The sequence below is a fragment of the Clostridium homopropionicum DSM 5847 genome, from assembly GCF_001263795.1.
Classification (GTDB): domain Bacteria; phylum Bacillota; class Clostridia; order Clostridiales; family Clostridiaceae; genus Clostridium_H; species Clostridium_H homopropionicum.
On the sequence record NZ_LHUR01000013.1, the window covers coordinates 1 to 115,343 of the forward strand.

The window sequence follows — 115,343 nt, forward strand, 5'->3', positions numbered from 1 at the left end:
AAATGCTTATAGATATGGTAAATAAATATAAGGCAGATGCAGTGGTAATTTGCATGATGAAATTCTGTGATCCTGAAGAATTTGACTATCCAATATACTATAGAGAGTTTGAAGAAGCTGGAATTAAGAATTTGTATATAGAAATTGACTTAGAAACAACATCCTTTGAACAAACTAAAACAAGAGTTCAAAGCTTTAGTGAAATGCTTTAAATCTAACTTCTTATATAAACCAATATTTAATTAAAGATCTTTTTTGGCTTAGCAATAAGCCTTAAAAGTTCTTTAATTTTTTTGTCTTTTAGGGTACATTGAATTCTAAAAATATTATTGCTATAATATAACCAATTTGTTTTTCTTCTTAAGATTTGGAGGTGCCTCGTGAAAACTACAAAAAATTATGCTTCTATATTAAAAGAATTGTTATGTTTTTCAGATACAAAATTTGTTGTTCTATCAAAAGCTGTAGGGTATGATATTTCTTATATAAGCAAATGGTGTAAGAATATTAAAATACCTACTAGTAAAAATATAGGAATTATTAATGAAAGAGCATCAGAAATTTTTTCAGAGGAAATTATTAAACAAAATAAGGTAAAAAAATTTTATAGAACATTTGAAATTCCAGAACCTATAGGCTTAGAGGATTCTAGTAATAATGATAAATTAAAAAGTAGCATATATGATTTACTAGATACTGCATATAAAAAATCAGAAAAGGATTTATCTGAAAAAGCTGAACAAAGACAGGAAGGAAACAAGGTTATTGTAGGAAAAAATAATGCAGCTACTTTTATTAGAGAGCTTATTTCAACAACCTTAGAAAATTCTACAACAGATATTGAGTTAATCTGTACAATGGATATCTGTAAAACAGCTGCTAACATGAATATAGATTTAATGGAAGAGTATAAGCTTCAAGATGTTAAAGTGAATGCAAAAATGGGCTTTAACATGAATGAATTTGAAGAAAACCCCAATTTTTATTTAGGGAAAATATATTCCATTCTAAATAAAAGATGGAATGTAGAATTTGACTTTTATGACAACAAAGATATGGATAAGTTAAATATAATAGCAATTAAAGATAAATTTGCAATTACATGTTCTTTAGATTGTGATGGCTTAATAGAGGTAGCAACTATTATAACTGATGAGAAAATTGTAAATACAATATATGATAAAGCTATTTCAAAGTTTAGAATTGGAGATATTTTAATTAGGTCAACAGATGTTTCATCTCTAGAAAAAGGGGGATATAGAACAGAATTTTATTCAAATAATGAGTTTCAATTTCTTTCTACTAGAGGATTTGAATTTTTACTACCCTCTGAAGTGATTTCAGATATTGTTGAAACAGCTTATGCACAAGGTTTTGGTGAGGATACAGCCTTCTTAATCAGAAAGCTGCAAATTACCTGGGAAGAAATGTTTGAAAAAAGCAAAATTAATTTTATTATCTTAAAGTCTGCACTTATGAAGTATATTGAAGAAGGAGAGATATTTTATACCAATATTGTATATAATTTATCTGTGGAACAAAGAAAAAATCATGCACTGAAAATAGTAGAATGCATGAAAAAGAACAGCAATATTAAAGTTATAATTTTAGATGATGAATTGCTTAATTATGATTCTGATTTTTTCAGAATCTCTGCTTATGTAAATAACAAAAAAGTATTTTTAAAGAAGAATTTAAAGAGTAAGCTAGGAGATTTACCTTTATTTTATACAATAATAAATGAAAAACTTGTTAGATATATTAATCAATATCTTATTTCCATAAAGGATAAAGACTTTTGTACAGAATATGATGCTGAAGCTGTTGAACATATTCTAGAAAAATACGGAGCAATGTATTTAAGAATGATAGAGGCAAAAGAATTTAATAAAAATCATACAAAAAATTAAAATGAAGTTTTAATAATTTTGTTTTTTAAATCTATTTTAGGTGTAGGCAAAGTAATGGCTACGACAGTTGCAATAATTGGTATGATTACAAGGGTAGAAATTGCTGTATGGATACTATAATTATCCGAAATCCATCCTAAAACAGGGGCGAATACACCACCTACGCTTACAGCTAAACCAAGAGTAACTCCAGAAGCTAACCCCATATGGTTTGGTAGATACTTTTGACCGTAAACTACCATTGGACTATAAGGTGCATATAAAGCCATGGCTATAGGTACTAGCATTGCAGTTGCAATATTAACGCTGTGAATATTAATAAAAACTAGCAACAGTGGTATAAGTAATGCAAAGCCTATTATAATTATTTGCTTATGGCCAAATCTATCGGCTAACCGTCCAGCAATAAGAGTACTTATAGCTCCAGTGACAATCAGTATTGTCAAAGCAGTACTGCCTGCAGCTTTAGATTGTCCAAAATTATTTATCCAGTAAAGAGGTAAAAAAGTATTAAAACCAAAAAATATTATAGATCTGCAGGAAATTGTAGTTAAAAGCCGCAAGAAGGAATTCCACTCATCCTTAATTATTTCTGATGTTAATACTTTAGTAACCTCAGAATGTTCATGATTGTAAAGATTTTTCAACTGATTTAACAATATAAGGGAGACTATAATAACTGGTAAAATCAGAAGTAAAGAGCCTTTTAACCCTAATAATAAAACAATTGAAGTTGTAAGTATGGGTCCTATTGCAAACCCCATATTTCCACCTGCTGCAAAGGTACTGACTCCAGTTCCTTTTTTTTCGCCTGAAATACTATTTGTTACACGTGCAGCCTCTGGATGAAAAGCAGCAATACCTATACCGCTGATAGCTACTGAAATTAATATTAGCCAATAGCTTGGCAAAATTCCTGCAAGTCCAATCCCTGCTCCTGCTAGAAAAAGACCAAGAGGCATTATCCAAGGAAGAGAAATTCTATCAGAATAAAAGCCAAATAGTGGTTGAACTATTGAAGAACTTATATTTGCTGCAAATACTAAACTTGCTGCAGCTGCATAGGTTAAATTATGTTCATGTATTAAAAATGGAAGCAGTGCTGGCAGTGCTCCTTGAAATATATCTATAATAAAATGTGAGGAAGTTAGCAAAGCAAGATATTTTTTGTTCATTTTATCGCTCCTTAAGTTATAATAGTTATATTGTATAACAATAACTATTATAAAACTATTTTTACATATATTCAAAATATATTAAAATGTGCAGCTTCTAATGAAATTATGTTTATGATATAATTATGGTAAAAATTAACTGGGGGGGTATGGGGAAATGCAAATATTAAATCCTATAGAAAATTGGAGAAGTATACGCAGATATGAACAAAAAGAAGTTGAAAAAGAAAAAATAAATGCAATTCTAGAAGCTGGTCGTATGGCTCCGTCATGGCAGAATTTACAACCGTGGCATTTTCTAGTTATCACTGAGGATAGTGGCAAAAATAAGTTGGCGGAAATTGTAACAACCGTTAAGTTAGTACAAAAGGCGCCGGTTGTTATTGTAGTTCTAGGTGATATGAATGGATTTCAAAGAGATGAAGCGGTAAGATTATTGATGGAGCAGTTAGGTGAAAGAATGAGTGAAGAGGATTTGAGAAAGTATTTAGATAGAAAAATTACAAGTCCATTAAATGTAGGCATTGAAACAGTTAAAGCAAGGGTACTGGAACAACTATCATACGCAGCTGCATTTATGGCATTGGAAGCCAGCAATCAAGGACTTGGAGCTTGTGTATTAGGGGGCATTGAGAATAATATTACAGAAGAAACTGATAAATGCAGAGAAGTAAAAGAGTATTTTGGAATTCCTAAAAACTATGAAATTTATACTCTGATTACTCTGGGATATCCAAATGAAAAGCCTGCAAAGAGAAGTCGTAAAAACTTAGAAGAGGTAAGCTCCTGGGAAAAGTTTTAAATATAATATTTAGAAATAAAAACGATACAATATATAAATGTATCGTTTTTATTTTATAAATTATTTTATTATTTATAGTTGTACCTTTGGAAGAGTAGCAAATCCTTTTTCAAGATCTTCATCAGTAGGTATGTAGTCTTCCATAGTTCCGCTGTTGTAGCTCATGTAAGCAGATAAGTCGAAGTAACCTGTACCTGTAAGGCCAAATAGAATTGTTTTCTTTTCTCCAGTTTCTTTGCACTTAATTGCTTCATCAATGGCAACCTTTAAGGCATGAGAAGATTCAGGAGCAGGGAGAATACCTTCACAGCGAGCAAACATTGTAGCTGCATCAAACACCTTTGTTTGTTCTACGGAACGAGCTGTAATGTATCCATCATGATAAAGCTTTGAAATAATAGGACTCATTCCATGATATCTAAGACCACCTGCATGATTTGGAGATGGCATAAAGCCTGAACCTAGTGTATACATCATCATTAGTGGAGTGGTTTTGCCTGTATCACCGAAATCTAGAGCGTACCTACCTCTTGTTAAAGAAGGACAGGAAGCTGGTTCAACAGCAATAAATTCTATGTTGTTTTTTCCTTCAATTTTGTCTCCCATAAATGGTGCAATTAAACCACCTAAATTAGAACCGCCTCCAGCACAGCCAATGATAATGTCTGGATTAATGTCATACTTATCACATGCTATTTTTACTTCTTCTCCAATAATTGATTGGTGTAAAAGAACATGATCAAGCACACTTCCTAAAACGTAGCGACAATTAGGTGTCTTCATAGACACTTCCATAGCCTCAGAAATTGCACAGCCTAAGGACCCGCCTGTACCAGGATTTTCAGCTAAAATTTTTCTACCAACTTCAGTTGTATCAGATGGAGATGGGGTAACTTTGGCTCCGTAAGTTTCCATAACAGCTTTTCTATAAGGTTTTTGTTCTGTAGATACTTTTACCATAAATATATTTAGAGGAATGTTATAGTAAGCACATGCCATTGATAGGGCTGTTCCCCACTGGCCAGCACCGGTTTCAGTAGTAAGACTTGCTATTCCTTGCTTTTTAGCATAGTATACCTGCGCTGCAGCAGAATTTAATTTATGAGATCCAGAAGTATTTGTACCTTCAAATTTGTAGTAGATCTCAGCAGGTGTATCAAGCAACTTTTCTAAACAATAAGCACGAACTAGAGGAGAAGGCCTATACATTTTGTAAAAGTCGCGAATTTCCTCAGGGATTTCTATATATTTATCTGTTGTGTTAAGCTCTTGTTCTACAAGCTCTTTACAAAATACTGGCTCAAGATCTTCAGCAGTACAAGGTTTTAAAGTACCTGGATGAATAAACGGAGTAGGTAGTTCTTTCATTACAGCTTTTAAATTATACCAATTTTTGGGCATTTCTTCTTCAGTTAAATAAATTTTATAAGGTGTTTTAGGCATAGTATTCATTCCTTTCATTTTCTATATTAATATTATATAAAAAAAAGCCCTTGTCCACGTATAGGACAAAGACTGTAATCTCTGCGGTACCACCCAAATTGCGAATAAACGCCACTCATTTAATGTACAAACATACACTATCCATGGATAACGGGTGGAATTCCCGGCTTGCATACACTTCAATGAATTTCTGCAAAACCCTCATGAGTCCATTCACAATAAGCTTATGGTCGCAATCTCACCATCTGCGACTCTCTTTACATAAGTTGATTACGTTACTACTCTCAATCAACAGTTTGTGGTTGTATTCTTATTATGATAATCTTACAGTGAATAAAATTTGTTGTCAATAGGTAAAACTGATTTTTAGTAAATGCCAGGATTTTCACAAGAAGAATATTTTAATCTTTCTAATTTAAAGTTTGATTGAGCGAGTATTTCTGGCCAAATTTTAACCATTTTACGTACTTTATCTTTTTTTACTTGCGGTAGTTTCTCCCAAGAAACTAATCCAGGGTCAGTTTTTTTCTTATGATCTTTAATTTCACCATATGTCCAACCATCTTTTTTTCTATGACGATACCACCGGGTATGTTCATTTTCAGCTAAAGCATCTAACTCTTCTTCTGAAAACTCCATAAAGGACGGAATTTCTTTAACAGAAATAACATCATAATTTATTTTAATCAGTGCGTTAGGAATGTTTTTAGCCATATCTCTATTAGATCTTTTTAGGTCTTCACTAAGTTCTTGCCAAGGCATTAAAAAGTCTTTATCCATTGAAAGGTCAGATTTGCTTAGAGCTCTATATTTTTCATGAAGAGCTGTAGCAAGAGTTTCGATCTTTTCACTAAAAAAAGCATCTTGCATTAAGTGTCGTAAGAATTGTTCTTCATCAACATGTAGTTTTAGCTGTTCCTTAGAAGGTAAGTCAGATTGTTCCCATTTTTTGGCGTTAGTCAGCATACTCATTTCTAATATTGCTTCCATAGATCTTGATTCATGCTTGTACCTTGGAATTTTTAGCAATGCCCTAAGAACACCATTATCAATTTGTGCTTCACTATTATCATTTATTAGATGAGGTACTTTACGTTCAAGTAGAGAACGTAAGAGCATAGCTCTTCTAATAATAAATAACTGATCCCATTCAGCATCAGTTTGATTTGGACCTAAAATATCTACATAGCCTCTTAAACGGCTTATAAAATCTGGACCTTTTGCTCCTTTAAACTCTAATAAAAATTTATTTTTAGCAGTTTCATCTTGGATATGTTCTCCACAAAATTCTCCAAAAGTGCTGTTTGTTCCACCAGCAAATACGAATATTGCTTTGCCAATAGGGTGTATTGAATCACCTTCTCTAAAAACACCATCCTGCATAGGAGCTAGAAAATATTTAAGCCATCCCAGTTTACCCTCAAAGGCAGAATCAAATTCATCAAAAAATATTAATGGAATTTTCCCTTCTAAAGATAGATCTCTTACCTTATGAAAAGCATTAATTAAGTCTAATGGATTCCTAAATTGAGATAAATTAAAATTTAATTTCTCAATTAACCCAGGAGAAATACTAGCTGCTACCTCTGTTACACCAAAAGATTTTCCAGAACCGGGAGTTCCAAAAACAGCAATTGAAAGTGGTCTAACTACATTTTTGGAAGAAATATACTCAACCATGAGATTTTTTATACTTCGATAGCTTTCAATCTCAGTTCTATCGACGGTTTGCAAATTGCCAAACTGTGCAATTGGAATAAATTTAAGGGAACTTTCTACTCCATTTTTTACAATATCATAAGCTATCTCAGCTAGATTTGCAGAACTTTTATCTTTAAGGATGCACCAGTGAGAGTAAGCATCAAAGTTACACAAATTTGGGATTATGGCATCTTGAACTAGCTCAGTAAATACAGTATCCTTATCTTCTTTTATAAAAATTGAAGGGCTAGGGAATTCATATACTTCTAAATCCTTGCTAAATCCATTTAAAAAATATTTATGAGCGGAAACTATCCCCTCTCGAATGCCTTCTCCAATTAAATGACATAAATCTTCTTCATATGATTGCTCCATTGCAATACAATGTGCAAGACCTGCTACAAAGCAAGAGGTAAGTCCGTACATTTTGCCATCTGTATCTTTAAAGGATCCTCCTTCAAATTCGTAAGGAAGAAAATAAAGAGTTGATTGAGGAGCTTTTGCGTTTGTATAATAAATGGCACCTTCTAAACCAAAAGGCACGATTAAATGATGGCATTTTGCAAGAAAAGAAAGGTTAGGATTATTGTTGATTTGCCACACAAAGTCCTGAGCTGTTCTTTCCCAAGAAATACTTCTGCTAATATTAACTCCTTTTGAACGAAGATCATCTCCATTTATAATGACTATAGTTTTTTCAATATGATATTGTTCTAATTGCTTCCAAAGTTCATTAGATCCTATGGGATTGTTCATTTTGTACAAAACTAACGGAGATGTATCAGTTGATTTTATTGATAAAGGCCAAAAGTCAGAATTAGAATTAAATCCATTATTTTCATCATCTATAATAACAATGTCTGCATTAATATCATCATTATCTATAGGAAGTAATTTAGGCTGACCAGAGGCTGGACCGGTAAATCCTAGAAAGCGCTTTACTCTATAGACTTTTTCCTTCTTTTTGTTAGATATAGGGAAAAGATCTAATTCTGCTGTAGAACGTATAAATTCTTTTGAAAGATTAGATTCTATATTCGCTATTTTAGGTGAAAGGATAGTAGCTCCTGTAGCTAAAGATACAAGGTCTGATAAAAGCAAGGATTCTCCAGATACTAATTTGCTGTGCATATTTATATGATTTTGCCAATTAAGACCAGTACTGCTTTGAGGTTCTGTTATCCATTGTAGTGAATTAATACAAATGTCTCCTGACACAACAATCTTCAAATTTTTATTATCCATAGCATATTTCACCCCTTTTGTATTTATTTTTCAGTAAAAGCTCTAAAACTTAAAAACAATTATACTATAATATTTTATACATTTCAAAAAAATGCGTAAAAATAATCGAAATTTAAAATGAAAATAGAAAAAAATAGAAAAATAATGAAAAATGTAAATTTTCCCTGTATAATAGTGGATAGATAACTTTTAAATTGAGCTTAAATAAAGTTATTTATGAGGAGTGAGTTTAAATGAAAACTAATAAAGTTAAACATATACTTCTTTGGACAATGTTAATCAGCAATTTTGTATATTTTAATGGATGCATCAAGAAGTCTGAAACAATAAAAATTGGTGTTTTAGGAACTATGTCAGGTATTAATTCTGATTTATCTGTTTCAGGTCGAAGGGGAGTTGAATTAGCAGCGGATGAAATTAATAAGGCTGGAGGAATAAATGGAAGAAAAGTTCAATTAATTGTAAAAGATGATAAAAATGATCTAAAAGTGGCACTTCAGATGAATAAAGAATTTATAGATGAAAATGTTGGTGTAGTAATTGGGCCTTATACAAGCGGCATGATTGTTAATTCTATTGACTATTTAAGAGATAAAGAAATATTATTTTTGGGTCCAACCATAAGTGCAGATAGTTTATCAGAGAAAGATGATAATTTTATTAGGTTTATTGCCTCAACTAAAGAACAAGCAGTAGTTTTAACTGAAATGGCTAAGAAAAATAAAAATAAAAAATTTGCAGTAATTTATGATAAAGAAAATAAGGGATTCAACGAAACACTTTATAATAACTTTAAAGATTTGTTGGAAAAAAATTCAGGACAAGTTATTTTTACAAAGGGTTTTAGTTCTAATAAGGATTTAAATTTCTCAAGAATTGCAAAGGAAATAGCAGATTCAAAAGCTGATGCAGTCTTTATTATTGCTAATGCAGATAATAATGCAACTATAACTCAACAAATAAGAAAAATTGAATGTAATATACAAATATATTCACCTTTATGGTCTAATACCTCTGATTTGATAACAAAGGGTGGAAGTTCAGTTGATGGGATGTATATAGTTGGTGCAATTGATTTAAATAGTAAGTCAAAAGACTTTGTTGACTTTAAAAAAAGCTATCTAGATAAATACGGAGAAAGTCCAACTTTTTCATCTGTGTATTCCTATGAAACTTCTATGGCTCTATTTGAGGCGATAAAAATGGGACCCGATTTTAAACCATCTACAATTAAGGATAATATTATAAAAATCAAGAACTTTAAAGGTTTAGAAGGAAATTATAAAATAGATAAATATGGAGACAATACTAGGAAATATATGATATTTAGGATAGAAAAGGGAGAGTTGAGAAAGGTTGAATAATATATGAAAAGGAATTTTAGTTTAAAGCATCAAATGCTAGCAAGTAACATATTAATATTTGTTTTACCTGCCTTAGTTTTTGGATATGTAACTATATCAACCTTTTATAAAAGAACAAAAGAGGAGATTAAACTTAATAATATTACTACTACAACACATGTAAATAATCAGATTGAGAACTTTATCCAGGGACCCATTAATGTTATGAATGAGGTAAGAGAGGTTTTATTTAAGAGAGAATTTATCGAAGAGAATGAAGTAAATACCTATTTAAATTCTATAAGGAACATTTATTCTTATTTTGACAGTATTAGGATTATTAATAAGGAAGGTAGAGTAAAAAATATTGCTCCATATAGTGAAGAACAAATTGGAACTAGTATGATTTATGAAGATTTTTTTAAAGAGATAGATATTACAGGTAAATCTATGTGGTCTAGAGTGTATCTTTCAAATCAAACTCATAAACCAACTGTAAATATTTCTATGTATATTAATGGTGATGTAGTAGTTGGGAGTTTGAATTTATCAAAACTAACAGAAATTATCCAAGGTATTCCAGTAGAAAAGGAATGGTCTATATCTTTATTAGACGAAAATGGAATTTATATTTTCGATAAGAGAAATGGGGAAAATGTAAGTCAAAGAAGAATATTTGATTATTTCAGTGATATAAAGGAAGGCATTAAACAGAACAATGCTATGATAAATGTTAATAGCAGTGGAGAACTAATGTTGTATTCAACAAAAATTAAGTCAACAGGATGGTATTCGGTTATCGTTGTAGAATCTGAAAAGATATTTAAACCTGTAGATAGGTTTAGAAATGCTTTTTATGTTGGGCTGATAATATTCTTAATTCTAAGCTTTATTATTTCTACAATTAATGTAAATATGATAATAAAATCTTTAAAGAATCTTATAAATAAAACAAAACAAATTTCCAGTGGTGATTATAGTATAGAGCCAGAATCTAAGGGATATAAAGAATGTATAGAATTATCAAATAATTTCTATATCATGAAAGAAAAAATAAAAGAAAGGGAAGAGCGTATACAAGCATTAAACTATCATGATCAGCTTACGGGCTTATATAATAGAAGATTTTACGAAGAAGAGCTGAGAAGGCTAGATGAAGAAAAAAACTTACCGTTAACAATTGTTATGGCAGATGTTAATGGATTAAAGCTTGTAAATGACTCCTTTGGACATTCAGTAGGAGATGAACTATTAAAGAAAGTAGGGCAGGTAATAAATAAAGGTTGTAGGGATAAAGATATAGTAGCTAGGCTAAGTGGAGATGAGTTTGTAATTCTCTTACCTAAAACAGATATTTATGAAGCTGAAGAAATTGTGAAAAATATAAAAGAATTAACTTTAAAAGAAAAAGTAGGGGCAATAGATTTATCTGTATCCTTTGGATATGAAACTAAAAATAATAAGGAAGAGATAATTCAAGAGGTATTTAAAAAAGCAGAAGATTATATGTATAAGAAAAAACTCTTTGAAAGTCCAAGCATGAGAGGAAAAACAATAAATGCTATAATTAATACTCTTCATGAAAAAAATAAAAGAGAAGAGCAGCATTCTCATAGAGTATCTGAATTATGCGAAAGCATGGGAAAAGCCCTTGGTTTACAAGAGTCAGAAATTCAAGAACTAAAAACTGTAGGGTTACTTCATGACATTGGTAAAATAGCTATTAATGAAAATATACTTAATAAGCCAGGAAAGCTTACAGAAGATGAATTTGAAGAAATTAGGCGCCACCCTGAGATAGGATATAGAATATTAAGTACAGTAAATGATTTATCAGAAATGGCAGAGTACGTTTTAGCCCATCATGAAAGATGGGACGGAAGAGGATATCCTAAAGGCTTAAAAGCTTTTGAAATACCAATTCAAGCTAGGATAATCGCTATTGCAGATACTTATGATGCTATAATTAGTGAAAGAAGCTATAGAATCGCTTTACCAGAAAAAATAGCTATTGAAGAACTTAAAAAGAATTCTGGTATTCAATTTGATGAAGAACTTGTTAAAATATTTATTGAAATGATACTAGAAAAACCGTTAGAATAAAAAAGAAACTGAAAAATCAAAAAGAGGGGCTAGAACTATGAAACAGGGAAATTTTAAACAAGAAGAAAAAAGCATCTTAGAAATGCGCTTAAAATTTGAAGCTTTATCTGTATATAGGGATATACTAAAAGATAAGGTAATAAACAAATTGTATTCATTAGTGGATTATTTGTATGTTGGGGAATGTGATTTGTGTGGCTTTCTTAGCCACTATAATAATTTTTACAATTCATTAATGGAAGAAAATCCATCAGGATCACTTAAAAACTATATAATTGATTATATAATTTATAATGAAAATCCATTTTCGCGCAAGGCTGAATTTACTAACATTAAAGAAATTGAAGACTCTTATAAGAATGTCGTAAAAGAAGACTTAAATTTTCTTCAAAATATATCAAATTTAAGTTCTAGTTTTTTAAAAAATTATGCAGTAAAGCATTTTTCACAATGGGATTTTGAAGAGACAATAATAAGAAATCTTCCTAAGTGGAAAGTATCAGCTAAATTTAGTGGGCATGAGTCTTATAAACGTACAGCAGAAAAACTTGTTACTTCAAGCTTATGGGGCGATTATTTAGAAGTTTTAGGCGATTTTTATAAAGAAAATGGAACTGGAATATTTGCTAAACATAGAGGATTTGTTTGGGAGGCTCAAGGAAATGAAAAATATTTAAAAGGAATTGACTCTCCTGATCCAATAATGTTGAAGAATTTAATTGGTTATGAACGAGAACGTAAACAGATTATTGAAAACACAATGCATTTTTTAAATGGACATACTGCTAATAATATACTTTTGTATGGAGATAGGGGTACTGGAAAATCTTCTACAGTAAAAGCTCTATTAAACGAATATCATACCATGGGCTTAAGAATTATAGAAATTCCTAAGCAGTATCTTCCTGATTTGCCTGAGATAATAAGGGCTGTTAAAAATAGAAACTTGTACTTTATTTTCTTTATTGATGACTTGGCATTTGAAGATAGTGAAGAAAGCTATACAGCTTTAAAGGCAATACTAGAAGGTGGACTAGAAAGTAGACCTGAAAATGTTGTTATTTATGCTACTTCAAATCGTCGACATCTAATAAAGGAAAAGTTTAGTGAAAGGCAAGGTTTAATGTCAGGAAATTATGAGGATGAAGTTCATGCAGGCGATACTATGCAAGAAAAGCTTTCTTTAGCTGATAGGTTTGGAATAACCATTACTTTTACTTCCCCAGATCAGAATAAGTATCTTGATATTGTTGATGGATTAGCTTTACAAAGAAATATAGAAATGGATGAAGAAACACTACACAGAAAGGCATTGCAATGGGAAATGAGACATAATGGCCGTTCTGCAAGAACCGCTAGACAATTTATTGATTGGCTAGAAGGAGAGATAAAAATGAAGGAGGTATTATCATGAATACATTTGAAAATGTAGCAGTGGCTAAGGAAGCAAACATATATTTTGAAGGGAAGGTGACTAGTAGAACTATTTTATTTAAAAATGGAGAAAAAAAGACCTTAGGAATTATGCTTCCAGGAGAATATGAATTTTCAACTGGAAATAAAGAAGTAATGGAAATTACTGCTGGGAATCTTCATGTTAAGCTTCCAGGCAGTGAAAATTGGGAGACCTATGTTTCAGGTACTGTTTTTGAGGTACCAGCTAATTCTAGTTTCAAATTGATTGTAAAAGAAACTACAGATTACTGTTGCTCATATATTGAAGAATAGGTTTAATTAATTGGGGAGTGGAGGATAATTAATGCTATTTAACTCAAAAAAACCACCATGTTATGAAGCAGATCAAATAATTGAGTATGTTGACAAAAGAATAAAAGGCAAAATAATAAAAAAACCTGTTGTAAAGTATGGTATTCATATAAGGTTAGCTGATTATTTTGACAAGCTTTTTGCCAGCGAGGAAAGTATGGCTAAGTCGGCAAAAAAGATAATTGAGATAGGTGCTACTATAAGTAGTTTTGACTCTGAAATGAAGCATATATCTGAAATGTTAATTGATTTTGCAAAAGAAATGTCTGATGTAAGTCAATCTAATTTAGCTATTGTTGAACAAACAACGGCCAGCATGAATGGCGTAAATGAAACTATAGCTAACGCAAGCCAGACTCTTAATAATGTTTCAAGCTCATCTGAAAATCTGATGCAAAGCAATATTGAAGGACTCACTCAGATGGAAGAAATTAGTGAAATAAAAGATGGAGTTGTAACCAATGCAAATATAATGAGAAGTAAGATAGACTATTTAGTTGAAATGGCTAATAAGGTAACTAATATTGTAAGCACAGTAGAAGCCATAGCAGGTAAAACGAATCTTTTAGCACTGAATGCTTCAATAGAAGCTGCAAGAGCAGGGGAGCATGGAAGAGGATTTGCAGTAGTTGCTGACGAAATTAGAAAGCTTGCAGATAATACTAAAGTAAATCTTGAAGGAATGAAGGATATAATGATAAATATTCATGAAGCCGCAAGAGATGGAAAAGATAGTATTGATAAAACAATAACAGAAACTACTAAAATGAGTGGAAAAATTGATGCAGTTAAAGGCACTATAAAAGAAAATGTTCAACTTCTAAATACTACAGTTAATGATATAAAATTACTTAATGATTCTATGAGTGGAATTAGCGTTTCAGTAGATGAAATCAATAAAGCTATGGAAACTTCTACAGTAGATGCTGAAAAACTTACTAATATGACACAAGAAATACATGACAGTGCAATAGAAAGTGCAGATGTAGCAGGTAAGATTTCTGAAATTGATAGTGAATTATCTGTTATGGTTAAAGATATGCTGTCACATTTAAAAAATAGTGCAAACTCAATAAATAATAAAGAGTTTAATTCTTACATGGAAAAAGCAATAAAATCTCATAAGGCCTGGTTATCAAATTTAAAGAGAGCTTTAGATGAAATGAAAGTGTATCCTCTTCAATTAGATGGTACTAGATGTGCCTTTGGGCATTTTTACTACTCTATAAATGTTGATCATCCTAAGATTATATCAAGTTGGAGAGAAATAGAGAAGTTTCATTTGGATTTTCATGGCTGTGGGGAAAAGGCTATGCAGGCCATTAAGAATAACAATTTTGAAGAAGCTAATACTTATTATAAGCAAGCTGAAGAAATATCACTTAATATCTTTAAACACTTAGAGTTAATTATAAAAGAAGTTGAAGAACTTGATTTAGCAGGTGAGCAAATATTTAACTCTTTATATAGTAAATGTGATGATGGATCCTGTGAAAGTTGTAATGAAGCGTGTGCAACTAGAAAATAATTTAGGCGTATAAAGCAGCACAGTTCAAACTGTGCTGCTTTATACGCCATTATTTTTTCTAGTCGTTGATATTATTATTGGCTAGCAATTGGAAGTTCAACCATAAAGGTTGTGCTTTCATTTAAAATACTTGAAACAGATATGTTTCCACCATGTTGTTCCACTATAGCTTTAGCAATAGCAAGTCCAAGACCATAACCTCCGCTGTCTCTAGAACGAGATTTATCAACACAATAAAATCTGTCAAATATTTTATCTATACTTTCTTTAGGAATGCCTTTTCCAGTATTAGATACGGATAAAGTAATCTTATTGTGGGATTTTTTTAAACTAATGTTTACCTTTCCTTTGATATTTGTATATTTTAAAGCATTATCTAATAAAATCATAACCACCTGCTTTAGTTGTTCGTTATTTCCTGTGATGATTAAGTTAGGTTCAATATCATATTGTAGATTAATGTTATTTTCAAAGATAACTGCCTCCATAGTTAAAATTACATTTTCTACAGTTTCACTTAAACTAAAGTTTGTATAAATCATTTTTATATCTGAATAGTTGATTTTAGTAAGGTAGAGCAAGTCATTTGTCAGCTTTGACATTCTTTCCACTTCTGATTTGATATAGTTCAGCCATTTTGACTGACTTCCTATAGTTGTATTATCATTTGATAATACTAAATCTACATTGGTATTTATGACAGCAAGTGGAGTCTTAAGCTCATGAGAAGCATCTGCAATAAACTGAGTTTGTTTATCAAAAGCTTCTTTAATTGGCTGAATTGCTTTATTTGCAAAGTATCTACTTATAAAGAAAATAACAATTAACATTACAAAGGCAACCACTAAAAAGGTATAAATTAGATTAATAAGGATATCTTGTCTTGAGGTAATATCTAAAAAAGTAATTTTATTACCAATATCATTTGTGGTTAATAGATATGCCCAATAGTAGCCATCCAATTTAAACTTACCGGAGCTTAAATTTTTAGAAAGAGCTGTATTTTTCGCTGTTTCTAAAAATTCTTTATCCATTTCAAAAATAGAAGTAGAATTAATTATGTTACCATTGCCATCAGTAATTAAAACAAAAGAAATGGAACGCTCTTCTGGGGGCTGTTCATTGTTGATTTTTGGTTCAAATTCTTTAGGATTTTCCTTTGGTCTTCTATTGAACTCTGAAATTTTATGCAATTCAATATCAATATTCTTATATACATCGTTATAAGTGATAAAGTATATAGAGGAAAAAGCAAAAAGCATCATTACAGAAATTATGACCAAGTTAAGAATTAGAAATTTATTTCTAAGTTGTTTAAACATCTATTTTTTTACCTCCAAAATATATCCTACTCCTCTAACGGTAGTAATCACCACTTCTGAATCTAAATATGACAGTTTCTTTCTTAAAAAGGAAATATAAACTTCAACGTGATTATTATCTACATCAGAATCAAAGCCCCAAAGTTTTTCAATAATTAATTCTTTAGAGGAAGTTGCATTTTTCCTAGAGATGAGCAATTCTAAAAGCTCACTTTCCTTTAGTATTAGCTTAATATCTTTAGACCCCTTTGATAATTTTAAGGTTGAAGGATTCAATTCAATATCTCCAAATTTTAAAGTATTGTCTTTAATAATTTCCCCTTTACGTCTTGAAACTGATCTTATTCTTGCTAACAGTTCCTCTGTTGCAAATGGCTTTGGCAGGTAATCATCTGCACCGCTATCAAGCCCAGCTACCTTATCTGAAATCTCTCCTTTAGCTGTAAGTAGTATTACAGGAGTTGTAATACCTTCCTCTCTAATATTTTTTAGTATACTTATGCCGTCAATTTTAGGTAACATAATATCTAATAATATCAAGTCATAAATATCACTTAGGGCATTATCAAGTCCAGCTTCCCCATCATTAACTGCATCTACAGTATAGTTATTCTTTTTTAATATTTGAGTTAAAGCTTCTGCTAAAGGAAGCTCGTCTTCTACTATTAATATTCTCATAATAAATTCTCCCTTTGTTTTTCTTAGTAATAATTATAGCATAAGATACCTTAAATTAACCTTAAATGTAAACAGACTATGAACTGTTAAATCTATGTAAAACATTTAAGGTTTGTTTAAGGTTCACTTTGTAAAATAAAATCATAAACTTGATCAGTCAGGAAAAAAGCAATAAAGGAAAGGAGAGATAACATGGCAATTGAAGTCTTTAATAGACATGAAGGAAAGTTTTTACTTAATAAAAACAAGTATGAAAAAATTCAATATATGCTTTTAGAGTATATGGAGATAGATGAACATAATAAGAATGATGAATTTTATACCATAAGCAATATTTACTATGATACTAAGGATAATCATTTAATAAGAACATCCCTATTAGGACCTAGGTATAAAGAAAAGCTTAGACTTAGAGCTTACGGTGTCCCAAGTGAGAATGAAAAAGTTTATATGGAAATAAAGAAAAAGGTATCTGGATTAGTGAACAAAAGAAGAACAACATTAAAATTACAGGAGGCGTATGAATTTGCAAGTACTGGTATTAAGCCTGAATATAAAAAGTATATGAATAAGCAGGTTTTAAACGAAATAGAGTATTTTCTTAAAATATACGATCTTGAGCCAAAATTATATCTTGCTTATGACAGAAAAGCACTGTTTGGAAAAGAAAATCGTGATTTAAGAATTACTTTTGATAAAAATATAAGAACCAGAAGATATGATTTGAAACTTGAAAATGGAGATTATGGAGAAGCGCTGCTAGGAAGTGATGACATTTTAATGGAAGTTAAAGCAGAGAAAAATATACCTCTATGGCTTTCAAAAATGCTTTCTAGAGAAAATATATTTAAAAGAAGCTTTTCAAAATACGGCAGTGAATACAAGAGATTACTTGAAAAAGAAAGAAAAGAGAAAGGAGAATTAAATTTATGTTTGAATCAATACTTAATGCAATATCAAACACAAGCACAGCTAGTGCATCAATATCAGTAACAAATGCAATTTTAACTATTCTAATTTCATTTATCTTAGGTGGATTAATAAGCTTTACTTATATGAAAACCTGTAATAAACACATATATTCTCAGAACTTTTCATTAACCCTTGTCATTATTCCAGCAGTTGTTGCAATAATTGTCCTATTGATAGGAAGTAACATTGCAAGAGCTTTTAGTTTAGCTGGTGCCTTTTCAATAATCAAGTTCAGGAGCGCACCTGGGGATTCTAAAGATATTTCTTATGTACTATTTACAATGGCAGCAGGATTAGCCTGTGGTGTTGGAGTTTTTTCCTATGGTATTTTATTTACTGTATTTTTATGTTTATTAATGTGGGTGCTAAACTTAATAAATTTTGGAGAAATAAAAAACTCTCAGAAACTGCTTAAAATAACCATTCCAGAAGACCTAGACTATGAAAATGCTTTTGAAGAAGTTTTTGAAGAGTATACAATAGAACATCAATTAATTAAATTAAGAACAACAGATTTGGGAAGTCTTTATCAGCTTGTATACACAGTAACTATGCCTGATAAAGTTACTCAAAAGGATTTTTTAGATGCATTGCGCTGCAGAAATGGTAATTTGAGCATTATATTATCAATGCATTCGGAAGCTAATGGGGGCTTATAAAATGCATAATAGGAAACGTATATTTACAAAAAAGAAAATAATCACATTAGTATCGATATTAACTATTTCTACAATATCATATGCGCTGGCTTATAGGTATTTGATTGAAAGAGTTGAGGCACAGGTAACGGATAATAACACTACTACAATTGTAAGCACTAATAGTACTACAACTAATAGTAGTACTTCAAATGAAACCAATACAACTAGCAGTTCTTCTACTACGAAAGAATCCTCGGAGGCTAAGTATGATGACTGGAGTTATAAAAGTGATGGAATAGAGATTAGTATTAAAAAAAATACTAAAGGTTCTGGAGCAGATAAAATAACTTATTATGTTGCTGATGTAAAAGTAAAAGATTCTTCATATCTTCACTCAGCTTTTGCTAAAAATGAATATGGAAGAAATATTTTAGAAACTACTTCAGACATAGCTGATAATAATGGAGCTATCCTTGCTATAAATGGAGATTATTATGGATTCCGTAGTGATGGAGTATTAATTAGAAATGGTAAGTTGTATAGAAATGAGCCAGCTAGGACTTCAGCAGCCTTATATAGTAATGGAATCATGAAAACTTTCGAAGAGAAAGAAATATCTTCTGAAGAATTGTTAAAGAATGGTGTTATAGATACCCTTTCCTTTGGACCTGTGCTCATAAAGGATGGAAATATTGTAGACAATTCAGGGAAAATAGTTGTAGACACTAATTTTGGAAACCGTTCTATTGAAGATGCTAATCCAAGAACGGGAATAGGAATGATTGAGCCAAACCACTTTGTATTTATAGTTGTTGATGGTAGAAGTGAAGAGAGCCGAGGAATGACACTATCAGAATTTGCAGAAACCTTTAAAGAATTAGGATGTACTGAAGCATACAATCTTGATGGGGGAGGATCATCAACAATGTATTTTATGGGGAGAGTTGTGAACAATCCTTTAGGTGAAAATAAAGAGCGAAAAATCAGTGACATACTCTATGTAAAATAACAGTTATTATTAAAATAAAGTAGGTGATTATATAAATGAATATATTAATTCCAGCTTACGAACCAGATAAAAGATTAATAAAACTTATCTATGACTTAAAGTTATCCTGTGAATATAATATTATAATTGTAGATGACGGAAGCGGAATTGCTTATAGTAATATATTTTTGCAAGCAGAAGAACTAGGATGTACAGTACTTACACATGAAATTAATAAAGGAAAAGGTCAAGCACTTAAAACTGGGTTTAATTATTTAAAAGAAACGGGAGATGGAGAAGGGATTGTCTGTGCAGATTGCGACGGACAACATCTACCACAAGATATAATTAAAATAGCAGAATTAATTAATGAGCATCAGAAGTGTATTATTTTAGGGACTAGGCGTTTTGTTGGGAAAGTACCATTTAGAAGTCGTTTCGGGAATAGCGTAACAAGAGCTATATTTTCCTTTGCCAGTGGTGGAAAAGTTTATGATACCCAGACTGGACTTAGAGGATTTTCAAGTAGGATGCTATCATGGCTTTGTCAGATCCCAGGAGAGAGGTTTGAATATGAGATGAACATGCTTCTAGAAGCAATGCCTTCTGGTTACAGCTTTTACGAAGTTGATATAAATACTGTTTATTTAGAAAAGAATAAGTCATCTCATTTTAACCCTGTAAAGGATTCATTCCGTGTATATCTGCCTATTTTAAAATTTAGTATGTCATCTATATTATCAGGTCTACTTGACTTTACATTATTAGGAATTTTGCAATTTTTAACTTCAGATTTGCTTTTTTCAGTAATAGGTGCAAGAGTCATTAGTGCTTTGTTTAACTATACTGTAAACCGGTTTTATGTATTCTCAAGATTTAAAAATTTACCAATAAAAAAATCTTTATTTAGATATTTTTTAGTTGCAGTAATAGTATTACTAGCAAATTACGAAGTTATCAATATTTATTATAGTATTATTGGCCTATCTTTGTTTTTGGCTAAGATATTAACAGAAGTAACTGTATTTTTATTCAGTTTTTGGTCACAGAGAAAATTTGTTTTTAAAAATTCATGAGAAATTAAGATAGGGCCCATTTTAATTTATATAGGTTATTTTATTTTAAAAAAGATGATTATGTGAAGTTAATTAGGGTGGTACCGCAAAATTTTGCCCCTTGAGTTTAATTACTCAAGGGTTTTTTATTTATTGAAAAATAACCAAAAAGGAGATTGAAAACATGGAAAGAATAATGATAAATGAATTGAAAAATTATATAGGTAAAAAGGTTCAAATCAAAGGATGGCTTTGCCATTCAAGAAAACTTAAAAATATTACTTTTATTATACTAAGGGATAGAACTGGACTAGTACAATGTGTAATTGAGAATAAATATATGGATATTATTAGAAATTAATTTAGATACTATGCTAAATAATAGAGTTTTAAGTTTACGACATGAAAAAATCAACTCAATATTTAAAATTCAAAATATCATAGTGCAAGGCTTCAGAAGCTTCTTAATCAAAGAAGGGTTTACAGAAATATTTACTCCTAAAATAGTAGCTGAGGGAGCTGAAGGTGGTACAGAACTTATTGTTTAGGGGTATTGAGATTACAACAGGTGGTCAAAGAATTCATGAGTATGATATGTTGATTAATAATATAAAGTACAAAGGACTATCACCTGAAAAATATGAAAGCTATACTTCAATATTTAAATATGGGATGCCTCCTCATGGTGGTCTAGCAATTAGACTTGAGAGAATAACTGCACAGTTAATAGGACTTGAAAATGTCAGAGAGGCATCATTAATACCAAGAGATAGAACAAGATTAATCCCGTAATAATTAGAATATAAGCTTGAAAAATACTACCCTATTGACAAGGGTTATGGAGTAATCTATAATAAATTAAACAGTGTTTAATAATTAAATTATGTTTAAAAGAAAGGGTTATTTACTTGAGCAGAGAACGTCAATTAAAAAAGCAAGAAGAAATTAGAAAAATAATCTTAGAAGCTGCAAGAAATATAATATTGAAAGAAGGTATCCAAGGACTATCTATAAGAAAAATAACCAACGCCATAGAGTATTCTCCAGCAATTGTATATCATTACTTTAAGGATAAAAACCAGATAGTTGAATCAATAGCAACTGAGGGATACGAAAAAATATTAGCAGCAATTAGGTCGGTGAAAGTAGATGAGAATAGCCCAGAGAAAGAAATAGAAGAAGTATTTAGAAAATATATAGAAGCATCTCTTTTACATCCTGATGAATACAAGGCCTTCATGCTTTGTGAGGATAGTACTGTTTTAACAAAGACTTGTATCCTAGAAAGAGGAATAAGTGAAAAAAGCCAGACTATGAAGTTGTTAGATAGCTGCATAAAAAAAGGGATAGAGCAAGGAATTTTTGAACCTTATAATGAAGAACTGACCGCACAAATTATTTGGACTTCAACCTTTGGACTCATAATAAAGATTATATTGGAAAAGGATATTTCTCAAGAACAGATTAATAGACTGATAGACCATCATTTCAATATATTGTTCAGAGGTATTATAAAAAGGAAGTAATCTTTTGGTATAAAAGGTAGGAGGTATTAAAAAATGAGGAATTTAATATTATATGCAACTAAACATGGTTGTACAAAAAAATGTGCTGCAATACTATCCCAAAAACTAGATGGAGAGGTTGACTTGTTTGATTTAAAGGAAATAAAAGGAGTTAATTATGACCAATATGATAAGGTGATTATTGGAGGATCAATTTATGCTGGAAGAATTCAAAAAGAGGTAAGCCGGTTTTGTATAGAAAATATAGATAAATTAAAAGAGAAAAAGCTAGGGCTTTTTATATGCTGCATGAATGAAAGTATAAAAGAAACACAAATAAATACCTCCTTTCCAGAAGAATTACTAAATTCAGCAGTTGTTAAAGACAGCTTTGGAGGAGAATTTAATTTTGATCATATGAATTTTATGGAGAAAACCATAGTTAAGATGATTTCAAAGAGCGACCCGAATCTTCCAAAGGTAGATGGAAAAGAAAATATTTCGAAGCTTTCAGAAGACAGTATTAATAAATTTGCTGAGAAGATCAATAAGGCTTAAGTTTAAATATTTAAGAAGATTTTTATAAAAGGGAGATAATTAAATGAAATCTTTTTTTAAAATACTATTTTCTATAATTATTATTTTTATATTGATTTCTGGAGCTGGGTTATTTTATCTTTCAAGAGGCCTCGAGGATGGCAGAGAGCTGAAAATAAATAATGTAAAATTATCTCAAGTAAATGATGGAATATATAGTGGAGAATATAACTCTGGAAGATGGTCAAATAGTGTAGAAGTTACAATAAAAAATCATAAGATTACTAAAATAAATGTAGTTAAGGATGTTACTTTTTCAAAGAAAGATGTAACTGAAGAGCTCATCACTAAGATAATTAAAAATCAAAATACAAATGTAGACGTGGTTTCTGGTTCAACAGTAACCTGTAAGGCTTATCTTAAAGCCATTGAAAATGCCTTAAAAAAATAATAATATAGTTTAGATATACCATTCATATGTTTTAGCTGTTAAAAATTTTGTCATAATTAATCTAGTACAAGTACTTCAAATAGGGATGTTAAAGTTAATAAGTTAATATAAGAATAAAGCATGTTAAAAACCACCAACTTCAATTAAAAAGTTGGTGGTTTTAGCTATTGTGCTGTAATTATTTCCGACAATGGACTTGTATTTCCGTTAAAGTCACTAAAGTATATTTTGTAAGTTGATCCAGTAGTACCATTGATATCACCTAAACTAAAGATAAGAGGACCAGTACCAGGTACATCACTAGGGTTAAGAACAAGTTCATAACATTTTTCATGATTACTAGAATTAACAATAGTAATTTTATAATATTCATATGATTCTAGATTGTTTATGGTAATGCTGTCTTCATTTTCAGCTGTTCCAAAGTTTAATTGAATATCATTAATATTTGGTGTATCCATTACCATTACCTCATCTGACAATTCACTTTCATTGCCGAATTCATCAATTAACTGAACTTGAATCTTATCTCCACTAGCTAAGCCAGTAGCTATAGGTATATAGGTATCATAATTTTTCTGAATATTACTAGAGGTGATTAAAGTTCCGTTAATGAATATATTTATAGAACCTTTGTAATTACTATTGAGACTTATTTCTCCTTTATTCCCTAATACAGTAAAGCGATTGTAATAAATATGATTATACATTTTACTAGGTACTTGAACTACATCGGATTTAGCAGAAATATTTCCATCTTCATTTAATATAGCAACCGCTATGGTATCATAAGAATCTATGCCATCATCAATGCTTATATCAAGGCTTCCGTTTTCAGGTATGGATACAGGCGATAACATATTTGCATTTTTGATTACAGCGGCGAATATTCCATCTATAGATTTAATTTTTACCTTTTTCTCCGAGGCTGATAAGATAAACCTGATATTTTCAGCATTAGAGTTTGAATTTTTAGGTTTAACTTCATCATAGGTTACTATACCATCTGCAACCCAAGGTGATTTCATTTGTCCATTGACAAATCTATAATATACTGTATCACCAGAGGTAGTGCTTGCATCTGCAAGAAAAGGAGTTAAAGGTAGAGTTCCTTGATATAATTGGTAAAGCTCGTATTCAGCATCTGCGGTATCACTTGGAATTCCCGATTTTGTAGTTATAACTTCCAATTTTTCGTAATAATAAGGGAAATCATTTCCTATAATTACCACATTTTTCACTTCTGGATTACTGTTGTCAAAGCTTAAATTTTCTACCGGAGGAACAAGTACAGATACCATTTCAGGAGTTAAATGTATTGAAGCATATTTTTTTACTTTTCCTTCATTATCAGTAGCTAGCAATAAAAGATCTTGGTAAGGTAATGCTTCAATATCTTCTCCTTGTGTATAATCTATTGCACCATCAATAATTCTGTCATAAGTAATAGTGTCATAATAATAATTATTATAATCAAAAACTTTTACCTGCCACTTAGTAGCTTCAGGGATATCATTTATATTTTTTAGAGTTTCAATTTTAGTAGTTCCATAGCTGGAACCTCCGGTGCCTGGCACCGGAGAAGAGTACTCAGTATCTATTGTTAGCTGTTCAGCTGGTTGTGCATGTATTACAAAAGGCATAGAAGGAACAGTTAAATTTGAAGATACAAGTTCTCCAGGAATTATTAGGATAACCCATTGGTTTTTATCTATATTGTAATTAGGTTCGGCTGCAATGGTTAGATCAAGAGTATTGTCATTAACAAGAGTAGCAGTAAATCCATCTCTTAATTTAGACCACTGATCATAGTTGCTATCTGTATAAAAGCTATCATATAGTTTGTTTAGCTTAGAAGTATCACTTACAATGTCTTCAACCCAATTCCCTTGTTCAGTTCCTAAGGTAATTGTAAGGATAGCTTCATCACTATTGAGTGTATTTTCACATAGGTTTTCTATACCGGAAATCGTAGGAATGTACCCATTACCATCATCTATTATCTTCCCAATTATAACATCATTATTTATATTTCCATAAATGTCTTTTATGACATCTTGATTAAATTGAACCTCGATAGTACCTTGAGAATATACAGAAATAGGGTGTTCTAAGTATAGTGCTAAAAACGGATTATTTGACATATTATCAGAGTAACTCCATTGTACTTCATCAACATTAACATCTTCAGTAGTTTCATAATCAATTATTTTTATACTAGAATTTAAAAGTAAAGTACTTGGAGTGGTTATTGCTAAGGTATCTGCATGTAAAGATTCATTAAATTGTATAATAATAGCATCTTCTGAAGTTAAGAAACTATTTAAAATGGTTCCAACAGGAGGAGTAGTGTCATAGCTAGATACTTTAGCAGTTAATACACAATTAACTGGCTGACCTTTTAAAAACCCAGTAGTAGCTATAGGTGTAACTTCAAAGAATATATACTTGTCTAAATCTGATTCAGTTAAAGTGTAATTTAAAGAAGTAGCATCTTCAATTTCAGCTTTATCTAAGCCATCAACACTAGATCCTCTGTACCATTTAAATGTAGAGGTTCCTTCAATATCATTATCCCTGTCAGAGTAGGTATACATTCCAGTAAGAGTATTACCAACCTTAGAATCGCCACTAATAGATAAATTTATTGCTACTGGTGCAGAATTAGGTATTGGATCAGGAGGTGGAGTATATCCCGTATCATTATTTGCTGGGATTTCAGGAGCTACCACAGGATCATAGCTGATTTGTGGTGGTGTTTTTGGCTCATTTTCAGTATTTGGTTTATCCTTCTCTTTTTGATCTTCTTCTATTTTTTTCTCTTCAATTATCTTATCTAGTTTATTAAGTAATTCTGGGTCGGACTCAGTTACACTATTTTTATAAGATTCAAGCACAAATGAGTTAAGATTTTCTAATTTTAATGGTTGCTGAATAATATCATCTTTATTTTGTATTGTATCATCAACTTTTAAGTGCTGATCTTTTTCTAAAACCTTTTCTACTTTTTCTATATTAGGAGCACCATCTGGTTGAGCAGTTGGAATGTAGGTTTCTGCAAAAACTGTACCTTCCAATACAGCTATTTCAGATTGTCCTTCTTCTTGAGATACATAAAATTTAGTTCCACGGACTCCTGCGATGGTTGTTGAAGTTTTAATTTGAAATTTAGAGTCTTTATTTAATTTTGTTTTTACATTTGCCCATACTTTACCTGCTTGCAAGGTGAAACTAGACTTACTAGAGTTTTTAGATATTTCTTTTGAAAGCTCAGTAATACTAAGCTGAGTATTGTCACCGACAGTTACTTCTTTGTCTGAATCGATGTCAAGGGTGGCAGAGGATTTTTTGCCTGTAATTATTGTGTCACCTTTTTTTAAACGCATTCCTTTAAAGGCTGAGATTTTTTTCTCTCCACCAGATTTTTTTACATATACACTTCCTTTGTAGCTTGATATAGTTGCAACTGAGGCTTCAGCAAAGGCAGTTACTGAAAAACAATTAAATATTAAGGAAAATAATAAAAAGAATTTTATAATATTTTTATAGGTTTTCTTCATTATTTAAACCACCTTCTCCAATTGATAAATTTCAACTCCATTAGCTTTACCTTTAACTTTTATTTCTCCAAGAGGAGTAACTTCAACCTTGTCTTTAACTAATTCGTAGGTAGATTTGCTTAGAAGAATTTGTCCAGCTTTTGCGTTGCTTTCAAGTCTTGCAGAGGTATTTACTGTATCACCGATTGCAGTATAGTCCATTCTAAATTTAGCTCCAATATTACCTACAACAGCATAACCTGTATTTATTCCTATTCCAAATTGAACACTTTTACCAAATTTTTTTTCTAATTTTTCTTGAAGTGCAATAGAGCCTTGCTTCATAGCCCAAGCCGATTTTACTGCTCTGTAGGCATGATCCTCTAAGTCAAGGGGTGCGTTGTAAATAGCCATTGTTGCATCTCCAATAAACTTGTCTAGAGTACCGCCTTCATTAAAAATAGATTCGGCCGTTAGATTTAAATAATCGTTTAATATTTCTACAATTTCTTCTGGCTGAGCCTTTTCAGATAGAGGAGTAAAACCTCTAATGTCAACAAAAAGAACTGTAATAAATCTTCTTACACCTCCAAGATTTAGACTTTTTTCTCCACCTTTTAGTATTTGATCAACAACTTGAGGTGCAACATATTTGCCAAAGGTATCAGTTATTTTTCTTCTTTCAATATATTCATCAATGTAACTGTAAATTATTAGCATAATGTTAATTGAAGCCATTAAAAGTAATGGATATACTATTTTAATAATTATTCCTTTAGAATAAGTAAAGTTTGCAATAACTAAATAAAATCCCATTAAGACCAATAATAGAACAGAAGCCTTAGGAGGAGTTAATTTTTTAAATAATAAATATGAAGCAATTCCTAAAAGAACTAGAATTAATAGATTTACTTTATCAGATACATATGTTTTAAAGTTATTGTACAGGTAATTTTGAATTAGATTAGCGTGAATTTCTATTCCATACATTTGATAATTTCTAGAAGCAGCAGTGAAAAACCTGTCCTGCAATCCAACTGTATATGGCCCAATTAGGATTATTTTTCCTTCAAAATATGAAGGATCTATTGTACCGTCAAAAACGTCTGCTATAGAATGACATTCAAAGGTTCCAGGGGCTCCTGAAAAATCTATGTAATTTTTATTCCAGATTTCTTCTTGTTTAGCAAGGAGCTTACCTGAGTTCAAGCCATTTTTTACAGCTTCCTTGTAGATTTCATATGAAAAACTATTAATTTTTTTACCATCATAATTGATGTTATCGTAAAATCTTCTTATTATTTCACCATCTTTATCGCTAGGAAAAACATTTATAAAACCACTTTTACTGACTTCTTTTAATTCTTCCATTGGCTCTTCCACGGTAGATACTTCAAAATTTCGAATATCTTTATTATATTTTCTTTCAATATTTTCATAAGAAGTGCTTTCAATATTTCCATAGGAGGCTAGTACAACATTTCCAGCTTTTTTTATAGAGTCTATAAGGGCAAGGTCTGACTCAGGTGAGTCGGATTTATCAGAAAAAATTATATCCACCCCAATAGCTGCTGATTTTCCTTTAGATAAAATATCAAAAAGCTCTGAATAAACTTTTCTATCCCAAGGAAAGGTGCCGAATTCTTCTAAGCTTTTTTCGTCGATTCCTAGAATAACAATATCTGAGTCAGGGTCCTTTTGCTTTTGAAATTGAGCATCCTCTACATAATTTTCTAATTTAACAAATATATCATATTGAGAAAATATACAAAAAAGAAATATGAGTGCTAAGGCAAGGTACTGCGATTTTATTTTCACATTTAAATCCTCCTGATTGATAAAAATTAATGTTTGAAAAGTAATATTGTTTTTGATATTGTATAATTATAACATTATTATACAATAAATATAAAAGTGGGTATAAGATTATTTTACTAAAAATAAATATTTTTTATGAAATGAGGAAGATATTGTGATAAATATGAAAAAAATTATATTTTCTTGCGTTGGCTATATATTCATTAGTACTTTCTTTAATGCAAAAGCTTTAGCTTTAGCTTTAGAAGTAACTGCTGATGATTTAAATAATAGATTGATAGAATTAACATCATCAATGGAAGTCAAAGTTGATAATGGATCATGGACATACTATTCTTCAAATATGAATCTTGATTTATCAGGAGATAAGAAAGTTTCAGTAAGAAACAAAATTCAAAACTCAAATAATTATGAAGTAAAAGAGTTCACATTTACTTCAACTCCAATTTTATCCTCATTGAGCAATTTTGCCGGATCTGGACAAAATATTTTAAAGGATGGAACTAAAAGCATAAGCGGATTTAATTATCCTAGCAGCATAGTTCTTGATAGAGATGGTAATATAATTGTAGTTGACTCTTATAATAATTGTATAAGAAAGATATCAGGAGATAACGTAACAACAATTGCAGGTTCTATAGATAAAAAAGACAGTTACGGATTTCCAATGGGAGATTATGCTGATGGAGATGCACTGAATGCAAAATTCAATAAACCTAAAGATGCAGTAGTAGATTCTAAGGGGAATATTTTTATTTCAGATTCATGTAATAATGTAATTCGTAAAATAAACAATAATAAAGTATATACTTTTGCAGGTACTGGGGAAGTAGGATTTACTAATGGAGAGGGCAAAACTTCTAAATTTAACCTTCCATCAGGAATTACAATAGATAAAGATGATAACCTATATGTTGCAGATAGTTTAAATAATGTAATAAGAAAAATCACTCCTAATGGAGTAGTGTCTACTTTTGCTGGAGTGCAAGGAGAAACTGGAGGATACAAAAATGGAGCACTAAATGAAGCTATCTTTAATGAACCTTCAGATATAATTATTGATAGTAAGGGGGCTTTTTATATAACAGATTCAGGAAATCAGGTTATAAGAAAGATATACAATGGACAAGTAACTGCCATATCAGGAAGTGTAGATGGTAAAATTGATAACTCGGATTATATGGAAGGAGGTTATGCAGACGGAATTGCATCAGAGGCAAAATATAATTTTCCCAAAGGTATTAGCATAACTGATGAAGGTGTTTTACTGGTTGCGGATACTTGGAACAATATGATTAGAGCAATAAAAGCTGATGGAACTGTTTCTACTATTACTGGCTCTGAAATTGTAAATGAGAGTGAGTCAAATGAGAATCTTGTACAATTAAATAAACCTACAGATGTACTTTATTCTAAAGGATATATTTATATTTGTGATTCTTGGAATAATTCTATACGAGTAATGCCTTTAAGTAAAAATGAGGACAGGAACTTTTTTCAGTTTCTAGAGCCTACTGCTCCTGTTCAAACAGTTAAAGAGGATAAGCTATGGAAAATAAATTTCAGTAAGGAAATTGATGAAGATTCGATAAATGGTAATATCTTAATTTATAATAAAAGCAAAAATCTAGAAGTAAGTATTACCCCAGAACTTTCCACAGATAAAAAATCAATTGTTATAAAACATAAAGATAATTTTATTGTGGGAGATGAATATGTAATTTATGTAAAAAATAATATCATAGGTATAGTTGATAAACAATACATTAGAAAGCCAATTATGTTTGAATTTACAGTTTGCAAATAGTGATTATTTTACATTGGAGGTGGACTCATGGAAGTATCGATTTATATTTTTGCATTGGCTATCATTATTTTATTTTGTATATTCGGGTACCTCTTATATATTAAAGAAGCTCAATTGAATAAATACAAAAATCTCTTTGAAATAGGAAGAAAGATTACTTCAAATATTAAGTTAAATAAGCTCATGGAAGAAATAATTACAATTGCAAAAAATGAAACACAAGCTGAGGCTGGGTCACTTTACATTGTAGACGAAGAAAAGCAAGAACTATGGTTTCAAGTAGCACTTGGAGAAAAAGGTGATTTACTAAAAGAAATTAGGTTAAAAATGGGTGAAGGTGTAGCTGGATGGGTAGCTAAAGAGGGAGTAACTCTTAATATTAGAGATGTAAATAAGGATTCCAGATTAAAAAAAGAAATAGGTAAAAAGATTAATTTTAATCAAAAGGCTATGCTTACTTTGCCTATTAAATATAAAGACAAGACTATTGCGGTTATACAGTTAATAAATAAAAAAGGCGGGGAAGTATTTACTGAAAAGGATGAAAAGTTTATTGAAGGAATGTGTAGTCAAATAGCCATAGCTCTTGAAAATGCTCAGTTATTTAAAAGAACTAAAGAGCTTTTTATAGATTCCATTAAAGCTCTTGCAAGCGCTGTGGATGCAAAAGATCCATATACTAATGGACATTCGGAAAGAGTCACTGAATATTCCTTATTGATAGCTAAAGAAATGGGAATGGATGAAGAAAAAATTGAAACTCTAGAATATATGGGCTTACTTCATGATGTAGGTAAAATTGGAATTAAAGATTCTATTCTAAATAAGCAAGCACCTCTTGATAATGAAGAATTTGTTATTATGAAGACACATCCAAGTATAGGTTCTAAGATACTATCTACAATGAAATCTTTAAATATAATAATACCTGGGGTAAAATATCATCATGAAAAATTTGATGGAACCGGGTATTGTGATGGACTCAAAGGAGAAGAAATACCTCTTGAGGCTAGAATTATTGCTGTTGCAGATACTTATGATGCAATGACCACTGATAGACCTTATAGAAAAGGACTTTCACATGAAATTGCCATGGAAGAAATAAATAAATTTTCAGGAAAGCAATTTGATCCTAAAATTGTAGAATATTTTAACAGAGTTATGAAAAAGAGGTTAATATCAAATGATGAACAATAGCTTTTTTGTTATTTTTATATTAGCCCATTTAATTGGAGATTTTGTACTGCAAACGGATAAAATAGCAAAAGAAAAAGCATCTTCAATTAAAGGAGTTTTCGTTCATTCTTTAATTGTTATTTTAGTACAAATGTTGTTTTTAAGTGTATTTGGAATAAAGGGAATAATTTCTGGATTAATATCAGGAAGCATCCACTTTTTTATTGATTCTATAAAATTATATATTAGTAAAAATATATTCCTTAAAAATAAGCAGACTTTATATTTTTTATTTGACCAAGCTATCCATATAGCTATCATACTTTTTCTTACCCTTACCTTTGGTAAAGAGCTTGGAGAAAATTATAAGGAGCATATTGGATATTTAAAATATGCAGTATCAATAATAACCTTAACTTATGCTTCAACAGTCGCTTCTAAAATATTAATTTTTGATTTAGATTTAGTGCCAAAAGATAAAGGGTTTTTCATGAAAGATGAAAGAATATTAGATGCTATTGTTGCTATATTAATTTGGATTATTATTGGTTTTATCAAATGGAAATTACTTATTATTGCATTGATACTTGTTTTGTTTTCATTATATTTAGCTCTTGGGAAAAAGCTTTATAAATATTATAATAAAGTATATTTTATAAAATATATTGTGTATCTGATTGTATCTTTGATTCTTAAATTTTAAAAAACTCAGGAGAAGAAATATGAATATACAAATTTTTGGCATTAGTAAATGCTTTGACACTAAAAAAGCAGAAAGATATTTTAAGGAAAGAAAAATTAAATACCAGTTTATTGATTTGAATGAAAAGGGATTAAGTAAAAGGGAACTAGAAAGTGTTAAAAATTCTGTAGGATTAAATAATCTTATAAATGCAAATTCAAAAGAATATAAAACCCTTAATATGGAACACATAAGAAATGCTATCGTTAAAGAAGAAATACTTTTAAAAAATCCCAAATTATTCAAAACACCTATAGTAAGAAACGGCAGTAATGCAACTGTAGGGTATGAACCTGAAATTTGGAAAGGCTGGGAGTAATTAATGTTAAAATATTGATTTACAGGAGATGATAAAATGTTAAAAGAATTTAAGCAGTTTGCTTTAAAGGGAAATGTTATAGACTTAGCTGTAGGTGTTATAATAGGAGGCGCTTTTGGGAAAATAGTTACATCCTTAGTTAATGATATTATAATGCCTATAATAAGTTTACTTGTTGGAAGAGTGGATTTTTCAAAGCGGTTTATAGACTTAAGTGGTAAGGGGTATGAAACCTTAGCAGCAGCTAAAGAAGCTAATGCAGCAACTATAAACTACGGTTTGTTTTTAAATAATATAGTAGACTTCTTAATCATATCATTTTCAATTTTTATTGTAATAAAGCAAATTAATCGTTTTTCTAAAAAAGAAGCTCCTGCACCAGCTACAACAAAGGTATGCCCTTATTGCTGCAGTACAGTACCAATAGAAGCTAAAAAATGTGCTCATTGTACTTCAGATTTAGAATAAATAATATAAAATACAGAATATATTTATCATAAAACTGGCAATTTTAGGCACTTACATATATGTAGGTGCCTTTGTATTTCTGAAAACTATTACATATAAACAATCTGTAAATATATATTAAGTGATATGGTAAATTATTTTTTAGATGCTATAATATACTAATATAATTTGGAAGTTGTAAGTAATATGATTTTAAAGGGGGCATAAATAAATGAAGTGGTTTTTAAATATGAAAGTAAGAACTAAATTAATGATAAGCTTTTTAATTATTTCTCTTTTTATAGCTGTATCGGTAACCGTTTCCGTATATGATATGGATAAAATCAATAATGGATCAAAACAAATATATGAGAATAATCTTTTATCTTTAGATTATTTAACTTCCCTTCAAAAAAATCAGTTAGAAGTAAGATCTGAATTACTATTAATAGATTTAGAAAGTGACGTAAATAAAGTTTCTTCTAGAATTGAAACAATAAATAAAATATCAACTGAAAGTAATGAAAATATAAAAGCTTATGAAGCTCTAGGAATAAATGAAGAAGAGAAGGCTATAGTAAAGGAACTAAAAACTACCTTAGAAGAGTATAGGAATTTTAGAGAAGAAGCCTTAGATCATGCTAAAAATGGAGAGTTTAAAGATTTTGGTGAGCATATTGTAAAAGTCAATGAACTTAGAGACAAGACAGATACTGTAATAGAAAAATTAATACAGTACAATAAAGAAGAAGCAAAAAATATTAATACACTAAATCAAATAACTTATGACAACTCAAGGAAAATGTTAATATTAATTGGAGTTAGCGCATTTGTATTATCTATATTAATAGGTTTTGCAATTGGAAAAGTTATTTCGACTCAAGTAAAAAAAGGCTTAGATTTAGCACATAAACTAGGTGAAGGAGACTTAACTTTCAAACTAAACATTAATAGTAAAGATGAAGTAGGTATGCTAATTAATGAGTTAAACCAAGCTATGGATAATACCAGAGAATTAATCGGAAGCATAATTAATGAAACTCATGAAATAACTTATTCTAGTAAGGAATTAAATGAAGCTATAGAAGAAATAACAGCTAAAATGGAAAATGTAAATAAATCAACTGAGTCTATTGTTGCTGCTATTGAAGAAAGCAGTGCTTCTTCTGAAGAAATAAGTGCTTCTACTGAAGAAATTGATGCAACTACTGCTGAACTTGCCAAAAGAGCAGATGAAGGAAACATTGAGGCAGAAAATATTAAGAAAAGAGCTATTAAAATTAAAACTGAAGCAGAAGAAAATGCTAAACTTGTAGACCAGCTTTATAGAGAAAAACAAGCAAGTATAGTAAAGGCTATAGAGGAAGGGAAAGTAGTTAATGAAATAAAAACAATGGCAGATACAATAGCTGCTATTTCAGAACAAACCAATTTATTAGCACTAAATGCTGCAATAGAAGCTGCAAGAGCAGGAGAACAAGGAAAAGGATTTGCGGTTGTAGCGGAAGAAGTACGAAAACTTGCAGAACAATCTTCAAATTCAGTTTCTGTTATAAAAGATACTATTACAAATGTACAAAATGCATTTAAAAATTTATCAGAAAATACATCAGAAATTTTAAAGTTTATTGATGGAAATGTTACTAGAGATTATGTCAATATGGTTGACATTGGAGTAAAGTACGAAAATGATGCTCTTACACTAAGTAAGCTTACAGAAGATTTAGCTGCAAGTACTGAAGAAATGTCTGCTACGATGAATGGTGTGGCAGTTGCTGCCCAGAATTTGACTGCCACAGGTGAAGAAACTTCTGCTGGTTCACAGGAAATATTAAAAAACATTCATGAAACAACTATGGCTACAGCAAGAATTGCTAGAGGCTCAGAAAAACAGGCAGAAATAGCTGAACGTCTTAACAGCTTAGTTTCAAAATTTAAAGTATTATAAATAACAAAATTTTCTGAAAATGTTTTTATGATTATTATTGAAATTTTATAGGATTCTGATATAATATTCTTGAAAGAAGATATTAAATAAGTCTGAAATATTCGTAGAGCTCTTATTTTGAACCTACAGAGTTCATAAGGGAGTTCGATATTTAGTTGTGAATTGTCCTTTAAGTCCAAAAGGATTATTTGGCAAGGACAGGGAAACAGCTGTGAGAACACCCACCTATCATAGAGATAGGTGTCAAAATCGGAGTAGCGGTATTTTGGATTTTAATATTTTAATATTATAATTAAAAGAGGATAAAACCTCTTTTTTATTTTTGAAATTAATTTAAATTTACCTACCATTTATGGTAAAATACATTATTATATATAATTTTAGGAGGCACAGGAATGAGTGTACATATAGGAGCAAAAGCTGGCGAAATTGCAGAAACAGTATTATTGCCTGGAGATCCATTGAGAGCAAAATTTATTGCAGAAACTTTCCTTGAAAATGTTATATGTTACAATGAGGTTAGAGGAATGTATGGGTTTACTGGAACATATAAGGAAAAAAGAGTGTCAGTTCAAGGAACAGGAATGGGGACACCATCTATTTCAATTTATGCAAATGAACTCATAGAAAGCTATGGAGCAAAGAAACTTATTAGAGTTGGTACTTGTGGATCTATTCAAGAGAGCGTTAAAGTAAGAGATGTAATACTTGCAATGGGCTCATGTACAAATTCAGGAATAAATAAAATGCGTTTTAAAGGAATGGACTTTTCAGCAATTGCTAGTTTTGAATTATTAAATAAAGCATATAATGTTGCTAAAGAAAAAGGAATTACTGCAAAAGTTGGGAATGTTTTAACAAGTGATTTATTTTACAATGATGATCCAGATGCTTGGAAGCTTTGGGCAAAGTATGGTGTTTTAGCTATTGAAATGGAAGCTACTGCTTTATATACTTTAGGAAGCAAGTATGGAATTGATACTTTAGCAATATTAACTGTAAGTGATAATATTGTAACAGGAGAAGAAACCACTTCCGAGGAACGACAGAGTACTTTCACTTCAATGATTGAAATTGCATTAGAATTAGCTTGAGTAAAGCAGAAATTTCTGCTTTACTTTTTAATTTAGTTAAAAAATAAAAATAAATCCTAGAGGACATGTCCCCCTTTATAAATATTGTACATATAAAGGTAATATAGAAGTTTTTTATGAGGGGGATGAATATGACTAATATAGTTGTTCAATATGTCTTAGTTGTTGTTCTTATTGCTGGCTTATCTTACCTTGTATATTTAATAAAGGATAAGGGAATTAGTGTTAAAGAAGATTATTTTGGTATAACTTATATGTTATTAAAATCATTAAATGACATAGAAGCTACACCTGAAAAGGTTAAAAAAATAATAAGAGCAATTTCAGAAGAAGTACAGTTTATTGAGTTGAATTATAAAAATGAAGATAATACTTTAAAAGAAGAAAAGGCTTTAATACTAGCTAAGGAAGCTTTGGAAGCTTTAGAATTTGAAAATAACATTGATGATGAATCAATACGATATATTATTAGATTATGTGCAGCAGCAATGCCACCAACTCATGAGGAGAAATGAAATAATAAGAATTTAAGAAAAATGCGACGCATTTTTCTTAAGTAACCAGTAACCAGTGACCAGTTGCCAGTAGGATTAATAAAACTGGTTACTGGGAATTGGTTACTGGTTACTAAGAATTTTACGTCGTAAAATTCTTACACTGCGATAAAAATAAACTTGTAATAATTTGCATAAGTCGTTACAATATATATAGTTTAAATAGAACAAATGTTTCTATTGATGAAAGTCGTTGTTAAATAAAAATAACATTTGGAGGCTAACAGACAATATGGTAAATACAAAAGTTGAATCTTCTTATGATGTAACCAATCTCACATCTTTAGAAAAATTAGAACCAGTAAGAGTTAGACCAGGAATGTATATTGGTTCTACAGGTAGTAAAGGTCTTCATCATTGTATATGGGAGATATTAGATAATTCTATTGATGAAATTACAAACGGATATGGAGAAAAGGTTTCAGTTATTTTAAATAAAGATAAAAGTGTAACTATTATAGATAATGGTAGAGGAATCCCTACTGGCATTCATCCTATAAAGAAAAAATCAGGTGTAGAGATGGTATTTACTGAGCTGCATACTGGTGGAAAGTTTAATAATAGTAATTATAAGACCTCTGGTGGACTTCATGGAGTAGGGGCTGCAGTTGTAAATGCATTATCTGAATGGTTAGAGGTTGAGGTATGCCAAAATGGTCATGTTCATAAGCAAAGATTTGAATATGCAGAAGATAGAGAGCTTAATAGAAAGATGCCAGGAACACCAGTTACTGAACTTGAAACCATTGGGAACACTAAAATTACAGGAACTAAAGTAACATTTAAGCCTGACAAAGAAGTATTTAGTACTGTAGATTTTAAATTTGAGGTAATTGAGGAAAGGCTTCAGGAGTTGGCCTTTCAAAATAAAGGAATCACTTTAATATTTAAGGATGAAAGAAAAGAGCCATTTATTATTAAGGAGTATAGATCTGAAAGAGGATTGCTTGATTTTATTGAATATCTTAATGAGAGTAAAGCTGCTATACATAAAGATCCTATAATATTTGAGGGCGCAAAAGATTTAGAAGGAATGAACCTTTATTGTGAGGCTTGTATTCAATTTACTGATTCAACTACAGAATATCTAGCTAGCTATGTAAATAATATACCTACTACTGAATCAGGAACACATGAAGCTGGTTTTAAAACTGGTATGACTAGAGCCTTTAAAGAATGGAGTAAAAAATTAAATATTGTTAAAGAAAAGGACAAGGGGTTTGAAGGTGATGACTTAAGAGAAGGAATGACAGCTATTCTTAGGGTTAAAATAAGCAATCCTATTTTTGAAGGTCAAACAAAAACAAAGTTAGGTAATAATGAAGCTTATACAGTTATGAATGAACTCACCTATATAAAAATAGGTGAGTGGATTGAAGATAATAAGGAAATAGCAATAAATATTATTAATAATGCAGTTTCAGCAGCTTCTAGGCGAGAAAAAATAAAAAAAATAAATGAAGCGGAAAAAAAGAAGATTGGAAAAGGAACAGCTCCTTTAGCGGGAAAGGTAGCTATTTGTACTTTGAAAAAACCAGAATTATGTGAGTTTATTGTAGTAGAAGGAGACTCAGCAGGTGGAAGTGCAAAGCAGGCAAGAGACAGAAGATTCCAAACTATAATGCCCTCTAAAGGAAAGATAATGAATACTGAAAAACAGAAATTGGAGAATGTTATAGCTAGTGAAGAACTAAAGCTTTTTAACGCTGCAGTAGGAACTGGAGTATTGGAAAATTATAATGAAGAAGAATTAAAATATAATAAAATTATTATTTTGAGTGATGCGGATGTTGATGGATATCATATAAGAACCCTATGGATAACTTATATCTATAGATATATGAGACAACTTATCACAAATGGGCATTTATATATAGCTCTTCCACCTTTATATAAAGTATATAAAAGCGGTAAAACAGGAGAAACTGTAAGATATGCATATAGTGACGATGAATTAGTTAAAGCAAAAAAAGAAGTAGGTAAAGGAGCCTTGATACAAAGATATAAGGGCCTAGGAGAAATGAATCCTGAGCAATTATGGGATACAACTTTAAATCCGGAAACTAGAACTCTACAACAAGTTACTATAGATGATGCTGCAAAGGCTGAAAAAATGATTTCTTTATTAATGGGAGAGGTAGTAGAACCTAGAAGAAATTATATGTTTAAATATGCAGAATTTTAGAATTTAGAGAGGATTACAATATTATGAGCAAAAAAAATATAGATATACCTTTTGACAAGAATATAGTTCCAGTATCCATAGCTGAAGTAATGCCTGATAACTATCTTCCTTATGCTGTAGAGGTTGCAAAAGAAAGAGCTCTTCCTGATGTTAGGGATGGACTAAAGCCAGTTCATAGAAGAATACTATATGGTGCATATAAATTGAAAGCAATGCCTGATAAACCTTATTTTAAATCTGCAAGAATTGTTGGTGATATTTTAGGGAAATATCATCCTCACGGAGATACCTCTGTATATGAGTCTATGGTTATATTAGCTCAAAATTTTACCACAAGAAAAACATTAATAGATGGTCATGGAAACTGGGGAAGTATTGATGGAGATAATGCAGCTGCCATGAGATATACTGAAGCTAGACTTACATACATAGCCTTAGAAATGCTTAGAGATATAGATAAAGATGTAGTGGAAATGGTTAATAATTATTCTGATACAGAGTTAGAGCCGAAGGTACTTCCAGCAAGATTCCCAAATCTTTTAGTAAATGGTGCCTTTGGAATTGCGGTAGGACTTGCAACAAATATACCACCTCATAATCTTGGAGAAGTAATTGATGCGGCTATTGGATTTATAGAAAATAAAGATATAACCGTAAAAGAATTAATGAATTATATAAAGGGACCAGATTTGCCTACAGGGGGAATCATTATTGGAGAACAAGCAATCCTATCAGCATATGAAAATGGAGAAGGCAGAGTTACCTTAAGAGCTAAAACAAGTATAGAAAAATTAGATAATGATAGATATGGTATTATTATTACTGAGTTTCCTTATAGAAGAAACAAGGCTAAAACGCTTCAAGCAATCTCTGAAATGACTGCTGATAAAAAACATTCTAAAGCCTTAGAATGTATTACGGATATAAGAGATGAATCTGATAGAAATGGTATAAGGGCGGTAATTGAGTTCAAAAAATCTACTGATAAAGATACTATGGACAGAGTTCTAAAATATTTATTTAAGAGAACAGATCTTCAAGTAAATATAAACTTTAATATGGTAGCAATTGCTGATGGCAAGCCAAGAACCTTAAACTTATTGGAAATAATAAACTACTATGTTAAACATCAAAAGGATGTAACTACGAGAAAAACTAAAAAAGAGTTGGAAATTGCTAGAAAGCGATTTCATATAGTAGAAGGCTTTATTAAAGCAATAGATATAATGGATGATATATTAAAAACTATCAGAGCTTCAAAATCTAAGAAAGATTCAGAAGAAAATTTAATAAATAAATTTCAATTTACACAAGCTCAAGCGGAAGCTATTGTAGAGCTTATGTTATATAAGTTAACTGGACTCGAAATTAAAGTATTTCAAAAGGAATATGCTGAACTTGAAAGGCAAATCAAAATGCTAAATAAAATTTTAGAAAGTGAAAAAGAACTTTTAAAAGTAATCAAGAAAGATTTGACTGAAGTTAAAGAAAAGTATAATGATTGTAGAAAAACTGAGATCATAGCTAATGATGAGATGGCAAAGATAGAAAATGAAGAATTAATATTAGAGGAAGACATTATAATTACAATGTCTAATGAAGGATATATTAAAAGAATTTCTGAGAAGGCTTATAAAAGAATTAATGGAGATATTAATGAAATAGAGTATAGAGAAGGAGATTTTAATAAATATTTCTTAAGCGGAAACACAAAAGACAATTTATTCATTTTTACAAACAAAGGCAATATGTATCAAATTAGATGTTCCCAAATTCCTGAAATGAAATGGAAGGAAAAAGGAGAGAGGATAGATACCTTAGTTAAAAGTTTGTCACTTGAAGACGAAAAAATAATTTCTACAATTATTATAGAAGAATTAAAGGAAGATGGAATTTTAACATTTTTCACAAATAAGGGTATGATAAAGAAGACTAGCCTTTTAAAGTATGAAACTAATTACACTAAAATAGTTGCATTAAAACTAAAAAATGATGAAGAACTGATTAAGGTAACATTGGAGAACACAAATAATGTCAATAATAATATTAAAGTAGTGACAAGAAACGGATTGGAAGTATATCTTAGATTACCTGAAGTGGAAATTACCGATAGAAATATATGGGGAATGCAGATACTGAATATCTGTAGTGAAGATAAAATAATACAAATAGATTATATTGAAGAGTTAGAGACTAAAACTTTTATAGCAAATATAGATAATAAAGGAAATGTAAAAATATCAAGTTTAAAAATTCTTAAAAATACATTTGGCTGCACAACAGATTCTTTAAGTAAAATCCTAATTTTTACGGATACGGGAAAGGCAATTTTATTATTAGCTAATATGATAGAGAATTTAGATAAAGAAGGAATATGTTTAGATAAAGTAGTTGATGGTTTTGATAAAGAAAAAGATAGGGTAATTAATGTTATTTCTATAAAAGGTTTTGATGAGGATTATAGTCTTTATTTCTTTAGCAGTTTTGGGTATGTAAAGAAAACAGCATTAAATGAATTTTTAGCTGATTTTACATGTACTAAGGCTTATAAATTCAAGAGTGAGAATGATAAGCTTATTAATGTACAATTAATAAATAATAGTGTTCAAAAGGATATTTTATTAATAACACAATTTGCCATGAGTATAAGATTTGAAGATAAAGCAGTAAGCTTTATGGGCAAGATAGCATCGGGAGTAACTGGAATAAGCTTAAAAGAAGGAGATAAAGTAATTTTTGCACAACTAATTTCTAAAGTTAAAGATGATGAAGTAGCTTTTCATGGAGAAGATACAAATGAGTTGTGCATTAGGACCAAAAATAATTATAGTCTTAATATTCCAATTACAGAAATAAAACTTCAAAATAGAGCTGGAAGAGGAAAAAAGATAGGACTACTAGATATAGATGACTATATAATAGAAATAAAATAAGAAAAACTGGGCAAATGCTTGTCCAGTTTTTCTTATTTAAAATATAGGAGATTATTTAACTCTTCTTAATATAGAAATAACGTTAGTTCCGCCACTTCCACCAACATTTACAGTAACAGCATTTTGAGCACCCTCTACTTGAGCACCAATAGCTTCTCCCATAAGTTGTTTTGCTGCTAATACATGCATTGATACTCCAGTAGCTCCTACTGGATGTCCTTTTGCTTTAAGTCCTCCAGATGTATTAACTGGAAGTCTTCCCCCAAGGAATACAGAGCCATCAAGTACTGCTTCTCTTCCTTTTCCTGGTTCAGTTAAACCTAAAGCTTCATATATTACTAATTCATTTATTGTAAAGCAATCATGAACCTCAGCAAGATTTATGTCAGCTAAAGTTAAACCAGTTTCATCTAAGCATTTATTGAAAGCGCGTCTTATTGCTTCATGTTCCCAATTGTGTCTTTTCCCTTCAACTATTGATATATGGTCACACATCATGCTAATTGCAGATATTTCAACAACTTTATCTTTTAATTCTTTAGCTCTTTCTGTAGTAGTAAGTACAACTGCAGCTCCTCCGTCTGAAACTAAAGAACAATCTGATAATTTTAATGGATAAGCGACCATAGGATTTTTATCTGAAACATGTAGAGCGTACTCCATGTTACTTCCATTTTGCATTTGAGCTAGAGGGTTTTGCATAGCATTGGTATGAGCTTTTACAGAAATACGAGCAAGAGTATCAGCTAATTCTTCTTCACTTATTCCGAAGTGTGCCATATAGCCTTTGCCAAGCTCAGCATATAGTCCTGGGAAAGTATATCCATGTTCTCCTTCTAAAGGCATATAAGATGCTTTTGCAAGAGTAGCAGTAACACCCTTTCCATTTAAAGAAGTCATTTTTTCTGCTCCAACAACTAGTACATTTTTATATCTTCCAGATTCTATACCTTTAATAGCTTCATATACAGCAACTGAACCTGATGCACAAGCTCCTTCAACTCTAACACAAGGTTTGAATCTTAGTCCTGGGTCAATTTCTACCATAAATGGGCCTAAATGTGATTGGTTATTAAAATCCATAGAACCGTAGTTAGCGAAAAATACTGCATCTATATCTTCACCAGTAAGTCCTGAATCAGCTAAAGCTCCTCTTCCTGCTTCTAATATTAAATCATAAATAGTTTTGTCTTCTAATCTACCGAATTTTGAATGTGATGTTCCTATTATTGATACTGACATTTTGATATCCTCCTCAAAATAAAATATATGTTCGACTAATACTTTAGCAATATGTATGCCAATAGACATCGAATAGCTATTTTTTTAAAAGAAATTATATTTATTTAAATAAAATCAAATAATGATTATAATAAAATTATGTATTATATTGAAAAATAGAAAAAATAATTATGTAAGTTTTATTAAAAAATATAATGAAGTTTAAAAATATTTAAAAGCATGTCCTAAAACGCGACAAATGTACCTTTATAGGACAATAATAGGATTATTTAGCTTTATATAAATTTTACTTATACTAAGGAATGTAATATATTAATAAATAGATAATTTATAATACAAAAAAATGATAAAAAGGGTGAAAGAGTTAATGAATTACTTAAAATCAAAAGCTTTTCTAGAATTTTGCTACAAAATATTTGATAAATTACCTGTTCCAATTGATATAGTAGATGAAAATGGAATCATTATATATCTTAACGAAATTTTTGCTGATTTTTTTCAAATGCCTCAGAATGAGATAATTGGTAAGGATATTTTAGAAGTGCATCCTTATTCTATATTTAGAGAAGTATTAAAAACTAAGCAGGCCAAAATAGCAGCAAAGCATAAATTTAAAAATAAAGCAGATGAAGCGATAGTGCATATAATACCCCTACTAGATGATGATGGAGAAGTTCTTGGTGGAATTGGCATGGTGTTATTTGAAGATGTAGATAAAATGGAAAACACAATGCTAAAATTTAAGACCTTAGATAAAGAGATAAAACTACTTAAAAACGAAATAGCAAAGATGAATAGAGCGAAGTATAACCTTGACAGCATTGTTGGAATTTCAGAGGAAATAAATGAATGTAAAGATAAGATAAGAAAAGTAGTAAAAGTAAATTCAAATATATTATTAGTTGGAGAGAGTGGAGTTGGAAAGGAGCTTTTTGCTCACTCAATACATAATGAAAGTGATAGACGGGATATGCCCTTCGTAGTACTAAATTGTTCTGCAATTCCAGAAAATCTAATAGAATCTGAATTATTTGGATACGAAGAAGGATCATTTACGGGAGCTAAGAAAGGGGGAAACATAGGTAAGTTTGAATTAGCGAACGGAGGAACAATATTTTTAGATGAAATTGGTGAAATGCCAATATATCTTCAGGCTAAGTTGTTAAGAGTGTTGCAAGAGAAGGAGGTTCATAGAATTGGAGGTAAAAAGCCAATAAAACTAGATGTGAGAGTAATTAGTGCTACAAATAGAGATTTAAAGCAGATGATTAGAGAGGGGAAATTTAGAGAAGACCTCTATTATAGGTTAAATGTAATATCTATTGAGATACCTCCTTTAAGAAAGAGAATAAAAGATATTCCTTTATTAATTAAGAATTTTGTTGATGATTTCCACAGAGAAACAGGCCTTTATAGAAAAATAGGTAATGAAGTTATGGATGTTTTTATTGGGTATAATTGGCCAGGTAATATAAGAGAATTAAAAAATATTATTGAAAAAATTTGTGTTATTGCAGATGATGTTAATGTCTCAATAAAGGACATACCCAAATATATAGTAAATAGTTCTCTTAAAAAGAAATGGGAAAATCAAAATACAGGACTAAATAATATAATGAAGTCTATTGAAAAAGAAATAATACTAAATACTTTGAAACAGTGCAAAGGTAATAAGAGAAAGACAGCCATGGTTCTAGAAATACCAAGATCAAAACTTTATAGAAAATTAGATGAGTATAACATAGAAGAAGGAAATGATGCAGATGATTAAATAGTTATTGCTAATTTGGTACGCAAATTGCTTTTATTGTATTAAGTAATATTATATTAAATTGGAGGTAACTTAATATGAAAAAAGTATGCGTTCTTGGTGCAGGGACAATGGGAGCAGGTATTGCTCAAGCTTTTGCTGTAAAAGGTTATGAAGTGTTGGTAAGAGACATCAAAGATGAGTTTGTTGAAAAAGGACTTAATGGAATTAAAAAGAACCTTTCAAAGTTAGCTGAAAAAGGTAAGATGGAAGAAGCTAAAAAAGAAGAAATACTTTCAAGATTATCAGGAACAGTTGACCTAAATGCGGCAGCTGATTGCGATTTAATTGTTGAAGCAGCAGTAGAAAACATGGCAATAAAGAAACAAATATTTGCTGAATTAGATAAAATATGCAAACCAGAAACAATTCTTGCTTCAAATACATCTTCTTTATCAATAACAGAAGTTGCATCAGCAACAAATAGACCTGATAAAGTTATAGGAATGCACTTTTTCAATCCTGCAACTGTTATGAAGCTTGTTGAAATTATAAAAGGAATGGCAACATCACAAGAAACTTTTGATGCTGTAAAAGAAATTTCAATATCTATAGGAAAGGACCCTGTAGAAGTTGCAGAAGCACCTGGGTTTGTTGTAAACAAAATATTAGTTCCTATGATTAATGAAGCAGTTGGAATACTTGCAGAGGGAGTAGCTTCTGCAGCAGATATAGATAAAGCTATGATGCTTGGAGCAAATCATCCAATGGGACCACTAACATTAGCAGATCTTATAGGACTTGATATTTGTCTTGCAGTTATGAATGTTCTATATACTGAGACTGGAGATTCTAAATACAGAGCTCATACATTACTTAAAAAATATGTTAGAGCAGGCTGGCTTGGAAGAAAATCTGGAAAAGGATTTTACAACTATTAAAAAGCATATATATCTTTATTAAACATATAAACTACTTTTTACGTACCCCATTATGCATTTAGTATCCAATAAATACTAAACGTATAATGGGGTACTATGCTTTTGAAAAAATACTATAACACAAAAAAGTATGTACTTGATATATGTAAAGTGATGGAATAAAATCAATTTTGTAAAGGGTATCATATTAAACAAATAGGAGGTATACAGGCAATGAAAAAAGTATGCGTACTTGGTGCTGGAACAATGGGAGCTGGAATTGCTCAAGCTTTCGCTGTAAAAGGCTATGAAGTATTAGTAAGAGACATCAAAGACGAGTTTGTTGAGAAAGGTCTTAATGGAATTAAAAAAAACCTTTCAAAATTAGTTGAAAAAGGTAAGATGGAAGAAGCTAAAAAAGAAGAAATACTTTCTAAACTATCAGGAACAGTTGACCTAAATGCGGCAGCTGATTGCGATTTGATAGTTGAAGCAGCAGTAGAAAATATGCAAATCAAAAAACAAATATTCGCTGAATTGGATAAAATATGCAAACCAGAAACAATTCTTGCTTCAAATACATCTTCTTTATCAATAACAGAAGTTGCATCAGCAACTAATAGACCAGATAAAGTTATAGGAATGCACTTCTTTAACCCAGCTCCTGTTATGAAACTAGTTGAAATCATAAGAGGAATGGCAACATCACAAGAAACTTATGATGCTGTAAAAGAAATGTCATTAGCTATAGGAAAGGATCCAGTAGAAGTTGCAGAAGCACCAGGATTTGTTGTAAATAAAATATTAATCCCAATGATAAATGAAGCAGTTGGAATACTAGCAGAAGGAGTAGCTTCAGCTGTAGATATAGATAAAGCTATGATGCTTGGAGCAAATCATCCAATGGGACCTTTAGCATTAGGAGATCTTATAGGTCTTGACGTATGTCTTGCTATTATGGATGTATTATATAAAGAAACTGGAGATTCTAAATACAGAGCTCATACATTACTTAGAAAATACGTTAGAGCTGGTTGGTTAGGAAGAAAATCAGGTATTGGATTCCACAATTACGCAAAATAATAATTGTTAGACATAATATTTTAATGCAGTAGTAGCTTTTGGTAGAAATATCAAAAGCTTTTTCTTAAAAAATAACTGCACACAATGGTTTCTTATAAATATTAAGTATAAAAAAAGACACTATATCCTTAAAAAAATACTATAATACAAAAAAGTATGTACTTGATATAAGTGCAGTAATTGATTAAAATTTAACATGTAAGGGTTGGCATCAAGTTTTGCTAAGTAAAAATTTAACAAACTCTTTATTATATAAAATCATAGGAGGTAAATATCATGGATTTTAATTTATCAAGAGAACACCAATTTATAATTCAAATGGTAAGAGAATTTGCTGAAAACGAACTTAAGCCTAATGCAGCAGAGTATGATGAAAAGGGTATATTCCCATTAGAGGCTTATAAAAAATTAGGTAAACATGGAATTATCGGTCTTCCATTCCCTAAAGAATACGGCGGATCAGGTGGAGACTATTTATCTTACATTCTTGCTGTAGAAGAAATTTCTAAAGTTTGCGGTGCAACAGGTATTTCTTATTCAGTAAATACTTCCTTATGTGCAGGAGCTATTTATCAAAATGCTACTGAAGAACAAAAGAAAAAATACCTTCCTGATATAGCTTCCGGTAGAAAGCTTGGATCTTTTGGATTAACTGAACCAAACGCTGGTACAGATGCTGCTGCTGGACAAACAGTTGCTGTTAAGGACGGAGATAAATACATATTAAATGGTCAGAAAATTTTCATAACTAACAGCCCAATTGCAGAAACATTTGTTATATTTGCATCTACTGATAGAAGTAAAGGACCTAAAGGAATGTCTGCATTTATCGTAGAAAAAGCATTCCCAGGAATATCAATTGGTAAAGTTGAAAACAAAATGGGTATAAGATCTGCGCAAGTTGGTGAAGTTGTACTTGAAGATTGTATTGTTCCAGCTGAAAACCTTTTAGGTTTAGTTGAAGGAAAAGGATTCTCTGTTGGAATGAAGACACTTGATGGTGGAAGAATCGGAGTTGCTGCTCAAGCTTTAGGTATTGCTGAAGGAGCATTTGAAGAAGCTAAGAAATATATGAAAGAAAGAAAACAATTTGGAAAAGCACTTTGGAAGAACCAAGGATTAGCTTGGAGAATGGCAGAAATGGATTTAAGAATTGAACAAGCTAGATACTTAGTTTACAAAGCAGCTATGGATAAAAATAATGGAAAACCTTATGGAGTATCAGCAGCAAGAGCTAAATGGGCAGCATCAGATGCAGCTATGTATGTTACAACAGAAGCAGTTCAATTATTTGGTGGATACGGCTTCATGAAGGATTACCCAGTAGAAAGAATGATGAGAGATGCTAAGATAACTCAAATCTACGAAGGAACTAATGAAGTTCAAAGAATGGTTATTTCAGGAGACATATTTAAATAGACAATATTTAAATAGTTAATTAAGAAGGAGGAATAAACAATGAAGATAGTTGTTTGCTTAAAACAAGTTCCAGATACAAACCAAGTTAAAATAGATCCAGTAACAGGAACACTTATAAGAGAAGGAGTTCCATCAATAATAAACCCAGAAGATAAAAATGCTTTAGAAGAAGCATTAAGATTAAAAGATGAAAACGGAGCTCATGTAACAGTTATAACAATGGGACCTCCACAAGCAGAATCTGCATTAAGAGAAGCAATGGCTATGGGAGCAGATGATGCTATACTAGTAACTGACAGAGCTTTCGCTGGAGCAGATACATTAGCAACTTCAAGTGCACTTGCAGGAGCATTAAGAAAGTTAGAGTATGACATAATATTTGCAGGAAGACAAGCAATCGACGGAGATACAGCTCAAGTTGGACCAGAAATTGCTGAACACTTAAGTCTTCCACAAGTAACTTATGTGCAAAAAGTAGAAGTAGCTGGAGATGCATTAAAAGTAACTAAAGCATTAGAAGATGGATACGAAGTAGTAGAAATCAAAATGCCATGCTTACTTACAGCGATAAAAGAATTAAATGCTCCAAGATACATGGATGCTGCTAACATATTTGAAATCTTTAGTAAAGAAGTTAAAGTATGGAGTGCTGACGATATAGAAGTTGACAAAGCATCATTAGGATTAAAAGGATCTCCAACAAAAGTTAAGAGATCATGGCCAAAAGAAAGCAAAGGTAAAGGCGAAGTAGTTAACATGTCAGCTAAAGAAGCAGCAGCATTTGCAGCAGCAAAATTAAAAGAAAAGCACTATATTTAGTATATAAGTAGAAGTGGAGGGATTATCAATGAATATAGCAGATTTCAAAGGTGTTTGGGTATTTGCCGAACAAAGAGATGGAGAGCTACAAAAAGTAGCATTAGAATTAGTAGGAAAAGGTAGAGAAATAGCTGATAAATTAGAAACAGAATTAGTAGCTATATTATTAGGAAATAAAGTAGATAGCTTAGCTAATGAATTATTAGCTTATGGTGCAGACAAAGTAATATATGCAGAAGATGAAAAATTAGCACACTTCACAACAGATGCTTACACAAAAGTAATTTGTGATTTAGTAAATGCAAAGAAACCAGAAGTAATGTTAATAGGAGCATCATTCCTAGGAAGAGATTTAGGACCAAGAGTAGCAGGAAGATTATCTACAGGATTAACTGCTGACTGTACTGGCCTTGATATTGAAGAAGGAACAAATCACTTAATGATGACAAGACCAGCATTTGGTGGAAACTTAATGGCAACAATTATGTGTACTGAAAATAGACCACAAATGGCAACAGTAAGACCAGGAGTTTTTGATAAATTAGCTAAAGATGAAGCTAAAGTAGATGCAGCTAAAATTGAAAAAGTTGCAGTAACTCTTGGAGCAGATGACTTAAGAGTAAAAGTATTAGATGTTGTTAAAATTGCAAAACATGTTGCTGATATCGGAGAAGCTGAAATATTAGTATCTGGAGGAAGAGGAGTAGGAAGCAAAGAAAACTTTGCATTACTACAAGAACTTGCTGATTTACTAGGTGGAACAGTATCTGGATCAAGAGCAGCAATAGAAAATGGCTGGATAGACCATGCATTACAAGTAGGACAAACAGGAAAGACTGTAAGACCAAAACTATATTTTGCTGTAGGAATTTCTGGAGCTATCCAACATTTAGCTGGAATGCAAGACAGTGATTACATAATCGCTATCAACAAAGATGCTGATTGCTCAATGATGAAAATAGCTGACTTAGGATTAGTTGGAGACTTTAGTAAAGTTATTCCAGAATTAATAGCACAAATTAAAAGCTATAAATAATTAATGTTCTTATTGGCTGTTAAGCTAGCGAATTAACAGCCAATAAGAAAACTTTAATAAAAATTGATTGAACATTCAAAATATTAAATAAAGTTTTTCTGTAGAAGATCAATTAAAAGGTTTATGGGTTCCTTTAATGTTGGCAAGAGAAAAGAAAAACAATTTTAAATTCGTTCACAAAAATATATATATAAAATAATTTTAATTTAGGGGGAAATTTTTATGGATTTTATGTTATCAAATCAGTATCAAGTTATTCAAAACCAAGCGAGAGAATTTGCTCAAAAGGAATTATTACCAATTACAATTGATAATGATGAAAAAAGCGAATTTCCAATGGCACAATACAAAAAGCTTGGTGAAATGGGATTATTAGGTTTACCTTATGCTAAGGAATATGGCGGTACAGGTGCAGATTATCTTGCTTATGCCATAGCTGTTGAAGAAATATCAAAAGTTCATGCATCATTAGGTATTTCTTATTCAGTTACTACTTCATTATGTGCTGGATCTATCTATAATGGTGGAACAGAAGAACAAAAGAAAAAATATCTTCCTGATCTATTATCAGGTAAAAAATTAGGTTCTTTTGGTTTAACTGAACCAAATGCAGGTTCAGATGCAAGTAATGCTGAAACTGTTGCAGTTAAAGATGGAGATTCTTACATTTTAAATGGTTTAAAATGCTTTATTACAAATGCTCCTGTAGCAGATATTTTTGCAGTATATGCTATGACAGATAAGAGTAAAGGAGTAAAAGGACTTTCAGCTTTTGTAGTAGAAAAAGGAACTCCAGGATTTTCTATAGGTAAAATAGAGGATAAGTGTGGAATAAAGTCAGCACAAGTTGCAGAATTAGTATTTGAAAATTGCAGAATTCCTGCTGAAAACTTACTTGGCGGAGTAGAAGGAAAAGGATTTGCAACTGCAATGAAAACTCTTGACGGAGGAAGAATAGGTGTTGCAGCTCAAGGATTAGGAATAGCTAAAGGCGCTTATGATGTTGCAGTAGATTACATGAAAAAGAGAGTACAATTCGGAAAACCTCTATTTAAAAACCAGTATTTAGCATTTAAAATGGCAGAATTAGAAGTTCAAATAGAACAAGCTCAATATTTGTTATATAAAGCTGCTTTAGATAAGAGTGAAGGAAGACCATACTCAATTCCAGCAGCAAAAGCTAAACTTACATGTACTGATGCAGCAATGCATGTAACTGTTGAAGCAATTCAAATGCTTGGTGGTAATGGTTATATGAAGGAATATCATCTTGAAAGAATGATGAGAGATGCTAAGATAACTCAAATTTATGAAGGAACAAATGAAATACAAAAGCTAATAATTAGCGGAAATATTTTTAAATAAAATAGCTTATAACCAATCCTCACAATATATACTTTAAGATAAAGTCGGGTAAATATTTAAAATTTTACCTGACTTTATCTTTTCTACAAAAAATAACACAAAACAACTAAAAATGTGATATAATTATACATATAATTCATTAATATACCAAGGAGGGGGAAAAATGACAATAAAAAGGAAGTTGCCTATAATGATTTCAGCATTAGTTATTGTAGCTCTCATTATAACTAGTGGAATTGCTTTTTATTTTAATATGAATACGATTACTAACTTAAACGAAGAAAAATTGAGAACAATTAGTATTCAGGAAAAACAAATAATTACATCTTTAATAAATAGTGAGAAAAAGCATCTTGAATTACTTGCAAAAAGTAAGCAGGTAGTAGAAACTGCAAAATTAAGAGAAAAATATCCAGGTAATGAGTTTTTTGCATTAACCAACCCAGAAATACTTCAAGCAAGTGATTTATTGAAAAAGGAATTTGAAAAAGTAGAGCTTCACGAACACTTTTTCTTAAGTGATACTAAGGGAATAAGCATTTCAGATAGTAACCCTAAAACTTTAAAAGTACTTAATATAAGTAGCAGAGAATACTTTCAAAAAGCTTTAAAGGGTGAATTCAATATTAGTAACACCTTAGTTTCAAAGGTAGATGGAAGAATAGTAGTTGTATTTGCAGCTCCAGTGAAAGATGAAAATAATAGAGTTATAAGTGTTATTTCAAACTCAATATATATAGATTTTTTTAGTAAGTACTTAAAAGAAATGACCATAGGCCAAACTGGATACATGTACCTAGTAGATTCTGTAGGAACTGTATTATCTCATCCAAATACTGCATTGATAGCAAAACCTGCAGATAATTCTATAATTAAAGAGGTAGTTGAAAAAATAAAAACTGGTGAAGAAGTTAAGCCAGAAGTTAAAGAATATGAAAGTAGTGATGGAGTTAAACGAATCCAAGCTTATGAAGTAATTCCAGGTGTTAATTGGATATTAGGATCGACTACTACTGTAAGTGAAATGCAAAGCGAAGCAAATGCCATGTTAAAGACAATTTGCATAGTAATTTTCATAGCAATATTAGCTTCAATTGCATTAGGTATAATTATTTCAAGAAAAATAACAATACCTATTGGGAAGTTAGCAGTACTTATGGGAAAAGCTGCTGAAGGAGACTTAACAGTAAAATGTAAAGTAGAATCAAAGGACGAGATAGGAGATTTAGGCACTAGTTTTAATAGTATGACAGAAAAGATACGTGAGCTTACTAATAAAATAAATGATTCTATTAGTGTAGTTTCTTCAACAGTGGAAACATTGACAAATTCTACAGAAAGTACATCTTTATCTATTGATGAAGTGGCTAAAACAGTACAACAAATTGCTGAAGGCTCATCTAGTCAATCAGAAAGTATACAAGAGGTAGTAGAAAAACTATCTAAGGTTGGTAATGAAATTGAAAATCTAGATAACTACTCAGGTGAAATGAAAAATAATACTGAAGCAATATTAAAGGTAAATGAAAGTTCTAAAGATATTGTTAAGCTGCTTTTAGAGAAAACTGATGAAAATCATAAGGCAGTAGAGAAGGTTTCAGAAATAATGGACGAGCTTAAAAACAGCTCATCAAATATTGGTGCTATTATTGAAGCTATAAGCAATATTGCCGATCAAACAAATTTACTTGCTTTAAATGCTGCAATTGAAGCTGCTAGAGCTGGTGATGCTGGAAAAGGCTTTGCTGTTGTAGCGGAGGAAGTAAGAAAGCTTGCAGAGGAATCATCAGAATCAGCAAATCAAATTGGAAATATAATTACTGACATTCAGAATAAAACTAATGATGCTGTAGGTATTGTTTCACAGGTTAAGAATGCTGTAGAAGAGCAAAATAATGTTGTAAATAAAACTGAAGAGACCTTTAAAGAAATATCAAGAAATATTGATAATATAGCTGAGAAGGTTGAACATATGAATAAATCTATTAAAAATATGAATAAGGATAAAGAAGAAGTTATAGAAGATATGCATAGCGTTTCGGCAGTTTCAGAAGAAACAGCAGCTTCTTCTGAAGAGGTTTCTGCATCAACAGAGGAGCAATCTGCAGCAATGGAAGAGCTATCAGGATTTGTTTCAAAATTAAACTCTATGGTTGAAGAATTATCACAAGCAGTAAAAATATTTAAACTATAATACTCTTAAAAGAGAATATAAAATAAATAAAATACGAAGTAAGTAAAACTGCTTCGTATTTTATTTTTAAAGTTATATAATTTTTTTTATAAATTATATATAATTAATTTATAAATTTAAAGGGAGACTAACTATGATAAAACATATTCTAAAAAATGGAATAAAACTAAATTATATAAAAAAAGAAGGAAAATTAACTTCCTTTTGTATAGGTTTTAATGCTGGGGCTATTATGGAGAAAAAGTATGAAACAGGTCTTGCGCATGTAGTAGAGCATATGCTATTTAAAGGTACTAAAAAAAGAAGTGAAAAAGAAATAAATGAAGCTTGTGATGAAGTTTTTGGGTTTCATAATGCAATGACGAATTATCCATATGTAATATATTATGGAACAACATTAAGTGATGAATTTAAAAAGGGCTTTGAAATTTATTCAGATATATTATTAAATCCTACATTCCCTCTAGAAGGCTACAAGGAAGAAATCAATATAATTTTAGAAGAATTAAAAGAATGGAAGGATGACCCATACCAGGAATGCGAAGATGAGTTGTTTTTTAATACCTTCAAACAAAGAAGAATAAAGGATTTAATTATAGGAAGTAAAGAAAGCATAAATAAAATTACAATAGAGCAAATATCTGATTTTTATAAAAAACATTATGTACCATCAAATTGTGTAATTAGTGTTGTTTCTTCATTAGATTTTAAAGAAGTATTAGATCAGGTTGAACTTTTGTGGGGAAATTGGCATGAAGAATATAGTTTTATAGAAAATGATTTATATGAAAATAATAATGAAGGAATTTATTATAAAAACAGAAAAGATTTAAAAAGTGCCAAAATACAGTATTGCTACACAATTGATTCATTAAATCAGTATGAAATGAAAATATTAAAAATCTTTAACGAGAGGTTTGGTAATGGAACAAGCAGCATACTATATGATGAAGTAAGAACGAAAAATGGATTAGCATATGAAATAGAAAGCAATATAAAAGAAGAAAAAGGAATTAAACTTTTTACAATTAAAGTTGGGACCTCTGTTGAAAATATTGATAAAGTTATTGATCTAATTAATAATAATATTAATTTTATATTAAATAATAAAGTAATCTTTAATGAGTCAGATATTAGAAAAATAGTAAAGTCAATAAACCTAAAGAAAGAGTTGAGTCTAGAAAAATCCATTGAATTATGCAAGAAACTTACTACTTATGAACTTATGTTTAATTCGACAGAAGATTTGTTTAATGAATTTCCAGAAGAGTTTATAGCTTCTATAGATGAGAACAAGATAATAAAAGTAGTAGAAAAAGTATTAAGAAGTCCCAGTATTCAAATACTGAGACCTTAATTACCTTTTCTTTTTCTTTTTTTTGCTTACAGAAAAACCAAAGGAGCCTAAAGAGTTTTTTGAAAGTCCAAAATATTCACCATGAGAATAACAGATTAGGTTAGCTTTTTCGTAGTGTATTTTGCCATTAATATCAATTAAGTCTTCTTCCACGTGAACACATAAAACCTCTGCCAAAAATAAGTCGTGAGAACCTAAAGGTATTATGTCTTTTACCCTGCATTCAAGAGAAATAGGACAATTATCTAAATAAGGTACAGATACATTTTTACTTTCGCCTAATTCAAAAGAGAGTTCTTTAATTTTGTCAACGGTTCTTCCTGATTTAACTCCACAAAAATCTACAGCCTTCACTAAAGCTTTTGAAGGTAAATTTACTACGAATTCTCCAGTTTCTTTTATGTAATCATAGGATAAACGCTCAGGTCTAATAGCTATTGTTATCATTGGAGGTCTAGTACAAGCTGTTCCTATCCAGCCTACAGTAAACACATTCACTTTTGCCTCTTTGTTTTTTGAGGTTATAAGCACTGCTGGTACAGGGTTAAGCATAGCACTACCTTTATAAGTTTTCTTAGTCATTATTTATATCTCCTAAATTAATATTTTATATTCCTACATTTCTAACACATTTTATATAATATCATAAGAAAATAATTATAGATAGCTATCGATTATAAGTGCATGCATTTAGAAAGTAAAAGTTTAATAATAAGCTATATTTTGTAGATGAAGAAGCAATTAGTTTGCATAGACCTAAACCTTGTGAAGGGAAAGATCATCTTTTAGGATAATTAAAATAAATTTTCTCATAAAAAAGATACCCAGAGAAGAGTTCATTTCTCTGGGTATCTTTTTAAGCAATTTTTACCTTGTACATATTCATCCATATATTTATTTGAATTAGATATGCCATAAGTTGAGGACCTTTCATTAACTGACCGAACCAGTATCCATCAAAGGATTCTCCTTTAGTTTCAATAAGTTTTTTTATAACATTATAATCAATTAATTGTAATATTGGTGATGTTTTATCCTCAATAATATTATTTAGCCAGGTTGCAACTAGCTTTGTATAATCAGGATTGAAGGTCTTTGGGTATGGGCTTTTTTTCCTCCAAAGTACATCTTCAGGAAGTATGCCTTCCATTGCTTTTCTAAGAAGTCCTTTTTCTCTATTGTTATAAAATTTCATTTCCATTGGAATGTTATAAGCATATTCTACTATTCTATAGTCTGCAAAAGGAACTCTAACTTCTAAGCTGTTAAACATGCTCATTCTATCTTTTCTTGTTAGTAAAGTAACCATAAACCATTTTAAATTTAAATAGAAAATTTCACGCATTCTGCTTTGAGCCTTACTTTCACCATAAAGCTTAGGAGCTTTACTTATTGCTTCCTTATATCTACTCTGGATATAAGCTTCTATATCCACATTTTCAAATTCCTTTGATAAAATTGACTTTCTAGCCTTTATAGATTGAGACCAAGGAAAGGTTTCAGAATTAATAAGTTCAGGAATTCTGAACCAAGGGTATCCTCCAAACAGCTCGTCTGCACATTCACCAGAAAGAGCTACAGTATTCTTTTTTCGAACCTCTTTGCAGAAAAGATATAAAGAGGAGTCTATATCAGCCATGCCAGGCATATCGTTTGCTATGACAGAATCCATTAGCGTTTCAGTAAGTTCGGGAGTATCTATTATTACTTTTGTATGCTTGCTGTTTATATATTTACTCATTCTATCAATCCAAGGATCATCAGCATCGGGCTGGAAAGCATTTGAATTAAAATAAATATTATTATCCTTATAATCTATAGAGTAGGTATTTAATATTTTACCCTTTACTTTATAATCTGAAGCAACAATTGAAGAAATAATACTTGAGTCCAATCCTCCTGATAAAAATGTACAAAGAGGAACATCGGAAATAAGTTGACGTTTAATAGCATCTGTTAATAAAGATTTAAGGTGCTCTGCAGTAGAGGATATATCTTCTTTATGCTCCTTACAAGTTAAATTCCAATACTCCTTAATTCGTAAACCATCTTTTGAAAAGATAAGGTAGTTTGCAGGAGGTAATGAAAAAACATTCTTGAATATTCCACTATCTAGCGTATGAGCAGGACCAAGTCCAAATATTTCGCATATTCCTTCTTCATCAATAGTAGGTGTAACTAGAGGGTGGGCAAGCAAGGTTTTTAACTCAGAACCAAAAATAAAATTATCTGATTTAATAGTGTAATATAATGGTTTTACTCCTAATGGATCTCTGCATAAAAATAACTTAAAGTTATTTTCATCCCATATTCCAAAGGAGAAAATACCATTTAATTTATTAACACAGTCTGTTCCCCAAGCAATGTAAGAGGTAAGTAAAACTTCTGTATCAGAATAAGATTTAAAATTAAAGCCTAAAGAAATAAGCTCTTTTCTTATATCTTCAGTATTATACAATTCGCCATTATACACAATTATATATTTGTTGCCTTCATGAAACCTAATCATTGGTTGTACTCCTCCAACTGGGTCTACTACCACAAGTCTTCTATGTCCTAGTAGGGCATTAGGAGATAAATAATAACCGGAGGAATCAGGTCCTCTTTTTTCTAATGTTTTCGTCATATCATCAATAATATATCTTTTGTCAATTAAGTTTTCTTTATAGTTTATTACACCTGCGATTCCACACATAGTACCAGCTCCTAAAAATCATATTGTTAAATTTATAATCCATATATTTTATGAATTAAAGCTGCTTAATGTGTTTTATTTAGATTTAGTTATTTATTTTATATGCATAATTTTACTCCCTTCCCTCTATAACACTATGTTAAATTCTGTAGGCAGATAATATAATTTAATTATTGATAAGTCAAAATAGAGATGGAGGTAATCTAATTGGACAACAAGGAATTGGAATTGCTAGAAAAAATTTTGAGAGAACTTCAGGATATTAGGGTTATTGTAGAAGAAAATCTAGAGTGTGAAAAGGTGGAAATTAAGGAGTAAAAGCTTAGGTACATAATTTAAAAAATATAAGGACAAGTATTGATTACTTGCCCTTATATTTTTATATTGAGTCATAATAGGATTTAAGTAACAAAGCATCATTTTCAAGAATTGGACTTTCACAAATAATGCATCCTTTAATATCAAACTTTGAGAAGGCTTTAATACATGCCTTATAATTAAAATCACTTTCTTCAAAGGGAAGATGATTTTTCTCACCTTTTAAACCGTAATTAATCCCCGACATATGTATATGCATATCCTTCAAAGCATCTTCTCCAAGTTCGGTTCCTATATAATCCAATATTTTTGCAAAATCATCATAATTTTTTAACGAACCATTGTATCTTGCATGGAGGTGAGAAAAATCAATGCATGGCTTACAGGTTGGGACTAGTTTGCATAACTGAACAATCTCCTCTAAAGAACCAAATTGGGTTTCTTTACCTGTAGTTTCTAACCTATAATCCACTCCTAAGTCAGGAAGTTTCAACAAGTTTTCCTTAATAGTATTAAAAGTTTCTTCTTTTGAATCATTAAGATAATAACCTGGATGAAACACGAGACTTTTTCCATTAACCTTTAATAAAGCTTCTGCTCCTTTTATTATTCTTTCAATAGATTTTTCTATCTTTTCATCATCTTCAGCATTAAGGTTTATAAAATATGAACCATGAGCTGAAAGATAAAAATTATTATTAATTTTAGAATTCAATACTTCTTCTTTATTTTTATCAGTAATATTTACTGATCTAACAAATGGAAGTTCCATGGCATCCAGTCCAATGTTGTTTAGATAATCAATACCTGTTTTATAATTAAATTTTGCATTTTCCTTTCCAATAGGCAATCCGGAGATTCCGAATAGCAATTTATCCATATATATTCCCATTCCTTTCGCTTCGCTCAAGGCACAAAACGTAATGAAAAGTATTGGCTTCAAGCGAAAATTCTTTTATTCTTAGTCATAGGGAAACCGGTAAACTACAAATCACGGGGAGGTGAGTGGGTTGTCTGACTTGTCAGATGACCGAATATATATATGTGTAGACCGCCTTTTCAAGCACAAATAAGTGTACCTTTGAGTACGTAACCTTATCTTTGTTTAAACAATCTCGTTTAAATGCTAGGCTGTCAGTCAATGCCGTTTCTCCCTATAATTCTTATGAACTTTTCAGTTCAGAAAGGAGTCCCTATGGCTTTAAAAATAGTGTATAAAATCTGTTGTGGAATCGATGTCCACAAAACTTTCGTTGTTGCCTGCATCGCTTCCACCAACAAACAAGGTGTTACAACCTACAAGAGCCACCGCTTTTCTACCTACACCAAAGGCCTGAAAGAGCTGTTACAATGGCTTCTTGATTATAATTGTATGGATGTCTGTATGGAATCTACCGGTAAATACTGGATTCCTGTGTACAACGTCTTGGAAAAGAGCTGTTCTATTGTACTTGCACATCCTAAGTATGTTAAGGCTATCCGTGGTAAAAAAACTGACAAGAAAGATGCGAAATGGATTGCTGATCTGTTTAAGGATGATCTTGTTGCCGGTAGCTTTATGCCCCCTGCTGATATACGTCAGCTGCGTGACCTTATGCGCTATCGTTACAAACTAACCTGCTTTATGTCCAGTGAGAAGAACCGTCTCCAAAACTGTCTCACGGTTTCTAACATTCAGTTAGCAAGCGTTGTCTCAGACACTCTTGGTAAAAGTTCTAAAAGAATTCTGGATAAGATACTTAAAAATCCTCTTGATACTTCTTTTGATTTGGAACCTTTAATTCATGGCTCTATGAAGAACAAAATTTCAGAATTAGAGCTCGCCATTGATGGTTATATTACACCAGAACAGGCTGGTAAATTAAAGATTATCAAAAGACATTTTGAAGATTTGGAATCCCGGAAAGCAGAGCTAGAAAAACTGATTCTTGCGCTCGCCAGTCCCTATCAGCAAGAACTCGACCTAATCCTAACCGCACCATCGTTTAGTAATCCTTTCTCTGCAATAACTGTCATTTCAGAGATTGGTGTCAACATGGAGGCTTTTCCTTCGGCGAAACACTTATGCTCATGGGCAGGTCTTACACCTACCAACAATGAAAGTGCGGGAAAGAAAAAATCTGTCCGGGTTTCCAAAGCCGGATGCTATATCAAACCATTTTTAGTCCAATGCGCTAATTCTGTGGTAAAAAGTGAAAAGCATCCTGAAATCCGCAACCGCTATCTTCGTTTAAGAAAACGTCGCGGTCACAAGAAAGCAATCATTGCAATAGCGAGAATGCTTCTAACAGCATTATACAACATGTTGAAGAATAATGAACCCTATAACGCTGAACTTTATCGGAAATCTGACGTTCTTCCTGTTGACCGTGAGATTACTGTAGAACAGGCTATATTAATGGCAAAATTCCAGGGTTATAAAATCAAGTCAGCTACTGAATAACATTAATTTTGTCTACATATTTAATTTTTTGAAGCCACCGCAAGATGGCTTGTTTGCTATACCTTTAAGTCGATGGCTACCAGCTACTATTCTTTTTCAACCTTAACACCTCCAGTAAAGATTATATCACAAATTAATTATTTGGTATGGTATAATATCAATTGAGAAGGTGATAGAGTAATATGGAAAATCAGTGGCGACTTAGAGTTACTAAATGCGATATTGATACTTTAGCAAGAGAAGCTAAAATAAATAAAATAACAGCAAAGGTACTGGCAAACAGAAATATTAAGGAAGTAAATGAAGTTAAAAAGTTTATGAATCCTTCATTAAATGATTTGCATGACCCATTTTTGATGAAGGATATGGATAAAGGAACGGATATTATCATAGATGCCTTAGAAGAAGGTAAAAAGATTTTGGTTTACGGAGATTATGATGCAGATGGTGTAACTAGCACCACAATTTTATACAAAGGTTTATTAAGTTTAAATTCAGATGCAGATATTCAATATTATATACCAGATAGGGAAGCAGAAGGTTATGGTATGAGTGTTGAAAGGATTAAAATACTTAAAGAGCAGGGAGTAGAGGTAATTTTAACTTGTGATAATGGTATTAGTGCTATTGAAGAGGTAAAACTAGCGAAAGAATTAGGAATGGTGGTAATAATTACAGATCACCATGAGCTACCTTTTATTGAAAAAGAGGAAAGGGAGTATATTATACCTTCTGCAGATGCAGTTATAAATCCTAAGAGAACTGATTGCGAATATCCATTTAAAATGTTATGTGGTGCGGGAATAGCCTTTAAGTTTATCCAAGCACTTTATATAAAACTTGGCATTGATGAAAAAGAAGCATTTTCATTAATTGAAATTGCTGGAATTGGGACTATTTGTGATGTAGTGGATTTAATAGGTGAAAATAGAATTATAGTAAAAAATTCTTTGAAGATGATAAGTAAGACGAATAATATAGGTTTAAAGGCACTAATAAATATGTTAGGCATTAAGGATAAAGAAATAAAATCGCATAATGTTGGTTTCATGATAGGACCCTGTATAAATGCTACTGGAAGACTAGAAACTGCCTCCTTATCAGTTCAGCTTTTAGTAGCAGAAGATGAGGATAAAGCACGAAACTTAGCTGAGACATTGGTAGAATTAAATAAAAAAAGGCAGGCAATGACTATTCAGACAGTAGATAAAATAGTTAAATATATAGAAAGCTCAAATCTAAACAATGATAAAGTGTTAGTTGTATATGACAAAGATGTTCATGAGAGTATTGCAGGGATAGTTGCGGGGAAGATTAGAGAAAAATATAATATTCCTACAATAATTTTGACAAAAGGTAAAGAAATGCCTAAGGGTTCAGGAAGATCTATTGAAGGGTATAATTTATTCGAGGAATTACTTAAATGCAGAGATTTGCTAGATAAATTCGGAGGGCATCCTATGGCAGCTGGACTTTCTATAAAAGAAGAAAAAATAGAGTTGTTAAGGGAGAGATTAAACATTAATTGTCCACTGACAGATAATGATATTATACCAAAAATAAAAATAGATAATAGAATACCGCTAACAGCAATTAATGATGAACTAATAAAAGAACTAGAAGCTTTAGAACCCTTTGGTAAAGGCAACTCAGCCCCTCTATTTGCAGAAAAAAATATATTAATTTCAGACATTAAAATTCTTGGAAAAAATCAAAATACTTTAAAACTAACTTGTATTACAAAAAACAATAGAAAGATTGATGCAGTAGGCTTTAATAAGGTTGAAGACTTAAAGTATATTTTAATGAAAAAATACAAGAATGATTATGAAAAAATTATATCTTACCCTTTCGGATTAAAACTCGATTTAATATTTTATCCAACTATTAATGAATTTAATGGTATCAAAAATAAGCAACTGACAATTAAAGACTTTAGAATTTCAGAATAGAAATCTTCGCCTTTATGTGAAGATTTTTTTTATTACTTTTTGGAAAAGGAAGGAAATTTGTTTTTTTTATAGAATTAAATTAATATATAGTAATTATAAAACTTGAGTTAAGTAGAGAGGAAATTAAGATGTATAAACTATACGATAATCTTCCTGTTAGTATCATAATAATAAATAGTAAAGAACTCTGCATAGAATATGTAAATGATGAATTTGTTAATACTTTCAAGTTAAGCAAAAATATTATAGGAAACATTTTTAAGAGTATTGATTCATTTAGTAAAGTGAATAGATATATTGAGTGTTCAATAAAGGAAAAATCTAATAAAAAATTCTGTAAAATAAATTTATTGGATAACAGATACTTTGACTTTTATATTAATTTTAAGGATGATAATTTAGTTGTATTGATTTATGAAGTAACTGACTATGCAAAAAAAGAAATAAAGGTAAAAAGTGAGCAAGAAAAGATATTAGGTGTTTGGTCAGAAATGAAAACCAAATGTGAAATTATTCAACAAATAAGAACTAAAGAAAAAGAATCCTTATTGCATCTTAAAAATGTAGTAAATAATATATCAGAGGGGTTAGTTGTATTAGATAGATTTGGAGAATTTGATTTTTGCAATGAAATGGCTTTAAGCGTAATGGAATTAAATTTAAAGCAGATGTATGAATATAGAGAGATTTTAAAGAATAGACTAAAGATTATTGATACTAATGATGATATTACTGCAGATTCAAAGCAATTAATAAGAAATTACATGGAAAAACATGAGTCTATAGATAATTTGATTCTTGAGTATAAAGTTAGAGCTGATAAAATAAAGTATATATTATTAAATTGTAATCCAATAATAAATAGACAGGGTAATATAGTTAATACTATAGTAACTATAAAAGATGTAACTAAAGAAATAATTCATAATATGGAAATTAAAGAAATAGTGAGAATGAAAGATGATTTTTTTAATTCAATTTCTCATGAACTTAGAACTCCTCTCACTATAATTTATGCATCGCTTCAACTGGCTAACGATGTGTATAGTGATGAAATAACCTATAATATGCAAAAGATTTTAACTAGAATAAATCAAAATTGTCGAATTCTATTAAAAACTATTAATAATATTCTTGATATTTCTAAGTCAGATGCAGGTTTTCTTGAAGCTAACTATTCACCCTTTGATATTGTAAGTTATACAGAAAATCTAGTTTCTTCTGTAAATTTTTATGCTAAGAGTAAAGACATAGATCTAATTTTTGATACATCAGAGGAAGAATGTGTCGTACTTTTAGATAAGGATAAATACGAAAAAATAATATTAAACTTAATATCTAACGCTATAAAATTTACACCGGAAAATAAGAGTATCTTTGTTGATATAAATATTGGAAAAGATAATTTTAAAATTAAAGTTAAAGATGAAGGTGTAGGAATACCTAAAGATAAATTTAATAAAATATTTGATAAATTTATTCAAATTAATAATTCATTTTCTAAAAAATCAGAGGGTACCGGTCTTGGTTTAGCCTTAGTAAAAAGATTTGTTGATCTTATGAATGGTTCTATAGAAGTTTTTAGTGAAGAAGGGAAAGGAACAGAATTTATTATTAAGTTCCAAAGAAAATCAATTGATGAAGGTGATTTTGAAAGTATCAGTACAATTGATGTAAATTCAAATAATAGAGTTATTATTGAATTTTCAGAATTCAGTTAAAAAAGGAAAGATAGATTCTATCTTTCCTTTTTCAGGTTTTATTGAACTAAATTTTATAAGTTTGTTCTTTCGTATTGTTCAACCATTTTTTTAACCATTTGACCGCCGATTGATCCAGCCTGTCTTGAAGTTAAATCTCCATTATATCCTTGCTTTAGGTTTACACCTACTTCGTTAGCAGCTTCCATTTTAAATTTGTTTAATCCTTCTCTTGCTTCTGGTACTAAAGCTTTATTACTTCTTGCCATTGAAATCAACCTCCTAATTTTTTTTATATTGTGTTTTTGTGTTACATTAGTATCTTAACCTTTTTTCGGATTAATATTTTAGTATCTTACAGGTACAAGTTGAAGTTTGTACTTCTCTTAGAAAATTGGACATTAACTGTCATTTTTTATGTATTATTTTATATAATTATAATTGACAATAGACAATCAATCATAGAAAATTAGTATTAACTAATGCAGCAAATTTAAACGTCAATAATATTCATAAGGCTTGGGAGATGATTTTTTGAGAAATTTAAAAATAATTATGACTGGTGGAGGTTCAGCAGGACACGTGACACCTAATTTAGCTTTAATTCCTGGATTAAAACGCCTTGGATATGAAGTTGAATATATTGGTACAGAAAATGGAATAGAAAAAAAGATAATTTGTGATGAAAATATAAAATACAACATTATTTCCAGTGGAAAGTTAAGAAGATACTTCGATTTAAAGAATTTTTCAGATCCTTTTAAAGTATTAAAAGGAGTATTTGAAGCATTAAAAATTATAAGGAAAGAAAAACCTAACATTGTATTTTCAAAGGGCGGATTTGTCTCAGTTCCAGTAGTTATCGGAGCCTATTTAAATAGAGTTCCGGTTATCATCCATGAATCTGATATTACACCTGGTCTTGCAAATAAAATATCTATACCCTTTGCTACTAAGGTATGTGTCACTTTCCCAGAATCATTAAAGCATATTAAAGGGAATAAAGCTATCCTTACGGGGACTCCAATTAGAGAAGAACTTTTTAAAGGCAGCAAAATAAAAGGCAAATTAATTTGTGCATTTGAAGAAGAAAAACCTATACTTATGATAATCGGGGGCAGCCTAGGATCTAAAATTATAAATGATACTGTAAGAGAAATGCTTGATAAGTTGCTCATAAAATATAATATTATCCATATTTGTGGTAAAGGAAATATAGCTAATAATTTATTGGAGATTAAAAGATATAAGCAGTTCGAGTATGTAAAGGATGAATTGACACATTTAATGGCTGCTGCAGATATTTTTATTTCAAGAGCAGGTGCAAATGTGATTTTTGAGCTTTTAGCCCTAAAAAAACCAAGCGTTCTGATTCCTTTATCAGCAAAAGCAAGTAGAGGTGACCAAATCTTAAATGCAGAGTCCTTCAGAAAAAGTGGATTTAGTGAAGTAATTCAAGAAGAGGAATTAAATCCAAATGTTTTATATAATAAATTAAATTATGTTTTTGAAAATAAAAGTCTTTTCATGGAAAAGATAAATAAAAGTTCTAGTAATAATGGGGTAGAAAATGTATTGAAAGTAATACAAGATTGTACAAAATAATGAAAAAACTATAAGAGAGGGGCAGTATTATGAAAATAGAATTTTATGGCGCAACAAAGTGTGTTACGGGTTCTTGCCATATTTTAGAAGTGAAAGACAAGAGGATTCTATTAGATTGTGGAATGTTCCAAGGAAGAGATGAAAAGGAAAAAGGGAATGATTTCTTCCCTTTTTCACCTAAAGACATAGATTATGTAATTCTTTCTCATGCTCATATTGATCATAGCGGAAGGATACCTTTATTATACAAGAAGGGTTTTAAGGGAGAAGTTATTTGTACAAAGGCTACAAAGGAATTGTGTAAGATAATGCTGCCAGACAGTGGGTACATACAAGAAAATGAAGCGGAATGGAAAAATAGAAAACGAATTAGGCAGGGATTAGACTTAATTGAACCTTTATATACAGCTAAAACAGCAGAACTATCATTGTATCTATTTAATGGATATAACTATAATACTGCTATTGAGGTTTTTGATGGCTTTAAAATTATTTTTAAAGATGCAGGACATTTATTAGGTTCAGCTATAGTGGAAATGTACGTTAAGGAAGATAATAAAGATGAAGTAAAGCTTGTATTTACAGGAGATTTAGGGAACCTAAACAAACCAATAATTAATGATCCAACTTTAATAAGTAATGCCGATTATGTTATTATGGAAACCACATATGGAGATAGGTTACACGGGGAGGTAGATTGGTCTCTAAGAGAACTATTTAATATTATTAAAGATACTTTTAATAGAGGAGGTAATGTTTTAATCCCTTCCTTCTCAGTTGGAAGAACGCAAGAATTACTTTATGCTTTAAGTAAGTTCGTAGAAGATAAGGAATTAAATGATATTACAATTTTTGTTGATAGTCCTCTTTCTACTAATGCTACAAAGATATATGAAAATTGTAGTGAGTATTATGATGATGAAATGAAAAGTTTAGTAGAAAAAGGGTTTGATCCATTAAATTTTAAAGGAGTAATTTTTACTGATACTCCTCAAGATTCAATGAGTATCAATAAATTTAAAGGAAGTGCAATAATCATATCTGCTAGTGGAATGTGTGAAGCAGGAAGAATAAAGCATCATTTAAAGCATAATTTATGGAGGAAAGAGTGTTCAGTAGTATTTAGCGGATATCAAGCTGAAGGTACTTTAGGTAGAGCAATATTAGATGGAAGTAAAAAAGTAAAATTATTTGGCGAAGAAATAGTAGTAAATGCTAAGATATATAGTTTAGATGGATTATCTGGTCATGCAGATAGAGATGGGCTTATTAATTGGATTGATAATTTTAAGGTTAAGCCAAAAGAAATTTTCTTAGTTCATGGAGATGAAAAAGCAATAAATAATTTTAAAGAAATATTAATATCAAAAGAATATAATGCAAAAATAGTAGAGCAAGGAGAAAGTATCTATATAAACGAACCAGTAAACATAAATAAACAAAATGTAAAATATAGAATAATAAACATGTTGAATTCAATAAATAATATTGAGAGCTTAAGTAAGGAGGATTTATTAAAAGAAATTGAAAAAGTAATAGATAGTGAGGAATATAAAAAATAAAAAAAGTATAATAAAAATCTCTAATGTGCAAAAGATATATTTTGAAAAATATATTTTAGAGAGGTAAAAAACATGAAAAAAGTATTAAGGAGTTTTTTAGTTTTACTTATATTCTTTATTGCAATGAATTTTCAAAATATTGCTTTTGCACAGTCTATAACAGTAAAAACCTTTAACTATACGGTTAAAACTGGTGATAGCATATGGAAAATATGCGAAAAATATCAAGTTGGTGTTTCGGATGTAGTTTCTGTAAACCCACAGATTCCTAACCCTAATTTTATATATCCTAACCAAGTGATAAAAATTCCAGATTTATCAGAAGTAAAGAGCCTTGAAAGTAGAGTTATACAATTAGTTAATAGTGAAAGAGCTAAGAAGGGATTAAATAGTTTAAACCATAATTGGCAGCTATCAAGAGTAGCTAGATATAAATCTCAAGATATGGTAGTTAAAAAATATTTTTCTCATACTTCTCCAACCTATGGATCACCTTTTGTAATGATAAGAAACTTTGGGATTAATTACAGAACTGCAGGAGAAAATATTGCATATGGTCAAAGGACTCCAGAAGAAGTTATGAATTCTTGGATGAATTCTCCGGGACATAGACAAAATATTCTAAATCCATCCTTTAGCAGTATTGGTGTAGGAGTGGCTAAAAATTCAGCTGGACAATATTATTGGACCCAAATGTTTATAGGGTGGTAAAAATATAATATAAAATAGAGAAAGGATAATACACTTAAAAGTAATTATCCTTTTTTTATTTATTAAAAATCTTAAAAGTAAATCTATAATCTATCGTTTGTAAAAAATCCATCAATAATTTTTTCTGCTAATCTTTTTCTTATATTAGCTTCGTTAATTAAGGAAAGTACAAAAATCAGCATTTGAGATAAATCTTTATTAGATAAATCTAGACCAGAAGTACTTTCTTCTATGAACTTGATTTTATCAGGCAGTTCATTTTTCAGAATACCTTCCTGATATTTTTTTATTTCTAAGAAAGATTCATAAATTTTATGTAAATCTATATCATTATCATTAGATACATGATCTAATAAGTCTTTAAATAATATTCCAATATCGTTTATAGATAAGCTTTGCTTTAGATTATATATTAGTATTAATAGAATCATATGCTCTTTTGAGTACTTTTTTTTATTTGGTGGTATAAGTATTTTAGACTTTGTATAATTATTAATCATTGTTTTTGTCATTAGTTTTTCATCATAAAATCTTTTTAAATGACTTAATTTATCATCGAAGAGGGTTATTACTTGATCCATATATAATTCTAAGTCAGGTATATCTGAAAGTTCTATTTCTTTATTTAATAAAAGATCCTTTAAAAGTAAAGAAATCTCTTTTTCGTTAAACTTCATTAATAACACTCCTAATCATGTAAATGCGTTAAAAAAATAGTAACACATAAAAATGAATAGTTCAATAGATAGTAATTTGAACCACATATTACATATAGCATTGAAAAAAATATTGTGAAAACCCAAAAAAAATATTATAATTTTCGATACTTTGTGTTATATTAATAATATGACAACATATAGTTATTGAAACTATGTGTGGTAATTTAACTTAATTTTGAACGGAGTGGTAATTATGATGAATAAGTTTAGAGAACCCATCAGTGGGTTAACACATCTATTTGGGGCAATCGTATCTCTCTTAGGTATGATAATACTGATTGTATATGAAATAAATAATCCAAAATCAAATGTTTTATCATTAACATCTGTAATACTTTTTGGCATAAGCTTAATTTTACTTTATTCAGCAAGCTCAATATATCACCTTGTGAAATCCTCAGAAAAAGTGATTAAGGCATTAAGAAAATTAGATCATTCAATGATTTTTGTTTTAATTGCTGGAACATATAGTCCAATATGCTTATTAGCCTTAAATGGAAGCTTAAGATGGGTAATGTTTTCGCTAATCTGGAGTTGTGCACTAGTAGGTATATTTTTTAAAATGTTTTGGTTTAATGCTCCAAGATGGCTATCTACACTATTTTATGTATTAATGGGATGGTTATCAATATTTATTATTTCACCTCTTTCTAAATCTATTAGCATTAAGGGAATTATTTTATTAATATTAGGTGGATTGCTATATACTTTTGGAGCAGTAATTTATGCTTCAAAGTGGTCTATATTCAAGTCTAAGGTATTAGGCTTTCATGAAATATTCCATATATTTGTATTAGCAGGAAGCTTGTGTCATTATTTTATGGTATTTAAGTATGTACTATAGTTATATATAGAAATAATGAGTATAATTTATTGAAAGCAGCTTAAAATAGTTGCTTTTAATTTTTTTAATTATAAAATTAGAGTATAAAATAATAAATTTGGAGGAGATAGGAATGGAAAGATTAAAATCCATAATAGAGATAGATAAGTTTATACAAGAAAGCAAGTTGGCTTTTTTATATATTTCTTCAAATAATTGTAATGTTTGTGAAGCCTTAATGCCTAAGATTCAGGAGGTATTAGAAAAATACCCTAAGATTATTAAAAAGAAAATAGTAATTGACGATATTCAAGAAGTTTCAGGACATTTATCAATATTTACAATACCAGCAATAATTTTTTATATAGAAGGAAAAGAAATTTTTAGAAGAGCAAGATTTATTAGTGTAGGTGAAGTTGAAGCTTTAATCGATAGATACTATAAATTAATAGATTAAAAAACTAAAGCAAAAGCTTTAGTTTTTTATAAAAATTATAAATATTGTAATCAATAAATTATTTCTTTTAAAAATAAGCCATGGGCTGGTGCTGTGTCTGAGGCTAGAGAACGATCTTTCTTATGCATGATTTCAATTATTTCTTCGATTGTTATTTTTTCAAGACCAGCTTGTATTAATGTGCCTACTATTATTCTAACCATTTTATGCAAGAATCCATTTCCATTTAATGCTATTTGTATATCATTATCTTTTTTTACAATGTCAATTGAATATATTTCTCTAATAGTAGATTTTTTCTTAGACTTTAAAGCTGTAAAGCTTTTAAAATCGTGCTTACCAATAAAAATAGTTGCTGCCTTTTTCATAATCTCAATGTTTAATTGCTCTGGTACATGATATGAGTATTTTCTGCTAAATACATCATGAAAAGTGCCATTATAAATTTTATAAATGTAAATTTTCTTTTTAGCTAAGTATCTTGAATGAAAATCATTAGCAACCTCTTGTAGACTTTTGATAACAATATCTGAAGGCAGATATTTATAGCAATAAGTTAGAATTTCTTTGTTTAATATCTTTGAATTAGTGTGAAAATTAGCTATTTGATTATAAGCGTGAACTCCAGCGTCTGTTCTACCAGAGGCAATTAATTCTATTTCTTCACCAGTCAATTCCCTAAGTACTTTCTCTATTTTGCCTTGAATAGTGTTATCTTCATTGCCTAATTTCTGCCATCCTTTATATCGGCTACCATCATATTGAATAGTTAATTTTATATTTCTCATAAAAAAACTCCTATAATTTATTATTAGATATTTGTGTTTTGTTAATATTTTGATTATACTTTAGAAGTATATAATCACCCAAATAGTATATATCTAAATTAAAATTAATAAAAGCATTAAAATAAAATAATAACAGTTATTTTAGGAGTGGATACCTTGAAGAAAGTTATAATTGCAGAGAAGCCATCTGTAGCTAAGAATATTGCTGAGGCCTTAAATATAAAAGCAAAAAGAAACGGATATTTTGAGGGAAATGACTATTTTGTAACATGGGTATTTGGACATTTGTTACAATTATATGATGCTAAAGATTATGATGAAAATATGAAAAGCTGGAGATTAGAAAGATTTCCTTTTATACCAGTTGAATTTAAATACAAGATAAAACAGGATAGCGTTAATAAAAGTGTGACTGATAAGGGGGCAGAAAAACAGCTTAAATTAATAAAGTCCCTAATAGATAGGAATGATGTAGACGGCATAATTTCTGCTACGGACTTTGATAGAGAAGGGCAAGTAATTGCAGATGAAATATTTTTACATTTCAATGAGAAGAAGCCTATTTTTAGATTACTATTAAATGAATGGACTTCAGAAGAAGTATTAAAAGGAATGAAAAACTTAAAAGATAATAGTGAAATGAAACCACTGCAAGATGCAGGAATAGGGAGACAGTTGGCTGACTGGATTATAGGAATAAATCTTACATCAGTGGCCACATTGAAATATAAATTAAATGAAGATAAAATTCTAAACATTGGAAGAGTGTTGCTTCCAACTTTGAAAATTATTTATGACAGAGATAAGGAGATAGAAAATTTTAAGGCTACTACTTATTATAAACTAATAGCTAATTTCAAAACCAAAGAGAACTATGAATTTGAAGCATTGTACTATGAAAATGATACAGAAAAATTTGAGCAAAAAGAATATCTAAATGAAGTTTGCAAAATGATAGATAGCAAAACTGCAGAAATAGTAGAAAAACAAATTGAAAGAAAAAAGGAATATACTCCATTTTTGTTTAATTTATCAAATCTACAAGGGTATATTACAAGCAAATATAAGGGTTGGACATCTGATAAAGTTTTAAAAGTAGCACAATCACTCTATGAAAAGAAATTTATAACATATCCAAGAACAGGAAGTATTGCGTTAGAAGAAAGCTTAGAAGGTAGAGCTAAAAAGGTATTAGAAAGCTTGAAAAAAGGGCTTCCATACGAAGAGGAAATAAAGTTTATTAAAAGTAAAAGAATATTTGATAATTCAAAAGTTGAGAGCCATAGTGCAATTATGCCAACATATATATTACCTTCAAGATTAGATAATGATGAGCAGATTGTGTATGATGCAGTAAAGAATCGATTTATAATGCAATTTATGCCAATAGCTGAGTATGAGGAGACAATTATTAGGATTAAAGTTCATGAGAAAGATATAAAAGGAATATTTATATCAAAGGGAAAAGTTCAGATAATTGAAGGTTGGCGCAAAATAGAGAAAATTGAAACTAAGGATACCTTGTTACCAATGGTAACTGAAAAGGATGTTGTAAGTTTAACAGAAAGTAAAGTAAATGAAATAATTAAAAAACCTCCAAAGCTTCATACTGAGAAAACACTGCTGAGGGTTATGGAAACTTGCGGCAAAAGCTTTAAGGATGAGGAAGACTCAGAAGAGATGATGGCATCTATATTAAGTGGATTTAATATAGGCACTCCAGCTACAAGAGCAGATACAATAAAAAAACTAAAAGAGGTTGGATACATAGCAAGTAAGGGTAAAAATCTTACTTGTACAGAACTTGGGAAAACAATAGTAGAAATATTTCCAGCAAAAGAGCTATTAGACTTAGAATACACAGGTAGACTTGAAAAAACCTTATCAGATATAGAAAAAAGAAGATTCCAAAAGGAAGATTTTTTAAAGTTAATTATTGATTTTACTGTTAGTGCAGTGAACTCTATAAAATATGATACTTCTATGTTAAGTAATTTTAAAGTTCAGCTGCCGGAGGGTGTAGAAAGTATAGGAAATTGTCCTGTGTGTGGGAATCCTGTAATAGAAGGTACTAAAGGTTTCGGATGCAGCAATTGGAAAAATGGATGTAAATTTATAATTTGGAAGGATGATAAATTTATTGAATCATTTGATAAAAAAGTAAGTAAAGAGATGATTAAAATTTTACTCGAAAAAGGTAGAGTAGGTTTTAGAAATCTCAAGAGTAAAAAAGGCAATATTTTTTCTGCTTATTTTAGATATGAAAAAGATTCAGAAACAGGATATTATAAATGGAAAATAGAATTTATAAATGATTAAAAAGACCTGACTTCAGCAGGTCTTTTTAATATATAATATTATAGTTTTGATGCAATATTTTTTAAAACTTCTGAACTAGAGTAAAGACTTTCAACAGCACTAGTAATTTCTTCAATAGTTCCTGTCTGTTGTTGGAAAACTTCATTAGACTCATTTATTTTATCAGATATATGTATTACTGAATTTTGTATATTTTTTAGAATATTATTAATTTGATTTATTGATTCATTACTTGAATTAGATAATTTTCTAATTTCCTGAGCGACTACGCTGAACCCTTTTCCAAATTCACCTGCTCTTGAAGACTCAATAGCTGCATTTAAACCTAGTAAATTTGTTTGTCTAGCTATATTACCAACAAATTGTAATATATCATCTGTATTCTCAGCTTCTTTCCTTGTTTTTTCCACATTCTCTTGGATCATAGCGTTAAATTGAGCCATATTTTGAATACTTGTAGAGAATTCATTTATTGCAGAACTTATTTGAGAAAGTGAATCAAATAAATTTTTAGCTAAATTAGATACAGTGGTTTGCTTTTCTAAGCTTTTTGCCATAGAAATAGCTCCGATTACTTTCCCATTTTCTTTTATAGGTATACCAAGTGCTTTGGTAGGAACACCAAAAACTTCTGGCGGAATTACACTAGAAACTACTTTGCCACTAGTTATAGTTTGATAAGCAACACTTCCCACTGGAATTGGATCACCGTCTTTTTTGTTTAATTTAACATTTTCACCGTCATAAAATTTAAGAAAAACTTCAGTATTTGCAATAGAAATTGCTGCATCATCCTCAACAAAATATTTTAGATAATCCATAATATTATTAAATGAATTCATTATTTCATTTTGAGAAACATCTGTAATCATCACATTACACCCTTCCATATAAAAAAATAAGTTAATTAAATTATATAGGTTTATTAAATAATTTTAAATACTAAATTTTCAGTTTTTTAATTTATTTATACATTAATATGCAAAATATTATTATTCACCTTAATTTAAAGAACTTAATGTGATAAAATATATTATGATTTCTATTAAAATTTTAGGAAGGATTAAAATATGAATTTATTAGCTATAGATAGTTTAAGCAAAAGCTATGGAGAAAAAGTACTTTTCAACAGTATATCTTTTAATATTTCAGATAAGGATAAGATTGGTATTATTGGTATTAATGGAACAGGAAAGTCAACCCTTTTACGAATACTTAGTGGTGAGGAATACTATGATTCAGGTAAAATTATAAAGTCTTCAAATCTCAAAGTTGAATATTTGCCACAAAACGTAGATTTTAATTCTAAGAGTACAGTACTTGAACAAATATTTAAAACTAATTCACCAATCATGAAATTAATAAGTCAGTATGAGAATATACTTGATAAATTAAATAATCAACCTGAGAATGTAAAGCTTCAAAATGACTTAATGGAAGTAAGTAATAAAATGGATAGCTTAAATGCTTGGGAATTGAAAAGTAAGGCAAAGATAGTTTTGACTAAACTTGGTATTAATAATTTTGAAGCTAAAATCGCCAGTCTTTCTGGTGGTCAAAAAAAAAGAGTTGCTTTAGCTAGTGTTCTTATTAACCCATGCGAATTACTAATATTAGATGAACCTACAAATCATATAGATAATGATACGGTTGATTGGCTAGAGGATTACCTAAATAATTTTAATGGTGCAGTTCTTATGATAACTCATGATAGATATTTTTTAGATAGGGTTACAAATAGAATACTGGAAATTAGTAATGGTAATTTATATTCTTATTCTGGAAATTATTCTATGTTTTTAGATTCTAAAATTCAAAGAGAACAGTTAATTGAAGCAAAAGAGGATAAAAGGAGAAATATTTTAAGAAGAGAGCTTGAATGGATTAGGCGTGGGGCGAAGGCTAGGACTACAAAACAGAAAGCGAGGATAGAGAGATTTGAAGAATTAAGTTCTCAAAATTCAGAAGTACAAAATGATAAGATAGAAATTTCATTATCCACTAGCAGGCTTGGAAAGAAAATTATAGAATTAAATAATATAAGCAAAAGTTATGAAGAAAAGAAACTTATCAATAACTTTTCATATATCTTTACAAAAAATGATAGAGTTGGAATAGTTGGATCCAATGGATTAGGTAAATCTACTTTGCTCAATTTAATTTCTGGAAATATTAAAGAAGATAGTGGGAAAATAGATATAGGTGAAACAGTGAAAATTTCCTATTTCTCACAAGAATGTAAAGATATGAACGAAAACCTTAGAGTTATTGAATACATTAAAGAGCAAGCTGAATATATAAAAACTTTTGATGGCACAATGATTAGTGCTTCAAAAATGCTTGAAAAATTTTTGTTTTCTCCAAATCTTCAGTATAGCTACATTAGTAAACTCTCTGGTGGTGAAAGAAGAAGATTATACCTTTTGAAAATACTTATGAACTCCCCAAACGTATTACTTTTAGATGAGCCTACAAATGACTTAGATATTGAAACCTTAAATATATTAGAAGACTATATTGAATTTTTTAATGGAACAGTTATTATTGTATCTCATGATAGATTCTTTTTAGATAAAACTTGTAATAAAATAATCTCTTTTAAGGGCAATGGAGTTATAAATTACTATGTTGGAAATTATTCTGAATGTAAAGAATTTTTAAAGCCTAGTGAACAAGAAACTGATTGTAAAAATAAATCCAAAGAAAATATCGTCAAAACAAATGAAAAGAGATCTTTAAAATTTTCATACAATGAAAAAAGGGAATATGAAAAAATTGAAGGTAATATAGAAAAGTTAGAAAATGAATTAGAGGAGATTGAGGAAAATATTAAACTTTCAAGTACTGATTATGCAGTTCTTGAACAACTTTTAGAAAAAAAAGAAAGAGTAGAAGAAGAGTTGTTACAAATGATGGAGAGATGGGAATATTTAAATGAAATTGCAGAAAAGATAAATAATTCTAAATAGTCATAAAAATAAATTTTCTATTACTATTACATTTGAATATCTTTGAATAATTAGCTATTTTATGATAAAATTTATGAATACAATTAGTTCTAATCTTTCAATGAGCACTAAGGAGGCATAAATGTGATAAATAAAAGAAGAAGTAAGTTTATATTAGCTGTTTTAATTTTTAGTTTTATATTAAATTTTAACAATTTAATTCTAGGTGCCGAAATAGTAAAAGACAATCAAGCAGCAAATGTTATAAATTTAGGGTACATAGCCCAAGATGGAGAATGGATTTATTATTCCAATATTGCTGATGGAAGCAAGTTATATAAGTCAAAGCTTGATGGTTCTGAAGAAGTAAAAATAAGCAATGATGTTCCAAATTTTATTAATGTTTCAGGAGATTTTATTTATTACTCTAATATAAGCAATGGTTATCAACTTTTTAAAATTAAAAAAGATGGAACTGAAAAGAAAAGAGTAGTTGATGAAAGCTGTTTTTGGACTCAGGTTCAAGGAGATTGGATTTACTTTGCTAAAAAGGAATCAAGCGGTCAGAAAATTTATAAAATTGATTTAGATGGTAAACATAAAACTAGAATAAGTAAGGATAGAGTATATGGCTTTGCTGTTTTAGGGGATTTTATATATTATTCAAATGAATCCGATGGGCACAAAATTTATAAAGTCAATATAGATGGAGGAGAACCGCAGAAGTTAAATGAAGATCAATCCTATTATATTAATGTAGTAGGCAATAATATATATTATCAAAATGCAAATGATAAAGGGAAAATATATAAAATAGATATAGATGGGAAAAATAAAATTAAATTAAATGATGATTCTGCTGATTATATTAATGTTTCAGGAGACTGGGTCTTTTATTCAAATGCTTCAGATAATAATAAGCTTTATAAAATGAAAACTGATGGAAGTGCTAAAGCACTTATTAATAATGAGGGTTCTGCTGCATTAAATATCATCAATGATAGTATTTATTTTTGGAAAATCAAAAAGGATTCCAAGGGAGATACTACTATTGATAGTTCAAACTTGCTTAGAATAAATAAAGATGGCAGTGATAAAAAAATTGTAAAAGTTGAAGTTATAAAAAAAGAAGAAACTGAGACGGGGAAACTAAGTACTTCAAGTATTATATTAATATTGTTATTTGTTTTTATAACCTTCTCACTTGAGGTTTGGAAGCTAGTATCTTTACGTAAATTGAGAAAAATATCTGAAAAGCCAAGTTCAGAAATTGATGAAAATTATGCAGCATATTATATTAAGTTTCTTTCAACTGCAAGAATACCAAGAAGATCAGAATACTTTAGAATGGCAAAAAGTGTCTTCGAGAAAATATATATTTCACCAAATGTTAGTCAAGAATTGAAGGATGAAGTTAAAGCTGCTATATTAAGAAAAGGAATAAATTTAAATAATTAATAATAAGTAATAAATAATTTAATAAATTTTTAGTAAGTATATTACTTTATTAGTATAATACTTTATAAGGATGTGTTAGTTAATGGAAAATAAAATTGATATTAATAAAATAATAGAAGAAAAGAGTTTAGAAATTAATTTTAAGCCAATTACTTCTGTAATAAAACAATCAGTAATTGGATTTGAGGCTTCCTGTTTAGGATATAAGGTAAATAAAGACATAGTTTCTATGGAAACACTTTTATTACAGGCAGAAAATGAATCCAGAACTATTGATTTAGACAGACTTTATAGGGAGAAGGCTGTAGAGAAATTTTCAGATGTTTATAATGATAATAAAGAAATATTATTGTTTATAAATATTAGTGCCTCAATAATAAAAAATTTTATTGGTTCAGGAATAATTATGGATCTAGTAAATTCTTTTAAACTAAATCCACAAAATGTTGTATTGGAAATAGTAGAAGATAAAGTAGAAGATGTTGAGGGACTTAAGAAATTTATAAATTATTACAGAAATGAAGGATTCTTAGTAGCATTAAGCGATATTGGTTATGGATTTGCAAATCTAGACAAAATTTCTTATGTTGAACCAGATATAATTAAGATTAGTGGTGCAATAACAGAAAATATAGATTTGGATTATTATAAACAAGAAATTTTTAAAGCATTAGTAAATCTCTCAAAAAATATTGGTGCACTTGTAATTGGTGATGGAATTACTACAAAGGAAGAGGCCTTAACAGTTATTGAATTAGGAGCTGATATGGTAGAGGGAGATTATTTTGGTAATTCTCTTGAAATTACTGAAAAGTTTATCTCTAAGGCTCAAAAGGCTGTTAAGAATCTAGCTTCTGACTACAGAAAATACATGGTAGATAAAATCAGCTTAGAGAATACCACTCATAAGAAATATGAGAAAGTTATTGGAAATATTCTTGAAGAACTATCGAAAATTCCTGAAAAAGAATTTAACAATAAACTGAATGAAGTTATCTTAAATAATAATGAATTTGAATGTATATATGTTTTAAATGAAGCAGGTATACAGATTACGGATACATTGACTTGCTGTAAAGATATGCTATCTCAAAAGGCACTAATTTTCCATCCTGCAATTAAGGGAACAAACCATTCATTAAAAAAATATTATTATTTTCTAGTAAATATGTCTTTGAATAAGTATATTACTGAGCCATATGTTTCTTTAGCTACTGGAAATCTATGCATAACGATATCTGCAATTTTCAAGGGCTTAGATGATAAGGAATATATATTATGCATTGATTTTAACCCAAATGATATTAATTTCTAGATCAATTATAAAATTAAAACCATAAGTATGACTTATGGTTTTAATTTTACATTGTATTGGAAAACATTCTACAAATGTTCTCTAATAATTTTATAAAGATTGAACTATTTTCGAAAAAATTTTTATCTAGTAGAGTAGATTCGGAACATTCTTTATGAAAAATATTCTCTAGTTCTAATACTGTCGTATCATCAAAAATTATTGCATTAAGTTCATAATTAAGTTCAAAAGATCTTATATCTATATTAGCATTACCCATGCTGCAAATCTTACCATCAACTGAGATTGCCTTAGAATGAAGAAATGAATCTTTTCTATATAAATATACTTTTACGCCACACTGCATAAGTTCTGAAAGATATGTTCTAGAAGCATAAAAAACATAAAAGTGGTCACATTTTCCAGGAAAAAGTATACGCACATCTATTCCACAAAGAGCTGCAATTTTTAAAGATATTAATAAGCTTTCGCTAGGAATAAAATAAGGTGTCATTATGTAAATATTTTTCTTAGCGCTTGATATCATATTTATGATAGAATACATAATGGACGGATTATCTGAACTTGGACCTGATTCTACTGCTAGCATAGGTAAGCTAGAACAACTTTCAACATTAGGAAAGTAATTATTATACTCTACTTCTATAAAAGGAGGATTATTTTTATCTCTATTAATCATAAAATAATCATTTATAAAGGAACGTTGAAGATTAAAGACAAAATCTCCTTTAACCCTTATATGTAAATCTCTCCAAAAACCTAGCTTTCCTTTTCCTTCATATTCATCTCCTAAGTTCATTCCTCCTAAAAAACCAATAATGCCATCAATAATTACTATTTTTTTATGATTTCTATAAAATGGGGCAAAATAATATGCATATGGCACAACATCAATTCCGAATTTTTCTAATTCTCTAGTGTATTTTCTACCTAGAGTTATGGAACCAATTTTGTCTATAATAAATCTCACTTTAATTCCTTCTTGAGCTTTTCTAATTAAGATATCTTTTATCTCATTACCAACTTTATCATTACGGACAATATAGTATTCAAGGTGAATATGATGGTTAGCCTTCATAAGATCCTCCTTAAGGGCTTTATATTTAGACTCTCCATCAGTGAAAAATGTTAATTGATTATTAGTGAAAATTGGATAAGGATTTGTTTTTTCAATAATTTTTTCTAGAAAATTAAATTCTTTATTTTTATTTTCAGAATAATAATTTTCAAACTTGTCTTTTAAAAATATAGATACATTATTGGTAAAACACCTGTTTCTCCAATTTCTTCCCAATAAAAGAAAAGTTATAATTGCTAATGTCTTAAATAGCATAAAAAATAGTATCCAACATAAGGTACCTTTGGGGTCTCTCTTATCGAATATAATACGTAATACACATATGAAAGAAATAATAATTAAAATCACATCTGATATAAGTTTTAAATTATAAATCATTTATTTTATCTAAGATAAAGTTTTTATTTTACATCTTTACCTTAGAAACCTCCCTAAAATAATTTTTTTATTAACATACAAAATATTTATAACATGTTATTAGTAATTCCCAATAACTGTTGAATTATTAGATAAATATATTGATAATAAAGTTGAGAATAATTGTATTTTGATGTATATTTGTAACATGAATTGTAGAAAGAGATAAAAGGTGGGATATTAGTTGGATTTATTTGATTTTGCAGTAGAGAAAAATAACGTAAAAAAGCCTTTAGCAGAGAAAATGAGACCTATAAAATTAGATGATTTTATAGGTCAAGAACATATTGTAGGTAAGGGAAAATTATTGAGAAGACTAATAGAAAATGATAATTTAACTTCTATGATTCTTTATGGTCCTCCTGGAGTTGGAAAAACAACCCTAGCTTACATTATCTCTAAGGATACTAAAAGCCAATTTGTAAAATTAAATGCTACTTCTATAGGTGTAAAAGAAATAAGAGATTATATAAGTAAGGCTGAAGAACTTTTAAAGTTTTATGGGAAAAGAACGATTTTTTTTATCGACGAAATTCACGCTTTAAAAAAAGGTACACAGCAAGATGCACTTTTAGATGCAGTTGAAAAGGGAATTATTATTTTAGTTGGAGCAACTACTGAGAATCCATATTTTGAAATAAATAGAGCTTTATTAAGTAGGGTTAGGATTTTTCAATTAGAAGAACTAACAAAAGAAGATATAAAGAATATTTTAATAATGGCTCTCAATGATAAAGAAAGAGGTTATGGAAATTTAAAAATTAAAATAAATAGAAAAGAAATAGCAATGATTGCTCAGTTAGCTTCAGGCGATGCTAGAAATAGTCTAAACATCTTAGAACTAGCAGTTTTATCTACTCATAAAAATAAGGATGGACATATTGAAATAGATGAAGATAAAATAAAGGATTGTGTTCAAAGACCATTGATTAAATATGATTCAAGTGGAGATAACCATTATGATATAGCTTCAGCCTTTATAAAAAGTATAAGAGGGTCAGATGAAAATGCTGCTTTATATTGGTTTGGTAGAATGATTATTGGTGGGGAAGATCCAAGATTTATAGTTAGGAGATTAATAATTCAGGCTTCAGAAGATATTGGTCTGGCTGATCCAAGGGCAATGCTTATTGCTCATGCAGCCTGGAATGCGCTAGAAACTGTTGGAATGCCAGAAGCCAGGATACCAATAGCAGAAGCTATAATATATCTTTCAAGAGCAAATAAATCCAACGCAGTATATACAGCAGTTGATAAAGCAATAGATGATGCAAAAAATAATCAGTTTAGGGTGCCGCCGCATTTAAGAGATGCACATTATAACGGTGCGAAGGAATTGGGGAGTTTTGGATATAAATATCCTTTTAACTATCAAAACAATGAAATTGATCAAGATTATTTTCCAAAAGAAATGAATAAAAAAACTTATTATTTTGAATAATATTTAATGTTGACAAAATTGCTATGATTTGATATTATAAAGTTGATAATTTTACTCGGAATTATTAAATGATAATTACTGAGAGGTTATATATAAAGGGGTGATTTAATGAAGCTATCCACAAAAGGAAGATATGGTGTAAAGGCTATGGTTGATTTAGCTATAAATTATGGCGAAGCACCAGTATCAATAAAATCTATTGCTGAAAGGCAAAAGATTTCAGAACTGTATTTAGAACAACTTTTTGCACCTCTTAGAAAAGCAAAGTTGATAAAAAGCGTTAGAGGGGCTCAAGGAGGATATATCTTAAACAAATCTCCCAAAGATATAACTGTTTCAGATATTATAGAAGTATTAGAGGGACCAATTGAAATATCTTCTTGTATTGATAGTAATGAATGCAACAATGTAGATACTTGCCCCACTAGACTATTGTGGGAGAAAATCAAAAATAGCATTGATGAAGTTACAAATTCAATTACTCTTCAAGATATGGCTGATGATTATAATAACATGTTAAAAAAAAGGAGTGAAGCTAATGAATAATAAAATATACATGGATTATGCTGCAACTACATATACAAAACCAGAAGTTTTAAATGAAATGTTACCGTATTTTACTGAAAGCTACGGTAATCCATCATCTTTGTATACCTTGTCTGATTCAAATAAAAAAGCGCTAAATGCTGCAAGGGGAAGAGTAGCTAAAGCTATAAATGCTGATGCTAATGAAATATTTTTCACATCTGGAGGTTCTGAAGCAGATAATTGGGCAATAAAAGGAGCTGCTCTAGCAAAGAAAAATAAAGGTAATCATATAATAACCTCTGCAATAGAACATCATGCAGTAATAAATACATGTGAGTTTTTAGAGAAAAATGGCTTCGATGTAACATATTTACCTGTTGATGATAAAGGTTTCATAAATATAGATGATTTAAAAGCAGCAATTACAGATAAAACTATTTTAGTTACAATTATGTTTGCAAATAATGAAATTGGTGTTATTGAACCTATAAAAGAAATTGGAGCACTTTGTAGAGAACATAAAATTTTATTCCATACAGATGCAGTTCAAGCAGTTACACAAGTACCTGTAGATGTTAAAGATATGAATATTGATATGTTATCTATGGCAGCTCATAAATTCTATGGACCAAAGGGAGTAGGTGCTCTTTACATTAGACGTGGAATTAGAATTGAAAACCTAATTCACGGTGGAGGTCAAGAAAAAGGAAGAAGACCAAGTACTGAAAACGTGGCTGGAATAGTTGGTATGGGTAAAGCCGTCGAAATCGCAATGGCTGGAATGGAAAAAGAAAGTAAAAGATTAGCAGGCTTAAGGGATAAAATTATAAAAAATATCTTAGAGAATATACCACACAGTAAACTAAATGGACCAGCAGGAGATAAAAGACTTCCAGGTAATATAAACATAAGTTTTGTTGGTGTTGAAGGGGAGACCTTATTACTTGATTTAGATGATAAAGGCATTTATGCTTCAACTGGAAGTGCCTGCGCATCTGGAGATCTTGAACCATCTCATGTATTATTAGCATTGGGCTTATCCCACGGGGTAGCACATGGTTCTTTAAGATTTAGCTTAGGTTCTGGAACAACTGAAGAACAAGTAGATTACTTATTAAATGAACTTCCTTTAATAATAAAGAGAAGAAGAGAAATGTCTCCATATTGGGAGCAGTTTTTAAAAGAGAGAGGGGAAATATAGTATGTATAGTGAAAAAGTAATGGATCACTTTAGAAATCCTAGAAATGTTGGTGAATTAGAAGACGCTAATGGTATTGGAGAGGTTGGTAATCCTCAATGTGGAGATATAATGAAGATATATCTAAAAGTAGAAGATAACATTGTAAAGGATATTAAGTTTAAAACCTTTGGATGCGGTTCTGCTATTGCTTCTTCTAGTATGGCTACAGAACTAGTAAAGGGAAAAACTGTTGAAGAAGCTTGGAATTTAACAAATAAGGCTGTAGCAGAAGCTCTTGAAGGATTACCACCTGTTAAAATGCATTGCTCAGTTCTTGCAGAAGAGGCTATTCATAAAGCTATAAATGATTACAGAGAAAAACAGGGGTTAGAAACCTGGGAAATGAAAACACATTCTCATGATATACATCATGAGGTACATGGTAACTAGTAGAAAAATTTTATTATTAAATTGATTATATTAAAAACTCTAAGCACACATTTATCTGTGATTAGAGTTTTTATATTTTTTAACATATTAAGTAAGAATATTTAATTTGTTACTAGTTAATAATATTGATAATAATAAAAACTAAAAAGAGGTATTAAATGTACAGAATTAAAGATTTTATGCTTATGGATGTTATAAACATTGAAAGAAAAAGGATAGGTTTTATTAAAGATATTCTAATAAGTTTTAATAATAGGTGCTTATTAGGATTTTGTATTTCACCATTTAGAATATTTAATAAAAATTTATTTGTGCATATTCAAGATGTAATAACTTTTAATTCTAGCATAGTTGTAAAAGATACTAGCATAAAACAAGGTTTAATGATTTCAGAAATTAGAGGAATGGATGTGGTAGATATCAATGGAGATTTATTGGGAATGGTTGAGGATTTCATTTTTGAAAAAAGAGATTTTAAAATAACAGGTGTTGTTGTTTCTACTGGATTTATTAGAAATATAATACATGGGAAAAAAATTTTTTTAATTAAGGATCTTATTTTAGGAGAAAAAAATATATTGTATTTTTCAAAAAATAGCAAAATATCTTTTCTTACTATTCCACACGAATTAAGGGAAGTAAATAAATATGAATAAATTATTATATAAAAATAAGAAATTAATAAAAATAATAGTATATGTAATTTTACTTATATTATTAATTGTTCTTTTGTATAATAACAAGATAATAAAAGATATTTTCTCAATTATATTGGGTGCTTTTATTTTATCTTATGCACTTAAACCGTTTCATAATGCTTTATTAAGGAAAGGAATAAAGCCAAGTTATGCAGCACTAATATTAATTTTGTTTGTTATAGTGAGCGTTATTTTAATAGTAACCATTTTGATACCATCAATATTTAAAGAAAGTATTAATCTCGGAAATACTATTGAAGAAATACAAGAGTATTCAAATGAAATATACTACAATTTAAAATTAATTCAAAAGGACAAATTTATTGTTAACATTTTTGATAATTTCTACGGCAAATTAAATGGATTATTGCTTCATATTTTTGATAAGCTCATGAATTTTACAACTAGTCTAGGAGAAAAAGCATTAGCATTAGTTGTTATACCAATAATTGCTTATTATTTTTTGTGCGACAAAGAATATATAGAAAATAAACTTCTTTTATTATTTCCCTTAAATTCAAGGAAAATAATAAAAAAAATTAATAGTGATATAGATAAAATACTAGGAAGATATATCGTAAGTCAATTTATTCTCTGCGCAATTGTAAGCCTTATCACTTTTATTTTATTACTAGCCTTGAGAGTGAAATTTCCACTCGTTCTTTCTCTACTAAATGGATTGCTTAATATAATTCCATATTTTGGGCCAATATTTGGTATGGTATTGCCAATTATTGTAGCGCTATTAACTTCATATAAGACTGCTTTATACACTTTACTAGGTTTATATTTGATTCAATTAGTTGAAGGCAATATATTATCTCCTAAGGTTACTGGAGATAGTGTAAGTATGCATCCATTAGTAGTAATAATTTTACTTTTAATTGGAGGAGAATTAGGTGGATTTTGGGGAATGGTTCTAGCGATTCCTATTGGGGTGATAATAAAGGTTATTTATGATAATTTGAATTACTACATTTATTAGCATATTTTTCTCATTTACTAGAATGTTGACATAAATATCATTTTTTCATATAATCAAAATATCTTTATACATAATAGCATATAATTAGGCGATGAGCAGAAGGAGTAAATATTTTTTATCATTCAGAGAAGAAGTGGCTGGTGAGAACTTCTTGATATAAGTATTGAAGCTATCTAGGAGTCATAGTGATTTAAGAGATGTAAATGTATAATTTACTATTATATATTTATGTAATTAGGGTGGTACCGCGGAAAACTTTCGTCCCTTAAGGGAATGAAGGTTTTTTTGTATTATTTTTTAGAAAGATGTAACAGATGGAGGTAATTATCATGCAAAAAATGGGATTAAATGATGTAAGAGAGGCTTACCTAAAATTTTTCGAAAGTAAGGAACATTTGAGACTTGAAAGTTTTTCGCTTGTTCCTAAAAATGATAAAAGTTTATTGCTAATTAATGCAGGTATGGCACCGCTAAAGCCATATTTTACAGGACTTCAAACACCACCAAGAAAGAGAATTACAACCTGTCAAAAGTGTGTAAGGACAGGAGATATTGAAAATGTAGGTAAAACCTCAAGACATGCTACATTTTTCGAAATGTTAGGAAATTTCTCTTTTGGAGATTATTTTAAAAATGAAGTAATACCTTGGGCATGGGAATTCATAACTGAAGTATTAAACCTACCAAAGGATAAATTATATGTAACTATATATTTAGATGATGATGAAGCATATGAAATATGGACTTCAAAGACAGATGTAAATCCTAAACATATATTTAGATTAGGTAAAGAAGATAATTTCTGGGAACATGGTGTTGGACCTTGTGGTCCATGCTCGGAAATTCACTTTTATAAAGATTCAGGTGAAATTATATCTGCAGAGGACTTTAAAGAAAAATCTGATTTAGATAGAGCTGTTGAATTTTGGAACTTAGTTTTTACTCAATTTGATAAAGATGAGGATGGTAATTATAACAGATTAGACTTCCCTAATATTGATACAGGTATGGGGCTTGAAAGAATGGCTACAATTATGCAAGGTGTAGATACAATTTTCGAAGTTGATACAATAAGTACTATATTACATGAGGTTTCAAAGCTTTCAGGAGTAAAATATGGTGATGATAGCAAAAAAGATGTGTCACTTAGAATTATTACTGACCATGTAAGAAGTGTTACTTTTATGATAAGCGATGGTATTTTGCCTTCAAATGAAGGTAGAGGATATGTATTAAGGAGGCTTTTAAGAAGAGCCGCAAGACATGGCAGAATATTGGGGATAAAAGGGAGTTTCCTAAATAAGATAGTTGATACTGTTATTAAGTGTTCAGGAAAAGCATATCCAGAGTTAGAAGAAAAATATGAATACATTAAAAAAGTTATATTACTAGAAGAAGAAAGATTTGGAGAAACTATAGATCTAGGAATGGATATACTATATAGCTATATAGATGAATTAGAAAAGAATGCAGAAAAGACTCTATCAGGTGAAAAGGCGTTTAAGTTATATGACACATATGGCTTCCCATTAGAGTTAACTCAGGAGATTTTAGAAGAAAAATTAATGAAAGTTGATATCGAAGGCTTTAATGAAGAAATGAATAGGCAAAGAGAAAGAGCAAGAGCCGCTAGAGAAGAAAGTACTTACATGGGAACTGATGTAAAGGTTCTTGATACAATATCTTCAGATATTGAAACAAAATTCTCAGGATATGATAAATTAGAATTATCGTCTAAAGTTAAGGTAATTATCAAAGATGATAAATTTATTAACAGCATTAATGAAGGTGATAGAGGAATAATAGTAACAGAGGAAACTCCTTTTTATGCAGAAATGGGAGGTCAAGTAGGAGACAGAGGAATTATATTTAATGATAATTTTGAAGCTGTGGTTGAGGATTGTAAGAAGAACATCGGAGGAAAGACTGTACATTTCATTGAAGTAACAAAAGGAACTCTAAACATAGAAGAAATAGTAACATTGAAGGTTGATAAAGTTAGAAGAGAAAAAATTTCAAAAAATCATAGTGCTACTCATATGCTTCACGCTGCCTTAAGACTTGTTTTAGGCGATCACGTTCATCAATCAGGTTCTTTTGTAGATGAAGATAAATTAAGATTTGATTTCACTCATTTTGCTAGCGTAACACCAGAAGAAATCAAAAGGGTTGAAGAAATAGTAAATAGCAAAGTAATGGAACTTTACTCAGTTAATACAGATGAGATGTCTTTAGATGAAGCAAGAGAAACAGGTGCCATGGCTTTATTTGATGAAAAGTATGGTGAAAAGGTTAGAGTAGTAAAAATGAGCGATTTTAGTGTAGAGCTCTGTGGAGGAACTCACATTGAAAATGTAGGTAAAATAGGAATTTTTAAAATAGTATCCGAAAATGGTATTGCTGCTGGAATCAGAAGAATTGAAGCTGTTACAGGAGAAAAAGCATTAGAATATATGGAAAGAAAATCAGAGATACTAAAAGATATTAGTGAAATAATTAAATGCTCTGAAAAGGATATTATTAATAAACTAAATCAGATTAATGTAGAACTTAAAGATAAGGATAAAGAAATATCTCAATTAAAATTAAAGCTTGCAACTGGTTCAGAAGATGACATATTGAAAAATGTTAAAGAAATAAAATCAATTAAAGTAGCTACTGCAGTTCTAAAGAATGTAGATAGTAATTCTTTAAGAAACCTAGGGGATAAGATTAAAGATAAAATTGGAAGTGGTCTTGTAGTCTTAGGCAGCAAAGAGGGAGATAAGGTACAATTCTTAGCTATGGCTACAAAAGATGTAGTAGCTAAAGGAATTCATTGTGGAAATATAATTAAAGAAATTGCTAAAATTGCAGGCGGAGGCGGCGGTGGAAGACCAGATATGGCTCAAGCTGGTGGAAAATTGCCAGAAAAATTGAATGAAGCAATAAATGAAGTCCAAAATATTGTGGAAAAATTAGTAAAATAGTATACTTTTTATTTAAATTGGTTTATAATAAAATTACAAGTATTATAGATGTGGACTGCATTTCATAAAAAGGGGTGAAGCAGTTATGGGAATAAGTGAAAATACCATGCAATTCGATATACAGAAAAATAAGAAAGATATTACTAGAAACATATTGAGCCAAGTTAATGATTCTTTAAAGGAGAAAGGTTATAATCCTATTAATCAGTTGGTTGGGTATTTAATTTCTGGTGATCCTACTTATATAACTAACTATAATGGAGCGAGAGCATTAATCAGAAAGTTAGAAAGAGATGAAATACTCGAAGAAGTTTTAAAAGCGTATTTATCAATAAAATAAAAATGCCCTTATGGGCATTTTTATTTTGACACTTCATATTATTAAACAAGGAGATAGCCTATGAGGATACTGGGATTAGATGTTGGAGATAGAACTATTGGAGTTGCTATCAGCGATTTGCTAGGATTAACGGCTCAAGGAATAACTACAATTAATAGAAGAAATATTCAGTTTGATTTAAATGAATTGATAAAAATTTGCAAAGAATATAATGTAGAAAAAATAGTATGTGGCTTACCCAAAAACATGAATGGAACTATTGGTGAGCAAGGTGAAAAGGTAATAAGTTTTTGTAAAATACTTGAACAGGAAATAGGTATCCCAATAAAAATGTGGGATGAGAGGTTAACAACTGCTGCAGCCCAGAGAGCTATGCTAGAGGCGAATTTATCGAGAGCAAAGAGAAAAAAAATCGTAGATAAAATTGCAGCTACTTACATTTTACAAGGATTCTTAGATAGTATTTAATGAAAATAAAATAAAAGGAGAAGATAAAAATGGAAAAGGAATTTGATACAATAGTTTTAAAAGATGAAGATGGAGAAGAAATAGAATTTGATTTAATAATGAAGTTTGAAATTGAAGAAAAAGAGTATGTTATACTTGCACCTATAGAGGATGAAGAAGCAGAAGCTGTAGCTTTGAGAGTAGAAAAAGACAATAATGGTGAAGATATTTTTGTTACAATTGAAGATGATGTTGAATTTGAAATGGTATCTGAAGCATATGAAACCTTAATGGAAGAAAATGAAAATTTAAACTGAATTGTAGTATCGAATAGTAATCATTATCAATTGACAAAAGAGGAATAAACAATTAAACTTTAATGAGGACTCTAAATTTGCTAACTTATTTATAAATGTTTAATTTATGGAAAAGAGGTATTATGATGTATAATGTGTCACCAACACAATTAGATAAAGTTAAAGAATTGCTAAAACTTAAAGGTTATAAATTGACTCCCCAAAGGAGAGCTGTTGTTAATAAAGTATTGGAGAACAGAGGGAGTCATCTAACAGCCGAAGAACTTTATGAGCTTGTGAAAAAAGAATGTCCAGAAATAGGTCTGGCAACTATCTATAGGACTATACAGCTTCTTGAAGAGGTGGGAATACTATGCAAGCTTAATTTAGATGATGGCTGTAATAGATATGAGTTGGTTGACGAAGAAGAAACACATCATCATCATCACTTAATATGCACTAAGTGCGGTAAGGTTATTGAAGTTGCAGAAGACTTATTAGATGTTATAGAAAGAAATGTTGAAGAAAAATATAAATTTAAAATAGAAAATCATAGTGTTAAATTTTTAGGTATTTGCAATAAATGTCTAAATAATTAAGTTTATAAATTATTATTAAAATGAAAAAGGAGGGTAGGGTATTGAAAAAAGACAGAGATAGAATTAAAGTAATCCCCTTAGGTGGACTAGACGAGATAGGTAAAAATTTATCTGCAATTGAATATAAAAATGAAATAGTTGTCATAGATTGCGGACTAAAGTTTCCTGAAGATGAAATGTTGGGAATAGATGTGGTAATTCCGGACGTTAGCTACTTAATTAAAAATAAAGATAAGGTTAAAGGAATCTTTCTTACTCATGGCCATGAAGATCATATAGGTGCATTGCCATATGTTTTAAGGGAATTAAACATACCTGTTTACGGAACAAAACTTACTTTAGGGATTGTGGAAAATCGTTTAAAGGAAACAGGATTACTAAGTTCGGCTAATTTACAACGTGTTAATCCAAAAGACATAATTAAATTAGATAATTTAGCAATTGAATTTATAAGAACAAGCCATAGTATTGCTGATTCCGCAGCAATAGCTGTTCATACACCATTAGGTATAATATTACATACTGGTGACTTTAAAATAGATTATACACCTATAGATGAACAAGTAGGTGACTTAGCTAGATTTGCGGAACTAGGTAAAAAGGGTGTTGTGCTGATGCTAGCTGATAGTACTAATGTAGAAAGACCTGGGTATACAATGTCTGAAAGAACTGTAGGTGAAACCTTCGAGAGCATTTTTGCAAAAGCACAAGGAAGAATAATAGTTGCTACCTTTGCCACAAATGTTCACAGAATAGAACAGATAGTACGAGCTTCTATTAAGTTTGGAAGGAAAGTAGCTGTTTCTGGAAGAAGTATGGAAAATATAGTTACAGTGGCTTCTGAATTAGGATATTTAGATTATGAAGAAGGAACTTTGATTGGCATTGATGATATAAAAAAATATCCAAATGAAATGATCACAATTATTACAACAGGAAGTCAAGGAGAACCTATGTCAGCCCTTTCTAGGATGGCATCATCTGACCATAAAAAGGTTAGTATTGTTGAAGGGGATATGGTAATTATTTCTGCAACACCAATTCCAGGAAATGAAAAACCAGTATCAAAGGTTATCAATCAATTGTCGAAATTAGGAGCAAATGTTATATATGAGGCATTAGCTGATGTACATGTTTCAGGTCATGCATGCCAGGAAGAACTAAAGCTTATGCATACATTAGTGAAACCAAAATTTTTTATGCCGGTTCATGGAGAATATAGGATGCTAAAACAACATACTGATTTAGCAGTAAGACTTGGAATGCCTAGAGAAAATATTATTATTGCTGAAAATGGAGATGTTATCGAGATTACTAAGGATAGCATTAAAAAGTCTGGATCAGTAATAGCAGGTCAGGTATTTGTTGATGGATTAGGTGTTGGAGATGTAGGTAATATAGTTTTAAGAGATAGAAGACACTTATCACAAGATGGTATTGTCACTGTTGTAGTTACAATTTCTAGAGAAGGTGGAAAAGTAGTTGCCGGTCCAGATATAATTTCTAGAGGATTTGTTTACGTAAGAGAGTCAGAAGACCTTATGGAAGAAGCTAGAGTTATTGTTAGAGATTCTTTACGTGAATGTGAAGAAAATTCTATAACTGAATGGGCTACTATAAAGTCTAAGATTAAGGAAGTTTTAAGACTATTCTTATATGAAAAAACGAAAAGAAAGCCTATGATATTGCCAATTATAATGGAAGTCTAATAAAAAAATAGATTTAAAATAAAAGTACAATATTTTTTCAAATTTCAATTAACTTTTAGAATGGATAGTTAAGTTTCTACAAAGATTGACTTTTTAATAGTATAATATTAGAATAGAAATGTTAATTATAAAATTGGATACTAGTTAGTATCCAATTTTTATTTGAACATTTTGGTAAAAAGTATGGAGGAAAGAATATGGAATTATTTTCGAGAAATGACATAAGAAATATAGCGATTATTGCTCACGTTGACCATGGTAAGACAACTTTAGTAGATGCTATGTTAAAACAAAGTCTTGTTTTTAGAGAAAATGAAAAAGTAGAAGAAAGAGTAATGGATTCGAATGATTTAGAAAGAGAAAGAGGAATTACCATTTTGTCAAAAAATACCGCAGTAATGTATGATGGTGTTAAGATAAATATAGTTGATACTCCAGGCCACGCTGATTTCGGAGGAGAAGTTGAACGTGTTTTGAAAATGGTAGACAGTGTATTATTGGTTGTTGATGCTTTTGAAGGACCAATGCCTCAAACAAAATTTGTTCTTAAAAAAGCATTAGAATTACAATTAAATCCTATTGTAGTTATAAATAAAATTGATAAACCAAATGCTAGAGCTGAAGAGGTAATAGATGAGGTTTTTGATTTATTCGTTGAGCTTGGAGCAGAAGACGAACAATTAGATTTTCCTATAGTATATGTTTCAGCAAAGGGTGGATATGCTAAAAAAGAGTTAACTGATCCTGAAGAAAATATGATACCATTATTTGACACAATAATTAAAAATGTACAATGTCCTACAGGTCAAATTGATGCACCACTTCAATTATTAATATCTACTATTGACTATAATGAATATGTTGGAAGAATAGGTATTGGTAAAATAGAGAGAGGAACTATTGAGAAAAACCAACAAGTTGCTGTTGTAAGTAACGATGTAGTAAATAAAAATATAAAAATTTCTAGCTTGTATGTTTATAATGGCTTAAAAAAGGAAGAGGTTGCTCAAGCTAAACTAGGGGATATTGTTGCTGTTTCAGGTATACCAGATATAAATATTGGAGATACAATTGCAGACCCTTCTTGTCCAGAGGCATTACCATTTGTTGAAATTGATGAGCCTACATTAAGCATGTATTTCATAGTAAATGATTCTCCTTTTGCAGGACAGGATGGAGAGTATGTTACATCTAGACATTTGAGAGATAGATTATTTAAGGAATTAGAAACTAATGTAAGCTTGAAGATTGAAGAAACTGATTCAGCTGATTCTTTTAAAGTAAGTGGTAGAGGAGAACTACATTTATCTATTTTAATTGAAACAATGAGAAGAGAGGGCTATGAATTTCAAGTATCTAAGCCAACAGTAATATTTAAAGAAGTAAACGGTGAAAAACTTGAACCAATTGAAGATTTAACTATTGATGTTCCAGAAGAATTTATGGGAAGCGTTATGGAAAAATTAGGGCCAAGAAAGGCTGAAATGGTTAATATGACTTCAGCTATCAATGGTTATTCAAGGTTAGAATTTAAGATTCCGGCTAGAGGGTTAATAGGATTCAGAAATGAGTTCATGACTGATACAAAAGGAAATGGAATAATGAATCACGTATTTTTCGGATATGAACCATTTAAAGGAGAAATTCCAGAAAGAACAAGAGGTTCACTTGTAGCATTTGAAACAGGAGAAGCAGTTACTTATGGACTATTTAATGCACAAGAAAGAGGAAGATTATTTATTCCTGCTGGTACACAAGTTTATGCGGGAATGGTTGTAGGAGAATGTTCAAGAGCAGAAGATATTGATGTAAATGTATGTAAGAAAAAACATTTAAGTAATACAAGATCTTCAGGATCAGACGATGCACTAAAATTAATTTCTGTTCCAGATATGAGTCTTGAACAATGTCTTGAATTTATTTCATCAGACGAACTAGTAGAGGTAACTCCTAAAAATATAAGAATTAGAAAGAAGATTCTTGACAGTACAGAAAGAAAAAGAGCCTCTAGAAAATAGAAATTTAATTTTTGAGGTGCATCTATGAAGAAAAATAAGTTAATTAACCTATTAATATTAATAGCTTTTATATCTATTTTAGGCATAAAAGTATCTAGTGATATTAAATCTCCTTTTAAAGTTAAAGATGGAAATTTTAAATTTTCTGTTAATGAGGGTGATACTTTATTTAATGTAGTAAGTAAGCTTAAGGAAAAAGAGCTAATTAAAAATGAGTTCTTATTTAAAGTGTATATAAAGAATAATAATTTGAATACTAATATAAAACCTGGAGAGTATTATTTAAATAGTGACACCTCAATAAGAAATTTTGTAGAAATGCTAAACAAAGGAAGCAAAGAAAGTACTTTACTTAAGGTTACAATTCCAGAAGGCTATGATATTAAACAGATAGCTAAGCTTATGGAGGAAAAGGGGATTATTTCAAGCGAGGAGTTTATAAATTCATGTAAAAAATATAAAACTCCAAACTATATTAAATCAAGCTCAAAAGTTAAATATGCATTAGAGGGATATCTTTTTCCTGACACTTATGAGTTCAATAAAAATGTCACAGGTAAAGAAATAATTGATAAAATGTTAAATCAATTTCAATTAGTTGTAAGAAATATTGAAAAAGAAAGCAATAAAAAAATAGATGACATGCAAAAAATTATTACTATTGCTTCGATAATAGAAAAAGAAGCACGAGTTGATGAAGATAGAGCTAAAATATCTTCTGTAATATATAATAGGTTAGATAAAAATATGATGCTTCAGGTGGATGCAACAGTTTTATATGCTCTAGAGGAACATAAAAATAAGCTAACTTATGATGATTTAAAAATTAAGTCACCATACAACACTTATGTAACAAATTCACTTCCACCAGGACCAATATGCAGTCCAGGAGTTGAATCTATCAAAGCGGCATTATTTCCTGAAAAGACCAATTACGTGTTTTATGTTTTAGAAGATGACAAGAAACACTTTTTTACAAACAATTATAATGACTTTTTAAAAGCAAAAGAAAGATATAAAAATATTAATAAATAAATTTCCGCTTATAAACTTTTATGAAAGTGGAGGTGTTTATATGAGTGGAATAGTCCAGGAATATATTGTTGATTATATTAGGGGATTAATTGGCGAAGATACTGGAGTTTTAAAAGACTTAGAGGATTATGCAACTAAAGAACATGTTCCTATTGTTCAGAAAGAAGTAGCTAGCTTTTTAAAATTTATGGTTACTATTCAAAAACCTAAGAAAATTTTAGAGTTAGGAACGGCAATAGGATACTCATCAATACTTATGAATATTGCATCCAATGGTAATAGCATTATTACAACCATAGAAAGAGAAAGAGACATGATTGATATTGCTGAAAAAAATATCCAAAACTATGGTTTTGAAAAAAAGATAAAAATATTAGAAGGTGACTGCCTAGAAATACTTCCCAAACTAGAAGAAAAGTATGATTTAATTTTCATGGATGCAGGAAAAGGACATTATAATGATTTTTTTCCTTATTGTTTAAAGCTTTTAGAATATAATGGAATAATTATTGCAGATAATGTATTGTTTAGAGGAATGGTTGCAAGTGATGAATTAGTTCAAAAAAGAAAAATTACTATAGTTAAAAGAATGAGAACTTATCTTGATATGTTATGTAATAACAATGAGCTCGTTACTTCAGTAATACCAATTGGAGATGGAATTGCCATAACAACAAGGAGGAATACTGATGAATAAACCAGAAATATTAGCTCCAGCAGGAAATTTAGAAAAATTGATTACTGCTATTGATTTTGGTGCTGATGCAGTATATTTAGGTGGCAACAAACTAAATCTAAGGGCTTTAGCTGATAATTTTAATACAGAAGATTTAATTGAAGGATTAAAATATGCTCATGAAAGAGGAAAAAAAGTATATGTAACAATAAATGTATTTCCTCATAATGATGATTTAATAGGATTGGAAGAATATTTAATTGAACTTTATGAACTAGGAGTAGATGCAATAATAGTTTCTGATGCTGGAATTATTTCAACTGCTAGGGAAGTAGTTCCTAATTTGGAAATTCATTTAAGTACTCAAGCGAATAATGTCAATTATAAATCTGCTGAGTTCTGGCACAAAAATGGAGTAAAAAGAATTGTCCTTGCTCGGGAACTATCTCTTGAAGAAATTAAAGAACTTAGGAAAAAATTATCTCCAACATGCGAGTTAGAAGCATTTATTCACGGTTCAATGTGTATGGCTTATTCAGGAAGATGCCTTTTGTCGAATTATATGACTGGTAGAGATTCAAATAGAGGAGAGTGCTCTCAGCCTTGCAGATATAAATATAATTTAGTTGAAGAAAAGAGACAAGGAGAATATTTTCCTATATTTGAAGATGAAAAAGGTACATATATTTTTAACTCAAAAGATTTATGTATGATAGAACATATACCAGAGCTTGTTGAAGCTGGAATTGATTCATTTAAAATAGAAGGTAGAATGAAAAGTACTTTCTATGTAGCATCAGTTGTTAAAGCATATAGAGAAGCTGTTGATGCATATTTTATGAATCCTAAGGAATATAAGTTAAATCCTAAATGGGTAGAATATTTAACAAGACCAAGTCATCGACAATATTATACTGGTTTTTATTTCAATGAACCTAATAAACAAATTTATGATACTTCTTCTTATATTAGAACTTATGACATTGTTGGAGTAGTAAAGGAATTTAACAAAGACACAAATGTTGCTACAATCCAGCAAAAAAATAGAGTTTTTGAAGGAGATAATGTTGAGGTTTTAAGACCAAATGAAGAAAGCTTTGAAGTAATATTAAAAGAAATGAAAGATAAAAATGGTCAATCAATTGATGCAGCAAGAAGCGCTGAAATGATTTTTACAGTTACTACTGATGTAGAGCTAAAGAAAAAGGATATACTTATTAAAGTTAGGGAGAATTAATAATGATGCGACCAATATTAATAGGAATAACTGGTGGAACGGGTTCTGGCAAAAGCACTGTAGCTAAAGAGATTTTTAAAAGTTTTAGAGAAGATTGTATTGCAATGATTGAACAAGACTCTTATTACAAAAATCAAAGTCATTTATCCTTTGAAGAAAGAATTAAGACGAATTATGATCATCCTAATGCTTTTGATACTCCACTTCTAGTGGAGCATCTGACAAAGCTTTTAAAATCACAAATTATATACAAGCCTCTTTATGACTTCAAGGAACATACAAGAAAAAAAGAGATGATAAAAGTTGAGCCAAGAGATATAATTATTGTAGAAGGCATAATGATATTACAGGACGTTCAGCTAAGAAACTTATTAGACATAAAAATATATGTTGATACAGATGATGACGTTAGAATAATAAGAAGAATTTTGAGAGATATTAACGAGAGAGGTAGAACAATTCAGTCGGTAATTAAACAGTATTTAGAAGTTGTAAAACCTATGCATGAGCAATTTATTGAACCTACTAAAAAATATGCGGATATTATTATTCCAGAAGGTGGCCAGAATAAAGTTGCTATTGATATTATGGTTTCTAAGATTAAGCAGATTTTAATTGAAAATAAATAATTAAGAATAAAGAACTCCTTTGTTGGCTAAAATCATCAACAAAGGAGTGTTTTTATGAGTAATTTTATTGATAAGAAAAGAATTTACATAGTATTTATAATTTTTTTAATGATATTTATACTATTGTTTTTGAGAATAGTAAATTATATATATTTCAATTCTAAAGAATTAGAGAGTGTTGCACAAAATCAATATCAATATAAAGAAAAGAAATTAGAATTGAATTATAATTTATTGGATTCGGAAGGAAGAGAGCTACTGGAATACAAGGATAATTATTATGCAGTAATTGACCCTTTAGCCTTTCAAATGAATAACAATTATACGCAAAAAGATGATTTAGAAGCACTTAAAATAATTTTAAAAGGTTATAACTCTGAATATGATTTAGAAAAATTAATGAGTAAAGGTTCTAATGTTAAAATACAATTACCTATAGATAATAATACTTATAAAAAATTAGATAAAATTAATGGAGTAAATGGATTTTATGTTTATGTGTATTCTTCCATTAATAGAGGTAATTCTTGGTGGAGTATAGAAAATATGATAACCAACATATATAAAAATGAAAATGATAAGCTGAAATTAAAGGATGATGACTCCCTTGAAATAAAAATAAATGATAAAACTAAAAAAAATTCATATACTTATAGTATATTTGATAAGGATGTAAATGGAAACATAATAAAAGAATCCTTGGAAACGCCTAAAAATAATGTAAACGTAAAGCTTACCATAGACAAGGTTTTGCAGGATAAAATTAAAAATGTCCTAAATAATGAATCATACAGCATGCATGAACAAATAGGGGTAGTGTTGATGGAAGCTGATACGGGTAAAATAAAAGCCTTAGTGCAAAAGGATGACAGCAAACCTAATATTAATATAGGAGCTAGTAGTCAAAATGGTTTTTTTGCAGGATCAATTTTTAAGACAATTGTTGAAGAAGCAGGTATTGAAAATGGAAAGCTATCACTTACTAAATTGTATTCATATAAAAATTATAGTGGACTCTTTGAAGAACATGAAGATAGAGAAGAAAAAAATGCAAAAGAAGCATTTATAAAATCTTCAAATAATGTATTTGTTCAAATAGGAGAAGATGTAGGAATAGAAGATATTGATAAATTATCTCAAGAGCATGGTTTATATGATAAAGTTTTAGGATTTGATCAGGAACAAGAAGGGAAATTAGAACTAAGTTTAAACGATTTGAAAAATAATCAAGGAGATAGATTACAAACATATATCGGACAAAAAACAAGAATAACACCAGTTCAAGCTCTAACAATTCCTAGTATTATAGTTAACAAGGGGAAATATGTGAAACCATATATTGTTGAGTCTTATATTGATAGTAACAATGAGATACTTGAAAAAGAAAAAACTATAGAAAAAAACGTTATTAGCGAAAGAACTGCTCAAATAATGAAAAATCAGATGCTTCAAGTTGTAAATAACGAAGAAGGCACTGGAAAGCAGGCTTTTATAAAAGGAATAGAAATTGGGGGAAAGACAGGAACATCTAAAAGAGTTGAGATTAATAAGAATAAAGAAAACGATATTCTTAATACATCTGAATTTTATGATGGATGGTTTGTAGGCTTTTTTAAAGTTAAGAATAGGTACTACTCCATGGTTGTTTTTGCACAAAACATTGGAAAAGATATTAATGCATCCGGAACGGCTGTTCCAGTATTTAAAGATGTGGTTAAAGAAATTTACGACTATTTAATAGGAAACTTTTAACTTGTCCCTTAATATTATAGTAATAAGCACTATTAGGGGGATATCCTTGTGTTGTTAGCAAATTTTTTACTTAGTATTATTGATAGTATGATACTTTTAACTGCTTATGTAAGTAATGGCACTTCATTTCCTCAACCGCTAGATGAAAAGGAAGAAAAATATTACTTAAAGAAATTTAAGGAAGGGGATAGCTTAGCTAAGGGTATTCTTATAGAGAGAAATCTTCGACTTGTAGCACATATTGTAAAAAAGTACTCTTATCCTCATAAGGATATGGATGATTTAATTTCTATTGGAACTGTTGGTTTAATAAAAGCAATAGATTCTTTTGATACTTCAAAAGGAACTAGATTAGCTACTTATGCAGCACGGTGTATTGAAAATGAAATATTGATGCTCATAAGAAATACAAAAAAAATAAAGAATGAGGTTTATCTTCAAGATCCAATAGGAGTCGATAAAGAGGGAAATGAAATTTCGTTAATGGATGTGCTAAGTAGTGAGGAAGACTCAGTAATTGAAGTGGTTGAAAATAGAATACAAGTAAGAAAACTATACGATAAAATAAATATGTGTTTAACGGATAGAGAAAAAATAATAATTAAAATGAGGTACGGTTTAACTGATGGAAAGCCTAAAACTCAAAGAGAGATCGCTACGTTATTGCAAATTTCCAGATCTTATGTTTCTCGAATTGAAAAAAGGGCTTTAAAAAAAATGTATAAGGGATTTAATAATAAAGAATGATTTAAAAAGTTGGCCTATTAGCCAACTTTTTTAAATTTAAATAGGATTAGGTATAAAATCTTAATAATTTGTTACGAAATATAAATATATATACTATTAAATTACATATTAATATAAAATATAACTAGTATTTAAGACATATTAGGAGGATAAATTTTGATAACTTTAAGTGAATTATTGGAAAAAACATTTAATGAAAATGCCTCTGATTTACATCTTACGGTTGGTACTGCTCCAATCTTAAGAATAAACGGAAAACTAACTCCCATTGGTAATTACAAATTAAATTCTAGTGATACAGAGATTTATGTAAAAGAATTATTAGGGGATTTATTTGATGAATATGATAAAAATGGAGAGTTAGATACCTCTATTTCTGTTCCGAGTGTTGGAAGATTTAGAGTAAATGTTTATAAGCAAAGAGGAAGTCATGCAGCAGCTATTAGATCAGTAGCGTCTAAAATACCAACTTTGAGTGATCTTAAATTGCCACCGGTAGTAAAAGAACTAACTCAAAAACAAAGGGGCTTAGTTCTCGTAACCGGACCAACTGGAAGTGGTAAAAGCAGTACCTTAGCAGCCATGATTAATGAGATTAATAGCTCAAGGGCAGAACATATAATTACTCTTGAAGATCCTGTAGAATTTTTGCATAAGCATAATAAATCTATTATAAATCAAAGAGAAGTAGGAAGAGATACAAAATCATATCAAGCTGCATTAAGAGCTGCACTAAGAGAGGATCCAGATGTAATTCTAGTAGGAGAAATGAGAGATTTAGATACTATTTCAATTGCAATAACAGCTGCAGAAACTGGACATTTAGTTTTATCAACATTACATACTATAGGAGCAGCTAAGACTATTGATCGAATAGTAGATGTTTTCCCTCCATATCAACAACAACAGATTAAAATACAATTATCTGCTGTTCTTCAAGGTATTATTTCTCAGCAATTAGTACCGAGAGTTGATGAAAAAGGTAGGGTTGGTGCATTTGAAATTATGGTTACAAATTCAGCTATTCAGAATTTAATAAGGGAAGGAAAATCTCATCAGATTCAATCTTCTATACAAACTGGCAATAAATATGGAATGAAGACTATGGATATGAGTCTTGTAGAATTATATAAGAACGGATTAATTTCAAAGGAAGATTCACTAACTTATTCTGTTGATCAAGAGATGTTAAAAAGGATGATAGGAATATAGTATAAATATTTTCTGAGTTTAATTTATCTATTAAATTCAGAAAATATATAGTATAGCTTAATTATTTATGTTAAAATAAAAGTGCATGAACTTAATTAGTTATTGGAAATAAGTTGCATTTAATCAATTTTATTGTTGGTTTTATTGAGGTTTTTATTAGCAAATAAAAAATTTAATTAAACTCAAAGGGAAAAACATCTTTCTGTTGAATATAATAGTTAGAGGTACTCTGTGAAGGAGGGAAGCCTAATGCACGACTATATAGTTGGGCTTGACATCGGTTCATCGAATGTATACGGTGCTGTTGGTAAAATTGATAGTAATGGAGAAGTAAGAATCATTGGTATAAGCTCAGTAAAATGCTCAGGAGTAAAAAAATCAGTGGTGGTTGACATAGATAGCACTTCTCAATCTATAATAGAGTGTATTTCTAATTTAGAGAGAATGGTAGATGCATCTATAGAAGAGGTATACTTAGCATTACCTTCTGGAGTAAGTGAGCTAACATGGAACAAAGGAATAGTTGCAGTTTCTTCTGATGATAAAGAAATTAAAGATAATGATGTTATTAGAGTAATAGAGGCTGCGAAACTGATTTCTGTTACTTCAGATAAAGAGATAATAGGTGTAGTGCCTCAACAGTACATAGTGGATGGATATGAACATATTGTTGAGCCAATTGGCATGAGTGGTATGAGACTTGAAGTAGAGGCTCAGGTAGTTACTGCAAAAAGCACAGTTATAAATAATTTAAGAAAAAGCGTAAATAGAGCAAGATTAAACATTGAAGGTGAAGTACTTCAACAGCAGGCTATTTCAAAGGCAGTTTCTAAAAAAGAAGAATTAGATATAGGGGTGGCGTTCATAGATATAGGTGCTCAAACAACAGATGTATCTATTTATAAAGACGGCAACCTTTGCTATACTAACATGATTCCTTTAGGTGGAGATAATATAACAAATGACATTGCAATTTGTTTAAAAATACCTTTTGTTGAAGCGGAAAAATTAAAAATTAAATATGGTAATTTAGAAAAAACAACCAACGAAAATGACATAATAATTAAAGTTAATGCAGGTTATGACAAACTTAAAGACGTAAGTTTATCGTATTTAAATGAAATAATTGAGGCTAGAACTGAGGAAATACTGTACTATGTTAAACAAATTCTTGTAGAAAGTAAGTTAGATAATGAAATTTCTGGTATAGTAATTGTAGGTGGAGGTTTGGCTTTATTTAAAGGAATTACAGGATTCGCAACTAAAGTCTTGGACAAGTCTATAAGAATCGGAACGCCAAAGTATACTGGAACTTCCAGTCCTGTGTATGCAACTGTTGTAGGAACAATAAATGATGTAGTAAGTACTTTAAAAATAAATAAAAATGTTCACGTTCAAAAGGGTAAATCTAATACAAATGTAAGTAATTTGAAAGTAAAAGAAAATATAAAAGAACGAAAAGAAGGCTTTTTATCAAAAATAAAAGATTTCTTTACGGATTTTTTTTAGCAAGGAGGTATTATTGTGCTAGATTTTGATGTTGATGTACAACAATTTGCCCAGATAAAGGTAATCGGTTGTGGTGGCGGCGGTAATAATGCAGTTAATAGAATGATTAAAGCCGGATTGAAAAATGTTGAATTTATTGGGATTAATACAGATAAGCAAGCACTTGCTGTATCGGAAGCATGCCAAAAGATTCAAATTGGAGATAAGCTTACAAAAGGGCTTGGAGCAGGTGCTAATCCAGAAATAGGTAGAAAGGCTGCTGAGGAAAGTAAAGATGAAATAGCTCAAGCAATTAAAGGAGCTGATATGGTATTTATCACTGCTGGAATGGGTGGAGGAACAGGGACTGGAGCAGCTCCGGTTGTTGCGGAAATTGCAAAATCCATGGGAATACTTACAGTTGGAGTCGTTACAAAACCTTTCCCTTTTGAAGGAAGAAAAAGAATGCTTCATGCAGAAATGGGTATTAAAAATTTAAAAGATACAGTTGATACCTTAGTAACTATACCTAATGAAAGACTACTTGCAATAGTTGATAAAAAGACTTCCTTACAAGATGCTTTTAAATATGCTGATGATGTTTTAAAACAAGGTGTACAAGGTATTTCTGATCTTATAACAATTCCGGGTTTAGTTAACTTAGACTTTGCTGATGTAAGAACTATTATGCTAGATAAAGGATTAGCACATATGGGTGTAGGTAAAGGTAACGGAGATAATAGAGCAAAGGATGCTGCAAAGCAAGCTATATCAAGTCCTCTTTTAGAAACATCTATTATTGGGGCAACAGGTGTGCTTTTAAATGTGACTGGTGGACCTGACTTAGGTTTACTTGAAATAAACGAAGCAGCTGAAATTGTTCAAGAAGCAGCAGATCCAGATGCAAATATTATTTTTGGAGCTGTAATAGATGAGAATCTAAAAGATGAAATAAGAATTACTGTTATTGCAACAGGATTTGAAGAAAAACTTTCTGAGTTTAACGATACAACAAAAGAAAAATCTTTTGGAAAGTTTGAAAAGAATGAAGGACCGTTAGAAGAAGGCACTGCAAAACATGAAGCTGCTGCTACTCGTGAATTTGATCAAGCTAACTTAGAGGTACCTGCATTTTTAAGAAGATATAATAAATAAATTAATAGATTAAAACTTTTATAAAGGATGCTAATGGCATCCTTTTTTTATTGAATTAATTGGTGTTTGATGGTAAAAAGTGAAGAATAAAAAAAATTAAACATAATAAGAAATGACAAAATTTTAAAAAAAATACATATATAATTATTCTTAAGGATGTGAAAAGGGGGAAAGGGGTTGATATTATATTTAGATGTATTTGTATTACAAAATTTTATTGTAAATGTATTCCTAATTTATATAACTTCACAAACCTTACGAGTTAATTTAAAAATTCATCTAATATGCTTTGGAGGTATTCTAGGTGTTATATATGCACTTTTATCATTATTTATGAGTGGAACATTTTTGGTTTCCTTACCATTTAAGATTATATTTGCTATAGCTATTATTTGGATTTCATTTTACAATTTTAAAAAACTTTTCTTTATTTTAAAAGCTACTATCATTTTTATCCTTTATGCAATGTTATTAGCAGGTTTTTGCTTGTTTATAGAAGTAAGTAACAGTAGTACGGTTGAGCTAATTATTAATAGGGTTTCTTACAAAAATATACTGGCAGCACTAATGATAGTTTATATCATTTTACATAGGACAATTGTTTATATAAGAGATAGAAATCAGCTGAGTAACCTGATTTACGATGTTGATATTATAACAGATAAAAATTCTACTAGAGTAAAAGCATTTTTAGATACGGGAAATGAACTAAGAGAACCTGCAACGAATTTACCTGTAATGATACTTGAAAAAGGTATTTTTGAAAATATGCCTGTGAAGATTTATAGCAAGTATATAATACCATATAAAGTGGTAAATGGTAAAAACGATAATATGGAAGGCTTTAAGCCAGAGTACATTAAAATACACAATAAAAAAGAGAGCTTTGAAAGACAAGTGATTATTGGTTTTTGTGAAAATAAATTAAGTAGTATTAATGAGTATAATGCTTTATTATCTAGGGGAATTTTGTAGGAGGTGCACAATCATTGGAGTTTATAAACATTTTGATTAATAAGATATTAACAAAATTTAAGATTTTTTATAAAAGCATTTATTTTATTGGAGGTAATGATGCTTTGCCACCGCCTTTATCTAAAGAAGAAGAAGAGGATTTAGTGCAGAAGATAATAGAAGGTAATGATAGTGTTAGAACGATTTTAATAGAAAGAAATTTAAGACTTGTAGTTTATATAGCAAGAAAATTTGAAAACTCTGGTGTCTTAGTTGAAGATTTAATTTCTGTAGGAACAATTGGTTTAATTAAAGCGGTAAATACCTTTGATCCAGAAAAGAAAATAAAATTAGCAACTTATGCTTCAAGGTGCATAGAAAATGAAATACTTATGTATCTAAGGAGAAATAATAAAGTAAAAGCAGAAATTTCCTTTTATGAACCCTTGAATACTGATTGGGATGGAAATAAACTATTATTATCTGACATATTAGGAACTGATAATGATATAGTTTATAATTTAATTGAAGATGAAGTAGATAAGCAGCTATTACTTTTTGCAATGAAGAAACTAAGTGAACGGGAAAAGGAAATAATTAAGTTAAGATTTGGATTAACAGGGAAAGGAGAAAAAACTCAAAAGCAAGTAGCAGATATTTTAGGAATCTCACAATCATATATTTCAAGATTAGAAAAAAGAATTATAAGAAGATTGAAAAAAGAAATAAGTAAATTGGTATAGATTGTACATAGTATAAAAGAACACTCCCTAGGAGATAATTAAAATGTGACTACATTAGGGAGCTGATGATACTATGATGATAAACAAAGTTGAAATTTGTGGAGTAAACACTTCAAAACTACCCATATTAAAAGAGAAAGAAATGAGAGAATTATTATTAAAAATGAAGGATGGTGATGATGATTCTAGAGAGAAATTTATTAGGGGTAATCTAAGATTAGTACTAAGTGTTATCCAAAGATTCAATAATAGAGGAGAAAATGTGGATGATTTATTTCAAGTAGGATGTATAGGACTAATAAAAGCTATTGATAACTTTGATTTAGGTCAGAACGTGAGATTTTCCACATATGCAGTTCCTATGATAATAGGTGAAATAAGAAGATATTTAAGAGATAACAATTCTATTAGAGTTAGTAGATCTCTTAGAGATATTGCCTACAAAGCTCTTCAGGTTAGAGATAGGTTAGTAAATAAAGAAAATAAGGAACCAACAGTAGCCCAGATAGCCAAGGAGTTAAATATTCCAAGAGAAGATGTTGTATTTGCCCTTGATGCAATACAAGACCCAGTATCCTTATTTGAACCAATCTATCATGATGGCGGTGATGCTCTTTATGTAATGGACCAAATCAGTGATAGTAAGAGTATGGATGATAGTTGGATTGAAAATATATCAATAAAAGAAGCTATGAAGAGATTAAATGATAGAGAAAAATTAATTTTAAATATGAGATTTTTTCAAGGACGTACACAAATGGAAGTAGCAGATGAGATTGGGATTTCCCAGGCACAAGTTTCACGTCTAGAAAAAACTGCTTTAAAACATATGAGAAAACATGTATAAGGAGCCTTAGGGCTCTTTATTACTTTTTTATAATATATAAAATGAATTACTCATATAATGTAAAGAATAAATGGGAAAGGGGAGTTGATAATAATGGAATATTATTCAATTAATAATTTAAAAATGATGGAGGTTATAGATATAAGTACTGGAACCAAATTGGGATATATTAAAGATTTAGTAATCGAATACAACGAGTATAAAATAATGTCTATATTGATACCGAGAGAAAAAAGTGGTTGGTTTTCTAAAAGTAATGATTTTGAAATTGAATGGGACAAGATAACAAAAATAGGTAAGGATATTATTTTAGTTAATCTTAATAATGGTTAATACATAACAAATAGTAGTAATATTTATTCATTAATAGTATAATTTAAAAAAAGGAAAATTGTTTATACAAGTGAGGAGTGATATTTTGAAGTGCCCGTTTTGTGGTTTTGAAGAAAGTAAGGTTGTAGACTCTAGATCAACAGAGGACCATAAGGCTATTAGAAGGCGTAGGGAGTGTCTGTCCTGTAATAAGAGATATACTACTTATGAAAAGGTAGATGATATTCCAATATTAGTAATCAAGAGAGATTCTAATAGGGAGTACTTTGATAAATCAAAAATAATAAATGGATTAATAATAGCATGTCAAAAAAGACCTGTATCTAGAATACAAATTGAAGAAATTGCTGAAGAAGTAGAGAAGAAATTAAGCAATGACATGTTGTCTGAAGTAAAATCAGAATTAATTGGTGAATTAGTCATGGAAAAATTAAAGAAGATTGATGAAGTATCATATGTTAGATTTGCATCAGTGTATAGACAATTTAAAGATATAAATACTTTTATTGAGGAAATTAAAAATTTAATGTCAAATAAAAAAGTGCTCTAATTAAGTATAGGGCATTTTTGTTATGTTAAAATACAGTTAATAAAGTTAAGTTCTTTAACACAATATAAATAAATTAATAGTTTGATGTTAAAATATTATTAAGGAGATAAATATGATTGAATCAAATTTAATAATAGTTGATGATATTTATAAGTTTATGAAATTTCAGGATAATGAGGCAGAAATATATTTTTCTTCTGCAGAAGGAGGTTTGAATTTTAATCCTAATAATAATAAGGGTATAGAAAATATTAATAAGCTAAAAGAATGGTTTGAACTAAAAGATGTAGGTTATTTAAAGCAAATACACAGTGATATAGTTCATATTTATGATGGTAAAATAATTCAAGGTGATGCTATTATGACAAATAAAAGAGGAGTAGCAGTGGGTGTTTTTACAGCAGACTGTGTTCCAATAATAATTTATGATAAGGTCAATAAAGCAGTTTCAGCTATTCATAGTGGTTGGAAGGGAACCTTAGGCTGTATTGTACTTAAAAGCATTGAAGAAATGAAAAAAACTTATGAAAGTAAATTGAAAGATCTATCGATATATATTGGACCTCATAATATGGGATGCTGTTATGAAGTTGGGGTTGATTTAATAGAAAAATTTCTTGAATCTAATGAGTTCAGTAAAGAAAAAATAATTTATAAAAGAAATTTAAGCCTGCAGAATTGTATAATTAATCAATTAAATTCAATTGGAATAGGACTAAATCAAATAAATTTAGTTAATAAATGTACATCTTGTAATAATGAATTTGAGTTATATTCTTATAGGAAATCTTCTAATAAAGAAGGTAGAATGTTTTCATTTATATTTTTAAGATAAAATATTTATATAGTATATAATAAATGAGGAGGCTATAGAAATGGCTGAGGAAAAAATATTAATTGTTGATGATGAAGAACATATAAGAGAACTTATAAAATTTAATTTAGAAAACAATGGTTACAAAACTATATGTGCATCAGATGGAATAGAAGCTCTAAAAATAGCGAAAAAAGAGTTACCTCAATTAATACTTCTTGACTTAATGCTTCCAGGTATGGATGGGTATGATGTGTGCAAAGAAATACGAAAAGACAACTCTATTTCTAACACTCCAGTAATAATGATAACTGCAAAGGGTGAGGAATTAGATAAAATTTTAGGATTAGAATTAGGTGCAGATGATTATTTAACTAAGCCTTTCTCTATAAGGGAATTGATTGCACGAGCAAAGGCAGTTTTAAGAAGAACTAAACAACAGAGTATTGAAAAGACATTTAAATTCGGAAATAATTCAATTGATTTTGATAAGCATGAAGTTATAAGAAATGATGAAAGGGTAGACTTAACACTAAAGGAATTTGAATTATTAGAAGTGCTTATTAAAAATAAGGGAAGAGTAATGACTAGAGACTTCCTTTTAGATAAAGTTTGGGGTTATGAATATATAGGTGAAACAAGAACTGTTGATGTTCATATAAGACATTTGAGAAAGAAAATAGAGGATGATGATAAAAATCCTAAATATATTGAAACCATAAGAGGCATTGGATATAGGTTTAATCAAGGTGAATAATATGAAGATGAAAAATAAGCTTATGCTATCTATTTTAAGTACTATAATTTTAAGTTTAGCATTAGTTACTGCTTTGTACATGACTATATTAAATTTTCAACATGAAGAAAGTACAAAAAAAAGACTAAAAAATAACAATGAAATTTGCATTAATTTGATTTCGCATAATCTAATTTCAAATTTAGATACATACTTCAAGACCTTTAAGAATTCTGAATTTAGAGTAACTTTAATAGATAAGAATGGGGTTGTTGTTGAAGAATCCCACGCAGACTTGGAAAACATGGATAATCATAATAATAGAAAAGAAGTTGCAGAGGCAAGAAGATATGGAAATGCTTATGCTGCAAGGTATAGTAACTCTCTAAATAAAACTATGATTTATTTTGCTACTGCTTTTGGAGATGGATATATAATAAGAAGTTCAATGCCTATTGAAGTAATTACAGGTTTTGAAGGGAAATACCTGCATTATTACTTTTTTGTTTTATCAATGGTTTTCGCAATTTCAATATTTTTTTCTTCAAAATTATCCTATATAATTGTAAAACCAATTAAAGATCTTGAATTTATAACTTCAAGGGTTGCTAAAGGTGAGCTTGATAGGAGAGTTAGTATAAATTCTAACGATGAAATTGGGCAACTTGCTAAAACCTTTAATAGAATGGCTGATAGACTTCATGAAACCTTAAAAGACTCAATTGGGGAACAAAATAAGCTAGAGGCAATTTTGAAAAGTATGGATAATGGAGTAATTGCAGTTGATAGAAATTATAGAGTTATTCTAATAAATCCATATGCAGAGAAAATTTTTGGGATACAAAAGAATATTATCGGTGAAAATTTCATGGACAACATCAGAGATTATGAACTAGAAAAAGTATTTAAGACCAGCGAGGAAAATAAAGAAATAATAATTTTATGGCCTGAAAGAAGAGTTTTAAAAGTTAAAACAGCGGACATTATTAGTGAAAAAGAACATATTGGAACTGTTGCAGTAGTACAAGATATTACTGATATAAGAAAGCTAGAAAATATGCGAAGTCAATTTGTAGCTAATGTATCTCATGAGTTAAAAACTCCTTTAACTTCTATTAAGGGCTTTGCAGAAACCTTGAGATATGTTGAAGATTCAGCTACAAGAGAGAAGTTTTTAGATATTATCGATGATGAAACGGATAGGCTAACAAGGCTAATTAGTGATATTTTAACCTTATCTGATATAGAGCAGCATAAAGAATTTAAGGTTAAGGAAGACATTGGTGTAGTTCAGTCACTTACTGATGTATACAATTTAATAAAAAATACAGCAGATAAAAAAAATATTTCGCTGGAGATATTTACTGAAGGGGATCCTATTGTAGTAGGAGATAAAGATAAGTTTAAACAAATGTTAATAAACCTAATTGATAATGCAATAAAGTATTCAGAAGAAGGAGATTCAGTTAAAATTAGTGCTAGAAGCGAAAACTCAAAATGCATTATTTGTATAGAAGATACTGGAGTAGGTATTCCTAAAGAACATATTCCTAGATTATTTGAAAGATTTTATAGAGTTGATAAAGCAAGGTCTAGGGCAAGAGGAGGAACTGGCTTGGGATTAGCTATTGTAAAACATATAGTTTTATCTTTTAAAGGAGAAATATTTGTTGAAAGCGAAGTTGGAAAAGGGACTAAATTCACTGTTTGCATACCTTTAAAATAAATGATTTTATTTTTAAATCCATATAATATCTTAAATCCACGAATACTATTATTGAATAAGGAAAAAATATTTTAAGGTATTACTGATGTTAATTTTAATTAACATTAGTATAATACTAGGTTAACTTTTCTAAAGTAATATAATAATTGTGATGATTAATTGAAAATGTTACATAATCGAATGGAGGGTTTTTTGGATGAAAAGAAAATCAATAAAAATGATAGTTGCAGCTTTAGCAATTACTCTTATAGGAGGAGCTTTGGTAGGTTGTGGAAGCAGTAATGCAAAAAAAGACGATACTGCTAAAACTCAGACAGCAGAAAATAAGGTAGAAGAAGTAAGTGGTTCTATTACTGCATCAGGATCAACAGCATTACAACCACTAGCAAAAGCAGCAGCTGATATGTTTATGCAAAAGAACACTAAAGCTCAAATAAATATCCAAGGTGGTGGAAGTGGTACTGGACTTTCACAAGTTGCATCTGGAGCTGTACAAATAGGGAATTCTGACGTACCAGCGGAAGATAAAATTAAGGAAGCAGATGTACTTAAACAACTTATAGACCACAAGGTGTGCGGAATTGGTTTTGCAATGGTAGTTAACAAAGAAGTAAAAGTTGATTCTTTAACAAAACAACAAATACAAGATATATTTACAGGAAAAATAACTAACTGGAAACAAGTTGGTGGAGATGATCTTAAAATAGAAGTAATAAATAGAGGAAAATCTTCAGGTACTAGAGCAACATTTATTTCAACTGTAATGGATAAAAAATCTGAGGCAGATGGTTTAGGAACAGTACAAGATTCAAGTGGAGCAGTTCAAAAATCAATCGAAGCTACAAAAGGTTCAATATCTTACTTAGCATTATCTTATTTTGTAAATGAAGAAGCTAAAAAGGGTATGAAGTTATTAAAAATTGATGGAGTAGAGCCTACTTATGAAAATATTGCTGCAGGAAAATATCCTTTCTGGTCTTTTGAACACATGTATACTAAAGGGGAACCTACAGGTTTAACAAAAGCTTTCCTTGATTACATGGCATCTGATGATGTTAAAGCTATAATAAAGAGTCAAGGTTATATTTCAGCAAGTGAGCTAAAAGCACAATAAAAATAAGTAAATAACAAAGGCTAGTTGTGGCTTTTTCACAACTGGTCTTAGTTTGTTTTAAAAAATATGTAATATGGAGTAGGTATGATGAATAAAAACAGTAAGCTGAACAGAATTAAGAACGAATATATCGGTAGAACTTTTTCTACTATTTGTGGATATTTAATTGTAATATTAACATTAGCAATTATATTTTTCGTAGCTTCAAAAGGACTTACTACTTTTATAAAAGATGGACATTCTTTAGTGAAATTTTTATTTAATGCAGAATGGAAACCTGATGCGGAAATACCTAAATTTGGTGCATTAATATTTTTATTAGGTTCAACAGCAGTTTCGGTTGGTGCTGTGATAATTAGTGCACCAATCAGTATAGCATTAGCTATTTTTATGAATTTAATTTCACCAAAATTAGGATCAAGAGTTCTCCAACCTGCCATGGAATTATTTGTGGGAATTCCTTCAGTTGTATATGGTTGGATAGGAATAACAATATTGGTACCAGCATTAAAAGCTGCATTTGGAGGTATAGGATTTAGTTTAATTGCAGGAATACTGGTTTTAAGTATAATGATTCTTCCTACAATAACTAGTATCGCTTCAGATGCAATTAAAACAATACCAAGACAATACATAGAAGCTTCCTATGGACTAGGAGCTACTCGTTGGCAAACAATTGTTAAAGTAATTGTGCCAGCTGCAAAAAACGGAATTTTAACAGGAGTAGTACTTGGAATTGCAAGAGCCTTTGGTGAAGCCTTGGCTGTACAAATGGTTATAGGAAACTCTATTAAAATCCCACAAGGTATATACGATACAACCTCAACTTTAACTAGTATCATTACAATGGATATGGCAAATACTATATTTGGAAGTGAATGGAATAATGCCTTATGGTCCTTATCATTTTTATTACTAGTAGTTTCATTCATTTTTATATTAATAATAAGAGCCATTGGAAAAAGAGGTGAAGTATAATGAATTCTAAACAAAAGGACAAATTAGCAACTATAATTTTATATATTATTTCAGCCTTTGTAGTTCTATTATTGGTAAGTTTGATTTCTCTAATTTTATTCAAAGGAAGACATTGGATAAATCCTAAATTTCTTTTTGGAATACCGTCTATACAAGCAGGTGGAGGTATAGGACTTCACTTATTTAATTCTTTTTATATGCTTATAATTTCATTAATTATTACAGTACCTTTAGGAGTTGGTGCGGGAATATATTTATCTGAATATGCAAAGGAAGGGAAAATGCTTAATATAATTCGTTTGTGTATTGAAACTATGGCATCTCTTCCATCAATTGTAGTTGGACTATTTGGATTATTGATCTTTGTAAATATGACTGGTTGGGGATATTCAATAATCTCAGGTGCCTTAGCAATTACAATATTGAATCTTCCAGCAATGACTAGGGTTAGTGAAACCTCTATAACTGAAGCTGCCAAGAAAGTTAAGGAAGCTAGTTTAGGCTTAGGTGCAACTCAATGGCAGACAATTAGAAAAGTAATATTACCGTCAGCTATACCACAAATTCTTACAGGGATTATTCTAGCTGCTGGAAGGATATTTGGGGAAGCTGCAGCTTTGCTGTATACAGCAGGTATGAGTGCTCCGGTAGTACATATTAGTGATGGATCTGCATTTAATATTTTTAGACCTGCAGAAACTTTAGCTGTTTATATATGGCAACTTAATTCAGAAGGAGTAGTCCCAGATGCTAGTAAAATAGCAAATGGTGCTTCCGCAGTATTAATAGTAATGGTACTATTGTTCAATATATTTGCTAGAATGATAGGAAAGAAAATATACGAAAGATATGCAGGAACTAAATAAGGAGGATGCAATATGAACATAATTGAAGTAAAGAATTTAAATTTATTTTATGGAAGTAAGCAAGCATTAAATAATGTTAATCTGGAAATACAAAAACATGCAGTAACTGCATTTATAGGGCCTTCAGGATGCGGAAAATCAACATTTTTAAGATGTGTTAATAGGATGAATGACTTAATTGAATCAGTAAAAATTGACGGAGAAATAATTTATGAAGGCAAAAATATATTATCATCTGATTATGATGTTATTGAATTGAGAAAAAAAGTAGGAATGGTTTTTCAAAGTCCCAATCCATTTCCAATGAGTATTTATGATAATATTGCTTATGGTCCAAGAATACATGGTATTAAGAGCAAAGCAAAGCTAGATGAAATTGTTGAAAAAAGTTTAAAAGGAGCAGTACTTTGGGAAGAAGTAAAAGATAGATTAAAAAAGAGTGCTTTAGGCTTATCTGGAGGTCAACAACAAAGATTATGCATTGCAAGAACTTTAGCGGTTGAACCAGAGGTTATTCTAATGGATGAGCCTACATCTGCATTAGACCCTATTTCAACTCTTAAAATTGAAGAGTTAATGGATGAATTAAAAAAAGATTATACTGTAGTTATTGTTACCCACAATATGCAGCAAGCTGGAAGAATATCTGATAACACAGCATTCTTTTATAATGGTATAATAGTAGAGTCAGGTAAAACAGAGGATATTTTCTACAAACCGAAGGATAAAAGAACAGAAGATTATATCACTGGTAGATTTGGTTAATAATATTTGAATAAATAAAAATTTATAAAACAGGATGGTGTGTTTATGTCTGCAAGAAAAGTATTTGAAATGGAATTAAACGAACTTCATAATCATATTTTGAGAATGGGAAGTGTAGTAGAAAAGCAGATTCATTTATGCATAAAGTCTTTAGCTGAGCAAAACGTGGAACTTGCTGAAGAAGTTATAAAAAATGATGATATAGTTGATAAATTAATGAAAGAAATTGAAAATAAAAGTATTAAGCTAATTGCTATGCAGCAGCCAATAGCAACAGACTTAAGATTTATATTTACATGTATAAATCTAGTAACTGATTTAGAAAGAATGGCTGATCACGCTGTGGATATTGCAAAAATAACAAGAAGATTAAAAGACGAAGTATACATTAAACAATTAGTATTCATACCTGAGATGGGTGAAATTGTAAGTGCTATGATAAGGGATGGATTAGATGCATATGTGGAAAGAGATTTAGAAAAGGCATATGAAGTGTCTAGAAGAGATGATATTATAGATAAGCTTTATAAGAATATATTTATAGAAATGATATCAGTGATGACTAAAGATAATACTAAGATTGAACAAGCTACGCAGTTTATACTTGCAGGTAAATTTTTAGAAAGAATCGCAGATCATGTTACAAATATATGCGAATGGACAATTTATATTGTAACTGGAGATCAAATTGACTTAAATGAATAACTGCTGCATAATATAAATTAATATATGTATTATTGATGAAACAGCCTTAAATGGCTGTTTTTAAATTTGTATAAATGGTATGAATCAAGAGATTAAATAATTACTTTGTCTAAACTTGACGTAATAATATTATTAATGATAAGATATTTTAATGAGCTAACATTTGGAAAAATGTATCGGAGGTAAAAATGCTTAATAAAATTTCAAAAGTATTGTCTGGGAGCATTGCAGAAGAAGTAGGAATTGAAGAGGGAGATATTCTAATAAGTATTAATGGCTCAGAAGTAAAAGATATTATTGACTATAAATACCTAATTTCTGATGAATTTATAGTTTTAGAAGTTAAAAAACAAAATGAAGAAGTGTGGGAAATCGAGATTGAGAAAGAATACAGTGAAG

98 protein-coding genes, 1 other RNA gene, 1 pseudogene and 2 other annotated features (1 of these 102 running past the window's edge) are annotated in these 115,343 nt (G+C 29.9%); of the genes and pseudogenes, 84 read left to right on the forward strand and 16 right to left on the reverse strand.

Features of this window, described 5'->3' with window-relative positions; genetic code table 11:
- Together CLHOM_RS04925 and CLHOM_RS04930 are read left to right on the forward strand one after the other, a co-directional pair.
- A partial coding sequence (locus tag CLHOM_RS04925; protein WP_161803198.1) for a 2-hydroxyacyl-CoA dehydratase occupies positions 1-212 on the forward strand: 212 nt, incomplete at its 5' end.
- 168 nt (positions 213-380) lie between these two features.
- Positions 381-1,910, forward strand: a complete 1,530-nt coding sequence (locus CLHOM_RS04930; protein ID WP_052220583.1) for a hypothetical protein — start codon at positions 381-383, stop codon at positions 1,908-1,910.
- On the opposite strand, the gene CLHOM_RS04935 is transcribed toward CLHOM_RS04930, so the two are convergent.
- Positions 1,907-3,085 (reverse strand): MFS transporter, encoded by a 1,179-nt coding sequence (locus tag CLHOM_RS04935; RefSeq protein WP_052220584.1) that lies wholly within the window; start codon positions 3,083-3,085, stop codon positions 1,907-1,909. The genes CLHOM_RS04930 and CLHOM_RS04935 overlap by 4 nt on opposite strands.
- Positions 3,086-3,242: 157 nt before the next feature.
- On the opposite strand from CLHOM_RS04935, the gene CLHOM_RS04940 reads away from it, so the two are divergent.
- Positions 3,243-3,887: a nitroreductase family protein gene (locus CLHOM_RS04940; RefSeq protein WP_052220585.1), complete on the forward strand. Its 645-nt coding sequence runs from the start codon at positions 3,243-3,245 to the stop codon at positions 3,885-3,887.
- A gap of 72 nt (positions 3,888-3,959) precedes the next feature.
- On the opposite strand, the gene CLHOM_RS04945 is transcribed toward CLHOM_RS04940, so the two are convergent.
- Together CLHOM_RS04945 and CLHOM_RS04950 are read right to left on the reverse strand one after the other, a co-directional pair.
- Positions 3,960-5,330, reverse strand: a complete 1,371-nt coding sequence (locus CLHOM_RS04945) for a TrpB-like pyridoxal phosphate-dependent enzyme (protein ID WP_052220586.1) — start codon at positions 5,328-5,330, stop codon at positions 3,960-3,962.
- A gap of 58 nt (positions 5,331-5,388) precedes the next feature.
- Positions 5,389-5,631, reverse strand: a binding site (T-box leader).
- A 65-nt stretch (positions 5,632-5,696) separates the two neighbouring features.
- Complete coding sequence (locus tag CLHOM_RS04950; protein ID WP_052220587.1) at positions 5,697-8,276, reverse strand: RyR domain-containing protein; 2,580 nt, start codon at positions 8,274-8,276, stop codon at positions 5,697-5,699.
- A 233-nt stretch (positions 8,277-8,509) separates the two neighbouring features.
- Here CLHOM_RS04950 and CLHOM_RS04955 point away from each other — a divergent pair, with 233 nt between their 5' ends.
- The 5 genes from CLHOM_RS04955 to CLHOM_RS04975 are packed head-to-tail and all read left to right on the forward strand — an operon-like array spanning position 8,510 to position 15,017.
- Positions 8,510-9,640, forward strand: coding sequence for an ABC transporter substrate-binding protein (locus CLHOM_RS04955; protein WP_052220588.1), 1,131 nt, complete (start codon positions 8,510-8,512; stop codon positions 9,638-9,640).
- A 3-nt stretch (positions 9,641-9,643) separates the two neighbouring features.
- Positions 9,644-11,722, forward strand: a complete 2,079-nt coding sequence (locus CLHOM_RS17820) for an HD domain-containing phosphohydrolase (RefSeq protein ID WP_082204359.1) — start codon at positions 9,644-9,646, stop codon at positions 11,720-11,722.
- A gap of 37 nt (positions 11,723-11,759) precedes the next feature.
- Positions 11,760-13,136, forward strand: coding sequence for an ATP-binding protein (locus CLHOM_RS04965; RefSeq protein ID WP_052220589.1), 1,377 nt, complete (start codon positions 11,760-11,762; stop codon positions 13,134-13,136).
- On the forward strand, positions 13,133-13,450 hold the full coding sequence (gene ppnP / locus CLHOM_RS04970; RefSeq protein ID WP_052220590.1) for a pyrimidine/purine nucleoside phosphorylase: 318 nt from the start codon (positions 13,133-13,135) through the stop codon (positions 13,448-13,450). The genes CLHOM_RS04965 and ppnP overlap by 4 nt, the downstream gene beginning before the upstream one ends.
- 31 nt (positions 13,451-13,481) lie before the next feature.
- Entirely contained in the window at positions 13,482-15,017 is a 1,536-nt protein-coding gene (locus tag CLHOM_RS04975; RefSeq protein WP_052220591.1) for a methyl-accepting chemotaxis protein, read from the forward strand.
- Between the two features lie 74 nt (positions 15,018-15,091).
- On the opposite strand, the gene CLHOM_RS04980 is transcribed toward CLHOM_RS04975, so the two are convergent.
- On the reverse strand, positions 15,092-16,339 hold the full coding sequence (locus tag CLHOM_RS04980; RefSeq protein WP_052220592.1) for a sensor histidine kinase: 1,248 nt from the start codon (positions 16,337-16,339) through the stop codon (positions 15,092-15,094).
- Positions 16,340-17,017 carry a response regulator transcription factor gene (locus tag CLHOM_RS04985; RefSeq protein ID WP_052220593.1) on the reverse strand — a complete coding sequence of 226 codons (678 nt, stop codon included), beginning with the start codon at positions 17,015-17,017 and terminating at the stop codon, positions 16,340-16,342. It abuts the gene before it with no gap.
- Positions 17,018-17,209: 192 nt separating this feature from the next.
- On the opposite strand from CLHOM_RS04985, the gene CLHOM_RS04990 reads away from it, so the two are divergent.
- The 8 genes and pseudogenes from CLHOM_RS04990 to CLHOM_RS05030 all read left to right on the forward strand — a co-directional run bounded on the left by CLHOM_RS04990 (position 17,210) and on the right by CLHOM_RS05030 (position 23,166).
- On the forward strand, positions 17,210-18,010 hold the full coding sequence (locus CLHOM_RS04990) for a polyphosphate polymerase domain-containing protein (protein WP_052220594.1): 801 nt from the start codon (positions 17,210-17,212) through the stop codon (positions 18,008-18,010).
- Positions 17,947-18,648: a DUF4956 domain-containing protein gene (locus CLHOM_RS04995; RefSeq protein WP_052220595.1), complete on the forward strand. Its 702-nt coding sequence runs from the start codon at positions 17,947-17,949 to the stop codon at positions 18,646-18,648. The genes CLHOM_RS04990 and CLHOM_RS04995 overlap by 64 nt, the downstream gene beginning before the upstream one ends.
- Position 18,649: 1 nt before the next feature.
- Complete coding sequence (locus tag CLHOM_RS05000; protein ID WP_052220596.1) at positions 18,650-19,639, forward strand: phosphodiester glycosidase family protein; 990 nt, start codon at positions 18,650-18,652, stop codon at positions 19,637-19,639.
- A gap of 35 nt (positions 19,640-19,674) precedes the next feature.
- Positions 19,675-20,694, forward strand: coding sequence for a bifunctional glycosyltransferase family 2/GtrA family protein (locus tag CLHOM_RS05005; protein WP_052220597.1), 1,020 nt, complete (start codon positions 19,675-19,677; stop codon positions 20,692-20,694).
- Positions 20,695-20,857: 163 nt separating this feature from the next.
- Positions 20,858-21,465: pseudogene (locus CLHOM_RS17825) on the forward strand (amino acid--tRNA ligase-related protein).
- A gap of 116 nt (positions 21,466-21,581) precedes the next feature.
- Positions 21,582-22,199, forward strand: a complete 618-nt coding sequence (locus CLHOM_RS05020) for a TetR/AcrR family transcriptional regulator (RefSeq protein WP_052220600.1) — start codon at positions 21,582-21,584, stop codon at positions 22,197-22,199.
- Positions 22,200-22,232: 33 nt separating this feature from the next.
- On the forward strand, positions 22,233-22,736 hold the full coding sequence (locus tag CLHOM_RS05025) for a flavodoxin domain-containing protein (protein WP_052220601.1): 504 nt from the start codon (positions 22,233-22,235) through the stop codon (positions 22,734-22,736).
- Positions 22,737-22,779: 43 nt separating this feature from the next.
- Complete coding sequence (locus CLHOM_RS05030; protein ID WP_052220602.1) at positions 22,780-23,166, forward strand: FMN-binding protein; 387 nt, start codon at positions 22,780-22,782, stop codon at positions 23,164-23,166.
- A gap of 164 nt (positions 23,167-23,330) precedes the next feature.
- Here the strand turns inward: CLHOM_RS05030 and CLHOM_RS05035 are convergent, their stop codons facing one another.
- Both CLHOM_RS05035 and CLHOM_RS05040 read right to left on the reverse strand, forming a co-directional pair.
- A complete protein-coding gene (locus tag CLHOM_RS05035; RefSeq protein WP_052220603.1) occupies positions 23,331-26,726 on the reverse strand; it encodes a FecR domain-containing protein in 3,396 nt (1,131 codons plus the stop codon).
- Between the two features lie 3 nt (positions 26,727-26,729).
- Positions 26,730-28,523, reverse strand: coding sequence for a CHASE2 domain-containing protein (locus CLHOM_RS05040; protein WP_052220604.1), 1,794 nt, complete (start codon positions 28,521-28,523; stop codon positions 26,730-26,732).
- Between the two features lie 163 nt (positions 28,524-28,686).
- Between CLHOM_RS05040 and CLHOM_RS05045 the strand changes: the two genes are divergently transcribed.
- From CLHOM_RS05045 to CLHOM_RS05090, 11 genes are all read left to right on the forward strand, one after another.
- A complete protein-coding gene (locus CLHOM_RS05045) occupies positions 28,687-30,330 on the forward strand; it encodes an Ig-like domain-containing protein (protein ID WP_152909095.1) in 1,644 nt (547 codons plus the stop codon).
- A gap of 27 nt (positions 30,331-30,357) precedes the next feature.
- Entirely contained in the window at positions 30,358-31,527 is a 1,170-nt protein-coding gene (locus CLHOM_RS05050; RefSeq protein ID WP_052220606.1) for an HD-GYP domain-containing protein, read from the forward strand.
- Positions 31,514-32,209 carry a DUF3307 domain-containing protein gene (locus CLHOM_RS05055; protein ID WP_052220607.1) on the forward strand — a complete coding sequence of 232 codons (696 nt, stop codon included), beginning with the start codon at positions 31,514-31,516 and terminating at the stop codon, positions 32,207-32,209. Before CLHOM_RS05050 ends, CLHOM_RS05055 begins: the two co-directional genes overlap by 14 nt.
- A gap of 19 nt (positions 32,210-32,228) precedes the next feature.
- The gene (locus CLHOM_RS05060) at positions 32,229-32,567 is read left to right on the forward strand and encodes an arsenate reductase family protein (protein WP_052220608.1); all 339 of its coding nucleotides are present in this window, start codon (positions 32,229-32,231) and stop codon (positions 32,565-32,567) included.
- A gap of 36 nt (positions 32,568-32,603) precedes the next feature.
- Complete coding sequence (mscL, locus tag CLHOM_RS05065; RefSeq protein ID WP_052220609.1) at positions 32,604-33,035, forward strand: large-conductance mechanosensitive channel protein MscL; 432 nt, start codon at positions 32,604-32,606, stop codon at positions 33,033-33,035.
- Positions 33,036-33,246: 211 nt separating this feature from the next.
- A complete protein-coding gene (locus CLHOM_RS05070; protein WP_052220610.1) occupies positions 33,247-34,962 on the forward strand; it encodes a methyl-accepting chemotaxis protein in 1,716 nt (571 codons plus the stop codon).
- Between the two features lie 86 nt (positions 34,963-35,048).
- Positions 35,049-35,238: non-coding RNA, 6S RNA (ssrS, locus tag CLHOM_RS17830), on the forward strand.
- 119 nt (positions 35,239-35,357) lie between these two features.
- A complete protein-coding gene (deoD, locus tag CLHOM_RS05075; protein WP_052220611.1) occupies positions 35,358-36,056 on the forward strand; it encodes a purine-nucleoside phosphorylase in 699 nt (232 codons plus the stop codon).
- 131 nt (positions 36,057-36,187) lie between these two features.
- The gene (locus tag CLHOM_RS05080; RefSeq protein WP_052220612.1) at positions 36,188-36,571 is read left to right on the forward strand and encodes a hypothetical protein; all 384 of its coding nucleotides are present in this window, start codon (positions 36,188-36,190) and stop codon (positions 36,569-36,571) included.
- Between the two features lie 271 nt (positions 36,572-36,842).
- On the forward strand, positions 36,843-38,795 hold the full coding sequence (locus CLHOM_RS05085; protein ID WP_052220613.1) for a DNA gyrase/topoisomerase IV subunit B: 1,953 nt from the start codon (positions 36,843-36,845) through the stop codon (positions 38,793-38,795).
- A 23-nt stretch (positions 38,796-38,818) separates the two neighbouring features.
- Positions 38,819-41,728: a DNA topoisomerase IV subunit A gene (locus CLHOM_RS05090; protein WP_052220614.1), complete on the forward strand. Its 2,910-nt coding sequence runs from the start codon at positions 38,819-38,821 to the stop codon at positions 41,726-41,728.
- Positions 41,729-41,779: 51 nt separating this feature from the next.
- Here CLHOM_RS05090 and CLHOM_RS05095 read toward each other — a convergent pair whose 3' ends face one another.
- Positions 41,780-42,970, reverse strand: coding sequence for a thiolase domain-containing protein (locus CLHOM_RS05095; RefSeq protein ID WP_052220615.1), 1,191 nt, complete (start codon positions 42,968-42,970; stop codon positions 41,780-41,782).
- 367 nt (positions 42,971-43,337) lie between these two features.
- Here CLHOM_RS05095 and CLHOM_RS05100 point away from each other — a divergent pair, with 367 nt between their 5' ends.
- The 9 genes from CLHOM_RS05100 to CLHOM_RS05140 all read left to right on the forward strand — a co-directional run bounded on the left by CLHOM_RS05100 (position 43,338) and on the right by CLHOM_RS05140 (position 54,913).
- Positions 43,338-44,741, forward strand: a complete 1,404-nt coding sequence (locus tag CLHOM_RS05100) for a sigma-54 interaction domain-containing protein (protein WP_052220616.1) — start codon at positions 43,338-43,340, stop codon at positions 44,739-44,741.
- A 77-nt stretch (positions 44,742-44,818) separates the two neighbouring features.
- On the forward strand, positions 44,819-45,661 hold the full coding sequence (locus tag CLHOM_RS05105; protein ID WP_052220617.1) for a 3-hydroxybutyryl-CoA dehydrogenase: 843 nt from the start codon (positions 44,819-44,821) through the stop codon (positions 45,659-45,661).
- A gap of 213 nt (positions 45,662-45,874) precedes the next feature.
- Positions 45,875-46,723 (forward strand): 3-hydroxybutyryl-CoA dehydrogenase, encoded by an 849-nt coding sequence (locus tag CLHOM_RS05110; protein WP_052220618.1) that lies wholly within the window; start codon positions 45,875-45,877, stop codon positions 46,721-46,723.
- 276 nt (positions 46,724-46,999) lie between these two features.
- Entirely contained in the window at positions 47,000-48,142 is a 1,143-nt protein-coding gene (locus CLHOM_RS05115; RefSeq protein ID WP_052220619.1) for an acyl-CoA dehydrogenase, read from the forward strand.
- Between the two features lie 39 nt (positions 48,143-48,181).
- The gene (locus CLHOM_RS05120; RefSeq protein WP_052220620.1) at positions 48,182-48,961 is read left to right on the forward strand and encodes an electron transfer flavoprotein subunit beta/FixA family protein; all 780 of its coding nucleotides are present in this window, start codon (positions 48,182-48,184) and stop codon (positions 48,959-48,961) included.
- A 28-nt stretch (positions 48,962-48,989) separates the two neighbouring features.
- Positions 48,990-49,997 carry an electron transfer flavoprotein subunit alpha/FixB family protein gene (locus CLHOM_RS05125; protein ID WP_052220621.1) on the forward strand — a complete coding sequence of 336 codons (1,008 nt, stop codon included), beginning with the start codon at positions 48,990-48,992 and terminating at the stop codon, positions 49,995-49,997.
- A 222-nt stretch (positions 49,998-50,219) separates the two neighbouring features.
- Positions 50,220-51,362: an acyl-CoA dehydrogenase family protein gene (locus CLHOM_RS05130; RefSeq protein WP_052220622.1), complete on the forward strand. Its 1,143-nt coding sequence runs from the start codon at positions 50,220-50,222 to the stop codon at positions 51,360-51,362.
- A 163-nt stretch (positions 51,363-51,525) separates the two neighbouring features.
- Positions 51,526-53,556, forward strand: a complete 2,031-nt coding sequence (locus CLHOM_RS05135) for a methyl-accepting chemotaxis protein (RefSeq protein ID WP_052220623.1) — start codon at positions 51,526-51,528, stop codon at positions 53,554-53,556.
- Positions 53,557-53,689: 133 nt separating this feature from the next.
- The gene (locus CLHOM_RS05140; RefSeq protein ID WP_052220624.1) at positions 53,690-54,913 is read left to right on the forward strand and encodes a M16 family metallopeptidase; all 1,224 of its coding nucleotides are present in this window, start codon (positions 53,690-53,692) and stop codon (positions 54,911-54,913) included.
- Here CLHOM_RS05140 and CLHOM_RS05145 read toward each other — a convergent pair whose 3' ends face one another.
- The 3 genes from CLHOM_RS05145 to CLHOM_RS05155 form a co-directional block, all read right to left on the reverse strand.
- Positions 54,914-55,495: a flavin reductase family protein gene (locus CLHOM_RS05145; protein ID WP_052220625.1), complete on the reverse strand. Its 582-nt coding sequence runs from the start codon at positions 55,493-55,495 to the stop codon at positions 54,914-54,916.
- A 274-nt stretch (positions 55,496-55,769) separates the two neighbouring features.
- On the reverse strand, positions 55,770-57,608 hold the full coding sequence (asnB, locus tag CLHOM_RS05150) for an asparagine synthase (glutamine-hydrolyzing) (RefSeq protein ID WP_052220626.1): 1,839 nt from the start codon (positions 57,606-57,608) through the stop codon (positions 55,770-55,772).
- A 379-nt stretch (positions 57,609-57,987) separates the two neighbouring features.
- A complete protein-coding gene (locus CLHOM_RS05155) occupies positions 57,988-58,806 on the reverse strand; it encodes a TIM barrel protein (protein WP_052220627.1) in 819 nt (272 codons plus the stop codon).
- Positions 58,807-59,121: 315 nt separating this feature from the next.
- Between CLHOM_RS05155 and CLHOM_RS05160 the strand changes: the two genes are divergently transcribed.
- The 3 genes from CLHOM_RS05160 (at position 59,122) to CLHOM_RS05170 (ending at position 64,042) form a co-directional block, all read left to right on the forward strand.
- Positions 59,122-60,369: an IS110 family RNA-guided transposase gene (locus CLHOM_RS05160; protein ID WP_052220628.1), complete on the forward strand. Its 1,248-nt coding sequence runs from the start codon at positions 59,122-59,124 to the stop codon at positions 60,367-60,369.
- 182 nt (positions 60,370-60,551) lie between these two features.
- Positions 60,552-62,321 (forward strand): single-stranded-DNA-specific exonuclease RecJ, encoded by a 1,770-nt coding sequence (gene recJ, locus CLHOM_RS05165; protein ID WP_052220629.1) that lies wholly within the window; start codon positions 60,552-60,554, stop codon positions 62,319-62,321.
- A gap of 128 nt (positions 62,322-62,449) precedes the next feature.
- Positions 62,450-64,042, forward strand: a complete 1,593-nt coding sequence (locus CLHOM_RS05170; RefSeq protein WP_052220630.1) for a sensor histidine kinase — start codon at positions 62,450-62,452, stop codon at positions 64,040-64,042.
- A gap of 53 nt (positions 64,043-64,095) precedes the next feature.
- Here CLHOM_RS05170 and CLHOM_RS05175 read toward each other — a convergent pair whose 3' ends face one another.
- Positions 64,096-64,290 (reverse strand): alpha/beta-type small acid-soluble spore protein, encoded by a 195-nt coding sequence (locus CLHOM_RS05175; protein WP_052220631.1) that lies wholly within the window; start codon positions 64,288-64,290, stop codon positions 64,096-64,098.
- A gap of 265 nt (positions 64,291-64,555) precedes the next feature.
- On the opposite strand from CLHOM_RS05175, the gene CLHOM_RS05180 reads away from it, so the two are divergent.
- The 3 genes from CLHOM_RS05180 (at position 64,556) to CLHOM_RS05190 (ending at position 67,899) form a co-directional block, all read left to right on the forward strand.
- On the forward strand, positions 64,556-65,626 hold the full coding sequence (locus CLHOM_RS05180) for an undecaprenyldiphospho-muramoylpentapeptide beta-N-acetylglucosaminyltransferase (RefSeq protein ID WP_175478659.1): 1,071 nt from the start codon (positions 64,556-64,558) through the stop codon (positions 65,624-65,626).
- Positions 65,627-65,655: 29 nt separating this feature from the next.
- Positions 65,656-67,188 (forward strand): MBL fold metallo-hydrolase RNA specificity domain-containing protein, encoded by a 1,533-nt coding sequence (locus CLHOM_RS05185; protein ID WP_052220632.1) that lies wholly within the window; start codon positions 65,656-65,658, stop codon positions 67,186-67,188.
- A 72-nt stretch (positions 67,189-67,260) separates the two neighbouring features.
- The gene (locus tag CLHOM_RS05190; protein WP_052220633.1) at positions 67,261-67,899 is read left to right on the forward strand and encodes a CAP domain-containing protein; all 639 of its coding nucleotides are present in this window, start codon (positions 67,261-67,263) and stop codon (positions 67,897-67,899) included.
- A gap of 83 nt (positions 67,900-67,982) precedes the next feature.
- Here the strand turns inward: CLHOM_RS05190 and CLHOM_RS05195 are convergent, their stop codons facing one another.
- Complete coding sequence (locus CLHOM_RS05195; RefSeq protein ID WP_052220634.1) at positions 67,983-68,576, reverse strand: DUF1836 domain-containing protein; 594 nt, start codon at positions 68,574-68,576, stop codon at positions 67,983-67,985.
- Positions 68,577-68,814: 238 nt separating this feature from the next.
- On the opposite strand from CLHOM_RS05195, the gene trhA reads away from it, so the two are divergent.
- Together trhA and CLHOM_RS05205 are read left to right on the forward strand one after the other, a co-directional pair.
- On the forward strand, positions 68,815-69,462 hold the full coding sequence (gene trhA, locus CLHOM_RS05200) for a PAQR family membrane homeostasis protein TrhA (protein ID WP_052220746.1): 648 nt from the start codon (positions 68,815-68,817) through the stop codon (positions 69,460-69,462).
- Between the two features lie 112 nt (positions 69,463-69,574).
- Positions 69,575-69,898 carry a thioredoxin family protein gene (locus CLHOM_RS05205; protein ID WP_052220635.1) on the forward strand — a complete coding sequence of 108 codons (324 nt, stop codon included), beginning with the start codon at positions 69,575-69,577 and terminating at the stop codon, positions 69,896-69,898.
- 50 nt (positions 69,899-69,948) lie between these two features.
- On the opposite strand, the gene truA is transcribed toward CLHOM_RS05205, so the two are convergent.
- Positions 69,949-70,686 carry a tRNA pseudouridine(38-40) synthase TruA gene (truA, locus tag CLHOM_RS05210; RefSeq protein ID WP_052220636.1) on the reverse strand — a complete coding sequence of 246 codons (738 nt, stop codon included), beginning with the start codon at positions 70,684-70,686 and terminating at the stop codon, positions 69,949-69,951.
- Between the two features lie 156 nt (positions 70,687-70,842).
- Here truA and CLHOM_RS05215 point away from each other — a divergent pair, with 156 nt between their 5' ends.
- Positions 70,843-73,005, forward strand: a complete 2,163-nt coding sequence (locus tag CLHOM_RS05215; protein ID WP_052220637.1) for a type IA DNA topoisomerase — start codon at positions 70,843-70,845, stop codon at positions 73,003-73,005.
- A 38-nt stretch (positions 73,006-73,043) separates the two neighbouring features.
- On the opposite strand, the gene CLHOM_RS18780 is transcribed toward CLHOM_RS05215, so the two are convergent.
- Positions 73,044-73,877 carry a methyl-accepting chemotaxis protein gene (locus CLHOM_RS18780; protein ID WP_052220638.1) on the reverse strand — a complete coding sequence of 278 codons (834 nt, stop codon included), beginning with the start codon at positions 73,875-73,877 and terminating at the stop codon, positions 73,044-73,046.
- 198 nt (positions 73,878-74,075) lie between these two features.
- Between CLHOM_RS18780 and CLHOM_RS05225 the strand changes: the two genes are divergently transcribed.
- From CLHOM_RS05225 to CLHOM_RS05235, 3 genes are all read left to right on the forward strand, one after another.
- Positions 74,076-75,974: an ABC-F family ATP-binding cassette domain-containing protein gene (locus CLHOM_RS05225; protein WP_052220639.1), complete on the forward strand. Its 1,899-nt coding sequence runs from the start codon at positions 74,076-74,078 to the stop codon at positions 75,972-75,974.
- A 123-nt stretch (positions 75,975-76,097) separates the two neighbouring features.
- Positions 76,098-77,411 carry a DUF5050 domain-containing protein gene (locus CLHOM_RS05230; protein WP_052220640.1) on the forward strand — a complete coding sequence of 438 codons (1,314 nt, stop codon included), beginning with the start codon at positions 76,098-76,100 and terminating at the stop codon, positions 77,409-77,411.
- An 82-nt stretch (positions 77,412-77,493) separates the two neighbouring features.
- The gene (locus CLHOM_RS05235; RefSeq protein ID WP_052220641.1) at positions 77,494-78,726 is read left to right on the forward strand and encodes an EAL domain-containing protein; all 1,233 of its coding nucleotides are present in this window, start codon (positions 77,494-77,496) and stop codon (positions 78,724-78,726) included.
- A 46-nt stretch (positions 78,727-78,772) separates the two neighbouring features.
- Here the strand turns inward: CLHOM_RS05235 and cls are convergent, their stop codons facing one another.
- Complete coding sequence (gene cls / locus CLHOM_RS05240) at positions 78,773-80,182, reverse strand: cardiolipin synthase (protein WP_074782859.1); 1,410 nt, start codon at positions 80,180-80,182, stop codon at positions 78,773-78,775.
- Between the two features lie 223 nt (positions 80,183-80,405).
- Here cls and CLHOM_RS05245 point away from each other — a divergent pair, with 223 nt between their 5' ends.
- The 36 genes from CLHOM_RS05245 to CLHOM_RS05420 form a co-directional block, all read left to right on the forward strand.
- Complete coding sequence (locus tag CLHOM_RS05245) at positions 80,406-81,662, forward strand: replication-associated recombination protein A (protein ID WP_052220643.1); 1,257 nt, start codon at positions 80,406-80,408, stop codon at positions 81,660-81,662.
- Positions 81,663-81,770: 108 nt separating this feature from the next.
- A complete protein-coding gene (locus CLHOM_RS05250) occupies positions 81,771-82,208 on the forward strand; it encodes an RrF2 family transcriptional regulator (RefSeq protein WP_052220644.1) in 438 nt (145 codons plus the stop codon).
- The gene (gene nifS / locus CLHOM_RS05255; protein WP_052220645.1) at positions 82,201-83,391 is read left to right on the forward strand and encodes a cysteine desulfurase NifS; all 1,191 of its coding nucleotides are present in this window, start codon (positions 82,201-82,203) and stop codon (positions 83,389-83,391) included. Before CLHOM_RS05250 ends, nifS begins: the two co-directional genes overlap by 8 nt.
- Before the next feature lies 1 nt (position 83,392).
- The gene (gene nifU, locus CLHOM_RS05260; protein WP_052220646.1) at positions 83,393-83,821 is read left to right on the forward strand and encodes a Fe-S cluster assembly scaffold protein NifU; all 429 of its coding nucleotides are present in this window, start codon (positions 83,393-83,395) and stop codon (positions 83,819-83,821) included.
- 158 nt (positions 83,822-83,979) lie between these two features.
- Positions 83,980-84,477 carry a PRC-barrel domain-containing protein gene (locus CLHOM_RS05265; protein ID WP_052220647.1) on the forward strand — a complete coding sequence of 166 codons (498 nt, stop codon included), beginning with the start codon at positions 83,980-83,982 and terminating at the stop codon, positions 84,475-84,477.
- Positions 84,470-85,504, forward strand: coding sequence for an AI-2E family transporter (locus tag CLHOM_RS05270; RefSeq protein ID WP_052220648.1), 1,035 nt, complete (start codon positions 84,470-84,472; stop codon positions 85,502-85,504). Before CLHOM_RS05265 ends, CLHOM_RS05270 begins: the two co-directional genes overlap by 8 nt.
- Positions 85,505-85,586: 82 nt before the next feature.
- Positions 85,587-85,773: a binding site (T-box leader), on the forward strand.
- Positions 85,774-85,833: 60 nt separating this feature from the next.
- Positions 85,834-88,473, forward strand: a complete 2,640-nt coding sequence (gene alaS, locus CLHOM_RS05275; protein WP_052220649.1) for an alanine--tRNA ligase — start codon at positions 85,834-85,836, stop codon at positions 88,471-88,473.
- A gap of 85 nt (positions 88,474-88,558) precedes the next feature.
- A complete protein-coding gene (locus tag CLHOM_RS05280; protein WP_052220650.1) occupies positions 88,559-88,813 on the forward strand; it encodes an IreB family regulatory phosphoprotein in 255 nt (84 codons plus the stop codon).
- A 60-nt stretch (positions 88,814-88,873) separates the two neighbouring features.
- Positions 88,874-89,281, forward strand: coding sequence for a Holliday junction resolvase RuvX (ruvX, locus tag CLHOM_RS05285; protein WP_052220651.1), 408 nt, complete (start codon positions 88,874-88,876; stop codon positions 89,279-89,281).
- Between the two features lie 29 nt (positions 89,282-89,310).
- The gene (locus CLHOM_RS05290; RefSeq protein ID WP_052220652.1) at positions 89,311-89,577 is read left to right on the forward strand and encodes a DUF1292 domain-containing protein; all 267 of its coding nucleotides are present in this window, start codon (positions 89,311-89,313) and stop codon (positions 89,575-89,577) included.
- 125 nt (positions 89,578-89,702) lie between these two features.
- Positions 89,703-90,155, forward strand: a complete 453-nt coding sequence (locus CLHOM_RS05295; protein ID WP_052220653.1) for a Fur family transcriptional regulator — start codon at positions 89,703-89,705, stop codon at positions 90,153-90,155.
- 20 nt (positions 90,156-90,175) lie between these two features.
- Entirely contained in the window at positions 90,176-91,864 is a 1,689-nt protein-coding gene (locus tag CLHOM_RS05300; protein WP_207642438.1) for a ribonuclease J, read from the forward strand.
- 197 nt (positions 91,865-92,061) lie between these two features.
- Positions 92,062-93,882 (forward strand): translational GTPase TypA, encoded by a 1,821-nt coding sequence (gene typA, locus CLHOM_RS05305; protein WP_052220655.1) that lies wholly within the window; start codon positions 92,062-92,064, stop codon positions 93,880-93,882.
- A gap of 24 nt (positions 93,883-93,906) precedes the next feature.
- Positions 93,907-94,917, forward strand: a complete 1,011-nt coding sequence (gene mltG, locus CLHOM_RS05310; protein WP_052220656.1) for an endolytic transglycosylase MltG — start codon at positions 93,907-93,909, stop codon at positions 94,915-94,917.
- Positions 94,918-94,957: 40 nt separating this feature from the next.
- The gene (locus tag CLHOM_RS05315) at positions 94,958-95,614 is read left to right on the forward strand and encodes an O-methyltransferase (RefSeq protein WP_052220657.1); all 657 of its coding nucleotides are present in this window, start codon (positions 94,958-94,960) and stop codon (positions 95,612-95,614) included.
- Positions 95,607-96,830, forward strand: coding sequence for a peptidase U32 family protein (locus CLHOM_RS05320; RefSeq protein ID WP_052220658.1), 1,224 nt, complete (start codon positions 95,607-95,609; stop codon positions 96,828-96,830). The genes CLHOM_RS05315 and CLHOM_RS05320 overlap by 8 nt, the downstream gene beginning before the upstream one ends.
- Before the next feature lie 2 nt (positions 96,831-96,832).
- Positions 96,833-97,459 (forward strand): uridine kinase, encoded by a 627-nt coding sequence (gene udk, locus CLHOM_RS05325; protein ID WP_052220659.1) that lies wholly within the window; start codon positions 96,833-96,835, stop codon positions 97,457-97,459.
- A gap of 54 nt (positions 97,460-97,513) precedes the next feature.
- Entirely contained in the window at positions 97,514-99,211 is a 1,698-nt protein-coding gene (locus CLHOM_RS05330; RefSeq protein WP_052220660.1) for a penicillin-binding transpeptidase domain-containing protein, read from the forward strand.
- A gap of 48 nt (positions 99,212-99,259) precedes the next feature.
- A complete protein-coding gene (sigK, locus tag CLHOM_RS05335; protein WP_052220661.1) occupies positions 99,260-99,958 on the forward strand; it encodes an RNA polymerase sporulation sigma factor SigK in 699 nt (232 codons plus the stop codon).
- Between the two features lie 156 nt (positions 99,959-100,114).
- Positions 100,115-101,170: a type IV pilus twitching motility protein PilT gene (locus CLHOM_RS05340; RefSeq protein WP_052220662.1), complete on the forward strand. Its 1,056-nt coding sequence runs from the start codon at positions 100,115-100,117 to the stop codon at positions 101,168-101,170.
- A gap of 249 nt (positions 101,171-101,419) precedes the next feature.
- On the forward strand, positions 101,420-102,679 hold the full coding sequence (ftsA, locus tag CLHOM_RS05345) for a cell division protein FtsA (RefSeq protein ID WP_052220663.1): 1,260 nt from the start codon (positions 101,420-101,422) through the stop codon (positions 102,677-102,679).
- Between the two features lie 15 nt (positions 102,680-102,694).
- Positions 102,695-103,813, forward strand: coding sequence for a cell division protein FtsZ (gene ftsZ / locus CLHOM_RS05350; protein ID WP_052220664.1), 1,119 nt, complete (start codon positions 102,695-102,697; stop codon positions 103,811-103,813).
- Positions 103,814-103,990: 177 nt separating this feature from the next.
- Positions 103,991-104,788 carry a sigma-E processing peptidase SpoIIGA gene (gene spoIIGA / locus CLHOM_RS05355; protein ID WP_052220665.1) on the forward strand — a complete coding sequence of 266 codons (798 nt, stop codon included), beginning with the start codon at positions 103,991-103,993 and terminating at the stop codon, positions 104,786-104,788.
- A 23-nt stretch (positions 104,789-104,811) separates the two neighbouring features.
- Positions 104,812-105,510 carry an RNA polymerase sporulation sigma factor SigE gene (gene sigE, locus CLHOM_RS05360; protein WP_423230627.1) on the forward strand — a complete coding sequence of 233 codons (699 nt, stop codon included), beginning with the start codon at positions 104,812-104,814 and terminating at the stop codon, positions 105,508-105,510.
- Positions 105,511-105,583: 73 nt separating this feature from the next.
- Positions 105,584-106,357, forward strand: coding sequence for an RNA polymerase sporulation sigma factor SigG (sigG, locus tag CLHOM_RS05365; RefSeq protein WP_052220667.1), 774 nt, complete (start codon positions 105,584-105,586; stop codon positions 106,355-106,357).
- A 93-nt stretch (positions 106,358-106,450) separates the two neighbouring features.
- Positions 106,451-106,690, forward strand: a complete 240-nt coding sequence (locus CLHOM_RS05370; protein WP_052220668.1) for a YlmC/YmxH family sporulation protein — start codon at positions 106,451-106,453, stop codon at positions 106,688-106,690.
- Positions 106,691-106,775: 85 nt separating this feature from the next.
- Positions 106,776-107,240 carry a transcriptional regulator NrdR gene (nrdR, locus tag CLHOM_RS05375; protein WP_052220669.1) on the forward strand — a complete coding sequence of 155 codons (465 nt, stop codon included), beginning with the start codon at positions 106,776-106,778 and terminating at the stop codon, positions 107,238-107,240.
- Between the two features lie 112 nt (positions 107,241-107,352).
- The gene (gene pgeF / locus CLHOM_RS05380; RefSeq protein ID WP_052220670.1) at positions 107,353-108,075 is read left to right on the forward strand and encodes a peptidoglycan editing factor PgeF; all 723 of its coding nucleotides are present in this window, start codon (positions 107,353-107,355) and stop codon (positions 108,073-108,075) included.
- Between the two features lie 40 nt (positions 108,076-108,115).
- Positions 108,116-108,811, forward strand: a complete 696-nt coding sequence (locus CLHOM_RS05385; RefSeq protein ID WP_052220671.1) for a response regulator transcription factor — start codon at positions 108,116-108,118, stop codon at positions 108,809-108,811.
- Positions 108,812-108,818: 7 nt separating this feature from the next.
- A complete protein-coding gene (gene pnpS, locus CLHOM_RS05390) occupies positions 108,819-110,516 on the forward strand; it encodes a two-component system histidine kinase PnpS (RefSeq protein ID WP_052220747.1) in 1,698 nt (565 codons plus the stop codon).
- A gap of 196 nt (positions 110,517-110,712) precedes the next feature.
- Positions 110,713-111,630: a phosphate ABC transporter substrate-binding protein gene (locus tag CLHOM_RS05395; RefSeq protein ID WP_052220672.1), complete on the forward strand. Its 918-nt coding sequence runs from the start codon at positions 110,713-110,715 to the stop codon at positions 111,628-111,630.
- 87 nt (positions 111,631-111,717) lie between these two features.
- A complete protein-coding gene (pstC, locus tag CLHOM_RS05400; RefSeq protein ID WP_052220673.1) occupies positions 111,718-112,608 on the forward strand; it encodes a phosphate ABC transporter permease subunit PstC in 891 nt (296 codons plus the stop codon).
- Positions 112,608-113,474 carry a phosphate ABC transporter permease PstA gene (gene pstA, locus CLHOM_RS05405; RefSeq protein ID WP_052220674.1) on the forward strand — a complete coding sequence of 289 codons (867 nt, stop codon included), beginning with the start codon at positions 112,608-112,610 and terminating at the stop codon, positions 113,472-113,474. Before pstC ends, pstA begins: the two co-directional genes overlap by 1 nt.
- A gap of 12 nt (positions 113,475-113,486) precedes the next feature.
- Complete coding sequence (gene pstB, locus CLHOM_RS05410) at positions 113,487-114,239, forward strand: phosphate ABC transporter ATP-binding protein PstB (protein ID WP_052220675.1); 753 nt, start codon at positions 113,487-113,489, stop codon at positions 114,237-114,239.
- A gap of 45 nt (positions 114,240-114,284) precedes the next feature.
- The gene (gene phoU, locus CLHOM_RS05415; protein WP_052220676.1) at positions 114,285-114,944 is read left to right on the forward strand and encodes a phosphate signaling complex protein PhoU; all 660 of its coding nucleotides are present in this window, start codon (positions 114,285-114,287) and stop codon (positions 114,942-114,944) included.
- Positions 114,945-115,132: 188 nt separating this feature from the next.
- Positions 115,133-115,343, forward strand: the start of a protein-coding gene (locus tag CLHOM_RS05420; RefSeq protein ID WP_052220677.1) for a DUF512 domain-containing protein. 1,130 nt of this gene lie beyond the right edge of the window; the window shows 211 of its 1,341 coding nt (coding positions 1-211); it begins with the start codon at positions 115,133-115,135; its stop codon lies beyond the right edge, outside the window.

Bases quoted from the DNA above. Each gene is read 5' to 3' on its own strand.
- CLHOM_RS04935 (WP_052220584.1), bottom strand. From the start codon at position 3,085: ATGAACAAAAAATATCTTGCTTTGCTAACTTCCTCACATTTTATTATA.
- CLHOM_RS04940 (WP_052220585.1), top strand. From the start codon at position 3,243: ATGCAAATATTAAATCCTATAGAAAATTGGAGAAGTATACGCAGATAT.
- CLHOM_RS04945 (WP_052220586.1), bottom strand. From the start codon at position 5,330: ATGCCTAAAACACCTTATAAAATTTATTTAACTGAAGAAGAAATGCCC.
- CLHOM_RS04950 (WP_052220587.1), bottom strand. From the start codon at position 8,276: ATGGATAATAAAAATTTGAAGATTGTTGTGTCAGGAGACATTTGTATT.
- CLHOM_RS04955 (WP_052220588.1), top strand. From the start codon at position 8,510: ATGAAAACTAATAAAGTTAAACATATACTTCTTTGGACAATGTTAATC.
- CLHOM_RS17820 (WP_082204359.1), top strand. From the start codon at position 9,644: ATGAAAAGGAATTTTAGTTTAAAGCATCAAATGCTAGCAAGTAACATA.
- CLHOM_RS04965 (WP_052220589.1), top strand. From the start codon at position 11,760: ATGAAACAGGGAAATTTTAAACAAGAAGAAAAAAGCATCTTAGAAATG.
- ppnP (WP_052220590.1), top strand. From the start codon at position 13,133: ATGAATACATTTGAAAATGTAGCAGTGGCTAAGGAAGCAAACATATAT.
- CLHOM_RS04975 (WP_052220591.1), top strand. From the start codon at position 13,482: ATGCTATTTAACTCAAAAAAACCACCATGTTATGAAGCAGATCAAATA.
- CLHOM_RS04980 (WP_052220592.1), bottom strand. From the start codon at position 16,339: ATGTTTAAACAACTTAGAAATAAATTTCTAATTCTTAACTTGGTCATA.
- CLHOM_RS04985 (WP_052220593.1), bottom strand. From the start codon at position 17,017: ATGAGAATATTAATAGTAGAAGACGAGCTTCCTTTAGCAGAAGCTTTA.
- CLHOM_RS04990 (WP_052220594.1), top strand. From the start codon at position 17,210: ATGGCAATTGAAGTCTTTAATAGACATGAAGGAAAGTTTTTACTTAAT.
- CLHOM_RS04995 (WP_052220595.1), top strand. From the start codon at position 17,947: ATGTTTGAATCAATACTTAATGCAATATCAAACACAAGCACAGCTAGT.
- CLHOM_RS05000 (WP_052220596.1), top strand. From the start codon at position 18,650: ATGCATAATAGGAAACGTATATTTACAAAAAAGAAAATAATCACATTA.
- CLHOM_RS05005 (WP_052220597.1), top strand. From the start codon at position 19,675: ATGAATATATTAATTCCAGCTTACGAACCAGATAAAAGATTAATAAAA.
- CLHOM_RS05025 (WP_052220601.1), top strand. From the start codon at position 22,233: ATGAGGAATTTAATATTATATGCAACTAAACATGGTTGTACAAAAAAA.
- CLHOM_RS05030 (WP_052220602.1), top strand. From the start codon at position 22,780: ATGAAATCTTTTTTTAAAATACTATTTTCTATAATTATTATTTTTATA.
- CLHOM_RS05035 (WP_052220603.1), bottom strand. From the start codon at position 26,726: ATGAAGAAAACCTATAAAAATATTATAAAATTCTTTTTATTATTTTCC.
- CLHOM_RS05045 (WP_152909095.1), top strand. From the start codon at position 28,687: ATGAAAAAAATTATATTTTCTTGCGTTGGCTATATATTCATTAGTACT.
- CLHOM_RS05050 (WP_052220606.1), top strand. From the start codon at position 30,358: ATGGAAGTATCGATTTATATTTTTGCATTGGCTATCATTATTTTATTT.
- CLHOM_RS05055 (WP_052220607.1), top strand. From the start codon at position 31,514: ATGATGAACAATAGCTTTTTTGTTATTTTTATATTAGCCCATTTAATT.
- CLHOM_RS05060 (WP_052220608.1), top strand. From the start codon at position 32,229: ATGAATATACAAATTTTTGGCATTAGTAAATGCTTTGACACTAAAAAA.
- mscL (WP_052220609.1), top strand. From the start codon at position 32,604: ATGTTAAAAGAATTTAAGCAGTTTGCTTTAAAGGGAAATGTTATAGAC.
- CLHOM_RS05070 (WP_052220610.1), top strand. From the start codon at position 33,247: ATGAAGTGGTTTTTAAATATGAAAGTAAGAACTAAATTAATGATAAGC.
- deoD (WP_052220611.1), top strand. From the start codon at position 35,358: ATGAGTGTACATATAGGAGCAAAAGCTGGCGAAATTGCAGAAACAGTA.
- CLHOM_RS05080 (WP_052220612.1), top strand. From the start codon at position 36,188: ATGACTAATATAGTTGTTCAATATGTCTTAGTTGTTGTTCTTATTGCT.
- CLHOM_RS05085 (WP_052220613.1), top strand. From the start codon at position 36,843: ATGGTAAATACAAAAGTTGAATCTTCTTATGATGTAACCAATCTCACA.
- CLHOM_RS05090 (WP_052220614.1), top strand. From the start codon at position 38,819: ATGAGCAAAAAAAATATAGATATACCTTTTGACAAGAATATAGTTCCA.
- CLHOM_RS05095 (WP_052220615.1), bottom strand. From the start codon at position 42,970: ATGTCAGTATCAATAATAGGAACATCACATTCAAAATTCGGTAGATTA.
- CLHOM_RS05100 (WP_052220616.1), top strand. From the start codon at position 43,338: ATGAATTACTTAAAATCAAAAGCTTTTCTAGAATTTTGCTACAAAATA.
- CLHOM_RS05105 (WP_052220617.1), top strand. From the start codon at position 44,819: ATGAAAAAAGTATGCGTTCTTGGTGCAGGGACAATGGGAGCAGGTATT.
- CLHOM_RS05110 (WP_052220618.1), top strand. From the start codon at position 45,875: ATGAAAAAAGTATGCGTACTTGGTGCTGGAACAATGGGAGCTGGAATT.
- CLHOM_RS05115 (WP_052220619.1), top strand. From the start codon at position 47,000: ATGGATTTTAATTTATCAAGAGAACACCAATTTATAATTCAAATGGTA.
- CLHOM_RS05120 (WP_052220620.1), top strand. From the start codon at position 48,182: ATGAAGATAGTTGTTTGCTTAAAACAAGTTCCAGATACAAACCAAGTT.
- CLHOM_RS05125 (WP_052220621.1), top strand. From the start codon at position 48,990: ATGAATATAGCAGATTTCAAAGGTGTTTGGGTATTTGCCGAACAAAGA.
- CLHOM_RS05130 (WP_052220622.1), top strand. From the start codon at position 50,220: ATGGATTTTATGTTATCAAATCAGTATCAAGTTATTCAAAACCAAGCG.
- CLHOM_RS05135 (WP_052220623.1), top strand. From the start codon at position 51,526: ATGACAATAAAAAGGAAGTTGCCTATAATGATTTCAGCATTAGTTATT.
- CLHOM_RS05140 (WP_052220624.1), top strand. From the start codon at position 53,690: ATGATAAAACATATTCTAAAAAATGGAATAAAACTAAATTATATAAAA.
- CLHOM_RS05145 (WP_052220625.1), bottom strand. From the start codon at position 55,495: ATGACTAAGAAAACTTATAAAGGTAGTGCTATGCTTAACCCTGTACCA.
- asnB (WP_052220626.1), bottom strand. From the start codon at position 57,608: ATGTGTGGAATCGCAGGTGTAATAAACTATAAAGAAAACTTAATTGAC.
- CLHOM_RS05155 (WP_052220627.1), bottom strand. From the start codon at position 58,806: ATGGATAAATTGCTATTCGGAATCTCCGGATTGCCTATTGGAAAGGAA.
- CLHOM_RS05160 (WP_052220628.1), top strand. From the start codon at position 59,122: ATGGCTTTAAAAATAGTGTATAAAATCTGTTGTGGAATCGATGTCCAC.
- recJ (WP_052220629.1), top strand. From the start codon at position 60,552: ATGGAAAATCAGTGGCGACTTAGAGTTACTAAATGCGATATTGATACT.
- CLHOM_RS05170 (WP_052220630.1), top strand. From the start codon at position 62,450: ATGTATAAACTATACGATAATCTTCCTGTTAGTATCATAATAATAAAT.
- CLHOM_RS05175 (WP_052220631.1), bottom strand. From the start codon at position 64,290: ATGGCAAGAAGTAATAAAGCTTTAGTACCAGAAGCAAGAGAAGGATTA.
- CLHOM_RS05185 (WP_052220632.1), top strand. From the start codon at position 65,656: ATGAAAATAGAATTTTATGGCGCAACAAAGTGTGTTACGGGTTCTTGC.
- CLHOM_RS05190 (WP_052220633.1), top strand. From the start codon at position 67,261: ATGAAAAAAGTATTAAGGAGTTTTTTAGTTTTACTTATATTCTTTATT.
- CLHOM_RS05195 (WP_052220634.1), bottom strand. From the start codon at position 68,576: ATGAAGTTTAACGAAAAAGAGATTTCTTTACTTTTAAAGGATCTTTTA.
- trhA (WP_052220746.1), top strand. From the start codon at position 68,815: ATGAATAAGTTTAGAGAACCCATCAGTGGGTTAACACATCTATTTGGG.
- CLHOM_RS05205 (WP_052220635.1), top strand. From the start codon at position 69,575: ATGGAAAGATTAAAATCCATAATAGAGATAGATAAGTTTATACAAGAA.
- truA (WP_052220636.1), bottom strand. From the start codon at position 70,686: ATGAGAAATATAAAATTAACTATTCAATATGATGGTAGCCGATATAAA.
- CLHOM_RS18780 (WP_052220638.1), bottom strand. From the start codon at position 73,877: ATGATTACAGATGTTTCTCAAAATGAAATAATGAATTCATTTAATAAT.
- CLHOM_RS05225 (WP_052220639.1), top strand. From the start codon at position 74,076: ATGAATTTATTAGCTATAGATAGTTTAAGCAAAAGCTATGGAGAAAAA.
- CLHOM_RS05235 (WP_052220641.1), top strand. From the start codon at position 77,494: ATGGAAAATAAAATTGATATTAATAAAATAATAGAAGAAAAGAGTTTA.
- cls (WP_074782859.1), bottom strand. From the start codon at position 80,182: ATGATTTATAATTTAAAACTTATATCAGATGTGATTTTAATTATTATT.
- CLHOM_RS05250 (WP_052220644.1), top strand. From the start codon at position 81,771: ATGAAGCTATCCACAAAAGGAAGATATGGTGTAAAGGCTATGGTTGAT.
- nifS (WP_052220645.1), top strand. From the start codon at position 82,201: ATGAATAATAAAATATACATGGATTATGCTGCAACTACATATACAAAA.
- nifU (WP_052220646.1), top strand. From the start codon at position 83,393: ATGTATAGTGAAAAAGTAATGGATCACTTTAGAAATCCTAGAAATGTT.
- CLHOM_RS05265 (WP_052220647.1), top strand. From the start codon at position 83,980: ATGTACAGAATTAAAGATTTTATGCTTATGGATGTTATAAACATTGAA.
- CLHOM_RS05270 (WP_052220648.1), top strand. From the start codon at position 84,470: ATGAATAAATTATTATATAAAAATAAGAAATTAATAAAAATAATAGTA.
- alaS (WP_052220649.1), top strand. From the start codon at position 85,834: ATGCAAAAAATGGGATTAAATGATGTAAGAGAGGCTTACCTAAAATTT.
- CLHOM_RS05280 (WP_052220650.1), top strand. From the start codon at position 88,559: ATGGGAATAAGTGAAAATACCATGCAATTCGATATACAGAAAAATAAG.
- ruvX (WP_052220651.1), top strand. From the start codon at position 88,874: ATGAGGATACTGGGATTAGATGTTGGAGATAGAACTATTGGAGTTGCT.
- CLHOM_RS05290 (WP_052220652.1), top strand. From the start codon at position 89,311: ATGGAAAAGGAATTTGATACAATAGTTTTAAAAGATGAAGATGGAGAA.
- CLHOM_RS05295 (WP_052220653.1), top strand. From the start codon at position 89,703: ATGTATAATGTGTCACCAACACAATTAGATAAAGTTAAAGAATTGCTA.
- CLHOM_RS05300 (WP_207642438.1), top strand. From the start codon at position 90,176: ATGAAAAAGGAGGGTAGGGTATTGAAAAAAGACAGAGATAGAATTAAA.
- typA (WP_052220655.1), top strand. From the start codon at position 92,062: ATGGAATTATTTTCGAGAAATGACATAAGAAATATAGCGATTATTGCT.
- mltG (WP_052220656.1), top strand. From the start codon at position 93,907: ATGAAGAAAAATAAGTTAATTAACCTATTAATATTAATAGCTTTTATA.
- CLHOM_RS05315 (WP_052220657.1), top strand. From the start codon at position 94,958: ATGAGTGGAATAGTCCAGGAATATATTGTTGATTATATTAGGGGATTA.
- CLHOM_RS05320 (WP_052220658.1), top strand. From the start codon at position 95,607: ATGAATAAACCAGAAATATTAGCTCCAGCAGGAAATTTAGAAAAATTG.
- udk (WP_052220659.1), top strand. From the start codon at position 96,833: ATGATGCGACCAATATTAATAGGAATAACTGGTGGAACGGGTTCTGGC.
- CLHOM_RS05330 (WP_052220660.1), top strand. From the start codon at position 97,514: ATGAGTAATTTTATTGATAAGAAAAGAATTTACATAGTATTTATAATT.
- ftsA (WP_052220663.1), top strand. From the start codon at position 101,420: ATGCACGACTATATAGTTGGGCTTGACATCGGTTCATCGAATGTATAC.
- sigG (WP_052220667.1), top strand. From the start codon at position 105,584: ATGATGATAAACAAAGTTGAAATTTGTGGAGTAAACACTTCAAAACTA.
- CLHOM_RS05370 (WP_052220668.1), top strand. From the start codon at position 106,451: ATGGAATATTATTCAATTAATAATTTAAAAATGATGGAGGTTATAGAT.
- pgeF (WP_052220670.1), top strand. From the start codon at position 107,353: ATGATTGAATCAAATTTAATAATAGTTGATGATATTTATAAGTTTATG.
- CLHOM_RS05385 (WP_052220671.1), top strand. From the start codon at position 108,116: ATGGCTGAGGAAAAAATATTAATTGTTGATGATGAAGAACATATAAGA.
- pnpS (WP_052220747.1), top strand. From the start codon at position 108,819: ATGAAAAATAAGCTTATGCTATCTATTTTAAGTACTATAATTTTAAGT.
- CLHOM_RS05395 (WP_052220672.1), top strand. From the start codon at position 110,713: ATGAAAAGAAAATCAATAAAAATGATAGTTGCAGCTTTAGCAATTACT.
- pstC (WP_052220673.1), top strand. From the start codon at position 111,718: ATGAATAAAAACAGTAAGCTGAACAGAATTAAGAACGAATATATCGGT.
- pstA (WP_052220674.1), top strand. From the start codon at position 112,608: ATGAATTCTAAACAAAAGGACAAATTAGCAACTATAATTTTATATATT.
- pstB (WP_052220675.1), top strand. From the start codon at position 113,487: ATGAACATAATTGAAGTAAAGAATTTAAATTTATTTTATGGAAGTAAG.
- phoU (WP_052220676.1), top strand. From the start codon at position 114,285: ATGTCTGCAAGAAAAGTATTTGAAATGGAATTAAACGAACTTCATAAT.